Here is a 103,134-nt window from a genome sequence, read left to right on the forward strand (position 1 = left end):
ATGTAGAAGGAAATTTTTTACTGAACATTTAATCAATTCAAAGACACAATCCTTAAGGTTTGGATCAGTTGATATTCTTGGTGGGGATACACACATTAACATTCCAATGATAAACTAAAAATTGGATGGGAAATCAAGCTACTCGTTACGATACAATAATGGGTTCTTGGCTAACTTGATAAACTTCAACTCAAAAGTCCGTTTCACCGTACCCACTCTTACTTTGGACTGAAAACATTGACAGAGCACAATCACCTTTGTCCAGATCGGCCTCAGTTTCAGATAGAAGTTCTTAAACATTTGGCATCGAAGTCGCGTCGGATTGACGATACCACACGTTCGCGCCGTGTTCTTGCTGCGGTCCTAGATGAGTGGGCACAATTTGGTATAACCCAAGCTCAAGTGTCGAGAATTGCCAAGCGGGCAGGTGTTTCAACAGCAACCCTTTATCGCTTATTCCCAGACCGATGCGCACTTTTTCGACAAGCAATTCAATTCGGGCATGATATTCTCTTTGAAGTCCTCACCGATTGTCCAGCACACCCCAATCCTATCCGCCAATTGGTGGAAATGGTGACCCGCCACGGCGAAATCATGAATGAACATTACGTCCAGCAATTGTTCATTAGCCAAATTCTGTTGCTTCTCAATACCGAAATGTTGGAGGTGACGCGTGATTTGCTGGTTACATCTCAACAAAGGGTCAAGAATTATTGGTATGACGTCTTAAGTGATTTGATTAAAAGGGATTTGATTCAAGGTACTAGCCTTGAAGACCTGCGCTTGCGCTTGATTGGAACGATTCAAGCCAAAACCTTGGGCTGGTTCCTTCAAGGGCATACTCGCAACGCCCCTAATCAAGGATGGCGGCGTGAGGCAAAGTTCATGGTCCAGAACTTCTTCAAGCTTTATGCCACCAAAAAATTTGTGGTCAGTGCAGCACGCTTTAACTGGGAATGGGAGCTTAAAGAGTGTGGCCACAGTGATGATTATTTTAAGACCCTTCCTGGACAAGCGATTAAGGGTACCGACGCGTTGGAGGTCAATTACTCTTTAATGGGCATGATGGACCCCCACCTAATGGACACCCAATGTGTTGACGATTTTTTTCACCGCGAAATCACAAATTTGTTGGTTAAAAAGGGCAATCGCTTAGATGTCACCCACCGCAAAGTCCGCATCATCGCTGCTTGCTTAGATGAATCTTTGACCCATGGTCACCATGCACTCTCGATTCCAGCCGTGGCCCGACGGGCCGGGGTTTCAACGGCGACTTTGTATAAATTATTTCCTGACGACAAAACCTTATACGATGAAAGCTATGCTTTGGGACAGAGATTATATCTCTGTTGGCTCTCTGAGGATATTGCCCATCCAAACCCGATGTATCGACTTTCCGCACTCTTGGCACGTCGCATCGAAACTTTTACCAGACCCAGCGCCTTGAGGGGGGTATCTGCGCTCATGTGCGCAAATGCTTCGCGAAGCGATCGGTTGGCAGCCCATGTTGCACGTTCTGATGGGCAATGCGAAAAGCAATGGCGTCAGCATTTTGAGAGGTTAAAGAGTGAAGGTTATATCACAGGTGAAGTCGGATGGCCAATGTTCCAAGCTTGGTGGGGACCAGTCGAATGCAAATCCTATTATAAGCTTTTCACCACAGGCGAACTCCCAACGCCGCGTAACTCATGGTTTGAAGAATGTTGGCGATGTTTGGATGACTTTATGGCGATTTACGCCACCCCCCATTTCCATGCCACGCGCAAGAAGCTGAATTGGGACGCCGATTTGATCGCTTATCACACAGATGAAAGTGCTGACATAGCTGCTTGTGGATAGTTCTTGATGCCCTATCAGGGAATAGACTTAACCAATCTGGCCAGCCAAACGTTTGGCCGCCCGATCATGTCCAATCAAAACAAATAGATTATTCATCTCTGGCCCGTGGTCTAGGCCGGTTAGGGCCTTACGCAAGGGCATGAATAGGGATTTACCCTTTGCCCCAGTTTTCAGTTTAACAGCTTCGATAAAGCTTGACCATGAGGTTTCATCAAAGGGGCCTGACGGCAATAAGCGCAACGCCGTTTCGGCAAACGCCAAATCCTCAATATGAGGCTCAATCGGACCTTCGACCACTTTAGCCCAAGTTAAAACATCGTCAAATCGGGTCAGATTACCCCGAACTGCCAGCCAGAAAGCTTCCCCAAGATCACAACCAAGCGCAGCTAGACGATGCTTTATGCTGGTGTAGCTCGACATCTGTAAGAGTTGCGCATCTATACGCTTCACATCTTGGGGATCAAACCGTGCAGGTGCACGGCCAATCTTTGAACAATCAAACCCTGCCACCAACGCATCTAAGCTTTCAACCGCTTCCACCGGGTCTGAAGTGCCAATACGCGCCATCAGAGATAAAACCGCTAAGGGTGCCACCCCTTGATCTCGCAAACTTTCCACCGAAAGTGAACCAATACGCTTGGAAAGCGTTTCCCCATCCGCACCTACTAATAATGGGAAATGCCCAAACTCTGGCCGTAATCCCCCAGTTAAAGCCTCAAAAATTTCCGCTTGTGCCCCTGTATTGGTTACATGATCTTCCCCACGGATGACATGGGTAACCCCAAGATCCACATCATCGACTACTGAGGGAAGTGTATAGAGATAAGCCCCATCCTCGCGGATCAGAATTGGATCTGACATTGAGCTAGTATCCACGGTTTGGGAACCGCGGATCAAATCCTGCCAAGCGACGCGCTTACCTGAGAGCTTAAACCGCCAATGGGGCTTTCGGCCTTGTTTTTCAAACTCAGCGCGCTCGGCTTGGCTCTGAGATAAGGCCGCCCGGTCATAAATGGGTGGGAATTTGCGCGATAGCGCGATCTTGCGTTTACGGTCGAGTTCCTCCTCAGTTTCATAACAAGGATATAATAATCCAGCTGCGATCAGTTTGTCGCGGGCTTGATCATAAATCCCATAACGCTCTGACTGGCGTGCCAGCTCATCCCAGTTCAAGCCAAGCCAAGTCAGATCGGTGAAAATCCCGTTTTCATAAGCCTTTGTGGAGCGCGCAGTATCGGTGTCATCGATGCGCAGCAAAAAAGACCCGCCCTTTTGGCGCGCAAATAACCAATTGCGCAGTGCGGTAATCACATTACCAACATGAAGTTTACCGGTTGGAGACGGCGCAAATCTAACTTTCATTCTGTTATCCTGTTCACTTCGACTTAGCAGCCAAGCACCCAAGACGCGAGGGGTAAATGTGTACCCAGTTACACTTTCAGCCCGCGATAAAAATTTCAGTTTCCTATAGACGCCATGGCAGAACAGAGTTAGAACATTTTAACTTTGTTCGTGTAGCGTTCACGTGCCATCACAGAAATTCTGACGTTTGACGTCCAGTGACTGGAAAGTGAAAGGGGAAATGAACGGGGCTGATGAAAAGGGAAATTGAATGAGGAAATTGATATGCTAACCTCTAAACAGCGCGAACTGTTATTATATATTCATGAAAGACTGAAGGAAACGGGAGTTTCTCCTTCCTTTGATGAAATGAAAGATGCACTCGATTTGGCGTCCAAGTCTGGCATTCATCGCCTGATCACTGCCTTGGAGGAACGCGGGTTTTTGCGCCGTCTTGCCCATCGCGCCCGCGCACTTGAAGTGCTCAAATTACCAGACAGTGCCACCACCGCTGCCCCACCTAAAGGCAGGCAGCCGTTTTTACCCCAAGTGGTAGGTACACCATCTCCTCGGTCCGAAGCGAAAGAGCCGACGCGCGCGGCCAATGATATCCCAGTGTTAGGCCGGATCGCAGCTGGGGTTCCTATTGCCGCGATTCAATATGAAATTGATCGGATTGCAGCCCCTGATCGTCTCGATCCTACCTTGCATTTTGCCCTCGAAGTGAAGGGCGACTCGATGATAGATGCTGGCATTTTAGAAGGCGATTTTGTAATCATTCGCCGCAGCCCAGATGCCCAATCGGGTGAAATTGTTGTGGCTTTGGTCGATGAAGAAGAAGCAACCCTCAAACGCTTGCGGCGCAGGGGTCAATCTATCGCGCTTGAAGCGGCCAATCCGCGCTATGAAACCCGCATTTTCGGGCCCGACCGCATCAAGGTCCAAGGTGTGCTTGCGGGTCTCTATCGGCGTTATTGAGTTTATTGTCTCATTGATTCACGCACAAGTTTAGGGCCTGGGATCATGTCTTTATCTTGTTGGGATGATAAGATTTAAGCATGGCATTAAGTCCCGCGTGCAGGGATTTACAAGCTAAGGGACATGCTCCCCGTTCACGGGGGGCTAACGCGATAGGCAACTGAGGGAGAATAGGGGTGCAAAGCTCAGCACGAAACCTCTAGGCTCCTTATTCATCGCTTTGCAGCAAAAAGTGGCCGTGCAATGCAGCGATTGGGTCTGCTCGGTCAAACTGCCAGGCTTCGACACGCACATTGGCGATCCTGCGGCCTAATTTGGTTACATGGGCGCGGGCATAAGTAGGGTTGGGCTTGCCAGAGCGCAAATAATCAATCGATATATCAATAATTTTGGGTACCTTTTTAGCATTGTGCACTAAAAAAATCTGCGCCACGGCGGTGAGTTCCATTAAGGCACCAACAACGCCCCCATGAAGTGCTGGCAGTAAAGGGTTACCAATTAGACTGTCCTTGAAAGGCAGAATAACTGTGAGTTCATCCCCTTTGAGTTCAACTTCCACACCAAGGAATTTGGCATAGGGTACAGCTTCAAAGAGAGCGCGTAGGGCTGTTTGATCACTATGTGTAGGGGCTGATGATGGATTGCTCATGATGCAGGCTTCTGATTATGTCCCTTATGGCCAGAAGTCCCCATGATAAAGGTGGCCTGGGCTGCGGCCACGGGGTCCTTCTCTTCTGGACTATCAAAGGCAAAGGCGCGGACAAATGCGATGGTTTTGCTCATGTGGTAACAATGCGCATGTGCTCGCAGGGTTGCCCCCTTTTTGGCTGGACGCATATAATCTATGCGCAAATCCAAGGTTGCAGCAGCCGTTGGCTCGCTTAGGGCTGCAAATGCTGCTACCCCGCAGGTGTTATCCAACAAAGTTGTGACCACTCCCGATGCAATTACCCCAGTTTCAAGATCGCCTACAAGCTCTTCGCGCCAATCAACTTCTACCACAGCGCGGGCCTCTTCAATCGAGACCACAACCAACCCCAAAGCCTGTGCTTGAGGGGTGCCCGCCATCAACATCGCGCCATTAGAAGCCAGTTGTTTCCATAAAGGGGTTTTATCGTCCATGGTTTCTTCATAGGCAGATGTACAGGATTTGAAAACGTGGCATTACAGGGCAATGCCCCGCCTCTTGGAGTAATTGAAATGATTCCAGTAAGCCACCCACTATCTGAACGTGCAGCTTTGTTTGTGAGGCTTTGGGTTGGTCTCATCATCGGTCTGATAGTTGCTTTTTTGGTGGATGACAAAGGCTTGAAGATTTCAGAGTCTGTATTGTCGGCAGACTGGCAGGATGTCTTGGCACAGTGTTTAGTGCTGGTTGCCTTTATAATCTGTGCGGGCGCAAGCGTGATGCGTCGGGTAAGTCTTGCTATCTGGACAGCCTTGTCTGCAGCTTTGCTGCTCCTCATACTCTGGCATATACGGATTTATTCGGGTGATCGTAATTCCAGCGAATTGCAATTCATCCTGATTGTGCTGGCCCTTGTCTTCATTGCCAATGAATTGGTGTCCAGTGCCGATCAGGCCCGCAAGCCCTTTGCGCCTTATGAGCTTTATTTCGATGAGGCTTGGAAGCGTGGCGCGCAATTGATTTTGGCCATTGGATTTACCCTCTTATTCTGGGGCATTTTGTGGATGGGTGCCGCCCTCTTGGGCTTTATCGGCTTCAATTGGCTCGAAGAATTATTGAAGAATGTGTTTTTCGCCTTCCCGGTCACAGGGCTCGCCTTTGCCAGCGCGGTACATTTGGGTGATATCCAACCCAAGCTTTTAGTCAATGTTCGTGGTCTCGCTTTGGGCGTTTTGGCTTGGTTATTACCGGTCATTACATTGATCGGGACGATCTTTGGCATCAGTCTGGCGTTTAGTGGCTTGCAGCCCTTGTGGGATACCAAGGCGGCAACGGTCACGCTTTTGGGGGCGTGCATCGGCTTTGTTCTCTTGATCAATGCGGCTTTTCAACAAGACGAAACGGACCACAAGGTGCACGTGGTCTTAAAGTGGAGCGTGAAGCTCGCCGCCCTCCTGCTCTTAGTATTCGCCATGTTGGCCGCTTGGAGCCTTGGGCTACGGATCAACCAATATGGCCTCACGATTGATCGCACCTTTGCTGGTATGGTCGTGGTCATCGCTCTGGCGTATGGCATTGGCTATAGCACCGCGGTCTTTTGGCGCGGGCCATGGATGGAGCTTCTAAAGCCGCTCAATATCGGCTTGGCGGTGTTCAAATGCATCGTCTTCATCGCCATACTAACCCCACTTGCCGCGCCAGCCCGCTTGAGTGTGGACAATCAAGTTAAGCGATTGACGTCAGGCGTCACTAAACCTGATACGTTTGATTGGGGGTTCTTGCGTTATGACACCGGCACGTATGGCACAAAGGCAATCGACCAGCTGATCCAATCGCCTAATGCAACCATTGCCAAAATGGCAGCTCATGCAAAAGCAGAGAAAATGGATGTCCGGCACGCCCTTTTTGGCGACAATGACTTATCGCAGGCACAGCGCCCTGATTTGTCCAAGCTGGAGGTTGTATTACCTAAGGGTGCGGCTTTGCCAGCCAGTTTTGTGGCGGAGAATTTCAACAAAGAGGTGGAGGACTTCGTACCGGATTGCCTTGTCAGGAAACCAAAGGATGATCCATGGACCTGCAAGGCCGCGATGCTCGACTTGGATGGCGATGCCCAACCAGAAGTCCTGATCATGACACCTTCTGGAGACGTTACCGCCTTCAAGCAATGGAGGAACAAATGGGTTCTTATTCGCGGCAATGTCGACCCAAGCCAAAAACTTGCGACCGAAAGTTTCAAGAAAGCTGACATACGTGTCGTCAACCCACTTTTCAAGGATGTGATGATTGGCGAAACACGGGTTCAATTTTTGGCAAAACATCGTTCGCCAGATATCATCTTAGATGCGAATCCTCCCCCGCCAACCGCACCCAAGGCCCAATCTAAAAAACCTGCAGCACAAGCCCCTTCAAAGCCATAGCTAACAGCTTTATGCACGGGCTAAAGCAGTAAGGAGAGGTACAAGATGAGCACGCGCACCGAAACCGATACTTTTGGACCCATTAAGGTGGCTTCTGACCGCTATTGGGGTGCGCAAGCGCAGCGCTCATTGGACAATTTCAAGATTGGCTGGGAAAAGCAGCCTTTATCGATCGTCAAAGCGCTTGGCATCGTCAAGCGCGCGTCGGCGCAAGCCAATATGAAGCTGGGCAAGCTGGATCAAAGTCTGGGCGGCGTCATCGTTCAAGCGGCTCAAGAGGTGATTGACGGCAAGCTGAATGAGCATTTTCCCTTGGTGGTTTGGCAAACGGGCTCTGGCACTCAGTCCAATATGAATGCCAATGAAGTCATCTCCAACCGCGCTATTGAAATGATGGGTGGCGAGATGGGCACAAAAAAGCCCGTTCACCCCAATGACCATGTCAATATGAGCCAAAGCTCCAACGACACGTTCCCGACCGCGATGCATATTGCTTGCGCAGTTGAGGTCACCCACCACCTTCTGCCTGCCCTCACCCATTTGCACACCGCCTTGGATGCCAAAGCCAAGAACTGGGCGCATATCATCAAGATCGGCCGCACCCACACCCAAGATGCAACCCCGGTCACGCTTGGCCAGGAGTTTTCAGGCTATGCCAAGCAGATTGAAAATGGCATTGCGCGCATCAAGCTGACACTGCCAGCTTTGATGGAATTGGCCCAAGGCGGTACTGCCGTCGGCACGGGTCTTGCCTCCCCCATCGGCTTTGCAGAGGCGGTGGCGCAAGAGATTGCGGACCTAACAGGCCTGCCCTTTACCAGCGCGCCTAATAAGTTTGAAGCGCTCGCTGCCCATGACGCCATGGTCTTTACCCATGGCGCGATCACCACCGTGGCGATGAGCTGTTTTAAGATCGCCAATGATATTCGCTTCTTAGGCTCTGGCCCGCGCGCGGGCTTGGGAGAGCTCGCTTTGCCCGAAAATGAACCCGGAAGCTCCATCATGCCCGGCAAGGTCAACCCGACCCAGTGCGAAGCCTTAACCCAAGTGTGCGCGCATATTCTGGGCAATAATGCCGCCATCGCTTTTGCAGGCAGCCAAGGCCATTTTGAACTCAATGTGTTCAACCCGATGATGGCCTATAATTTTCTCCAATCGGTCCAACTTTTGGGCGACGCGGCGGTCAGCTTTACGGATAATTGCGTGGTGGGGATTGAGCCACGCCTCGATAATATCGCGATGGGCCTCGCCAATTCCTTGATGCTGGTCACCCCGCTCAAAGAAAAATACGGCTATGACCTCGCCGCCAAAGTCGCCAAGACCGCGCATAAGAACGGCACCACCCTGCGCGAAGAAGCTATCGCTTTGGGCATCAGTGGCGAAGACTTTGACGCCATCGTGCGGCCTGAATTAATGATTGGGCCGGGTTGAGGAGATTTTGATGGACAAATTGTACATCGCATGAGAGTTTATGCGCATGACACATGCGCATAAAAATCTCAAACGCCAAGCCGTCAATGTAAGCCTTCCTGCCGAATTAGTTCACAATGCGCGGCGCTTAAGTGTGAACATTTCAGCGGTGGCGGAAGCAGCTTTAGCCAAAACGGTGCAAGATGTTGAGTTTCAAGCGTGGAGTTCGGCCAATAAAGGCGGCTTTGAAGCGCTCAATGAGCTAATTGAGCACGAGGGCCTTCCGCTCAAACGGCTACGTCTTTTCTAATCATGAAGAGATTTGAGATTTGGAAACTTGCTGCGGTCGATCAAATAGAGCAGCTCGTCGTCGTTCTTCAATCAGAGCGGGTTGATCAAATTAGAAGTATCATTGTCGCACCGCTTCGGCCCGCCCAGGCTAATCTCGAGATCGAAAAACTTATGCCGCAGATCGCCGTCTTGGGAAAACCTTATGTCGTCTTAACGCCCTTGCTAAGTGCGGTTGACCGCCGGGAACTTGTTGAAAAAATCGACCATGCGGGCGCGTTTGACTATGAAATTATGGCCGCACTGGATCGCTTGTTCACCGGCCTCTAACCCTAAACCCACGCCTCCACCAATTCCTTCAAGATATCCAAGGGCACAAAGCCGCTACCCAGCACGATGACGTGGAATGTCTTGATGTCACAGCGGTTACCCAGACGGCGCTGGGCTTCGGCGCGCAGGCGTAAAATCTCCATCTGGCCAATCATATAGGCTGTGGCTTGGCCAGGCATAACACTATAGCGGTTGATGTCGCCGGTGGCACTTTCAAGATCGCCTGGCTGATTGGCCAAGATGTAATTGATCGCCTGCTCCTTCGGCCAGCGCTTGGCATGTAGGCCCGTATCGACCACCACACGAATGTCGCGGCGCAGCTTTAGGACTTGTCGGCCATATTCTAGTCAAAATAGCTTTCAAACAAAGCGTTGAGTGGCGCAGAAGCCTCTTGCGCCGATGCTGGTAAAGCAATGCCGCCATGACCAAGGGTGGCAGATCCAGTGGCTAAACGCGTACGGCGAGAAATCATGATGGAAGCCTTTCTTTGGGTCGAAGCTATAAGTCTGACAGGGCAGCGCGCAGGGCCATTAAATCCAATGGTAATTCGCTTTGAAAGCTCATCCGCTCACTGGTGGCTGGGTGGGTAAAGGCCAGCATTTCGGCGTGGAGCGCTTGGCGCTTCAACTGCGCCGTCTCTGGCAAAGCCGATTGGAGCGCGCGGGCGGCTTTGGTATCGCCATAGACCTGATCGCCAATCAAGGGCACACCAAGATGGGCCATGTGGACGCGGATTTGATGGGTGCGTCCGCTTTCTAGGACGCAGATCATTTCCGTAGCTGCGGCTCCTGCGTTTCCCTGCAAGCCAATACCAAATCGGGTTACGATTTCATAATTGGTCGCGGCGGTCTTTCCGGCCTTGGCTGTTTCAGGCACCACCGCCATGCGCTTGCGGTCGCGTGGGTCACGCGCTAGCCGCGCGTCAATGCGGCCTGTTTTGCCCCAAGGGGATTTGGGCTGGCCAACGCCAAAGGCCCTGTAACGCCGTGCAATCGTACGATCTTGAAACTGGCGTCCCAAGGAAGACAGCGCAAACTCGCTTTTGCAGACGACCATAACCCCGGACGTATCCATATCCAAGCGGTGCACAATGCCAGGCCGCCCCGTCGCACCTACATGTTTTAGGCTTTCCCCCGCATGCCAAAGCACCGCATTGACCAAGGTTCCCGTCCAATTCCCCGGTGCGGGATGCACCGACAGGCCCGCTGGCTTATCGACCACTAGAACGTGAGCATCTTCATAGAGGATCGACAGGGGGATGTTTTCGGGCTGGGGTTCTGCGGGTTCTGGCGGAGGAACCAATAGACGATAATGCGCCCCTGCCTTCACTTTCGCAGAAACGTTTAATTCCTTGACCCCATCGCGGTAGACGCGCGCCGCCTCAATCAGATGCTTCAAACGCGAGCGGGACAAGGCTGGAAATTGCTCGGACAGGAATTTGTCCAACCGCTCCCCGGCGGCCTCTTGGGGAACCACTACATCGTGGTGATGTGCACCAAGGGTTAAGGCCTCGCCGTCATCTAATTCGCCTAAGTCTTCCTCATCCATGGCCGGGAAAGCTATGGCGCACGAAAATCAAGCGTCGTCCAACCAGCAAACCAGATTGTCACGGAATAGGCCGCAACGTTCTGGCGCACACTGGCTTTATCGACATTGGCCATAATATCATCCGGTGTGTGATGGATCTGGAAATAGCGGCTCGCATCTTGGTTGAGGTCCATGACCGGTACACCCAGAGGCGCTAAAGGGCCAATGTCTGAGTGGCCTGTTGCTCTGCCCGCGCCGCGCTCGATGCCTAAGGGTGCGAGGGTTGTCGCAATCGCGTCTTGGATCGGTGCAGCCGCCGGACCAAAGCCAAACTCGGCTTGATAGATTTTACCATCCCCTGAATCGGATTCCGCCGCAAACACATAGCTTGCGGCTTTTTCTTTCAGGTTTTGGGCGTGATAATTGCCACCCAAAAGACCCACTTCTTCGGCGCCATACCAGATCACGCGAATCGAGCGCTTAGGCGGGCCAGCAACGTCAATCGCGGTCAAAACCGCGGCAGTCACAATGCCACAACCAATACCATCATCAAGTGCCCCCGTACCCAAATCCCAGGAATCCAAATGGCAGCCCAAAACCACATATTCATCTGGGCGCTCGGTTCCGCGAATATCTGCGATCACATTGCCGGACAGGGCTTCGGGAACTTGGGCCGTCTCAATGTTCATGTGCACGCGCGTTGGGCCTTTGGCAAGGATGGCAGCTAATTGGGTGGCATCCGCATTGGCAAGGATCAGAACCGGCAGATTGCCTTGTTCCCCGCGCCGCCCCTGCCCGACATGAACTTCGCGCTGAGATGTGCCAGCCGAGCGTACAAGACAGCCAATGGCACCTTTTTCAGAAGCCACCAGCGCACAATTGCGCCGCTTTTCAACCGCCACACCATAGCCGCTACCATCCTTGGTCACGGGCATGATATCATCAACAAAGGCGATTTTCCCAGCCAACATATGTGGGCTGGCGGCGCGTAGTGCGGCCATATTGTCAAAGCGTATGACTTCGCCTTCTATGCCGCCAACTGGGGTAGACGGGCTGCCACCTGGGGCATGAACTTCCAACCTTTGTGCGTGTGGTCCTAAAATTTGCGCCGATTCAGACACCCTCGACCAAGCGGTCATTGTAAAGGGCTCAACGCGAACGTTCTTAAAGCCCTCTTTGGTAAGCCGCTCCACCGCCCAAGCCCGCGCGCGCGCTTCTGCCTCTGTCCCAGCTAAACGAGGCCCAATGTCGGTTGTAAGATCGGCGGTGATGGTCATAGCGCGCTCATCCTTCATCGCGGCGGCGATTAAGGCTTTAGCGGGCGGAACGGGAATTACAGGCTTGGCTAAAGCGAGCGCGGGGAGCGCAAGACTTAAAGAGATCAAGGCAATCATTTTATCGGTGCGCATCACTACCCCATATCGCGATCATTAGGCCACTTAGGCCTGACCCCAACATGGATGCAAGATTTTTTCCAGCGAGCAGTTCACTGCGCTTGAAAAGCTAGTTCAAAGCGATTGCCTGACGGTTCAGGCCGGGCTTGAGGATGAAGCGCGTTGATTCTGGCTTAGGCGGTCCAAGATTGGCTTTGGCATTATTAGAAAAGGCATAAGGCTCACTTGGGATCCCGATCAGATTGGTGTCAAGCTTTTGATTGCCATTGGTATCGCGAAACGCCCGCACGTAGCACACCTCCCCCGCCAGACGATCTGGGAATTTCAGCGTGACTTGCGGCCCCAATACGGGTTCAACTAGCCCAATGGGCGCGCTTTTGTTGCCCCTATCTTCACAAACCAATTGCGCAAAAACGCGCCCTTTTTGTTGGGAAAAGCCGCTAAAAATAAATTCAACACGTGCAGGTTCAGGGGCTGGGTTGGCCCATACTACAGGCACAAATACCAAAGAGGCTAGAAGGGAAATCCTAGAGAGAGGTACGAAAAAAGAACGCATGACCATATCCTTGAACAATCATTGGACGACAAAGGGTTTCCGGCCAATCCATTAGCCAAACAAAAATGCATACATGGTCCGTCCGGGAATAAATGTAAAAGCGCCTGCGATACAAAGTCCCCAATAAAGCCCGCGCATGGTCTTAAGATGGTTCTCGATATTGCCTTGGCGCGCATACCAAATGGCGCGTGGCAGGCTGATCATCGTCCAGATCGACAAAATATGGATCAAACCGAACTGGCCCAGCATGGGGGCAAAGCTCTTGATAAAAAAGCTCGACAATGCGGTGGTCACCATAGCGACGGCCCAAACCCGCCCCATCGCCTTATGGCCCGGCGTGCCCTTTGGCCCATAAAGAACGATACCGCCTAGAAGAAGCGCACTGGTCGCGCCGGTTATATGGACCATAGTGACCCAAGGCAGGCGGGCAAACACGCTAAAATCGGGCGCTTTGATCGCATAGCTTTGGCTGAAAATCCAAGCCCAGACACCGGGGCCAAAAAAAGAAAGCGCGACGATGACGACCCCGATACCAAAGGCTGGACCGACAAATGGGTGGATGAGCTGAATGAGCCGTGCCCAAGGCGCTGGCGAAGAACCTGCGGATGGGGTGGTTTGGGTGTCAGAAAATTGGGTCACGTATTGGGTCTCCAAGGCTTGTTTTGCCTGATGTAGTCAGGGCTTGGCGGTTGGCGTAGGATGTCGTTAGAACCATCATTCCTTGGACGCACGCCTCATTACGTGGAGAAACTGGCTTTATGCGCGAACCACCAAGCCGCGCCATTGACGACGCGCCAATCACCAGCGGATCGCCGTTTTCACTCAGTTTTGAGACTGTGCGCGGCTATGGAATTGCCGGTGCCTTAGCCTGTGTACTGGCAGTTTCAGGTGCGTTTGAGACAAGCGAGTTGCCGCTTTGGATGCGCTTTGCCTATTGGGTGCCGGTGATGATGGCCGGGGCAGTGATTGGCGGTTTGATCAGCTGGAAACTGATCGCCATTGAGCGGTGGGCGCGCTCCCCATTTTTAACGTGGGCAGTTTTGAGTGTTTTAGTGGCCATCCCCATGACCCTAGTGGTGTGGGCCATTACGGGCATGGCATTTCAAGGCTCCTTAAAGCTGCAACGCCTGCCTAATTTCATTGTGCCCGTAACCCTGATTTCAGCCTTTATGGCCGGCGTTATCAGCTTCACCCATCAAGCCCCGCGGGAAACCCATGCAAGATCTGACCACGCCGATGGCCCTATTAACACCAATTCCGTCCGCTTTTTGGAGCGCCTACCCATGGCGCTGCGCGGTGCCACACTTTATGCGGTGTCGAGTGAAGATCATTATCTGCGCATCCATAGCTCACGCGGGAGTGATTTGATCTTGATGCGCCTCAGCGATGCGATTTTAGAGCTTGAAGGAATTGAAGGCGCGCAAGTGCATCGCTCTTGGTGGGTTGCGCGAAATGCCATCACCAGCGTTGAGCGCAGCGACGGTAGAGCCACCTTCACCCTACCCAACGGCATCCAAGCCCCCGTCAGCCGCACCTATGCAAAGGCCCTGCGCGAGATGGGTTGGTATTAGGGGTGGCGCTTATGCCGCTAAAGGATAGGCCTTGACCAAGAAGGATACCGGGATGCCCCATTTGGCGGAAATCGTGCGGATCATCGACAGGCTAAGGGCGCGCTTGCGGTTGAGTGTTTCACTTGCGCGGCTGGGTGAGCCCAAAATCGCTGCTAAATCAGACTGCTGATAGCCGTTCAAATCCATGTGTGCGATCAAAGCTTCAATCGGATCAAGGGGTAAAGTCGGCCAAACTTGAGCTTCATAGGCTTGCACAAGGATCGCCAAAGCTTCCAATTCATCGCCCTCTGGCGTGCCATAGCTCGCCGCCCACAACGCGTCAATGCGCGCCAAGGCTTGCTCATAATCGGCTTTGGTTCGTACAGGCCTTAACACAGCACCCTGGGTCATCATTTCAACCTCAAAACTGCGACACCGTCGCCGCATCAATCTTATCATAAGCGGCGTGGGTGCCGACGAAATTCACAAACGCGATCCCACAGGACCAATTAAACGCCATAATCACCAAAAACTGGCCACCTGCCACTTCAAACCGAAACCGATCCCCCGTGACTTGCTTGGCTTTGGACACTTGGGCCACCACATCCGCAAGGCTTTGCCAATGCGCGGCCTCCACCAAACCGATTAAATAGTGCAAACTGGAACGCGCATTTGGATGCGCCATCCCAATTTCCAACAATGACTTTCGTGCGATCAATCGCATGGATACCCACTATTCCCAAATTGGGAAATTTGTCAAGCCGGATGCGGAGATTTGTAGGACCTGCATATCTTAGTTACACAACAGTGAGCTGGACCAAGGGTGCATACATGGCCCTGCCCGACTTCCTTATGACATAGATCAAAGTAACAAGGTTGCATTCCAGCCATGGAATGCACCACGTTGCGACCACACGCCTAAGCTTGGTAGACAAGCCCATAGTCGTTGCATTCTCAACCGAAACGCGTTGTACCGATAGGAGTAGGCTTCGACTAAAAATTGTTTCCGATGAGCAGTTCAAGTGGAATGAAGGCGCACTTTAACCGGCGATCAAAGACGGATAAATAAAAGCAAGCGTGAATCGGCCGATAAAAATAAGTGTAAGCAAAGGGAACATCCATTTAACAAAGATTTTTTCTGGGGTTAAAATATTGTGTTCTCGGTCTTCACCGTTTTGTTCTGCTGCGATAATATACTTAAGTGCTCTGGGACGGTGAATAAACAACACATAGAGATATATAAGCACCATAGGAGGTAAATGGCTTAGAGTGGCTGGTTCTGGTTCCCCTACCGATATGCTAAGAAGTAAGAAAAAAGGACTTAGGAGAGAAATAATTATGTAAATTACAGGTACTGTAATAAACATGAAGGTCTTTTGCTCAAACATCTTCATAAAAGTCCCCCTCCATTCCTTAAGAACTTTTTAAATCTATTGAACGAAACAACGAAGGTTTTATACTAGCGTAAAGATCCTAAGGATAAGAATCTCATCCGTCAATCCGGGTTCACCAATAATAACCACGGGAAGCGCCCACGCCAATAAGACCAACCACTCCGATCGTCGACATACGCGCGGCCTCTGTCGCAACAAACAATCGGGCAAACTGCGCGACTGTCATGCCTGCTTTGATTTGTGGAATTATAATCGAGACATTGTAACCTACGGCTGCTGTAAGGGCACAAGCCCACTCGAATTCTTCTCGACTGGACCCATCGCCATCCAAATCTCGACCTTGCATGGCTTCCCAAACTGCAATGGCAGCCTTTTGGAAATCAATTCTTTCTATTCGTTGACCGTTTTGGTTTAATGGAACCCACGTTTCTGTGAGGGCTGGTTCTTGATAATCATTGAAGGGTAGGTTCCTCCACATGTTGCCCCCACCGTTTAACGTCCGTCTGGCAGTCACTGTGATACGGTCCACGTCCATACCCCCACTCACAAACTCCAACTCCTCCATCGTCAATGCACGCATAATCCAATCTCCCTGTCCGGTTTTACCTGCCAGACCGCCTCAGTGCGACTGACTTCCCCATAGCACATATACGAAGTTGACAGAGCCGGGGGGGGGGGATGTCAAGTAGGAAAAGAACGTCTGTGTGATTTTTCTGTGAAGGCGTATCGCGGTTAGATTTGCAGGGCATCGGCCTATGCGCTAGCGGGAAATTTGAACCCACCCCCTAATACCCCAACCGCCCACTCAGCGTCCCAATCAAGTCCACCACCGCTTCACCAATCACCGTGCCGGGCAAATAGACGGCACTCGCCCCCATTTGTTTGAGGATGGGGACATCATCAGGAGGGATGACGCCGCCGATGACGATCATGATGTCGCTGCGACCTTGCGCTGAGAGAGCTTGGCGCAAGGCGGGCAATAAGGTGAGGTGCCCTGCGGCGAGTGACGAGAAGCCGATGACATGGACGTTGTTTTCCACTGCTTGGCGTGCTGCTTCTTCTGGCGTGGCAAATAGAGGGCCGATATCGACGTCAAAGCCCAGATCTTTAAAGGCCGCCGCAATCACTTTTTGCCCACGGTCATGGCCATCTTGACCCAATTTAGCGACCAGAATTTTAGGCGGCCGCCCGTCGGCTTGTTTAAAGGCTTCAACCACTTTACGGGCCTCAATTATGGTGGCATCTTTGGGATCGGCTTCGCGCAAATAAACCCCCGAATTGACGCGGATTTCGGCCTGATGGCGGCCAAACACATCTTCCAAAGCCAAACTTATTTCCCCCACCGTGGCCTTCACCCGGGCCGCTTTGATCGCTAGGTCCAAAAGGTTACCCGATCCATCACGCGCGGCGGCCGTTAAAGCTGCGCAAGCCGCATCGACTTCGGCTTGGTTACGTTCGGCTTTGAGGCGTTTGAGCTTTGCCAGTTGCTTCATCCGCACAGCCGTATTATCAACTTTAAGGACGGGCACGTCTTCGGCCTCATCGAGAGGGAATTTATTGACCCCGACCACGGTTTGCATGCCGGTATCGATGCGGGCTTGCGTTTTGGCGGCGGCTTCTTCAATGCGAAGTTTCGGAACGCCTTGCTCAATGGCTTTGGCCATGCCCCCCAAGGCTTCAATCTCTTCAATATGGGCCCAAGCGCGCTCCGCCAAATCAGCAGTCAAACGCTCCACATAATAGCTGCCGCCCCACGGGTCGATTGGGCGGCAAAAGCCCGCTTCTTCTTGCAGCACAAGTTGGGTATTGCGCGCGATGCGGGCTGAATAATCAGTCGGCAAAGCCAAGGCTTCGTCCAAGCTATTGGTATGCAGGCTTTGGGTGTGGCCATGGGTGGCGGCCATCGCCTCGACACAGGTGCGCACCGCATTATTAAACACGTCTTGCGCGGTGAGGCTCCAGCCCGACGTCTGACTATGGGCGCGCAACACCAGTGATTTCTCGCTTTTAGGTTTAAACTGGTTGACCAATCGCGCCCATAAGGCACGTGCAGCGCGCAACTTCGCCACTTCCATAAAGAAGTTCATGCCAATGGCCCAAAAAAACGATAGACGGGGTGCAAAGGCATCGATATCAAGCCCGGCTTTTAAGCCTGCGCGGATATAATCAAGCCCATCTGCCAAAGTATAAGCCAGCTCTAAATCCGCACTCGCCCCAGCTTCTTGCATATGATAGCCCGATATCGAGATCGAATTGAATTTAGGCAAATGCTGGCTGGTATAAGCAAAAATATCTGAAATGATCTTCATGCTGGGGCCAGGTGGATAGATATAAGTGTTGCGCACCATAAATTCTTTGAGAATGTCATTTTGAATGGTGCCAGAAAGCTGATGGGGAGCCACACCCTGCTCTTCTGCTGCCACCACATAAAGCGCCAAGATCGGCAAAACTGCGCCATTCATCGTCATCGACACGCTGATTTGATCAAGCGGGATTGCATCAAATAAGGTGCGCATATCCAAAATAGAATCAATAGCGACACCCGCCATCCCAACATCGCCAGCTACACGCGGATGATCGCTGTCATAGCCGCGGTGGGTCGCTAAATCGAAGGCAATGGAGAGGCCCCTTTGCCCTGACGCAAGGTTACGCCGATAAAAAGAATTGGATTCCTCGGCGGTCGAGAAACCCGCATATTGGCGAATGGTCCAAGGCTGTTGCACATACATGGTGGGATAGGGTCCACGTATCGTCGGCGCGATCCCGGGAAGCCCGCCCAAATGGTCCAGCCCCGCCAAATCCTGTGGGTTATAAACAGGCTTGACCAGAACATCCTCTGGCGTGCGCCACGGCGGTTTTGCTTTCATGTCTTGAGCCTTGGTACCCAAGTTAGGCAGGCCCAAATCAAGCTGGGTGAAATCGGGAAGTTTGCTCATGGCCCTGCTTCCCCTTCCAACATTTTGATCGCATGGGTCAGTTCGGCAATAAGATCTGTGCCGACAAAGATGTTCCGATCAATGCCCGGCCCCGCAAACTTCCCTGCCAGCCAAACCTGCTTGGCACCGGCCGCTTTAAGGGCTGCTGCGACCATGCTTGCTTGGCTCTCATAGCTTTCATCGGTTCCACATAGGCATACAAATGAAGCACCACTGGCCTTAAAGGCGTCTACAAGGGCTGTGTGGTCCTGATAGGCGCTCTCCACCCCCAAGGCTTTAATGCCGCCTGCTTCAAATACACCACGCGCGAACCCGGCCCGAGCAGCGAAGCTTGCAAGCTTGCCCAAAGTGGCCAGAAAAATGGTGGGGGAAAGTTGGTCTGCGCGGTCACGCAACGCTTCAAAATCAGCGGCCAAGCGCATCGGCTCGATTGCCCCTTTTAGGGGTGTTGCCGGGGCTGGTAAGTCAGTTTGGACAGGGAGCTGGGGTAAGGTTTCTTCCAAATTGGCAAAGACGCTGATGCCAATCAGCGCCGTTTTGCGTTTAGCTATGGCCTGCAGGCGGGCGGCTCTGGCCTTCTCAACCCAGCCTTGCACCAAGCCATGATCGAGCGCTTTTTCAAGGCCGCCTGCCCGCTCAATCTCTTGGAAAAGTGGCCATGCCGCATTCGCCAGATCATCGGCCAAAGCTTCAATCGCCCATGCCCCGCCAGCAGGATCGGTTACCCGGCCGACATGGGCCTCTTCTTGTAACAGCACTTGTGTATTGCGCGCGATACGTCGGGCGGTTTCATCGGCTAACCCCAGTGCGCTGGTATAAGGCAACACGGTAATGATGTCCGCGCCGCCGACTGCACCCGCAAAGCAGGCGCATGTGGCGCGCATTATATTAGTCCATGGGTCGCGCTTGGTTTGCATCCGGGCCGAAGTTACAGCCTGCAAACGCATAGCGCCTTTGGTACCGCAAGCATCAAGCACCCGCCCCCACAGGCGCCGCGCCGCGCGCAGCTTAGCCATTTCGAGCACGACGTCTGGCCCGATTGAAAGCGTGAACAATAAAGTCTGGTTGATAACCGACGGACCTAAACCCATCGCCTCGCCAGCGCGGACATGCTCTAGGCCAGAGGCGATCAGCACGGCCAATTCCTGCGCCATCGTACCACCACCTTCGTGGATAGGGCGGGCATCAGCGCGTAGACAACTTGCTAATGGAAACACGCCTTGAACTTCGGCTACAAAGCCAGCACAAGAGGCTAAACTACAACCAACTTGCCCAGTCATGCGGGCCGCTAAGGGATCGAGATTAAAAGCCAATTTGGCCGTAGCACGCCTATCTTCTGATACAACTTCCGCTAGCGCCCAAGCCACGCCCAAGGGGTCATCCGGCGCATCCACAGCGACGCTCGCCACATCCGTCAAAATGCCTTGTATCAATCGCTGACAATCGACGACCGACCGCGCAACTACCCCACATTGACCACGTGGGTCAATCTTGAACTCAATGGAAGAAACACCACGATCTAGATCTCGTAAGGCCACTTGATTAGCCGCCGCAGGTTCGGGATCGGTCACGACTTGTCGAATGTCCCAAGGCAAGTAAGGGTCACGTGATAGCTCAGGTCCGCGGATAAAGGGCGCAACACCCGCCTGTCCGCTCAACAAACTTGGGTCAGGACAATCTTTGGACGTATAAAGAGGGCGAAGATCCAAGCCTTCGTCTGTTTTTCTGATCAGACGGTCCAGAGAACCACCTTTGAGGGCTTTTTCGGCGAGCACAAGCCATTGTTCAAAGTCAGGTTCGTCAAACCCAGTAGCGAGGTGGAAAGGGCTGGTCATGAAAAGCAAGTGCAGGCATGCGCCCACTCAGTCAAGCCCTGACAGATAAGTTCTCTTGGACAAGTACTTCTTGACAAGCTCTTCTTGGCAAGACACACGAGGTAAAGCTCTATCGTGCGGTGGATATCAGTCGCACTAAATCAGCTTGGCGGCGCAGGCCCAATTTTGCCAATAACCCCTTTATCTGGCTCTTAACAGTCGCAACAGAGGTTTTGCGGATGGCCGCAATTTCATCAATCATGCGGGCTTGCGCCAATAGGGTGGCAATATTGGCTTCAGACTTGGTGAGGCCCGCGAAAACCTGCAAACCCGTCACAGTCGACATTTCGTCTTGCGCTGTCTTGGGTAATAAAATGGTGACATAATTACCCAGCTCTAGATCACATTTGACCATGCGCACAATATCAATCACCCAACCATCCAAAGTGCGCAACGGGACTGATACGTGCCTGCCTTGATAGCCCGCGTAAAGTACCCCCAAACCAGCATGCAGATCGATGAGGCTGCGAGCTGTAAAAGCACTTAGCTTACCCTCTGTTACCCGCAAGGTCGTTGAAGCTTCAACACGGCGTGCCCATTTTGACGTACCAGTGATGATCAAACCAGTTTGGTCCACGATGACAGCATGTACACCCGCTAGCTCCAAACTAGCCAAGAACGCCTTTTGCCGAGCTTTTCGTATCTTTTCTGCCTTAGCATCGAGCGGGTCATTCTTATGACAAGGTTGCGCCACCAATGGCGGCGGGTTGTCAATCGCCTCAATCGCCCAACCTAAGCCTATGGGCTGATCGCTCTGATCCGTCATGTGTACATCCAAGAAAGAACCATGCTCATGGGCATAGTTGTATTTGGCAAACAACTCCACAGGTTCAAACTGTATGTATTCAAACGGCTCCTCACCTTTAAAGTCTTTGGCGCTCATGTTTATCCCCAAAAGTCCTTGAGTTAATGTGCTGGGGCTTCACACTAAAGTCCAATAAAAATAGCAATTAACATGAGATAAGATGCTGACTAACTTCATTGTCATGGCCAAAACTGCACCAATAGGTTGTAATCTAACTTTAGTGTCTTTTTCGGTAGAGTTAGATTGAAGCCAATTGGCGATCTGTAAACTTCGAACCTGCTCTCGTGCTTGCATCCAGTCGCCAGAACCGCCAATGAAGAATCAAATCACTCGCTAAGGCGATAACCTCCATGCTCAAGGAGATCCTATGTCCATACCTCAGATCCTATCGCGCTTGCGTATACCGGTCATTGGTGCGCCACTTTTCATTATTTCCAATCCAGATTTGGTCATTGCCCAATGCAAAGCTGGGGTTGTTGGATCGTTTCCAGCCCTCAACGCACGCCCTGCACCTGTATTGGATGAGTGGCTGGATAAAATCACCACTGAATTGGCTGAATGGGACGCTAAAAACCCCGACCGTCCAGCCGCCCCTTTTGCGGTCAATCAAATTGTGCATAAAACCAATGACCGCTTGATGCATGACGTTGAGGCATGTGTGAAATTCAAGGTGCCTGTTGTCATTACCTCTTTGGGCGCGCGTGAGGACGTCAACCAAGCCATTCAATCCTATGGCGGTATTACCCTCCACGATATTATCAACAATCGGTTTGCAAAAAAAGCGGTTGAAAAAGGTGCAACCGGTTTGATCGCTGTATCCGCTGGGGCAGGCGGTCACGCTGGCACTTTATCGCCTTTTGCCCTTGTTCAAGAAATCCGCGAATGGTTTGATGGTCCCTTGTGCATTTCAGGCTCCATTGCGAATGGTGGCGCGGTCTTAGCTGCGCAAGCTATGGGAGCGGATTTTGCTTACATTGGTTCTGCATTCATTGCGACGTTGGAGGCCAATGCCGATCAAGCTTATAAGCAAATGATCGTGGATAGCAGTGCAGAGGACATTATCTATTCTAACCTCTTTACTGGCGTGCATGGGAATTATCTGGTTCCCTCAGTTGTGGCTGCTGGCCTTGACCCGTCAAATCTGCCTGAAAGCGACCCATCTGTCATGAATTTTGGATCAGGTGGCACCCAAGCGAAAAAAGCCTGGCGCGACATCTGGGGCTGCGGACAAGGCATTGGCGTAATCAAGGAAATCTCTACGGCAGGTCAATTAGTCGAGCGTTTAGCGCAAGAGTATGAAGCCGCACACCAGCGTATCCAAGCTAATTGGGTTCACGCAGCATGGTAGAATTGAAGCAGGCCACTTGTGATCCGGCTTGACAATATTTAGCTAGATCTTGGATGATATTCTAAGGCGTGCATGCTTTGGTCCTGATGAATTATGCTGTGGTACAACAGGGTAAGCGCTGCAATTAGCCACCCTTCCCCTTTTTCTTAGCTTCCTTGGCTTCGCGTTCTTCCTTGGTTAGAGGGGGAGGTGCGCTAGCCTTGATTTGACGGGCTTGGAGTGCCAAGGCCTCACTGCGTGCACCTGCTTCATCTTCGCATGAAAGACGATCCTTCAAAATCTTGTCACGTCCGACCACACACAACCCACTCGCGGCTACTCGGACATTCCCAACTGCATCGGCGGGGTCGTTGGTGTCGCGATTGAGCACTTGGGATGAGGCTTCGGCTTGAGCGCGCGATTTTATTTCTTGGGCATAAAAGGATAAAGCCGCACTTTCACCAGATCGCCCCATAGAGCCTGTCACACTCGCAAAACGTTGCACAGAATCTGCAAACGCACGCGGAGTAATCTTACCTGAAAAATACAAACGCCGCGCCAAAATGGCTTCTGCGCCAAAAAAAGTTTCAGCGGCACGCAAATCGCGGCGATCTAGGGCTAAAAATCCAAGACGCTTTGAAGCGTCCAGCGCGACACGATCCCCAGCCTCTCCTGCTGGGGCCAATGTCATGGCCGAACGAAAGGATTGTTCTGCCTTTGTTAAATCCCCGGCAGCATTGGCTTCAACACCTTGCTTTAAAGCTGCGCGCGCAGCTTCATCACTGCCAGAGGAACTTGGATCGGTGAAATGGGTCTGAGTGCTAAGGGGTAGAAGTGAGGCAGGCGATTGCGCCACAATCGTGGTAGATTGCGGTTTGACTGCGGTGAAAGCTTGGGGCGTTGTTTGAGCTAAGCCATAGCTTCCCAAGGACGCACATGCGCCCGCAAAAAGGAATAAGGTTGCGTTACGCTGTTTCAATGGTTCCTCGGTTCTTTGACAAAAGGGGCTCAGCCGTACCACCCAAGCTGTGACATACATCAATGCACGCATTATGCACATAGGCCTTAAGTCTTGTACATCCCTTTTCCAAGTATCGCTTGGACGTGTCGCTCAAAAGCGGACCATTGTTTGTAAGCGCGCACATTTTGGTCTGCTTCCTGCCAAGCTAGGGCAAACCAATGACCATGGGTTGGATTTTCAACGAGCTCAGCAAGATTGGTCAATTTGATACGGATGGTAAATAAGATACCCCCAGTTTGCGGCAAACGACGAATGGTTTGTCGCTCAAACCGCACATAGACCATGGCTTGTGCTTGGCTGATGTCGGCCTGGCAGGCGGCTTGCCGAATCGGCGTACCATCGGGAGTGAAACGCGCATCCCCCCATTGTACAGTCCAATTATGCCGCTCAAGCACTACATGGTCTGCCATCTGGGAAAACACCCGCGAAATACGTCCGCCAAGGATTGGATCTCCCCCTGGCACTGGGCGATGTAGGCCAAACAGCGATTGCCCAAGAGCGTGTTGTGGAGAAAAAAAGGTTGGGCTACACAGGCAAAGAGCTGTTGCGGTCCACTGCCCTTCACGCAGTTCCATCACCACCAAATCATCCGATACAAGGCGACTTGCCGCAAACAAAGGTGGTTCTGCGCTGTCCAAATCTTGCTCAACTGCACGGGCAACCAAAGAGCTTGCTTCCATTTGTGCGGGCAAAGACCCGCCCATGCTGGCGTAAACAGCCTCCGGATCGATATTCATCAAAGCATTTTTGGGGCCAAGCCAAGCTGCCTGGTCATCAGGTAAGAGCCAGTTGCGCCCATCAATAGGGGCAAGGCCTACGTTAAAACGCGGCGGACCATGCTCAAAGGGCAGGAATGATCGTTGATCTGATTGTGATCGCATGACCCACTTCAAGCATTCAAACCAGCATTGCAAGCTCATCCCATCTTGAACCTGATGTGCGATCCAATTTGGTCCTATCGGGGAATGTCACCACCCAAGTTTACCCATACTTATAGAATCTTGAACTCTGATAAACCACCATTAATCATGAACCTTAGCCCAAACATCGGATGCACATCAAGCTGGGCCTGCTAAGCCCTTGAGGACATCATCGATTGACCACCCCTTTTTTGCGGGGTTGGTTTAGAACAGGGCCTGAACGTTAAGTGATTAAGCGGGGGATAAGTATGCCCCGTCACGTTTGGCTCATCAACAGCAAGGCTTAAGTGATCTACCGACAAGTCACCGCGCAAGAGTGCCCGCACCGCCGCTTGCACCCGGTTGAAGACCCCCAATTTGCGCGAGGCATTGCCAAGGTGAAACTGCACCGTTCGCGCCGTAACCCCAGTTAAAACGCCAATTTCCCAATTGGTTTTGCCTTCTAATACCCAACGCAAACATTCAAGCTCACGCCCTGTTAAACGTACCATTGGTGCGCGATCAACCACCGTAGCGGCGGTCAAACGGCGAACGCGCTGATAAAGCGCCATCGCGAGATGACTTAAAGCTTCTTCATCATCATAGTCCAATCCAAGCGTCTGTGATGCAGCAAACATCATAAGCGCCACACAGCCTTGGGGACCATGAACCGGAGTGGTGACGCCATCGCGAAACCCATGGCTCCTAGCGGCTTGCACAAAAGCACGTTGTTCTGGATCCCTCGCCGTTGCAAAAGCGCGTTGCCATTTAACAGATCCAGCACGCAAGATGGCTTGTCTACGCGCAGGGTCGCTTTGGCAGGTGGCTTCACTGGCATAATGTTGCCGCCACGCTGGGTCAAAATTGCCCAAATTCAACAAACTTGAAGGGTTCACCATGGGGTTATGTGGACCAGGCACCAATTGAAACCAACCAAACCCACACTCTTTTGCATATTTGGTGAGAATTTGCAGGAGCTCGCCTTCACGCCGTGCGGTACGCAACTGAGATAAAACCGTGGCAGTTAGGCTTTGAATCTGTGTCATAGCCATCTCCATTTTGTGCACTCTTTTGGTACATATCAAGTGATTATCTATTTTAGACTGAATTACAAGACCTCACTAGACACATACTCATTTGATCAGATGGCTATGTTTGCTCTGAGGTAACTGATTTCCCTCCGTTTTGCAGTGCATGGATCAAAGGGTGCCCCAAGCATTTTCAAGCCATATCTTTGATTACTATGGTGTTAATAGCTACATGCTAAGCTCAATCACAGGTTAGGGCGATGCTTGACAGCATTGACAGATTTGGGTTCAATTTTAGTGTCTCTCACAATAAAATGATTGGATAGTGGTTATTCAAATGAATTCAGACCGGGCTGTTTTTTTAGTTAATGAAATGCTTGGCGTAAGTATTCTGGTTTCAGCGCCTTTGCTGATCGGAACTCTTATCGTTGGCCTGTTGATCAGTGTGTTTCAGGTGGCCACGCAAATTCAAGAAATAACATTGACTTATGTCCCAAAACTTGCAGTTTCAGCATTGATTTTATTGGTTTTGGGTAGCTGGATGCTTGGACTAATCACTCAGTTCGCTCGTTCGGCTTATTCTACGATACCTACTTTAGGTCAATAAAGGGTGATTTTGCAAGCTTCTGGTGATTTTACCCATTTCCTATCGGCCACCTTGCTGATTAGTTTTAGAATAGTGCCAACCCTTGCATTCGCACCTCCATTTACTTTGTTTAAAATTCCAATCATTGTCAGATTGGCTTTATCTCTTGGTTTGTCCGCTTTTATGGTCAGCGCTAATCCTGACAGCACAACAATCAAGCTAGATTCAGAATTCGGCCTTATTGAAATTGCCATCTCTGAGCTATTTCTTGGAATCATTATGTCCTTGGCCTTGCACGTTTTGTTCGGAGCCATTGCTACCGCAGGTAGGGTTGGCGATATCCAGGCTGGATTTGGACTGGCGCTGATATCTGATCCAAGTTTAAGAAACCGATTGCCGCTTATAGGTACAGTTCTGAGCTATTTGGCAGCGGTGATTTTCTTTTCAACCGAAGGACCAAACGACTTAATCGGTTTATGGGACGCATCTTTACAGGCAATTCCACTAGGTTCAACCGCATTTGAATTCAACATATCAGGGTTTTTATATTATATGTCGGCCATTTCCATCTTGGCACTTGGACTGGCTGGTCTATTATTATTTGCCTTATTTTTGGTCGATATTTCAATTGCAATCATGTCCAAAACTCTACCCCAAATGAATGTTTTAGTACTTGGTTTCCAAGTCAAAACATTGGTCGTTCTCACTGTACTTCCAATCGCGATTTCAACCAGTTTAGCTCTTTATCTGCGATTGATACGCCTTGCTCTTGATGCAACTCCAGCATGGCTTTGACGCACCAACCAAAAGATTAAGGAAAACATGAAGCACCCTCTAAGATGCTAGACGACAACCAGCCGTAGGTTGGTCGCTCGGATCGTATGGGCCAGGGCTGAAAAGCATTCAAATCCATGCATGTTCGTAAAAGACCAAGCGATTGGCTAAATGCCCCCATTTCAAATGAGCAAAGACTTAGAACGCATTTCTAGCGCACCAGGTGAATTATTGTTGCTTCGGACAACAAAGATAGCTTCAGGTCGCGGGACATTCATTGCAACCCAGATTGGCGGCGCGCTGAAATTGCCATGATTTTCGGTACACCCAATAGAGTTGTATTGATGCAGGCTATGTGCCTTCCAGCATAGAGCGCCACGTACGACCCTAATAACAATGGGGTCCCTCAAACGGCATCATCCTGCATTTGATGTCTTTTGCGTCACAACACTATCACACCACCATCGAAGCCGTTTTGAATCCAAATGGTGCCGATACCAACATTTATGGGTCCATCCACCCCCCCCAAGGGGCCTTATTTGCACGCATCTAGTGGATACGAGCTTGAACACCTCACCAATCTCAACGTCTGATACACGAACACCTCAAGCGCTGATTCTGATCAAGAGCTTCAGCGTATCTCAAAACGGGATATCATCTTCCAGGTCGGCAGCAAAGGAGCGCTTTTCGCCTTGACTGACGCGTGGGGCGGACGAGCCGCCGCCAAACCCGCCCGAACTAAACCCGCCTTCAGAGCGGTCTTCAATCATATCACCCCCGCCAGAGCGGCTATCAAGAATGGTAATCTCACCCTTGAACCGGCCGATGACGACTTCGGTGGAATAGCGCTTTTGGCCAGCTTGATCGGTCCATTCACGTGTTTGTAATTGGCCCTCTACATAGACTTTGCTGCCTTTTTTGACATAATTTTCAACGACTTTGATTAAATTATCGTTGCGAACGACCACCCGGTGCCATTCGGTTTTTTCCTTCTTTTCCCCGGTGGCTTTATCATTCCAGCGTTCACTGGTCGCGACCGAAAATTCAGCGATCCGATCGCCTGATGGGAAAGATTTGATTTCAGGGTCGCGCCCGAGATTGCCGACCAAAATCACCTTATTGACGCTGCCCGCCATACGATTAACTCCATGTAATTGGCCGATTGCGACCATAATCGCCGTCCTTTGGCATCTGAACCATTCAAAGGACGCTACAGGTCCCATATCCCCTAATGAAGAGTGGGGAAGCGTTCCAAACCGCTACCCCTTGTGGATAAAAGTGTAAAACTGTGTATGCCCTAGACATGCAGATGATGTTCACATAATGTTCTATTCGTCAAGTGGCGCGGCACACGCTAGATAAATACATAGATAGATTCTTCAGCGCTGCGCTGAAAGATTGGCGTTATCAAGGTCTTGCATGTCTGAATTGTCCGTTATTCGCGTCCGCGGTGCGCGTGAGCACAATTTGAAAAATATATCTGTGGAGATTCCTCGTGGCGAATTGGTCGTTATCACCGGCCTGTCGGGATCGGGGAAAAGCTCGCTGGCGTTTGACACGATCTATGCGGAGGGGCAGCGCCGCTATGTCGAAAGCTTGTCCGCCTATGCACGCCAATTTTTAGAATTGATGCAAAAGCCCGATATGGATTCCATTGAAGGCCTTTCTCCCGCAATCTCGATTGAACAAAAAACCACGTCGAAAAACCCCCGCTCAACCGTGGGCACAGTCACTGAAATCTATGACTATATGCGCCTGTTGTGGGCGCGCATAGGCGTACCTTATTCGCCAGCCACGGGCTTGCCGATTGAAAGCCAAACGGTAAGTCAGATGGTGGATAAGATTATGGCCCTTAAAGAGGGTACGCGACTTTTCTTGTTGGCCCCTGTCGTGCGTGGCCGCAAAGGTGAGTTTAAGACAGAGTTTAAAAGCTGGATCAAACAAGGCTTTGTGCGCGCCAAAATCAATGGTGAGTATTATGAGCTGGAAAACGCGCCAGAGCTCGACAAAAAACTCAAGCATGACATTGATGTGGTGGTGGATCGCATTGGGGTTCGCGCTGGCATTGAACAACGTTTGGCCGAAGGATTTGAGACCTGTCTGCGCTTAGCTGATGGTATCGTTTTAGCCGAATTTGCCGATGAAAAAGACGCCAAAGGCATGGCCAAGCGGATATTATTTTCAGCTAAATTTGCCTGCCCGGTATCTGGCTTTACCATTTCAGAGATTGAGCCACGGCTATTTTCCTTCAACAATCCATTTGGGGCCTGCCCAACCTGCGATGGCCTTGGCGTTCAGCTCAAATTTGACCCAGATCTTGTTGTACCTGATGCTGGAAAGAGCCTGAATGACGGCGTGATTGCGCCTTGGGCAAAGGGCGCTTCCCCGCTTTATACCCAGACTTTGCAAGCTTTGGCGCGCCATGCCAGCGCCCCTTTAACTACCCCTTGGAACAAATTACCCGAAGCCTTTCAGAAACTTGTGCTTTATGGTTCTGGCAGCGATAAAATCAAATTTGTTTATGATGATGGCGCGCGCCGCTATGAAACCACCAAGACGTTTGAAGGCGTAATCCCCAATTTAGAGCGGCGCTGGCGCGAAACAGATTCGGCGTGGTCACGCGAGGAATTGGGTCGCTATCAATCGGCACAAAAATGCCCGACATGTGACGGTAAGCGCTTAAAGCCGGAAGCCTTGGCCGTGCGCGTCGGCGGAGAGGATATTTCCCTTGTGTCGACCCGCTCGATCCGGGGTGCGCGCGATTGGTTCGTGGACCTTGAAAACCGCCTCACCCCGAAAGAACTAGAAATCGGCACGCGCGTGCTCAAAGAGATCAAAGAGCGTTTGCGGTTCTTGGTCGATGTCGGTTTGGATTATCTGACCCTACACCGGGGTTCAGCCACCCTATCTGGCGGGGAAAGCCAGCGCATTCGATTGGCCAGTCAGATCGGCTCTGGCTTAACGGGCGTGCTCTATGTCTTGGATGAGCCCAGCATCGGCCTGCACCAGCGCGACAATACCCGCCTCCTTACTTCACTCAAGGGTCTGCGGGATCTGGGCAATAGTGTGATTGTGGTGGAGCATGATGAAGAGGCGATCCTGACCGCTGATCACGTGTTGGACATGGGGCCACTTGCGGGTATTCACGGCGGCCAAGTGGTGGCTCAAGGCCTGCCATCGGACATTGAAGCCGCCCCTGAGAGCTTAACGGGTGCTTATCTAAGGGGCGAAAAATCGATTCCGATCCCGGCCAAAAGGCGACGGCGTAATCCCAAAAAGTTCCTGAGCATCCAAGGTGCGACTGGCAATAATCTTAAAGATATCTCGGTCGATATTCCTTTGGGCATTTTCACCTGTGTGACCGGGGTATCGGGCGGGGGTAAATCCACGCTCATTTTGGAAACACTGTATAAGGCGCTCGCTAGACGCCTTAATGGCGCCAATGAAGTGCCTGCCCCACATAAGGCGCTAGAAGGCTTACATCATCTGGACAAAGTGATTGATATTGATCAAAGCCCTATAGGCCGCACACCACGCTCTAACCCCGCCACTTATACCGGGGCATTCGGGCCGATCCGGGATTGGTTTGCGGGCCTGCCAGAATCCAAAGCGCGTGGCTATGGCCCAGGGCGCTTCAGCTTCAATGTCAAAGGTGGGCGGTGTGAAGCCTGCCAGGGCGACGGCGTGCAAAAGATCGAAATGCACTTTTTGCCCGATGTCTATGTGACCTGCGATGTATGCCACGGCAAACGCTATAATCGCGAAACACTCGAAGTGACCTACCGGAATAAATCAATCACCCAGGTCTTGGATATGACGGTTGATGAAGCCGCTAACTTCTTCCAAGCCGTGCCATCGATCCGCGATAAAATGGAGACTTTGGTGCGCGTTGGCTTGGGCTATGTCAAAGTCGGCCAACAGGCCACCACTTTGTCTGGCGGGGAAGCCCAAAGGGTCAAATTGTCCAAGGAATTGTCGCGCCGCTCAACCGGGCGCACGCTTTATATCTTGGATGAACCCACAACTGGCCTGCATTTTGATGACACTCGTAAACTACTCGAAGTGCTCCAAGAATTGGTGGAACAGGGCAATAGCGTACTGGTGATTGAACATAATCTCGATGTCATCAAAACTGCCGACTGGCTGATTGATTTGGGCCCCGAAGGCGGCGATGGCGGTGGACTGGTGGTTGGTGAAGGCACGCCTGAAGAGGTTGCTCTCATCGAAGGCTCTTGGACGGGTCGATATCTGAAAGAAACCTTGCTTAAACATGAGGAGCGTCGGATCGCACAAATGAAGCGCATGGCGATAGAAGCTACAAATACCAAAAATGAAAGACTCATAAAATCAAATATATAATAATGATTTGCGAAACCCCTTCCAAGCAAGGGCCAAGATGTCGCGCTGTTGGCAGCTTAACATGAGCACCCATCGCCCCTATTGGTCTTAGGTGGGTCTTGAGGGGTCTTGGGATGGCCTTGGCTCTCAAGGAACTCTGATTGGCAATTGGTTCCAATGCTGGTTGGGTTTTGCTGGTTTGGTTTGAATTGAAAACCTGCTATCTGCGCCCATATAAAAACTTAAGCACAATAGGCGTCAAACCGATACAATATCAATCCATTATACGCTAATCGTCGCGGTGGATGCGCTCAGCACGTTCATGACGCTCTTGTGCTTCCAAGCTCAAAGTCGCAACTGGGCGAGCCATCAGACGTCCTAATGAAATGGGTTCACCGGTTTCATCGCAATAGCCATAGGTGCCATCTTCGATTCTCCGTAGGGCTGCTTCAATTTTTCCGATCAGCTTGCGCTGGCGGTCGCGGGCCCTCAGTTCAATATTTTTGTCGGTTTCTGCTGAAGCCCGGTCTGCCACATCGGGCAATGAGGCTGTATCGGTTTGTAGGTGCGATAGTGTATCTTTTGAATCGCTGAGTAGTGCATTCTTCCAATCCAAAAGCATGCGCCGAAAAAATTCGCGCTGCCGCTCATTCATGAACTCTTCGTCATTGGTTGGAATATAGCCAGCCCCAACATCGTCACTGGAAACATCGGTATTTTGCATAACATTTGCCGTCATGACGTACCCCTGATTGCGCATGTGAGCGATGAATGAATCGCGTCTTTCCTTGGCGCTATAGTGAAGCGCATGCTAGCCCGCAAGGCGCTTCTATCATGTGACAGTCACCTTGAACTGCAAAAAGTGTCTTAGTACCCAACAAACCAAGTAAATCCAAGCGGGGTTAAAGCGCGCGCTCCAGCTTTGCCAACTCAACTTCAGCACGCAATTCTACATCCGCCAAGATCGCCTCCAGCGCCGGATCATCGATTGTCTCGCGCTGTTCACGCAAGGTCGCAGCCAACAGGGTGACTTGGGCACGTTTAACCCCATCGCCCAAGATGGCGACCCGCAAGGCTTCCAATTGATCCAAAAGCGAATAAGTTCTTTTAGTTGCCCGCCGACGTCGTTCACTAACCTCATCTTGCTCCTGAAGGGCCAATAAAGAGCCAACATTGGCCAAGGACGCACTGGCTTGAGTCCCGCCAACTTGGGCGGGACTAGGACCAGATTGACTAGGTAGAGCAAATCCAGGAGCTGCGCTGCTGCTGGCCCGCCTCCCCCCCACACTACCTATCGTAGCCCCTGTGCCTTGAACCTTCATCAACCAACCTTTGCACCGCGTCTGTTAAGAGCTGATTAATCTATTCGCAGCGTAAAAGAAAGACGGCAATTTTCGCTGGCTATAGGCAATCCTTGCCGACACCACAACGCGCCTTCGAGCCTGTAAAAAAATAACAAACTGTTTTATAATCAAAAAATCTTATCTTGAGCACGAAATGGGCTGGCATGAAATTCGCATAGAAAGTGTGGATGACTTATACACCTTCACCTTTTTTCAAACGTCCGGCCCTGTTGTTGATGCTTGTAGGCAGTATGTTTGCATTTGCATTGCCCCAATGTGCATTTGCACAATCGCGAATTAAGGATCTGGTACAGATCGAAGGTGTACGAGACAATCAATTGATTGGTTATGGTCTGGTCGTCGGTTTGCCTGGTACCGGTGACGGACTGCGCAATTCCCCCTTCACCCGTCAAAGCATTGAAGCGATGTTGGAGCGTATGGGCATCAACACGCGAGAACAAAATCTGCAAACCAAAAACGTTGCTGCAGTGATGGTAACTGCCAGCTTGCCTGCTTTTTCAACGCAAGGGTCACGCGTAGACATCTCTGTCTCGGCTTTTGGTGACGCAAAAAGCTTGGAGGGTGGGACTTTGCTGGTTACGCCCTTGATGGGGGCGGATGGACAAGTCTATGCAGTCGCCCAGGGGCAAGTCACAGTAGGCGGGTTTACCGCCAGTGGAGGGTCAGGAAGTAGCGTTAGTCGTGGGGTCAGTACCAATGGCCGGATCGCCAACGGCGCTCTGATTGAGCGCGAAATACGCTTTGATCTTGCAGGTCAGACCGAACTGCGAATGGCATTGCGCAATCCTGATTTCACCACGGCGCGACGCATCGCCTCAGCCATCAATAGCAATTTAGGCCTCGTAGCTGCTTCGGTCGATAATCCCTCCACGGTCGTCTTGTCAAAACCCATAGGCTACCCTGGTGATATGGTCAGCTTAATTGGCCGTATTGAGCGATTGAATGTTACCCCGGATCTTGGTGCCAAAATTGTCGTCGACGAGGCCTCAGGTATCGTGGTGATGGGTGACAATGTTAGGGTTTCTACCGTAGCGATTGCCCAAGGCAATCTCACAGTATCGGTTCAAGAAAATCCGGTCGTCAGTCAGCCTGGCCCTCTGAGCAGTGGTCAAACCACGGTAGCACCCCAATCAAACGTCAAAGTTGATGAAGATAAGGGTGATTTAGCTATCGTTCGAGGCGGCGTACCTTTGCGAAACTTGGTTGAAGGTCTTAACTCGCTGGGCGTCAATCCCCGTGACCTCATTCAAATTCTTCAAGCCCTTAAAGCGTCTGGTGCCCTGCAAGCAGACATCGAAGTGATGTAAAGGAGCCATACAAGATGGATCAAATCACCCCCACTCTCGCAAACAGCCAAATCTCAACTGCTTCTTTAGAGATTTTAGGTGCACGCGTCAAAAGCACCAAAGACCATGCAGAGGTTGAGAAAATTGCCAAAGAATTTGAGCGTATGGCACTCGCGCAAATGCTCACACTGATGGAGACAGATACCGATATATCCGACACCATATTCGGCGGTGGAGCTGGTGAACGCGCCTTCAAACCCTTTCTGACCGAGGAATATGCTAAAGGTTTTAGTGAACGCGGTGGAATTGGGATTGCTAACGCTGTGAAGCGCGAAATTCTAAAAATCCAAGAATCAACCCAAACAGAAAGGTAACCCAATGTCCCTCATGGCCAATGATCCAACCGATCTGATGGATCAACTTATTTTGTTGACGCGCCGCTTGGCCGATTTAGCTGAGCGTCAAGCTGCCTTGTTTGAAGCCAGTCGCTTTCTTGAAGCCCAAAACTTAACAGAAGAATCGGCTCGCCTCGCGAATGTTTACGCCAGCGAAAGCCGCCGCATCGCCGAAGACCCAAGCCTATTAAGCGGTGTTCCATCCGACATGCGGGCGACTTTAACGTTTGAAACAGAGCGGTTTAAATCTGCCATGGATGCCCATGAGCGCGCCCTTAATCGTCAACGCGTCTTGGCCGAAGGGCTGGTGCGGGCAATCGCTGAAGAAGCGATTGCTGCAAGACCAACACCTGTTGCCTATGGCCCAGGTGCGCATGCCTTTCGTGATACGAGTGCAGTTGCGCTTGATAAGCGCGCATAAGCCTTTTGGCGTAATGAAACGCCTGCTATCCGCAGCAAACCTTGGTGCGCATAGAACATAGGGTGCATCATTTAACCGAAAACCTTTGGCACATTCAAATGCTAACAAACCCCGTTATTGAGGCGGGGTTTGTTGTTTTCTGACGGTCTTTCGTGGCCGGCATTTTTGGTTGAGGTGCATCAGAATTATTTAGTGCTCAACATTACGCCATACTTGGCGATAGGACAGATAGAGAAGCCCTGTTAGCACCAGTAAGAAGGCCATAACGCCAAGGCCTGTGATCTTGCGTTCGGTTTGATGGGGCTCAGATGCCCAGGACAAAAATGCCACCACATCATGCGCCATCTGATCCACCGTTGGCTTTACACCCTTGTTTGCTGGCGTATCGGCATAGGTGATTTGATCATCCATCAGAGGCGGCCCCATCGCAATCACGCCACCAGGCATATAGGGATTGTAGTACTTGCCCTCTGGAACGCTGACACCCTTGGGCACTTCTTGATTGTAACCAGTCAGAAGCGAATAGATATAATCGCCTCCATTATGGCGCGCCTTGACCAAGACGGACATGTCCGGAGGAACAGCGCCACCATTGGCCGCTGCAGCTTGAGCCCGATTTTCAAAGGGCGATACAAACTTGTCCGCTGGTAAGCCAGGACGCTCTTCTTCATTGCCATCAGGATCTACAGCCTTAACCGTATAATTGGCGGCAATAGCTTTGATGACTGGGTTCTCATTCGGGTTTGGGTATTTTGGATCATAGAATGGGGCATGCTCATCACCGAGGTTACGATAATGCACCAAATTCAGCGAGTGACAGGCCGAGCAGACTTCCTTGTAGACTTGGAAGCCACGTTGCAGCTGGGCTTTATCAAAGCGACCAAAAGGGCCTTCCCATGAACCATTAACTGGCCGTGGGTGCTTTACTTCACCGGCGGCTTGAACGCCGCTGGTCAATGCAACAGCTGAAACGAGAGCCGCAATACCGACGATCCATTGACGCGCGAAAGTTGGTTTCATCACAGTATTCCTCATTCCGCAGGCACAGCTGCTGACGATAAGCCAGCCGAACCATGCTTGGATGCCAAGATTGAGTCAGCAATCGAAGCAGGTGGTGTTTGGGGTTTCTCGATCACGCCCAAGACAGGCAGAACAACCAAGAAGTAAGCGAAGTAGAAGATCGTGCACAATAGCGAGATCAAGGTCCATGGTGGCTCAGCCGGCATAGCGCCACATATCCCCAGCATTAAGAAGTTTAGCACAAAGGCAAACCACCACATGCGAGCAACTGGACGATAGCGCATGGACTTGATCTTAGAAGAGTCGAGCCAAGGCAAAGCAAACAAGATCAAAATAGCCCCACCCATGGCGAGCACGCCGCCGAACTTGGCATCAATAATCAAGATATCAAAGGTGATCGCCCGTAGGATCGCATAGAAGGGCAATAGATACCATTCTGGCACGATATGGGATGGCGTCACTTGATTATTGGCGGGAATATAATTGTCTGGATGGCCCAAAGTATTAGGGCCAAAGAAGACGAAGCCTGCGAAAATCAGCAAGAAGACGCAGATCGCAAACCCATCTTTCACCGTGTAATAGGGATGAAATGGTAATGTCTCTTTCTTTACGTCTTGAACTTCAACACCTGTTGGATTGTTGTTGCCAGGAACATGAAGTGCCCAAATATGGAGTACCACAACCCCTGCAATCACAAAGGGTAAAAGATAATGGAGAGAGAAGAAGCGGTTAAGCGTGGTATTATCAACCGCAAACCCACCGAGCAACCAAGTCTTTATAGGATCACCAATGAAAGGTACTGCGCCAACAATATTGGTGATCACAGTAGCGCCCCATAAAGACATTTGGCCCCAAGGCAAGACATATCCCATAAAGGCAGTGATGATCATCAGAAGGAAAATAATAACCCCTAAGCCCCATAAAACTTCGCGTGGTGCTTTATAGGAACCATAATAGAGGCCACGGAAAATATGGATATAAACAGCCAAAAAAAACATACTTGCCCCATTGGAGTGCAAATATCGGATCAGCCACCCATAATTGACGTCGCGCATGATGCGTTCCACCGAATCAAAGGCAAAGGCTACATTTGGGACATAATGCATGGCCAAGATAATGCCTGTAATGATTTGACTGGCTAAACAGACCGCCAATATCCCACCAAAGGTGTACCAATAATTCAGGTTCTTAGGGGTTGGAAAGTCAACAAGCGTATCGTTCATAAACCGAACGATCGGCAAGCGGGTGTCAAGCCATTTTTCAAGGCCGGACTTCGGAACGTAGGTTGATGGTCCACTCATGGTCGTACTATCCAATCTTTACCACGGTTTCACCTGTGTAGATATAAGGTGGTATATGGAGGTTCTTAGGTGCGGGACCCTTACGGATCCGCCCGGCGGTATCATAATGCGAACCATGGCATGGACAAAACCAGCCACCATATTCACCAAGATATCCAGGTTCAGATATGCCAACAGGAATACAACCCAAATGCGTGCAATTGGCTTCCATGATCAAATATTCAGGCTTACCAGGCTGCGCATTGGATTGCTGGGTGCGCTGAAAATTGGTTTGAGGGTCTTTTAGATCGGCAGTGTCATCCTTGGTACCTTGCGCGATTTCAGCTGGCGTCCGGTGACGCACAAACACAGGCTTACCGCGCCACATGATCTTGGTTTGAGAACCTTCTGGCACTTTAGAGACATCAAATTCAGTGGATGCCAATGCCCGTGTATCGGCAGATGGGTTCATCTGATCAATCAGCGGCCACGCCAACATGGCAACACCACCCGCGACTACTGCCCCTGTAGCAACATAAATCATGTCTCGCCTTGTTGGCTCTCCGGCTAAGCCGGTTTCTTCTTGATTGGTGACTGCCACCTGATTACTCCCGCATTCACACACGTTTAAAACTCAGCTAGCATACACATAGCGCACTAACGTTTCATGAACGTGCGACGGAACGCCGCATTTCGCGGATCCCCATTAAAGATGAGAATCCATAACGTGCGCCTAGCTTTGTTTCAACCTGATATCGCGCCCAATCTGGGTGCGGCAATTCGACTTACCGCCTGCCTAGGCATTGGCCTTGATGTGATTGAGCCCTGTGGTTTTCCTATTTCCGACAAGACGTTAAAGCGTGCTGCGCTTGATTATGGTGCCCAGTGTGACCTTGTGCGCCATGATAGCTTTGCTGCATTTGCAGGGCTGACGCGCGCTACAAAAAGCAGGATCATCGTGATTGAGACGCAAGGGGCGCAGCGCTTAATGGATTTTGCCTTTAAACGAACAGATGTGCTGATGTTGGGGCGGGAAACAGAAGGGACGCCACGAGAAGTGATTGAAGTGTGCCAAGCCTGCGTGCGCATTCCGATGCAAGTGGGTCTTAGCTCCCTCAATGTTGTCACAGCGGGTACCATCGCTTTAACCGAAGCCATGCGCCAAATAGGGGGCTGGAACTCGCTTGTTTAAGTCAAACAATTCAAGATACAGGATAGGCAAATGACGCAGCTACATGCCCAAAAAACAATGGCCAAGGCTTGGTTTGAAGCTCTTCGCGATCAGATCATGCAGGCGTTTGAAGCGTTGGAGGACCAAGCCGATCCAGCTTTGTATCCAGGTACACCAGGCCGATTTGTCCGCACCCCTTGGAGCCGTAACGAAGCGGGGGGTGGCGGCGGGGTAATGGGCATGATGAAAGGGCGTTTGTTTGAGAAAGTCGGCGTGCACGTTTCCACCGTTATGGGTCGTTTCCCGGCTGATTATGCCCAGACCATTCCCGGCGCTCAAGATGACCCAAGCTTTTGGGCTTCTGGGATCAGTCTCATCGCGCATATGACCAACCCTCATGTGCCCGCTGTGCACATGAACACCCGAATGCTTGCAACAACCCAAACTTGGTTTGGCGGTGGTGCCGATTTAACACCTTTGATGGCCTATCAGCGTACTGACACGTTCCCAGACACCCTCACCTTCCATACTGCAATGAAGCAAGCCTGCGATGCGCATGATCCTGGTTATTATCCCAAGTTCAAAGACTGGTGCGACACTTATTTTTACCTCCCCCATCGCGAAGAGCCCCGTGGTATTGGCGGCATTTTTTATGATCATCACAATTCTGGGTCATGGGAGAAGGATTTCGCCTTCACCCAAGATGTCGGGCGCGCGTTTTTGCAAGTCTACCCCCAGATCGTACGGTGCCGTATGAATCAGACTTGGAGCGAGGATGAGCGCGAAGCGCAATTGATCCAGCGTGGGCGATATGTCGAGTATAATCTGCTCTATGATCGGGGCACGACCTTTGGTTTAAAAACCGGCGGCAATGTTGAAAGCATTCTCTCGTCCATGCCCCCGATCGTTAAATGGCCTTAGCGGCCACCTTTTAATAAGCACACTGTTTATAGACTTCACTTATATCACCTGCCCACTCACCATGATAAAGTGCCAGTAAACGTTCGGCTGGGGTTTGACCTGAAGCTGCGATTTCATCAAGTTCACTTAAATAGCCTGTTTCATCATCACCCGACGCATTGAACTGTTGACGGGCGCGCAACCCTTGGCGGGCGATATCTAGTACATCCTTGGCAACATCTTGTGCGCTGCGCCCCTTGATCGGCGCACGCAGTCCCAAAAAGGGTACGCTGCGACGCAGGCTTTCGCGGTCTTCTGCGCTCCATTCCCGGATCAATTCTAATGCCGCTTCTGTGGCTGCATCATCGTAAAGAAGGCCAACAAACAAGGCCGGTAAAGCACAAAGCCTAGACCAAGGCCCCGCGTCCGCGCCGCGCATCTCTAAAAAAGTTTTTAGGCGTACTTCAGGAAAGCAGGTGGTTAAATGATCTTCCCAATCTTTCATAGTCGGCTTTTGGCCGGGCAATTCTGGTAACCTACCCGCCATAAAATCGCGGAAGGAGCGTCCGGCGAGGTCGAGATAGATCCCATTTCGCTTGGCAAAATACATTGGAACATCCAAGGCCCATTGCGCATATCGGGCAAAGCCCATGCCAGGCTCAAACACGAAAGGTAGCATGCCGGTGCGGTCAGGATCGGTATCGCTCCAAACATGGGCGCGGTAACTCAAAAACCCGTTGGGGCGGCCTTCGCCAAAAGGTGAGTTCGCAAATAAAGCGGTAGCGATAGGCTGCAACGCTAAAGCAACTTGGAATTTCTTAACCATATCGGCTTCTGAACCAAAATCGAGATTGGTTTGCACCGTACAGGAGCGAAACATCATCTGACGGCCCAAGCGTCCCACTTTGGGCATATAGTCGCGCATGATTATATAGCGCCCTTTGGGCATCAAAGGGATTTCTTCGATGCTGTGCTTGGGATTGAAGCCCAAACCCAAAAAACCGATCCCTAGACGGTCTGCAATGGTACGTACATCGGCCAAATGCGCGCCAACTTCTGTGCAAGTTTGGTGCAAATGTTCCAGAGGTGCGCCAGACAATTCAAATTGGCCACCGGGCTCTAAAGTGATCGAGGCTAAGCCTTGCTTAAGTCCGATTATGTTACCACCTTCATAGATGCCGTCCCAACCAGACAAGTTTTTCATGCCATCAAGAAGCGCACCTACACCCTGCTCACCACCATAAGGTACCGGTGCGTTAGACCCTTTATAGAAGCCGAATTTCTCATGCTCGGTCCCGATTTTCCAGTGCGATTTGGGCTTGGGGCCCGCATCAAAATAAGGCAATAAATCCTCAAATGTCTCCAGAGGTCTGGAAGGGTCGTGTAGATCGGCCATTTAAGTTATCTCAAACTGCGCGTGATTCACGCAATTGTGAGTTAGGGCGCGTTTATGACCGGCGCAAGACGGCATCTAAATTTTTCAAGGGATTACGCTGACAAGGCCTGTGCGAAAGCATGGTTCACGTCTCGGTGGTGCGCTTCATCGGCACGTACCGCGATCACCACATCGCGCAGACACGCATCGGAATTAAGCTTCCAATACTCGATTGCAATGGCCGGTGCGGGCACATTCTCTATTCTGCCTGCGTCAATTTCAGCCAGATAAGCTGTGTAACTGATCACAGCTTCCTCCTCAAAATAGCCGACCATCCGATGGGCCGTGCGTGGGAAAAACAAATAAAGAACGAAGAAAGCATTGAAAAAAACTCCTTGCGCCAACAGGATCAACATCCGCTCTAACCAGCCGGGCTTGGCCATGGCGACAAAAGTCATCAGATGCATACGCTCATTCTGGCTTTCATCCAGCAAAGTTTGGATCCAACCCCGATCATCTTCCATCCGGCGTAAGCTGCGCATATGCACCAACATGCCGGCGACCATGCCGGGTACCGCTGCCACCGTCTCCAAAACGACCGCACGATGGCCATAGCGCTTGGCAAAAAAGACATCTGCAAACCAGCGCAGCATTCGTGTCATGCCCAAAGCCACACGGTCGGAGAGCGTAATAGGGGTTTGATGGGACATGATTGGGGTAGTATCTGCTTCAGTGGTTGGGGAAAAATCACACATATGGCCCTCCTTGTGGTCAAAACCGACTGTCTGAACCCATCTATTATTGCTCATCCCTAAGATTATATGGCCATACACCAACAGATGCGTTATGCGACCCAATGACGCGCTAGGTGACATGTTCAGGCCTTGTTGCATGAGAGCGAGTAAGCCCAATCACCCCAACAGTTTTGGATCAAAACCAGACCAGCGTAACAGGCGGTATCTGCCCGCAAAATACGTGGTCCCAAAGACACGGGTCGTATATGGCTGCAAGCGCGCAATGCTCTTCGCTCTGTAGGTGTAAACCCGCCCTCTGGTCCAATGAGAAGCCCGACTTTAAGGGGTCTATCCGCTAGAGCCACCTGTATCGAAGGACACCCTCCAGCTTCATCGGCAAACAAGACTACACACTCTGTCATTTTTGCGCATAACAGGGCCGATAAGGGTACTGGCGGGGCAACCTCTGGCACACTAAGCCTGCCACATTGCTCTGCAGCTTCAACGGCGCGCGCGCTAAGTCGGTCCTGATTGAGTTTTCGGACAATGGTGCGATCGGTCAGGACGGGGCGAATATGGGCAACCCCCAATTCGGTTGCTTTTTCGACGATAAAATCGGTCCGATCACCTTTAACGGGGGCTAAATAAAGCGTTAGATCGGCTGGGTAATCCTGTGGGCGGGTTTGTTGGGAAACCTGCATCGTGGCGCTTTTCTTAGATATGCTCTTCAGCTCCGCCAGCCACTCGCCGTCTCGCCCATTAAACACCAAGACTTGCACGCCAAGGCTAAGCCTTAAAACATGAACGAGATAATGGGCTTGGCCTTCCTCCAAAGTTACTAAGACATCACTTGAAAGGTCGCTAGAAACAAAAAGACGCTGGTTTGGTCTTTGGTCTTTGGTAATGGGCTTTGTGGACTTCATGGGGCAGTTATCACGTCACGGGCCTTGCCTGGCAAGGGCAAGCATGCGACCAGCTTTAAACGGTCAACTGAACATAAGAAGGGGACAACATGACGCGTGGCAAAAGTCACATAGATAAATCGGACCATTCAGTACGATCTAAACTGAGTGATACTGAATTTAGTGAACAATTAATCCAGCTACAAGTTGCCCTAGTCACTACCCAGCAATGGCTGATGGAAACAGGTGCTAAGGTCCTCATCATTCTGGAGGGTCGCGATGCAGCTGGTAAGGATGGTACAATCAAACGCCTCACTGAACATATGAGCACGCGTAGCACGCGCGTAGTTGCTCTACCCAAACCCTCTGACCGCGAGAAATCCCAGTGGTATTTTCAACGCTATACTGCCTATCTCCCAGCTGCAGGCGAAGTCGTGATCTTCAACCGCTCTTGGTACAATCGCGGCGGGGTAGAGCCAGTTATGGGCTTTTGTCAGGCGCAAGAGCACGCAGATTTTTTACGCGACGTCATTCCCTTTGAGCTCTTATTGAGCGCATCTGGGATCCACATCATTAAAATTTGGCTCGATATTACTCGTGAAGAACAAGCAAGACGGCTTGAAGCGCGGCGAACTGATCCTTTAGCACGGCTCAAAATTAGCCCTCTTGACGGGCTGGCTCAGGAAAAGTGGGATGACTATACCGAAGCTCGGAACCAAATGCTGATCGCCACTCATACGCACTTGATGCCTTGGTATTGTGTACGTGCGGATTCTAAAAAACAGGCAAGACTGGCGATCATACGCCATATTCTGCATCAATTGGCTTGCCCGGCTTTGGTAGGCCAAGTTGATGCCCCTGCCCCAAATCTCATGTTCAAATTTCACGAGAAGGCGATCAAGGATGGTCGGCTGGCGGATTAGCGCGCTTGAGAGGACTTGGTGCCAACTCATTGAGAAGATCTGGTAAATGCGCGATCAAATCGCTGGCGATCAACCCAGGCCCCGCGCGATTGGCGGCTTGGCTATGCAGCCACACCCCGCCACATGCCGCATCAAACGGCTCTAAGCCTTGGGCCAAAAGCCCCCCTATCATCCCCGCTAAAACATCTCCTGTCCCGGCACTGGCACAAAATGGGGTGGTGGACTGGGATAGACCGATGCGACCTTGCGGGGTCGCGACTATGGTTTGATGGCCTTTATTGACTAAAAGAGTACGATAAAGTTTGGCACATTCTAGCGTCGCGGCCAACTTTACCGAAGGGTTAGCTTGTGGGAACAAACGCTCAAACTCACCTTGATGTGGGGTTAAAATCACAGGAGCTTGCCGCGCGCACAAAGCCTGACCTAATTCGCCTGACACCCCATCTTGAGCCACAAGGGCCAAAGCATCGCCATCGAGCACGATCGGTCGATCAAACCCGGTCAGGACACTGACTACATCCTTATGACACTGAGGACTTAAACCTAATCCAGGGCCAATCACCAAAGCGTCAAAGCCATACAACAAGTCCAGCAAAGTGTGATCTGGCATGCGTGCAAGGATCAGTCGCTCGGTCTCATGATGGGCCATCATCAAAGCTGCAGCCGGTTCGCCAATCAAGCTGACCCAGCCAGCACCAATACGCTGACCTGCAGCGGCACACAGCCTTGCAGCCCCGGTCTGTAAGGGTCCACCGCTGACGACAGCCAGCCTACCGCGATTATGTTTGTGTGAGGCATCATCTGGCCACACCATGTGCGTTGCCCACTCAATCCCAATATGTTGACTGGTCTTGGGGGCTTGTTTGGGTGGGCGCATGAAATCAACGGCTCCGTTCCAGTTCAACCCCAGAGCAAACAGCACCGGGAATGGCCCCAGGTTTTTCTACCCTCACCTTGGTGCTCAAGATGCGAGGGTCTGCTAACAGAGCTTCGCATATTTTTTCCGCAAATGTTTCAATCAAATGCAGATGTACATCTGAGGCTATGGTGCGGACATGATTGACCAAGGCATCATAATCCACGGTTTCTGCCAAGTGATCGGTGCCAGAGCGAACCGCGGTATCAAGGTGAACTTCCAAATCGATTACCAGAGGCCGACGATGGCCCTTTTCGTGCGCATAGACACCACATTCGGCTTCCACCATCAGGCCTTTGACAAAAATTTTCGTACTCAAAGCACGTGTTTGTCTAAGGTTTGAAGCTTTAGTCTTGTAAGTTTCATCGGGCGCAGATTGGGAGGCAGGCCGCTCGGAACGCCGGATCATCTGACCTGGACGCATGACGATACCCAATTGGGTTGGCCCTGAAGATTTCATTCGGTAACACCATCTACATCTGGGGTACGCCAAATCAAGCTTTGTCCGCCATCCACCGCTAAGACTTGCCCCGTGACTGCTTGGGCGTCCAACATCCAACATATGGCTTCAACAACGGCAGATACAGGGCTACCACTGCCCAGAAGGGTCGCTTTGATTTGTTTGTGAAAATCGACTTCCGTTTGACGTATATTGCGCGCGGTTGGTCCCGGTGCAACGCCATTAACCCGCACGTGCGGCGCAAGCGCTTGGGCCAAGGTATGGGTTGCGATCGCAAGGGCCGCTTTGGACAAAGTATAGCTAAAAAATTGCGGCGTCAGCTTGAAGACGCGCTGGTCTATCACATTGACAATGGATCCAGTCAGCCCCACGGGTAAAGCCAAAGCTAGGTTGCGCGCCAATTCACACGGGACCCGGACATGAATGTCAAAATGGCGATCCCAGCGCGTGCGCGTAAAATCTGTAGCCGCATCATGTTCAAAGATCGAGGCATTATTGACGAGGCCGGTGACGGGTTGGCCTACCAAATCCTGTGCACGAGCGATGAGTTCAGCAACCTCGACTGCCACCAAAAGATCGGCCTGAATGAAGCTGGCGCTCAAGCCTTCTGCCCGTAGCTGCGCGGCGGCGTCCTTAGCGTGCGCAATAGAGCCACTGGCATGGAGGATGACATGATGACCCATTTTGCTGATTTGGGTTGCAATTGCCAAGCCAAGGCGTTGTGCTGCACCCGTAACAAGCACTATTTTAGGATTGTTGGAAGCAATCATAGGCGGCTTAAGCCAGCTAAACCGACATAGACAGTCAATTTAATCGAGGCGTTTAAATTCGATCAAGTTTAATAGTCCCATCCCACCAACAGCCAAAGCCAAAGCTAAAATCGCATACATAACTTATCCCTTTCCATTTGCATGACCAACTAGCCCCATTGGCATGCATCGCCAAGTTAGCCTATACCAACCCCATGCTAAAATCCTTAACAACAACTGCATTTCAAACATGGTTCAGATTAGTACGGGGTACAACATTAGGCGTTCGTATTTTGGCTTTGGATGGCGACAATCGGGTTTGTTTGGTGCGCCATACCTATATTCCAGGCTGGCATTTACCCGGTGGTGGGGTAGAACGCGGGGAAAGTGGACTTGACGCCGCCATCAAAGAAGCGCGCGAAGAGGCAGGCCTGATTGTAGAGCCGGTTCAGTTTGAATTGCGTTCCATCCACACCAATTTCGCCCATTTTAAAGGCGACCACATCCTGCTTTACCGCGCCCATAGCTGGACAAATATGCCGACAAACCGTGCGCATGAAATCGCAGAATATGGGTTCTTTGCCTTAAGCGACTTGCCCTTAGGCACCACACAAGGCACCAAAAACCGTTTGGCAGAGGCTGCGGGAGCCCCTATTTCGCCAATTTGGTAGTGGCCTGTGTTACTTCGCCATCCAAAGCGGCTTGAACTTGACGATAAAAGTCTTCACGGGCTTGCGCTTGCGGCCTTTGATTAGCGCGGGTCCAATTGGCGTTAGACGCGATCACTAAGCGACGTTTGGGGTCGATGAAAATGCCTTGACCAAAGATGCCTTGTGCGGACACAGCTCCTGAATCGTAGGTCCACCATTGATAGCCATATCCACGATCGGGTTCGCCATAGTCCTTTTGCTTGGTGGTAGCTTTCGCGAACCAACCTTCTGGTACTACAGATTTATCGCCAATTTTTCCTTGAGCGAGTACAAACAATCCCATGCGCGCATAATCGCGGGTGGCAATTTGCAAACAGCAGCCAGCAATCTCCTGACCAGTAGCATTTAGAAGCCAAGTGGCTTTTTGTTCCATCCCAAAAGGTTTCCAGATTTTTTCTGATAAATAGGTAGCCAGTGGTTGTTTGGTCGCTGAACTGACTAGAGCTCCGATCAAATTGGTCTCACCGGTATTATAGTGCCAAACTTGGCCTGGCGGATGGGCACGGGGCAATTTGCGCATATAGCTGACTGTGGCGTCCACACCTGGATCGGGCTTAGCTTCATTAAATTTTGCTACATCGGCATTGGGGTCTTCGTAATCCTCGTTCCAAGCAACACCTGACGACATGGTCAATAGTTGCTCAATCGAGACATCATCATAGGCCGAGCCTTTGAGGTCTGGGATATAAGTTGAAACCTTATCCTCCAAGCTTTTAATATAGCCATCTTGAATGGCTGCCCCAACGAGGCTGGATGTAAAGGATTTTGCCACCGAAAAACTGGTCCAACGACCTTTGGCATCAAAGCCCAAACCATAGCGTTCTAAACGAATCTTCCCGTCTTGAAGGATCACAAGCCCAGCGATGCGCTGGCTGGCCATATAGGCGTCCAGATTGTCAAGCTTCAGGGGTGGTCCGAGTGGCAGCGCCAAGGGATTGGGTCCGACCGCAACTGCGCGGCTTTGTGCCAAAAAGGGCAATCTGTCCATGGCGCGAAAGGCCGCATCACGCTGCGGGATTGACCAGAATAATACGTCCCGATTGGTTGGCACATGCACCAATATGCCTCTGGTCTCTTTATCTAAACTGACAAGGGCTAATGCTGCCGAACCAACAGCCAGCACCAAAACAGAACCGAGAATTTTGACGATCAAACCCTTGTTCACTTTATATCCCAATCCAAATCCCTAACTGACATGTGAGTTCACAAGCCTATCATAGGCCGTGACAAACTCCTCACAGACCCGGCCAGGTTGGTAATGAATGCCTGCAATCTCCTTAACCGGAGTGACCTCTGCCGCAGTACCCGTGATGAAGCATTCGCTAAATTGGCCTAATTCCTCAGGCAGAATGGTACGCTCGACAACCTCATAGTTTTTAGCGCGTGCCAGGCCGATCACCGTTTGGCGGGTAATACCATTGAGGAAGCAATCTGGCGTTGGGGTATGTATCGCGCCATCTTGCACAAAGAAAATATTAGCCCCAGTGGCTTCTGCGACATGGCCGCGCCAATCGAGCATCAAGGCATCCGCATAGCCCTCTGCCTCCGCGACATGTTTGGAATCAGTGCATATCATGTAAAGACCTGCTGCTTTGGCCTCACATGGGGCCGTTTTAGGGTCAGGACGCCGCCATTTAGCGTGGGTCATCCGAATACCACTCATTTTATCAGCAAAATAATTGCCCCATTCCCAAACCGCCACGGCAGCGCGAATGGTGTTTTGCTGCGCCGATACCCCCATCATCTCACTGCCGCGCCACATTAAAGGGCGGACATAGCAATTTTCAAATCCATTGCGTGCCATTGCTTCGGCTTTGGCCGTTTCAATGTCCTCCATGGTAAAGCTAGGCTTCATACCCATGATGGAAGCCGAGTTAAACAAGCGCCTTGTATGGCGTTTGCTTTCAAAAATGTGTCCCTGATAGGCCCGCTCACCTTCAAACACCGATGAGCCATAATGGAGGCCATGGGTCAGCACATGCACTTTGGCCTCGCGCCATGGCAAAAAAGTGCCGTCCATCCAAATCCAGCCATCTCGGTCGTCAAAGGGTATAAAAGTCATTGTCGTTTGCCCACTTAGATTTATCCAAACTTGCGTGTATGGAGAATAATATGCTTCGCAGTTTTTGGGCTTGAACCCAAATGCGAGGAGACGCAATCTCTCGGACCAGCCATGACTGTCAACTCTTCGCTCGGCACTTTTACCAGATCAAGCAACGCAGCGGCGGGCACCCCAAGGCTTTACCTACGCGAAGACGAACTCGATAATGGTGTATCCATGATTTTGGGTGCAGCCCAAAAGCTTAAATCAGCGACCTCAGCCCAGCGTAAAGCATTTGGGCTAACCTGGTCAGAAACTCGTTGTCTATTGCAAGCGATGGGACAATCAATCCCGGTTTTGGTCATGGCAACGGCTTTAGATTTAACCAAGCAAACCATACTGAAGACGCTGGAGGCTTTAGAAGGCCGAGGTCTGATTTTACGCACCAATGATACCCAAGATGGGCGGCGTAAACTCGTCACTTTAACGCAAGAAGGGTTGGTTTTGGCTCAAGATCTTGCCCTTGCTCTGCGGGTTTGCCTCGCAGGTGCCTATAAAGGCGCCGGTAGTGAAGCAGTTGCTGGCTGCGACAAAGTGCTTACAATTCTGACCCAAACCCAAAATCCACCCAGCCGATCGGGACCCACAAGCTGATGGCGCTTTCCCCCCATGCCGACACACCCGCCCATTTATTGGTGGTAGACGATGATGATCGCATTCGTACCCTACTCCAGCGCTATTTAACCGGACTTGGCTATAGTGTCACGACCGCCAATGACGCCAAGCATGCACGCAAATTGATGGATGCTTTGAGTTTTGACTTGATCATTTTAGATGTGATGATGCCTGGAGAAAATGGTGTTTCTCTGACACGGGCGGTGCGCTGGCAAGGCGATACACCCATTATCTTACTCACCGCGCGCGGCGATACCCCACAGCGCATTGAAGGGCTCTCCGCTGGGGCGGATGATTATCTGGCTAAACCCTTTGAACCTGAAGAATTAGCTTTACGCGTGGGTGCCATTTTAAAGCGGGCGCGCCCAGCCCCTGCAGCATACGTTTTAAACTTTGGTTCCGCTTCATGGCATCATAACCGCGATGAACTACGCCGCGATGGTGTCTTGGTGCGGCTAACCGATACTGAGAAAGATTTATTGCGTGTCTTTGCTGCAAGACCCGGTGCTACCATCACACGGGAAGAATTGGCGCGCAAAGCAGGCGTAGCTATTGAACGTTCTATCGATGTCCAAGTCACGCGCCTGCGGCGTAAACTCGAAGACGACCCGGCAGAGCCTGTCTATCTGCAAACGGTGCGCGGGCTTGGCTATCGATTGATCCATGATGCATAGATACTGGAGCCACTTAGCATGGATTTAAAATCCTTGGTTCCCCGCGGCCTTTTTGCCCGCTCACTGCTCATCATTGTTTTACCAGTTGCCATCATGCAAATGGTTGTAACTTACTTGTTTTTTGATCTCCATTGGGAACAAGTCAGCCGCCGCTTAAGTGAAGGAGCCGCAGGAGATGTGGCCCTGATCACCCACCTTTACAACCAAAACCCTTCCCCTGAAAACCTCACCCGTGTGACCGAATTTGCCCGCGCGGACCTAAGGCTTTCCGTCGCTCTCCAAAGCAAAGCCAATCTGCCTGAGAGTGAGCGATTAGCCGTTATCCCCGCCTTTGATAGAACCTTGCGGCGTGCTTTATCAGGCTCGTTACGGCAAAGATTTTGGTTTGATACCACACGCTACCCCGATTATGTTGACATCCGGGTAGAAGTAAATGGCGGGGTATTAAGGTTTTTAGCATATCGGGACCGCGTATTTGCCTCCACCGGGGGTATATTCATCGTTTGGCTCGCTGGAGCGACGATCCTGCTGGCGACAGTTTCAGTTTTATTCATCCGCAATCAAGTGCGCCCAATGGAACGTTTGGCCGATGCTGCTGATCGATTTGGCAGGGGTGAGCATGTTGAATTGAGGCCAGCAGGCTCTGCAGAAGTACGCCGCGCCACTTTAGCCTTTTTGCAAATGCGCGGACGCATTCAGCGCCATATCGAGCAGCGCACCAATTTACTCGCCGGCGTCAGCCATGATTTACGTACCCCCCTTACCCGCCTCAAACTCCAACTCGCCATGATGCCTAAGACAAAAGATATTGAGGAGGCCCGAAGAGACGTTGTGGAAATGGAAGCAATGCTGGGTGAATATCTGGCTTTCGCCGAAGGCCAATGGGCTGAAGAGCCTGAACCCTTGGATTTGGCAGAAATCGCGCGCGACATCATTCAAGACGCCGCGCGCATTGGCCGTTTGGTTGACGGTTCAAGACTTGCAGCTAGTTTGCCAACAACGGGTCGTCCAATCGCACTCAAGCGCTGTCTGTCCAATCTGGTTGAGAACGCGCTGTCATTTGGCAATGAAGTTACACTGGCGTCCAGCCAAAGCGAGGATGCAATCTATCTTCATGTTGATGATAATGGACCTGGCATCGCATCTGAAGATTATGATGAAGCCTTGAAGCCATTTTCACGCCTTGACCCTGCCCGCAATCAAAACCGCAAAGGCGTGGGGCTGGGCTTGGCTTTGGCACGGGACGCCGCGAGGTCCCATGGCGGTCACCTCACTTTGGGTCGCTCAGAACTTGGTGGTCTACGGGCATCAGTAAGACTACCGATTTAGGTGTTGACGCTTAAAATAAGCACCTAGCCCAGCAACATGGCTTGCCCAACGCTCGCTCTCTTTGAGGGATTGATCCAAACCCGCCATGGTTTTGGAGAGATCAGGTCCATCGTCGAGCCAAAGCGTCTCCATCTTTTTCAACCTTCGCGCCAGATCAAGGACGCCAAACCATGCCCACATCATGGTCGTGTCAACGCCCAAAGCCTCTAAAGCCCAAGCAGATGTTCTGGCTCGCCTGGTGGCCCTTGCGAAGCTGGCAGCGGGGTCCAAAGCATCAGCCTTTAAGATTGAAACCCAAGCCGAACGCTGGATCTCCATGCCATCAAACCGGGCCATAAAACAATCAAATAAGCCATCTGCCACCTTGTGATCCAGCATCAATTCTGAGGCATTCTTCAACATATGTCTGTCTAAGCCTTGGTCTAGATAGGCTGCAATCGTGGCTTTTTGAACGGCTGCATCGGCACAATCTGCCAAGTTAATCTTGGCCTCCTTGCATAGGGCAATGAGCGATACCTCTGACCATGGGGTCGTGGCACATACCGCCAATGCCGCGTCACTTAGAGCTTCTAAGATAGGCGAAGTTTTGGGCTGAAACTGGCTCATGCAACCCATATAAGGCGATTATGTTACAGTGGCTACTTCCCTATTTGGCGAGAGCGGAGCACGGCTGCTTCTATGGCACGACGAACCAAGGTAAAGATACCACCACCCTCTGTTAAGACCTCAGTCGCGGCCGCTGTGGTCCCTTCAGGACTTGTGACCGCGCGGCGCAATGCTTGTGGGCTTTGGCCGGATTGAGCCAGTAAAGCGCCTGCACCAATCACGGTTTGCCAAGCCAAGCGCTCCGCCAAGCCGCGCTCAAGTCCTTCAGCTTCCCCGGCCGCCGCCATGGCTTCGGCCAACAAGAAAACGTATGCGGGACCAGAGCCCGAAACAGCGGTAACCGCATCCAATTGCTCCTCATGTTGCAGTTTTTCGACACGACCCAATGGCGACAACAGCTTGATTGCAAGGGCTTGCCCTCGAAATGGAACATTTGGGACGCACCAATAGGCCGTAATGCCCTTCCCAATTTGGCCCGGCGTGTTAGGCATGGCGCGGATTACATGCTGGACATGGGTCATTTCTGCAATCTTGCTGGTGCCAATTCCTGCCATGATCGATACCATAATGGTCTGCTCATCTACCAAATCATGGACGATTTGATCGCACACAATGGTGAAATGTTGTGGCTTGATCCCCAAAACCACACAGTCAAATGGTGCAAGCCCTTTGGGATCGGGATTTAGCGTCCATGCATGCTGCTCGATCAGTTTTGCAATCTCTGCTGATGGCGTAGGCTCGAATACAACAAAATCCATCGTATCGGCAAGATCCGCCCAGCCGCGCAGCATAGCACCACCCATGCGGCCGCCCCCGACCAGGGCTATACGATTTTTCATGGAATTCAGGCCTCTCCGGCAGTCTCAAACAACACGGCTTGAGCGGCTTCTTCGGGTGATTTGCCGGCCCACAACAAAAAGTTGAACGCTGGGTAGTAACGTTCACAAGCCTCAATCCCGGCAGCCAGAATGGCCGCCACTTCGGATGGCTCTGGCGTAACACGCCCAATCAAGGGTAGAACAGCCCGCCAAGATAAGGCATTTTCCTCTGAAGATAATTCAAAATGACCTAGCCATAAGGCCTCATTGAGTAAAACCAACAAATTAGCCATATCCCCGCGTCGCATTCGAGGGGTCTTTAAGTCGAACATCAGACTTAATGCCAAAGAAGGTACATCCTCTCTTGCAAGAAACAAGCCATGCAAGTCACAATAAGTCATAGACGCTGCAAAGTGGATTTCCTCATCGAGACGTTCATAGGCCTTGGAGTCTGATGTTAGGACTGCTTCAACAGTGTCGAGCGTATCTGCGTCATCGAAAATGTCTTCTTCATGAAGCCTAAACTGGCGATCCATGGTAACCTCCACGGTGGTTCGCTGACGGATAAGGGGCGAATCGCACCTCATTGTGTGCATGGTTGAGCGGAATCGCGATGCGCTGCAAGCGCTATCTGCTTGCTTGAGCTGTTTGTGCCCTTTTTTTGGGGGTACGCTTTTTCGCTGCGGGTTTGCCCGATTGATCGGTTTGGGATTCCAACACCAGCAATCGGCTTTTGAGAATTTCGGTTTCAGCACGCGCTGCTGCGGCAAGGTCTTTCACGGCATCAAACTCATCACGGCGGACCAAATCCATATCCGCGAGGACACGTTCCATCTGAGAGCGCCAGAATGCACGAGCTTCCTCACCTAAACCTTGTGCAACCCCAGCAGCACTGGTGGCCAATTTTGAAAATTCGTCAAAGAATGGGTTTTTTGTTTGCATGGATACCTTATATCGGCTGAAACTCAACAACGCTATCCGTTTATTTATAGCACAGATTTTATGATGTCGATAGCACTCAGGACTTAAAATGGCCTCGTTGAGAAAGTTAAAGATGACAAGGCAATGCCAACCATCGCATCATAGCCCAGACTTGGAGCAATTCATCTGTTGCATGGGCTTTGCATCAGCCCCTATTTGTTTCTAAAGTAGAGCCATGCTCGATCTTGCCATTCCATTCCCTGACATTTCGCCCTTTGTGTTTCAACTGCCACAATTGGATTTAGGGGGCTTTACTTTAGGCCCATTTGGCCTGCGTTGGTATGCTTTAGCCTATATTGCGGGCCTGGTCCTTGGCTGGCGGATGATTGTAGGCTTGGTCAATAAGCCCGGCCTTTGGGGTGGGGTATCGCCGCTGAATGAAGAAGATATCGATGATTTTCTTTTCTATGCGACCTTAGGCGTCCTGCTTGGTGGGCGCATTGGCTACGTGATGCTTTACCGACCTGAGATGTTGAGTGACCCGCTCTCGGTCCTGCGTGTTTGGGAAGGGGGCATGAGTTTCCACGGTGGCTTCCTGGGCGTGTGTTTGGCGGTCATTGGCGTAGCTCTAGCGCGTCGGAAATCTATTCTGGCTTTGGGCGACGCTGTCGCTGTCGGAGCACCCATTGGGCAATTTTTCGGCCGCATCGCGAATTTCATCAATCAGGAATTATGGGGTCGGCCAACGGACGTTTCTTGGGCTTTCATCTTCAAAAGTGACCCCGATGCCTTGGCCCGCCACCCAAGCCAATTGTATCAAGCAGGTCTTGAAGGTATCGTGTTATTTTTAATCCTCCAGATCGGCGTGGCGCGGTTTAAGATGCTGCATAGACCGGGCCTTGCGACGGGTGTGTTCATAACCGGCTATGGCGTAATGCGGTGGATTGGAGAACAGTTTCGCGAGCCCGATGCAAGCTTGATTTTGAACTTAACCCGGGGTGAGTTCTATTCCCTGCCCATGATCATCATCGGAATTGGCATATTGATTGTGGTCAGCCTTCGAAAGCCAAATTCCCAATCTAACCCCAGCGCGTAAACCCATGACGGAGCCCGCGCGCGCGCCAGCCACCGAGCTTGAGGTGCGTATCGCGCGGATGATCGCCCACACCGGCCCTATTGGGGTTGATGTCTTTATGGCGCAAGCCTTGTATAACCAAGAAGCAGGCTATTATCGTACGCAAAAACCCTTGGGTAGTACTGGAGATTTCACCACAGCCCCTGAAATCAGTCAGATTTTTGGCGAGTTAATTGGCCTTTGGTTGGCACAAAGCTGGCTTGATCTTGCCTGTCCCACGCCGTTTAACTTGATCGAATTAGGGCCAGGCCGGGGCAGCTTGATCGCTGACGTCGTGCGTGTGTGCACCAAAGTGCCGGGGTTTTTGGAGGCGGCGGATGTGCAACTGGTTGAGACCAACCCGTATTTACGCGCCAGTCAACGCCGCGCGCTGGGATCCATCACCGCGCACTGGCATGAGACGTTAGAAGAAGTCCCATCTGGCCCCAGTTTAATCCTGGCCAATGAGTTCTTCGACTGTCTGCCGATACGCCAATTCATCTTGGGCGAAACGGGTTGGCATGAAAAATTAGTGGGGCTTGATGGCGCAGGTCGTTTGACCTTTGGCCTTGGGCCCGCTTTGGTGCACCCGCCCACTTGCGCACACCCCGACGATACGATTGGTGTTGTCCGCGAGATGGCACCAGGCCTAGAAGGCATGATGGATAGCATCGCCCGCCGACTATTGATCCATAGTGGGCGCGCACTGATCATGGATTATGGAGATCCAAACACTGCTTCGGGCGACACTTTGCAGGCGCTTTATCGACATCACAACATAAACCCACTCGACCATGTTGGCGAAGCCGACATCACAGCCCATGTGGACTTTGCAGCACTGTTAAACCTTGCCCAAAAGTTCGGCCTAACAACATCAGGACCAACCAGCCAACGCGAATTCCTATGCAGCCTTGGCATAGAAGCCCGTCGTGACGCCCTCATTCGTGCAAACCCTCACTGCGAATCTGAGCTGAGTCTCAGTGTAGAAAGATTGATCGGGGAAGCGCATATGGGCCAATTATTTCAAGTCGTGAGTTTAGATTCCCCTTTAAACCCTTGTCCTGGGCCCCCATTAGGATCGTAAATACCTATGCCTAACCTCGCCATACCTTTTCGGTCAGATGGATTGCACTATGACGTGCCTCAAGCATTGGAACCTGTGCGATCGTCGATGTTGTCGCAATTGGCGGGTTTTGAGCATGGGTTTTATGGACGTAGAGGCGGGGTCTCTTCAGGCCTATATGAAAGCCTCAATTGCGGACCAGGATCCAAGGACGACGCCGCAGCGGTGCTGGAAAATCGTCGCCGGGTGGCGGGCCATATCGGCGTATCACCAGAGCGATTATTGTCGGCTTATCAGGTTCATGGCGCGGAAGCCTTGATGGTTGATGGCCCATTTCCTGGTGATCGCCCCCAGGTTGACGCTCTCGTTACACGTTGCCCGTCGATTGCGCCCGCTGTTCTCACAGCCGATTGCGCACCTGTTTTATTTGCCGACCCCTCTGCTAGGATTGTTGCCGCAGCCCACGCTGGCTGGAAAGGCGCTTTGGGGGGCGTATTAGAAGCCACAATGGCGAAAATGATTAAATTAGGTGGCTCGCCTTCGCGCATTGTTGCGGCCATTGGCCCATGCATCGGGCAAGCCAGCTATGAAGTTGGCCCCGAGTTTGTTGCACGTTTCATGGATGCTGACTCCGGCAATGCAAGATTCTTTATTCCAGGATCCGATGACCGCTCCCACTTTGACCTTAAGCGCTATTGCGCTGCACGACTTCGCGGCCTTGGAATTGGTGCTGTCGATATCATGGCGCAAGATACCTACAAAGAAGAAGCGCTTTTTTTCTCCAATCGCCGTCGCATTTTGGCAGGTGAAGTCGATTATGGGCGAAACATTTCTGCCATTCGCATCCTCCGATAACAGGCTCCAGACTTGCATCTGGGCATGTCACTGATTAATCGAACCCCAATGGCAAATGCGTTAAAGTATAGCGCGCTACATAAAAACGGGGTCTAGCTTCATGAAATTGCTCGCTGGCAACGCCAATCAACATCTGGCCACGGCGATTGCTGATTATCTTGACGTACCCTTGACGCGCGCGCAGGTACGCCGCTTTGCCGACAATGAAATCTTCGCCACCATCGACGAGAATGTACGTGGAGAAGATGTCTTCATCATCCAATCCACCAGCGCCCCGGCCAATGACCATTTGATGGAATTATTGATCTGTATGGATGCGCTTCGCCGTGCCTCTGCCCGCCGTATTACTGCGGTTTTGCCTTATTTCGGCTATGCCCGCCAGGACCGCAAAACCGGTGGTCGCACCCCCATTTCAGCCAAGCTTGTCGCAAACCTCGTAACCACCGCTGGGGCCAACCGCGTGTTAACTATGGAATTGCACGCAGGCCAAATCCAGGGCTTTTTTGACATTCCAACCGACAATTTGTTCATCACCAATACGATGGAGCTTGACATACGCGCCAATTACAAGACTGATGATCTCATGATCGTTTCTCCTGACGTCGGCGGTGTAGTTCGTGCGCGGGCTTTGGCCAATCGGCTGGGAGCTGACCTTGCCATCGTGGATAAGCGCCGCGAACGTGCTGGCGAAAGTGAAGTCATGAACATCATTGGCGATGTATCTGGGCGGGCTTGTATTTTGTTTGATGACATTGTTGATACAGCTGGAACCCTATGTAATGCAGCAGCTGCAATGATGAATCAAGGAGCCGCTTCTGTATCTGCTTATGTCGCCCACGGTGTTTTATCGAACGGCGCGTTTGACCGGGTCGATGCGTCGGCTTTGAAAGAATTGGTTGTGTCAAATTCCATCGAGCATGGCGACAGGTTTGCTAAATCCAGCAAAGTGCGCAGTGTTTCGGTCGCACCCCTAATTGGCGAAGCGATTCGCCGCATCGCCAATGAAGAAAGCGTCTCGAAGCTTTTTGATTAGGGCACCACGCTTCCAGCTTGCTTAGCTGAAAGCGTGATCATAACCCCATCGAGTATTAAGCAGCCATCGCCACTTCAAAGTTGTTTGCAACCTTTTTTAAGAAGCCCTCAGTTGAGAGCCACGATTGCTCATCGCCTACTAACAGCGCCAAATCCTTGGTCATAAATCCAGCTTCCACAGTTGCGACCACGACTTCTTCCATTTTGAGGGCGAACTTCATCAAGTCCCCATTGTCATCTAATTTTGCACGATGGGCGAGACCACGGGTCCATGCAAAGATCGAGGCGATGGAATTGGTAGAGGTTTGCTCGCCACGTTGATGCTGGCGGTAGTGGCGGGTGACGGTGCCATGGGCGGCTTCAGACTCCAGCACTTTGCCATCTGGGGTCATCAGAACCGAGGTCATCAAGCCCAAAGAGCCAAAGCCTTGTGCCACCGTATCCGACTGGACATCGCCGTCATAATTTTTGCATGCCCAAACAAATCCGCCCGACCATTTCATTGCTGAAGCCACCATGTCGTCGATCAAGCGGTGCTCATACACCAGACCCAATTGCTTGAATTGAGCTGCATAGTCGGCATCAAATACCTCTTGGAAAATATCCTTAAAGCGGCCGTCATAGGCCTTCAAAATCGTATTCTTGGTTGACAGATAGACGGGATATTTGCGCGAAAGACCAAAGGCAAAGCTGGCGTGGGCGAAGTCGCGGATCGAATCGTCCAAATTATACATCGCCATAGCAACACCAGAGCTTGGGTAATCAAACACTTCATGCTCAATCACTTGACCATCGTCGCCCACAAATCTAATCGATAGCTTGCCAGGGCCCGGCACTTTAAAATCTGTTGCTTTATATTGATCTCCAAACGCATGACGGCCAATGATGATGGGCTTGGTCCAGCCCGGTACCAAGCGGGGAACGTTGGAACAAATAATCGGCTCGCGGAAAACAACCCCGCCCAGAATGTTGCGGATCGTGCCGTTTGGCGACTTCCACATTTTCTTAAGTTTAAATTCTTCAACGCGCGCTTCATCGGGGGTGATGGTGGCGCATTTGATCCCGACCCCATGTTTTTGGATTGCTTTTGCAGCATCAATGGTCACTTGATCATTGGTCGCATCGCGGTTTTCGATCGAGAGGTCGTAATATTCAATCTCAAGGTCCAGATAAGGGGTGATCAGATAATCCTTGATCATTTGCCAGATGATGCGGGTCATCTCGTCGCCATCAAGATCAACCACTGGATTAGCAACTTTTATCTTCGCCATTTTTTTCCCCTACTGGCCCACCAAGACGTGGGCTGCAACTCTTATGTCCGCAAATCGGTTGGGTGGGCTATAGCACCTCCAGCGTTATGGAAAAGACGTTTTGAACAAGAGTGACAGCGACAAGATGCGTAAAGATACTCAAATCACGCCCCCACCGCGACCATGGGAGCCGCCAAAGCCAAAGTTGGATGGCACAAGGCCTGTAGGGATCGGGCCCAATGGCCCTTTGTCCAAAGCCGATCAAGCTGCCCTTCCTGGTTGGGGTACTGCACCTGCCATTTGCTTGGTCGCGCCGCAGATGGGGGAGAATATAGGTGCTGCAGCGCGCGCGATGGCAAACTTTGGGTTTTCAGAGCTCATTCTGGTTAAGCCGCGCGATGTGTGGCCCAATCCAAAAGCGTGGGTAATGGCCAGTGGGGCCGAATGGCCACTTGAAAGCGCACAAGTGGTTGAAACAGCTAGTGAAGCCATTGCCGAAAAGACCTTTGTCATCGCCACCACCGGCACACCGCGACAAGTGGATAAGCCCTTGATTGGCCCACGCCAAGCTGTCGCGCGCATCCGTGAGGCCATGCAGAGCGGGGAAAAGCCTGTGATCTTGTTTGGTTCCGAGCGTTCTGGCCTTGATAATGATCTCATCATTGGGGCAGATATTTTGGTGACTTTTCCAGTCGATGGGCGCTTCCCCAGCTTGAACCTAGCCCAATCGGTTGCCTGCTTGTGCTATGAGTGGGCCAGTCTTTCAGAAGCAGATGGCCCACCACCGGGGTGGAGCATCGAACAAAAACCCACCGCACCGCGCGCCGCCTTTGAAAGCTTCTTTGAGCACTGGGTTGAAGAATTAGACACCACGCGCTTTTTCTGGCCCAATGACCGTAAAGGCACGATGATTGAAACCATGCGCAATGCCTTTGTGCGCGCGCGCCTAACCATGGGCGAAGTCAGCCTTATGCGTGGCGCGTTGCGATCCTTGGCTGGGGGTGCGCGCCGCCGTGCGTTAGAAACCGATGCTGAAACCCATCGTGCGACTATGACGGCTTGGCTGAACGCGCGCTCTAGCGGCGATACTGCTACTTTGGCCAGCTTACAAATCCCCAACGCCAGTATCAGCGAAGGGCCGCGCAACGTGATTCTCATAGAATGTGTTTTTGATTTCAGGCAAGGCATTGTCTTGACCCAAAATGCCGAAGGTAAAATGGGCGCTTGGATCATTCAATTACAAAATGGCTTGATCGAAGATGCGCGTTATTTCGGAACTTGAAAAGATCCCATTGCCACCCGCACTCGACTTTCCAGTCATTTCCTGCAATCAGGGGCACTAGATCAAGCGCGCAAGCTGATCGTAGCTTTGTCGCGCGAAAGCCGCCCGTGAGGGCTGCGAGGCGAAGAAACGATGACACATGATCCCTTTCGTGCTTCCAAGCATCCCAAAAGCACGGATGATGCAAAGCCCTGGCAGCGCAAAGCGGCACAAAATGAGCCAGACATTGCGGGTTCTTCCACTGTTGTAGAGCACCCTAAGGAGCAACCAGGTGAGCGCATCGCCAAGGCCTTGGCTCGCGCTGGCCTCTGTTCACGCCGTGAAGCCGAACGCTGGATTGAAGACGGACGCATTAAGGTGAATGGGGTTGTACTCGAAAGCCCAGCCTTTAATGTTACCGGCCAAGACCACATCGTTGTCGATGGCCGCCAGATTGATAGCCCAGAGGCCACACGTGTGTGGCGCTATCATAAGCCCGATGGATTGGTGACGACCCATAAGGATCCCCAAGGGCGCGAAACCGTATTTAACCAACTGCCCAAAGATCTACCGCGTGTGATTTCGGTTGGGAGATTGGATTTAAGCTCAGAAGGCTTATTGCTCTTGACCAATGATGGTGAGTTGGCGCGCGCGCTCGAATTGCCATCGACGGGTTGGTTACGCCGCTACCGGGTGCGCGCTTATGGCCGTGTCAATCAAGAAGAGCTCGTTAAACTTGCCCATGGCATAAAGGTTGATGGTATCACCTATGGCCCCATAGAGGCAATCCTTGACCGTGCCGAGACCGCCAATGCTTGGATCACGGTTTCGATCCGGGAAGGCAAAAACCGAGAGATTCGTCGCGTCCTTGAAGCCATTGGCCTTAAGGTCAATCGCTTGATCCGAGTGTCCTATGGTCCCTTTCAATTAGGCAAAATGCCCCCGGGTAGTGTAGAAGAAGTGGCCCCAGCGGCGCTAAAGGAAATGCTGGGCCCCTTGATGCCAGAGCCGCCTGCGCGCTACACCAACCGCCCCAAACGCCCAGAGCGGCCCGCTTTAGCAGTAGCCCCACCTGTCAAGATCGGGCGTCGTGGACCCAAGCCACAACCAAAGTCTGCCAAAACTAGGGTTAGCTTGTTGGACGAAGAAGCGCCGCGACGCGAAGCCAGTAAAGCCAAAAGTCGGTCTGGTCGTCCAACAAAGCCTAGTGAGAAGCCTATACCGCCTCATGGGTTGCGTCCAGATGGCAACAAACGCGCCCAGATTTCAACCAAACCGAGAAAGCCCACGAGATATAGGCCATAGGCCAATCCCTCTTGCACGCTAATGGTCTCAGGATTGCCGCTTACCATCGCTCCACCAAATAAGGCGCTGACAAAATTATTGCCAACATGGGCGCCTATAGCGGCCTCTAATCCGTTGAGACGTACCACCGAATAGCCAAACGCGAGGCCCATCGCGAAGGTCAGCGCATAGGTGAACCATCCTGGCGCGCCAAAATGCAAAGCGCAAAACACCAAGGACGTGATCAAAACCGCCCAAAACGCGTGGCCAAATATCGGGGCGACATGTTGCAGCAACCAACCCCGCACAAAGACCTCTTCAAAGCTGGCTTGAACTACCGTACCAACGCCATAAGCCAAGGCTAGCATCATCCAATCAAGAATGGAAAATGCCACAAGCCTTTCAGAAAACGGGTCTAAACTGTCTGAGTTCACCAAGGCTGAACTGACAAATGACAGCGCAACCATTGCGCTACCAGCGGCTAAAGTAAGCCCCCAGCGAAATTGCCGCTGCCCGGTAAAAAGGCTCAAGACCTGACGCTTCTCACCCCAAAAGCGCCAAGCGATCAAGGCCAAATAGGCTGGCGCGAAGCCGCCCACCATCACCAAAAGTGCTAAAGCAGCTTCACGCGGCGCACCTTGGGCTAGGTTCTGCAACTGAAGAAAATTTGCCACAGATTGAAGTTGGAGCAGGCTTAATTGCCACACCACAAAAACGCTGATGCCTGCCAAGATTGTGATACCCATAGATCGGCGCGCGACTTTGGTAGGATTTTTAGTCATCAACCACCCCGGCCCCGATGCTCAACTGCCTACTTAACCTAGGTGTTGGCACTTCAATAGCGGTGGGGCGCACCACCCTCGCTAGAGCCACGCAATCGACCAACGCAGCGCCAGCTTTGCGCAAGGCCGCGGCACAAGCATTAAAAGTCGCGCCCGTGGTCATCACATCATCAACTAACAAAATGGCCTGACCATCCAAGCGCTCTGTCACTTTAAAGGCGCCGGCTACATTGCGCTTGCGCCCACCGGCGGAGAGGCCATTCTGGCTGGGCGTTCGTCGATGACGGTGTAAGAGCATCGGCTGATAGCGGCCCCCGCTGCGCGCGGCTAAAGAGCTCGCCAACCAAGCGGCTTGGTTATATCCCCGCTGCCAAAGCCTGGTCCAATGCAGCGGGATCGGGACGATTTGATCAGCCTCCAAAACAAATGGTGCGGCTTCGAGCATCCAAGAAGCATAAGCGCGCAAACCGTCTTTACGCGCACCATGCTTTAAGTTCAAAACTAAAGGCTTAGACAGATCATCATAGGCCAAGGCCGCACGTGCCCGGTTGTAAACCGGTGGATCAGCGATACAGGCGGGACATTGGATATCGGGGCTTGTGGCCTCTACAATTGGCATGCCACAGCGGTTGCATCCGGGGGCATATAAAAAGTCTAATGCCCGCCACAAATCATATTCCATGGTGCCAGCACAGCTTACGCGATTTTGCGATAATAAGGAACGAGGCGGCCAAATGAGATCAGCACAGGTGCGACCCAAGCCCATTCCTAGCAACCTTAGTGCGCGCATGAAGTGTGACCCTCTAGTCCCTACACTCATTTTAGCTCATGATGCGCCTTGATGAAAACCATGATTCCCACCCCCCTCTTTGACCGGAAGCGCCTGCAAAGGCAGCGTGATCGGGCGGCAAAGACATTTGCATCGGTTTCGTTCCTCAAAGAGCGCGCCGTCTATGATGTGTGCGAGCGCTTAGATTTAATCAATCGCCGTTTTGAGGCAGCATTGGATATAGGCAGCCACGGCGGCTATTTTGGGCGCGCCTTAAAGGCGTTACCGGACATTAAAGACAAGGTGGGATTTTTGGCTGAATGTGATTTGAACCACGCCTTTTTAAGTACACGTACTGCGCCTGCCTTCGTCGCCGATGAAGATCATATGCCCCTTGCACCCTTAAGCCTTGATCTGGTTATTTCCACACTCGTTTTGCATTGGGTGAATGATGTGCCGGGCTTTTTGGCGCAGGTGCGACATGCGCTACGCCCAGACGGCCTTTTTTTAGCGTCATTTCTAGGTGGACGAACCTTGCAGGAATTGCGCCTGTGTTTGGCCCAAGCCGAAGAAGAAGTTTTGGGCACGGCTTCCCCCCGTGTCTCCCCTTTTGCCGATGCACAAGATGGTGCCCGTTTGCTGCAGCGCGCTGGCTTTGCCTTACCCGTAGCCGATAGCGATCTGGTGCGTGTGCGCTACAAAAATCTGTTCAGCATTTTTCGCGACCTCAAAGCTATGGGGGAAACCGCAGCCTTTACAAAGCACGAGTCGCGACCCTTAACCCGAACATTGATCGCTCGCGCCGCAGACATCTACCAAGCCGATTATGGCGATAGCGATGGTCGGGTTGGTGTGACCTTTGAAATCATTACCTTAACAGGATGGGCACCCCACGAAAGCCAACAAAAGCCGCTGGCACCGGGCAGTGCTAAAATGCGCTTGGCCGATGCTTTAGGGACGCGGGAAGTCTCTGCTGGGGAAAAACCGCTTTAGTTTGCTTTGACATATTGGGGATTAAGCGATCGACCTTGGAGTGCCGAACATTGGCTCCAAATCTTACTTAGTTTCAAACAAGCGCAGCATTTACAGCGCGCTTCATTGTCTCCCACTGTGTACGGGTGAGGTGGCAGCGAAGCTGGCGGAGGGGGATCACGCCCGCAAATGAGCCTGCAAGACCCCAATTAATGGAACATCTGCTTCTGGCATTGGATAAGTCGAGAGTAAATCCGGCATAACCCATGCCAAGGTTTGCCCCTCACGCGCCGTGGCAACCCCTGACCATGTGTGAATGATCCAAAGCGGCATTAAGAGATGGAAATCATCATAGGTGTGGGATGCAAAGCTTAAGGGCACTATATCCTGTGGACGAACCTTGATCCCTAATTCTTCGGCCAATTCACGGCATAAGGCTGCTTCTGGTGCCTCGCCAACCTCGATTTTGCCACCAGGAAATTCCCAAAGCCCAGCTAAGGTTTTGCCCGCTGGGCGTTGCGCCAACAACACCGCGCCCTTTTCAGAGATGAGGGCACCAGCGGCTACCAATAAAAATCGCATGCGCCCTCACGTAAACTTAGGTGCTCTTACATGATCAAGAGCGATAATCGCCATTAATTGCAATATAGCCATGGGTGAGATCACATGTCCAAACAGTCGAGGTGCCGTCGCCCACGCCGACATCGACCAGAATATCAATCAGGTGCCCCTTCATATGGGCGTCGACGCGGGCACTGTCATAGTCAACCGCGCCGCCATCGCGGGCTGTCCATTCGCCACCAAAGCGGACGCAGAGTTGGTCAAGATTGATCGGTTCGCCCGATTTGCCCACGGCCATAACCACGCGTCCCCAATTGGCATCTTCCCCCGCAATCGCAGTTTTGACCAAGGGAGAGTTGGCAATCGCCATACCAATGATGCGCGCGGACTGATTTGATTGCGCGCCTTGGACTGTGATCTCAATCAACTTTTGCGCCCCTTCCCCGTCGCGTACCACTTGAAGTGCTAAATCGTGGAAAATCCCATGAAGGGCCGTTGAGAATACTTCGGCGCGCGGATCTTCAAGGGTAGTGATAGGCGAACTGCCGCTTGCTCCGGTCGCAAACACCAACAATGTGTCCGAGGTGGAGGTATCACTATCCACCGTAATGGCGTTAAACGTTGTCTCAACATGGCGTGAAATCATTGCTTGAAGCACAGGGGAGCTTATCGCCGCATCGGTAAACACAAATACCAGCATGGTGGCCATGTTAGGCGCAATCATACCAGACCCCTTAGCAAGGCCAACTAAACCTATCGGGACGCCATCTAGATCAAGGCGCGCGCCTGCAGCTTTGGGAAACGTATCGGTTGTCGAAAAAGCACGCGCCAAAGCTTCCCAATTTGGTGCGCCATGGTCTTTGAAAGCCGCTTCCAGATGATCGGCCACAAGATTGGGCGCAATGGGCACACCAATGACACCGGTTGCAGCGATAAACACCTCTTGTGGCGCGCACCCAGTCAGACGCTGCACTTCTTTTACCGTAGCCGCATTTTTAGCCAAGCCCGCAGGCCCAGTAAATGCGTTGGAATTACCAGCATTGACCACCAAAGCCCGTGCATGACCCGCCTTAAGGTGCTCAACGCATAAGTTCACATCAGCTGAGCGGGTAGCACTTTTGGTGAACACGCCCGCAACACTGGCACCTTCTGGAAAAGAGACGGTCATTAAATCCATGCGCGACCCGGCGTAAAGCCCAATGCGGCTGGCTGAAGCCACCATTCCACCAATCATCGGCAGATTTGGGAAATGTTCGGGTGCTAATGGGGAGACCGGCAAATCTTTCATGCCAGTGGCCATAGCCAGACCAAAGCAGCAAGTCGACCCTTTTTCGCCCAAACCGCGCAATCGATTTGACCTAGCATGAGAGTTTGAGTGAAAATGAGCTGTGCGACACGAAAAATCTGCCCGACTTATCGAATTAGCGCGCCTTCTGGCGGCCACCAGCTATGGTCTCACACTCGATGAAATGGGCGAAAAGCTCGACGTTAAACGCCGCACAATTGAGCGGATGCGCGATCAATTGATGATCATGTATCCTGACTTGGAAGAGATTTCAGACCCGCCGACCAAGCGCTGGCGCCTGCCCAAAGGGCTTGATATCTTTACACTAGCCCCCACCACCGAAGAAATGGCTGCTTTGACGATTGGGCAAAAGCAACTTGAACGCACCAATCCCCAAGCCAGCGCAGCGCTCGCGAGTCTCGAAACCAAAATGCTTTCAGCTCTGAAATCAAACGTGAAGCGGCGTCTCGCCACCGATCTTGAAGCCTTGATGCAAGCTGAAGCCATCGCCGTACAGCCGGGCCCGCGCGCCAGCGTAGATAAGGAAGTGCTAAAGGTGTTGCGCGACGCACTATTGGCGCTCAAGCAAGTTGTATTGCATTATAGCGGTGGAACCGGTGCCCCACGGCAACGTATATTGATCCCCTACGGCATTTTGTTTGGCGGGGAAGCCTATTTGATAGCGCGCGAGGCTGACTGCGAGGACTCGATTGCACCGCGCATGTGGCGCCTTGACCGGATCGCTCAGCCCAAAATGCTTGACCTGCCAGGGGGTCCACCCGATGGCTTTGACTTACAAGCCTATTCGCAGCGCTCGTTTGGTATCTATCAGGAAGACACCGTCGATGTTGTCTTGCGCGTCCTACCTGATTTTGTCGAAGAGGCCAGCCGATGGATGTTTCATGCGGGCCAAATTTTGGAGGCCCAAAGTGACGGTAGTCTTTTGGTTCGTCTGCATGGTGGCGGGCTGAATGAACTGGCATGGAGCTTATTTCGGTGGGGCGGTAAGATTGAGATATTGGAGCCCCCTGCCCTCAAGCGCGCGATGGCCAATGCACTCGATCTTGCCCAAACCATGTTGGCACCTAAGCCCTGAAAGTCACACATTCTGCGGCTTTGCTGCATTGCTTTGCGACGACAAATTGCGTTAAACGACGCCCATGAAAAGCCCCAACGCCTCCCCACCCACGCCTAAAATGTCACCCTTTGTAACGATAGGTATCATTGGCGTCATCATTTTGCTTGATCAGGTGAGCAAATATTGGGTCCTCAATCATTTGGACCTATTAAGGCTTGGGAAGATTGAGTTATCTTCGATTTTCGATCTTACCATGGTTTGGAATTATGGGGTCAGCTTTGGCGCGCTCAAAGCCCATGCCGATTGGCAGCGTTGGGGCTTGGTTGGACTTTCTGCGATCATCGCCTGTGTTTTTGCCGCTTGGTTATTCAAAGCAGAACGGCGTCAGACCGCCCTTGCCCTAGCTCTAGTCATTGGTGGCGCGATCGGAAACATGGTGGATCGCATCCGATTTGGCGCAGTGGCGGACTTTTTAGATTTCTCGGGTTTCTTTTTCCCTTGGGTGTTTAATGTGGCCGACGCGGCCATCACCATTGGCGCGATCCTTTTGGCGATTGATATGCTGATGAATCCAGATAATCCGCCACAATCGAAACAAAATCTTCCGCCAAAAGATGAAACCTCGCCCCCCACGGCGTGAACAGCTGGACCCCATGCGGGCTTATCGCTAAGGCAGAGCCCGATTACAACACCGCGTCAGCCAGAGATGGCGGAGATTGCGGCCAATTGAAAGACGGAGCGAAGTGGTGAAAACAAGCTTTTATGGCCTTTTAGCGATCACAAGTTTGGCTGCACTCTCCTTGGGTGGCTGCACCAGTGTGCGTCAAGCCCTTGGTAGCGAGAAGACGGCACCCGATGAATTTCGCGTTGTCTCCAAGGCGCCCTTGGTTGTACCCCCTGAGTTTAACCTGCGTCCACCACGTCCCGGCGAAGCCCGCCCGATGGAGCTGCGTGCTGATTTGCAAGCCCGTAGCGCTGTTTTTGGGGTACAATTGGGTACCAGTGCTAGTGAGGGCGAGCGTTTGTTGATTGAAAAAGCTGGCGGTACCAATGCCGATCCTAGGATTCGCGCCGTGATAGATGAGGAAACAGGTGGTGTCTCGCGCAAGCCGACCAAGTTTGCCGATCAAGTTCTGGGTCTGGTACGACAACCCGCGGCCCCAAATAGCGATCCATTATTGGCTGAAACCGAAGCTGAACGTCAACGCTTAGAGCAAAAAGCAATCCGCAACGCCACAGGCGGCCAACCAGTAAGCATTCAGCAAAATAAGCCGCGCGGGTTCAAACTGCCTGGAATGTAAATGTGTGCAAGGCTGGTCGTCTCGCCCAGTAAAGCGCATAGGTACGCTATGATCATTGCCCGCCTTCCCCCCGAAGCCATCAACCAAATTGCTGCGGGTGAAGTCATTGAACGCCCAGCAGCGGCCGTCAAGGAATTGGTTGAGAATGCACTTGACGCAGGTGCCTCTTTAATCCGTGTCTTGGCACAAGAGGGTGGCATCCATCGGCTGCTGGTTGAAGACGATGGGCATGGCATGGTGCCCGATCAATTGCTTTTGGCTGTAGAGCGTCATGCCACCTCCAAACTCATACCCAATAGCAATGGCACCTTAGACCTTCTCTCTATCACAACCATGGGCTTTCGCGGCGAAGCTTTGCCCTCTATCGGTGCGATTGCCCGCATGAGCATCACCTCCAAAGTGACTGGTAGCGACCAGGCTTGGGTGTTGCATGTTGAGGGTGGGCAGGTGACAGGGCCAGATCCAGCTCCTTGGCCCAATAAGTACTCAGGAACGCGGGTTGAAGTCCATGATCTCTTTTATGCCACTCCCGCTCGTCTTAGTTTTCTAAAATCGCCCCGTGCTGAAACACTTGCGATTTCTGATATGGTTCGCAGATTAGCTTTAGCGCGCCCAGATGTGGCCTTTAGCTTGGATTTAGACGGGCGTTCGAGCCTGCGCGTAGTGCCTGAAGGGTCGGACAAAGCGAGCCAGCGCGCGGCGCGGGTCGCAGCCATTTTGGGTCAAAATGCCGCCGCGGATGCTTTGATGATTGATAGCGAGCGCGCAGAGATCCGTTTGACGGGTTTGGCAGGCTTGCCAACAGCCGCACGTAGTGATGCCCGCCATCAGCATTTATTCGTCAATGGCCGCCCAGTAAAAGACCCACTTCTAAAAGGTGCTGCGCGTGCGGCCTATCAAGATGTGTTAGCGCGCGACCGTCATCCGGTTTTGGCCTTATTTTTGGATATGGACCCAAAGCTCGTTGATGTGAATGTGCATCCTGCTAAGACCGAAGTGAGGTTTCGAGATGCCGCTTTGGTTCGCGGCCTTGTCATTGGCGCACTGCGCCATGCACTGGGGTCAGCGGGTGTTCGTAGTTCTGAGAGTTTGGGGCAAGCAACTTTGGGGGCACTTGGTGTGGCGGCATCTAATTCTTCGCCTTGGCCCATGCCCGCACGCATGTATGGTGGCTATCAGTCCGGTATGATTGAGGCTGGAAGCGAAACGGCTTCCCTATGGCGTGGCCTTGCTGAGCCTATGGCGAAATCCACTTACGGCATGGGTGACCAAACAGAAGTAGGCCACCACCTAGAACATAATGAAGACATTACACACTATCCCTTAGGGGCCGCCAAGGCACAGCTTCATGCAACCTATATTATTGCGGAAACGAAAGATGGCTTGGTGATCATTGACCAACACGCCGCCCATGAGCGCTTAACTTTGGAGCGCATGAAAGCTGCCCTAGCTGGCCAAGGCATCACCCGCCAACCCAATCTAATCCCAGACATTGTTGAGATGGAAGAAGGCGATTGTGAGCGCTTGTTAAGCCGGGCTGAAGAGCTCGTTGGCTTTGGCTTGGTGTTAGAGGGCTTTGGGCGCGGTGCCATTGCCGTCTCTGAAACCCCGGCTATCTTGGGCAAGATCAATACCCAGAAGCTCTTAAAAGACCTCGCCGATGATTTGGCCGCCTTTGATGAGGCTTTAACCTTAAAGGAGCGCATCGATGAAGTGCTCGCTACCATGGCCTGTCATGGCTCGGTCCGCGCTGGGCGGCAGTTAAGTGGCGAGGAGATGAATTTCTTGTTGCGTGAAATGGAGCGCACGCCGCGTTCTGGCCAATGCAATCATGGCCGGCCCACCTTTGTGAAGCTAGCATTGACCGATATTGAGCGCCTATTTGGTCGCAAATGAGGTGTGACAATTCGCTGCGATGCCAGAAGCGCTTCCCGCTGGCGCAATCCTAGCTTATGAAGCCCATCATGGCGCATTTTTCGATGCAGTTCGGGCGAACTGAACACGGCAAAACCTATCTAGAACGACCCAGTGTGTATGGTCTTTGTACGCGAAATGATGAAAAGATTGCGCTGGTTAGGATTGGCACAATTGATCGTCATGTTTATGATCTCCCAGGTGGCGGTGTTGAAAGTGGAGAAAGCGATGCAGAAGCCGTAGTGCGCGAATTTGACGAAGAAACTGGCTTAACGGTTTGGCCGACGCGCCAATTATGCCGTGCCGGTCAATTCTGGATCAACCAAGGCACGCCCACGAATTCGCTGTGTTCTTTCTTTGAAGTGGAACTCACCGCCACCGATGGCAGGCCCAGTGAGCCCGATCATCAATTGGTTTGGACCAGCATGGATGAGGCGATGCGCAAAGTGCGACATGATGCCCATAGTTGGGCAATCCTGTTGTGGCTACGTGAACGGCGTAATGGTGAACGGGGACGCGACTGATCATGGGTTCAAAGTGGAGCAAAAGCCAATGAACCCGCAAGGTCCTTCACCCCGCGCGCCCTTTCCAAAGCGGCATTTACTTCAAATTAGCGATCTCAATCGTCTTGAAGCGCTTGAACTGATCGCCCGCGCAGAAACCTTCTTGCCCTTTACCCAAGCGCGTGAGAAAAAGCTTTCGACCCTTAAAGGACGCACCTTAGTCAATCTATTCTTTGAAAACTCCACCCGCACCCAAGCCTCTTTTGAGCTGGCGGGGAAGCGCATGAGTGCAGACACCGTCAATATGTCGGTTAAAACATCTTCTGTCGCTAAAGGGGAAACGCTGCTTGATACAGCTGCGTCCCTCAATGCGATGGGCCCAGATCTTTTGGTGGTGCGCCATGGCGCTTCCGGGGCTGCGCAATTATTGGCCCGTAAAGTCGGCTGTAGCGTGATCAATGCCGGGGATGGGACCCACGAGCACCCAACCCAAGCTTTGCTGGATGCTTTGACCCTCAAACGCTCTTTCGGCCAGGTTGAGGGTTTAATCATTGCGATATGTGGCGACATTTTGCATTCTCGTGTCGCGCGCTCGAATGTAATCCTGTTATCGATGTTGGGTGCGCGGGTGCGCTTAATCGCGCCACCGACTTTGATGCCAGCGCAGGTTGAGCGCTGGGGCTGTGAGATTTATCACTCTATGAGGCAAGGCTTAGAGGGCGTTGATGTGGTGATGATGCTGCGCCTACAGCTGGAACGGATGGATGGCGTATTTGTGCCCTCAGCGCGCGAATATTTTCGCTTTTATGGGCTGGACGCACGCAAGCTGGCGTTTGCTTCGAAACACGTCAAAGTTATGCATCCAGGCCCGATGAACCGGGGTGTGGAGATTGATTCTGATATTGCCGATGATCCCCGGGTATCGCTAATTGTGGATCAGGTTGAATCAGGAGTAGCGGTGCGCATGGCCGTGCTGGAAGCCTTAGCCAGCCATGGTGCCAATGGGGTGCAAGGCGATGACTGAACCCCGGATCCATTTTTTCAACGCCCGCTTGGTTGATCCAGCCAGCCAATTTGATGGCTCAGGCGAAGTGATGGTCGCGGGCGATAAAATTGTTGCGGTCGGGCCGCATGTAAGGCCTGAGCCCGGCGCGACCCGTGTCGATTGCGGCGGCCATGCCTTAATGCCAGGCTTAATTGACTTGCACGTCTCAACCGGGGAGCCAGGCGAAGAACATCGCGAGACCTTAAAGACGGCTGGAAAAGCTGCCGTCGCAGGTGGGGTTACCACCATGGTACTGCAACCTGACACCCAAACTGTGATTGATGATGCAGCTTTGGTTGACTTTATCGTCCGTCGTGGCCGCGACCATTCGTTAGCGCGGGTTTTGGCGGCCGGTGCTTTGACCCTTGGCCTCAAGGGTGAGCGGATCGCCGAATTTGGCCTGATGGCTGAAGCTGGTGCTGTCATGTTCACCAATAGCGATCATCCAGTTGTCAGCAGCCGCACGATGCAGCGCTGCATGGCTTATGCGACCGCTTTTGATGTGCTGATTACCTCGCGGCCAGAAGATGCCTTTCTGGCCGATGGCGGCATGATGAACCAAGGTGAATTTGCCTCCAGACTGGGCTTAGCGGGTATTGCCGATGTTGCTGAAACCATAGCAGCCGACCGCGATATCCAATTGGCGCAACTCACTGGATCACGATTGTTATTGGATATGATCTCATGCGAGGCGACCTTAGGACGCATAGCAATGGCTAGGGATCAGGGCGTAAAGATAAAAGCATCGGTTAGTGTGCATCATTTGACTTTGAACGAAAGCGATGTGGGGGATTATAGAACCTTCGCCAAGCTCGCCCCACCCTTGCGTAGCGAACAGGACCGTTTAGCCCTGGTTGAAGGCGTCAAGTCAGGTTTGATCGATGCGATTGTATCTGGCCATGACCCCCGCCCCGCCGAGCAAAAACGCCTCCCCTTTGATGAGGCCGCCTTTGGAGCCAGCGCACTTGAAACCCTCCTTCCAGCAGCGTTGATCCTTTATCATGAAGGCCTGATCGAACTGGTTGAGTTAATAGGGGCTTTGACTTTTGGCCCGGCGCAGATTTTAGGCCTGCCTCAGGGGCGCATTGCCGCTGGTACGCCTGCCGATTTAATCTTGGTTGATTTAGGCTTCCCGATCCGTTTTGATGCCAGCGCCATGCTTTCAAAGTCCAAAAACTCCCCCTATGATGGCCGAACCATGCAAGGTAAAGTCAAAGCAACCTGGGTCGGGGGCAAAAAAGTATACAGTGCTGCCGATTAAGTCTTGAACCTATACATCATTGGAAGCTTCATGGATTATTTGATTGCAATTTTGGGTGGCTATCTCTTGGGCTCCATCCCGTTTGGTATCCTTTTGACGCGGCTGGCGGGATTGGGCGATTTGCGCCAAGTGGGTTCAGGCAATATTGGTGCCACCAATGTATTACGAACCGGGCGCAAAGATGTTGCGCTGGCTACGCTCATTTTAGATGCGGCCAAGGCCGCTACCGCTCTAACTTTAGCTGGCCATTATCTAGGCAGTCCGAGTAATCCCAATCTAGACGTGGGCTTTTGCGCGGGAGCAAGCGCCCTACTTGGCCATTGCTTTCCAATCTGGCTGAAGTTTTGCGGTGGCAAAGGGGTGGCGACCTTTTTTGGTACATTGCTGATCGGCATGTGGCCGGTTGGGGTTTTGGTTGGTGGCCTTTGGCTCGCCACTGCTTATACATTTCGGTATTCGTCCTTGAGTGCGTTGGTGTCGTCTGCCGCCGCGCCACTGATCGCAGTGGTTTTTCATATCAGCCCTATCGGGGTTGGGGCAACGCTTTTCATGTCGCTTATAGTATGGATCAGGCATCGCGAGAACATCGCCCGCCTGATCAAGGGTGAAGAGCCACACATTGGCAAACATTGAGCATGCAAGCACGTCAGTCTTTAAGCGCTAAGGAAAAGCGGGATTGGGTTCGCTTGGCCCGTGGCGACGGCATTGGTCCTGTCACCTTCTTTGGACTTGTCTCCCGATTTGGAACCCCAAGCGCTGCACTATCGGCCCTGCCCGATCTCCTTAAACACGGTCGCGGTAAAGCAATTGCTTTGGTTTCCAATGACCAGATAGAAGATGAAATCGCAGCCACCCATGCCCGCGGTGGAACAATTATTGCAGCTTGTGAACCCCTTTTTCCTAAGGGTCTGGCCGCTTTGACACCACCCCCACCCATCATCAGCGCGTGCGGGCAGCTTGACCTCTTACAAAAAAATATGGTCGCCATTGTGGGCGCGCGCAATGCCTCTGCCGCCGGTTTACGTTTAGCGCGCGAGTTTGCCGGCGGATTAGGCCAAGCAGGTTATATCATCGTTTCAGGTATGGCGCGTGGCATTGACGGTGCCGCCCATCATGCAAGCCTTTCCACAGGTACCATCGGTGTGCTTGCGGGTGGTCTTGACCATATCTATCCTCCCGAACATGAAACTCTTTATCATCAGATCCGCGAAGACGGGGTCTTGGTCTCAGAAAGCCCTTTATTTGCCAAAGTGCATGCCCGCGATTTTCCACGACGCAATCGCATCATCTCCGGGTTAAGTCTTGCCACCTTGATCGTGGAGGCTGAAGCCCGCTCTGGTTCTTTGATCACCGCACGTTTTGCTGCCGAACAAGGACGCGAAGTCATGGCGGTACCCGGTTCACCACTTGATCCCCGAGCCGCAGGCCCCAACAGCCTGATTAAGGATGGGGCACATTTGGTTAGCAGTGTAGAGGACATTCTTGAATGTCTTGGCAGCGCAATGGGCTTTCAAGAGGAAAAAATAGTGCCCTATCTGCATGCCACAACCGGTATCGCCATCGACCCTGAAGCATTAGACCGCGTAGAAGCCTTATTATCTCCTGTTCCCATAAGTCTAGCCGATCTTGCTACCGATACTGGCCTGCCTTGGCGTACCATCGCTGCCATTGTAGTTGAGTTGGAATTAAGTGGTCGTGCAGTTACGCAAGCTGGGGGTCTGGTTTCAAGCCCAGTTTAACCAAGCGATCATGATGCTTTGCACGACGCGCTTCTGATGCGGCAGCGCGCAAACATGCCGCCACAGCCTCCATTCCAGCTGACTCGCTTAATTGCTCGAGTTCCAAAGCAAGGTTACGGACAAAATCAGCAACCTCTTGGAGGTCTTTTTCACTGGCGCGGTCAAGTGTCTTTGGTGCATTTGGCATGGAACAGGGTCCACCTTAGAGTTATCAGTTGTCTTATCCTGTAATTTATAGTTGTACCATCGTATCCAAGAGCGTCAAGGTCCATTACACTTGGTTTTGTGCAAAGCCATTGACATAAGTCTCAAGCAACGACACCTGCGCTCTTTAAGCCCTGTATCTCCATGGGCTGTATTCAAGTTTGATAAGTGAACCATGCATCTCGTCGTTGTTGAATCACCTGCTAAAGCCCGGACCATTAACAAGTATCTAGGGAGCCATTATGATGTGGTTGCCAGTTTTGGCCATGTCCGCGATTTGCCATCCAAGGATGGGTCAGTACGGCCCGACGATGATTTTGCGATGGTTTGGGAGGCAGACACCAAAGGGGCAGCACGTATTCGCGATATCGCAGAACGGATGAAAAAGGCTGATAGTTTGATACTTGCCACCGACCCTGATCGGGAAGGCGAAGCCATATCCTGGCACTTACTTGAAGCGCTGCGCACCAAAAAGGTTTTGAAAGATAAAGCCATCTCGCGGGTTACCTTCAATGCCATTACTAAGGATGCTGTACTCCATGCCATGGCAAACCCGCGCCAGATCAATCAAGAATTGGTGGATGCCTATCTTGCACGACGCGCCTTAGATTATCTGGTTGGTTTTAATTTATCGCCCGTCTTGTGGCGCAAGCTACCTGGATCACGTTCTGCGGGTCGCGTGCAATCTGTTGCGCTGCGCTTGGTTGTTGAACGTGAGATGGAGATTGAGCGCTTCAAAGCACGCGAGTATTGGACTGTGGCAGCGCAAGCCAAGGCCGATATCGGCAACGCATTTGAAGCTCGATTATTCAGTTTAGACGGTAAGAAACTTGATAAATTTGATTTAGGTGATGAGGCCACAGCCCTTGCAGCCAAAGCCGCTGTGATTGCGGGCGAGTTTAAAGTCGCAAGCCTTGAAGCTAAACCCCTCAAACGCTCTCCCGCGCCCCCTTTTACCACCTCAACCTTGCAGCAAGAAGCCAGTCGCAAGTTGGGTTTTAATGCCCAACGTACCATGCAGGTTGCCCAAAAACTCTATGAAGGGGTTGATATTGGCGGAGAGGCGGTTGGCCTGATCACCTATATGCGGACCGATGGGGTGGCAATGGACCAAGCGGCGCTGATGGCGTGTCGCGCTGTGATCGGGGATCGGTTTGGTAGTGAATATGTCCCCGAAAAGCCACGTTTCTACAGCTCGAAAGCCAAGAATGCCCAAGAAGCCCACGAAGCCATCCGCCCAACCGATCCCCAGCGTCATCCATCCAAATTAAAGCTCGAAGGCGATATGGCGCGGCTCTATGACCTCATTTGGAAGCGCGCCATTGCAAGCCAGATGGAACAAGCCATTGTCGAGCGTACAACCATTGATCTGGTGGATGCCAAAGGGCGCGCGGGCCTGCGCGCAACAGGTCAAGTCATTCTGTTTGATGGGTTTTTAGCACTCTATCAAGAAGGGCGTGATGATGAAGAAGACGAAGATAACCGCAGACTTCCAACTTTAAAAGCAGGCGATCGCGTCAAGGTGACCGATACCGCCGCAACCCAACATTTCACTGAGCCGCCACCGCGATATTCAGAAGCCACTTTGGTCAAAAAATTAGAGGAGCTGGGTATTGGCCGCCCATCCACCTATGCGTCTGTTCTGACGGTCTTGCGTGACCGCGACTATGTCCACATGGATAAAAACCGTTTCATTCCAGACGATAAAGGTCGCTTGGTTACCGCGTTCTTGGAAAATTTCTTTGCTAAATATGTTGAGTATGATTTTACTGCCGCTTTGGAACAGCGCTTAGACTTAGTCTCGTCCGGCGATTTGGGTTGGCGGATTTTATTGCAGGAATTCTGGGAGGATTTCTCCAAAGCGATCGCTGACATGGGCGAATTGCGCACAACCCAGGTATTAGACGCGATCAACGAATCGCTTGGGCCTCACATCTTTCCTGATAAAGGCGATGGCAGTGACCCGCGCGCCTGCCCTTCTTGTGCGGATGGCCGGATATCACTCAAAACCAGTAAGTTTGGGGCCTTTATCGGTTGCTCAAACTATCCCAATTGCCGCTATACCCGCCAATTGAGCACGCAGGCCATTGAGGGCGACACCGCGAGCGGCGACAAGTTGCTGGGCAGCGATCCAGAGACAGGGTTAGATATATTTTTGCGGGCTGGCCGCTTTGGGCCCTATGTCCAATTAGGTGATGGCGACAAGCCTAAGCGCTCATCGGTGCCCAAAGGCTGGGCGGTGTCTGATATTGATTTTGAAAAAGCGCTTCAATTATTGTCCTTGCCGCGCACAGTTGGGGTTCACCCCGAAGATAATGAGCCGATTTACGCCAATTTAGGCCGGTTTGGGCCCTATGTGCAGCATGGGAAGACCTATGCTAATATCGGCACGGTTGAGGATGTGTTTGAGATTGGGCTAAATCGCGCTGTCAGTGTCCTCGCCGAAAAGCGTGCCGGTGGCGGGCGGACACAACGCGCGGCAGCAACGGCTTTACAGGAATTTGCGCCTACCACCCCAGATGGTCCTAGGATTAAAGTCATGGCAGGGCGTTATGGGCCCTACGTCACCGACGGGACAACCAATGCGACCTTGCCCAAGGGGGCTGATCCAGCGACCATCACGCTAGAAGCCGCCACCACCCTAATTGAGGCGCGCATCGCCGTCGTTGGCGTTGGCAAAAAGAAGCCCGCGACCAAAAAAGCAGGTGCCAAGGCTACAGCGACTAAAAAAGCCCCTGCTAAAAAGGCAGCAGCAAAAAAGCCAGCGGCAAAAAAGCCTGCAGCTAAGAAGGCTGCCAAAGCATGAAAATGAAGGGCCGAGGTAACGGCCAAAAGAATAAGGCACAAAAAAAACATGTCGCGCACCTTGGCCTTGGCGTGCCAGATAAAGCAACTTTGCTGGCCTTTCTCAATCAGTCCAAAACCAGCCTTGCCCCGCGCGACATTGCCAAGGCATTTGGCATCAAGGGGGAAGATAAGCGGGCTTTAAAAGCCTTGTTGCGCGAGTTGGCCGATAGCGGTGAGATTGCTAAAACCGGACGAAAAGCGGTGGCCAGCCAAGCCGTCCCCCCAAGTGGCGGTCTGTTTCAAGTGATTGAGATCAATACAGATGGTGAGCCTCTAGCACGCGCACTGGGCCGTGATGATTACGCCTTTGGCCCTATGGTCCGTTTAGCCCACTCCAAACCCAAGATGCACCATGATGGCCCGCCACCGGGTGTGGGTGACCGCTTTATCGGCAAGACCCGTCAAACCCATGATGGCGAGTATGAAGTCAACGTCATCAAGCGGCTGGGCCGGGTTATTGAAAAGACTTTTGGTGTATTTCTGGCAAGCGATCATCGGCTTGGCCAAGCAGGCTCTGGTGGCGGGCGCATTCAGCCTGCCGATAAGAAATTGCGCCATGAACTCCAGGTCGCACCTGAACATGCAAAGGGGGCAAAAAACGGAGATCTTGTCGCCGCGCGCCTGTTGCCCCATCGTGGCTTTGGCCCCAAAAAGGCCGAGATTATTGAGATTTTCGGGTATAGCGAAGACCCAAAGGCCGCTTCCATCCTGGCCATTGCCGCCCATTCCATCCCGATGGGCTTCAACGTGGAAGAGGAAGAAGAAGCGCAGCGCGCTGGCCCTGCTTCCTTAAATGCGCGCGAGGATTTACGCCATATTCCTTTGGTCACCATCGACCCTGAAGACGCACGCGATCATGATGATGCTGTCTATGCAGAAGCTTTGCCCGACGGCGGGCATAAGATTTTGGTCGCGATTGCCGATGTGGCTTTTTATGTGACCCCTGGCTCTGCCTTGGATGAAGGGGCGTTGCTGCGCGGCAATTCGGTCTATTTTCCTGACCGCGTGGTACCGATGCTGCCCGAACGTCTTTCCGCCGATTTATGCTCTTTAAAGCAGGGCGAAGTGCGACCCTGTTTGGCGCTAGAAATCCTGATTGATGCGCAAGGTATCAAGCAAAGCCATCGATTTTTTCGTGGCCTAATGAAAAGTGCGGCAAGCCTCACCTATCGGCAAGCCCAATCGGCCATTGATGGCTTGCCCGATGACATTACGGGGCCTTTGCTTGAGCCCGTTTTAAACCCACTTTGGGCCGCCTATCGCGCGTTGGAAAAAGCCCGCACCTTGCGCGAGCCGTTAGAAATAAATAGCCCAGAGCGCAAAATCGTGCTATCATCGGAAGGCAAGGTCATTTCGATTGCTTTGGCAGACCGCTTTGATGCGCATCGCCTGATCGAAGAAATGATGATCTTATCCAATGTATGTGCGGCCGAAACGCTGGAAGACAAGCGCTCCCCCTTGATTTACCGCGTCCATGACCAGCCCAGCGCCGCAAAACTCGCAGCCTTGGGGGATTTTTTAGCCAGCGTGGGTTTTAAATGGGCAAAAGGGCAGCCGCCAACGCCTGTACGGTTTAACAAGATTTTGACGCTTGCGGCACCGACTGAAAACGCCGAAATGATCAATGAGATCGTGCTGCGAACTCAAGCCCAGGCGATTTATGATACTAATAATATTGGTCATTTCGGACTAAACTTGCGTAAATATGCCCATTTTACTTCACCTATTCGCCGATATGGCGATTTGATTGTCCATCGCGCTTTGATCAGCGCACTCAACTTGGGACTTGATGGCCTGAAGTCTCAAAGTCTTGATGAGCTTAAACGCATCGCCCAAATGATCACAACAACCGAGCGCCGCGCCATGGCCGCTGAACGCGATGCTACCGACCGCTATGTTGCAGCCTTTTTGTCTGAGCGTGTGGGCGCTATCTTTGATGGACGTATCACCAGCGTCAATCGATTTGGCTTGTTTGTGCGCCTTGTCGAAACAGGCGGCGATGGGTTGATTCCTGTGATGCGCTTGGGGTCTGAATATTTTCATCATGATGAGGCGGGCCATGCCTTGATTGGCTCTGAAACCGGGGACCGCTGGGAATTGGGGGCCAAGGTTCAAGTGCGCTTGATGGAAGCGGTTCCTGTCTCTGGCGGGCTTTTGTTTGACATGGTAAGCGCAGCCAAGATTGGCCCGGTACCCAGCCGTCGTGCCCTTCGTGGGCCACAACGCGCGACTACCCCGCGAAAAGTCGGCGGCCCACCACGCGGCGTAGCGCGGCGGCGCTGAAATCTTAGTTGTCAGTCTCTGCGGGTTTTGGATCGCCCATCTTCACCAACAAAGCGCCAACATAATAGAGTATAATCAAAGGGATGGCCAAAGAAATTTGACTGATCACATCAGGGGGGGTCACAATCGCTGCCACGACAAAAATGCCAAAGATCGCATAACGGCCGTTATCGAGCCAAGTTTGCCCGTCCACAATCCCAGCTCGGCCCAAAAGTAATTGTACGATGGGAAGCTGGAAACAAGCCCCAAAGCCCAAAATCAAAGTGGTGATGGTACCAACATATTCAGATATTTTACCTTGATAGACAACACTGACCGCCCCAATTCCGGGGGTAAGCTCTTGACGCAATGAAAACTCCATAACAAACGGCATCACCACAAAATAAGCCATGGCACCACCCATGCAGAACAGAACCGGAGCCATCAGTAAAAAGGGTGTGAAGGCACGTTTCTCATGACTATAAAGGCCAGGGGCGACAAAGCGGTAGAGCTGAAAAGAAATCATCGGGAATGCAATGCACAACCCGCCAAACATGGCGACTTTTATCTGGGTCAAAAAGGTTTCCAATGGTGCCGTAAAAATCAAGCCCATACCAGATTTGAGGGCTTGGGCCCCTTTCACCTTCATCACCGCCGTCTCATAGGGGATCAACAAGCCTTGCAGGATTAAGTGCCACACTGAGAAACAGATCATAAATCCGATCGCAATCGCGCCAACACACCAAATCAATCGATCCCGTAGCTCGATCAAATGCTCCAACAATGGGGCGCGCGTCGCTTCAATGGCCGCTTCATCGGGTGTTAATGGGGCGTCGGCTTGGGTATGGGGAACCAGATCATTCACGACGCTTTTGCCTCAGGATTGTTGGTTAAGCGCGGCGTGCGTCCCTTTTTAAGGGTGGGCGCTGGTTCCAACACAGGCTCATGGGCAAGCATGGGTTCGACTTCAGCATGTCTGGCTTTGCGCACTCGCTTTGGTTGGGGCGCATCAGGCTTAGCTGTGGTATTAATAGCCTCCTTAGACGGGCTATGTTCAGCTATCTTCGGTGGTTCGCTCGAACCATAAGGCATGATAGGCGCATAGGGATCAATGCCAGTTTCAAACGGCTTGGTCAGTTCGTCCTTAATCTCCTGCAACGGATTTTGGTTGCGCAGCGCTTCAACTTCTTTGCGCAATTCATCCAATTCCGATTGGCGCGCCATTTCATCAAAATTGGCACGAAAATCAGCAGCCATTCCGCGTAAGCGCGCGGTCCATTGGCCCGCTTTACGCATCAGCCCAGGCAATTGCTTTGGCCCGACGACAATTAAAGCAATAGTGCCAATGACGGCCAGCTCCGGTAAGCCGATTGAATCAAACATGGATGAGGACTCCTGACCCCAAACTTAGAGGTCAAAAACAGAATTAAGCTTCGGTCTTGGACTTAGTCTTTGCCTTCACATCAATGGTGTTGGTGTCATTGACTTTGGCGGCTTCACTTGCCGCTGCCGTTGGCTCTTCAGATAGACCTTTGCGAAAGCCTTTAATGCCTTCAGCTGCATCTTTCATAATTGAAGACAGTTTCCCACGCCCGCCGAAAACCAGCAAAGCCACACCCGCAACAATCAGCCAATGCATTAGACTCATACTGCCCATCCTATTCTCCGTTCAGCTGATCCGCCCAAAACAGGGCCCATTAGAAGCTCTTAAGCTAGCATGAAACAGCTTGCCAGCCACTAAATGCAAACTATGCGGCGTTGATGCAAGCTTTTATCCCCTACACTGAAATTACGGCTCAAAAAAGTCTTGTGTGAAATCGACATCTGCCCCGTCATTAAGCTCATAGTCGGTTTCATCATCGCCACCAGGTGCTGAAATTGGGCGTGGAATTTCAAAATCGGGCGGCAAACGTGCATCTAATATGCCTTGGGCTTGCAGATCGGCTTTTCCTGGTAAATCCTCCAAACTCGCTAAATTAAACTGCGCCAAAAAATCCCTTGTAGTGCGGTAGGTTAAAGGCTTGCCTGGTGCTTGGCGGCGCGCACCGGCCCGCACCCACCCTATTTCCATTAAAAGATCCAAGGTTCCCCGCCCCACACCAACGCCGCGTATATCCTCAATATCAGAGCGCGTACAAGGCTGATGATAGGCAATGATGGCTAAGGTTTCGAGCGCTGCTTTGGATAGTTTTTTAGGCTCTTCACGGCGTTCTTCCATCAAAAACGCAAGGTCTGGTGCGGTTTGGAACCGCCACCCGCCCGCCACTTCAACCAATACGACCCCACGACCGACATAACGCCGCTTCAACCGCGCCAAGGCCCCGCCTACATCAGCCCCTTCTGGTAAGCGCGCAGCAATCGCAGAAGCGCGCACAGGTTGCGCACTCGCAAACAACAAAGCTTCAACCATGCGGTCAACATCAGGTGCTGGGTCGGCAGATAAATCGGCACGCGCCACCAAATCCAACTCAGGTTTTGCTCGCGCAAGACTGCGCACTGCCGCAGCAATGGCTTCAGGGGAAGTATCAATGTGGTTATCGTTTGGATCGCTTGCCATTAGAGCCCGACCTCCGCGCCTGCTTTAACATAAAGGGGCGCATCATGATCCAATTGGCGCACCGATAAGCGACCTTGCTTGGTTAATTCTAAGCTCGCTGCCAATAGGCTGGCATAGCGCGATGCAGCCGTAGGTGGGTTTTTGGCAAAGGCCGTAGCGGACGGGGCAAAGGTGCCTAAAGCTTGCCAATCCTTGGCGCGAGGTATCAGTTCCTCCAACCTTTTGCGCGCCTCATCAATCGAATAAACCGGCCAAGCTTTAACTTCATGCTTGGTTTCGAAACCGCGTACGCGCTGCATAGCATAGGCATGCAACAAGTCCAAGATGGTTGCTTCCCATAAAGGGATTTCGGTGACAGCGGTTTCTTCTGGTGCTCCACGGGTAAAAAAATCAAGCCCTTGTTGTGGGCGCTGATAAAGCGCATCAGCACTGGCACGCATCGCATCCAAGCGCGCTAAGCGCCAAGCCAAGTGTGCAGCGATATCTTCCACCGGCTCTTCGCCTTGTGGCCGCTCTTTTTTGGGCAATAACAAACGTGATTTAAGATACGCCAACCAAGCGGCCATCACCAAATAGTCAGCGGCCAAATCGATCCGCGACGAGCGCGCTGTCGCCACAAACTCCAAATATTGTTCCGCGAGCTTCAAAATCGACAGGCGACGCAAATCCACCTTCTGATCGCGGGCCAACCGCAATAGCACATGCAAGGGGCCTTCATAGCCGTCTAAATCCACACTGAAGGCCAAACTGGCTTCATGGACCTGCGCTAAAGCCGCTTCGAGGACATCAACACCGGCCATTACGCCCAAGCCTTCGTCGTAGGATCTGCACAGCCCATCTTGGATCGCGGCGGCCATAGGTAGCCTGTCAAAGCCGCATGGCGGGCAAGAACCTGCGTACAGTCAAACGCTATGCTAGGTTCGGTTGCATGGGATTGGGCACGTAATGCCCGCTTGAGAGCCTCGCCTTCAAGCGCCTTGGCCTCTTTCAAAATTGCCTCACGCGCAGCTAACGGCCGATGACATAGCATGGTAACATCACATCCTGCATCAAAGGCCCTACGAATCCTACTATCATCCGGCCCATCCAAAGCGCCCATGGATAAATCGTCGGTGATGAGAAGGCCAGAAAATCCAATCTCGCCCCGGATCCAATGCTTAATCACTGCTGCCGATAGGCTGGCAGGTTGGTCAGGGTCCAAAGCTTTAAACGCCATATGCCCCACCATGCCAATGGGGGCTTCTTTCAAGGCCATGAACGGGGCGATATCGGCTCTAAGCGCCTTTTTTGAAGCGGTGATTTTCGGCAAAGCCTCATGGCTATCGAGGTGCGCTCTGCCTTGTCCAGGTAGATGCTTGATCACACCAACAACGCCAGCGCATTGAAGTCCATCCAAAGCGGCTTGCCCTAAGCTTGCAACACAAGCTGGTTCGCTGGAAAAGGCCCGATCCCCAATGGCGTGGTGCGCGCCCGCAACCCGCAAATCTAAGCATGGCACGCAATTGGCACTCAGCCCAACCGCGCGCAACATATATCCCGCGAGTTGGTGGTGCAGCTGGCACGCTTCGATAGCCTGCTCGTGACTGTCAGACCATAATGCACCATAAAGCGCTAATGGCGGTAGGTGCGGCCAGATTGGTGGGCCAAGGCGCTGCACCCGCCCACCTTCTTGATCGATGAAGATCAGACAATTTCGGCCCACGGCCGCACGCAAATCCTTACAAAGCGCTGAAATTTGCTCTGGAGTCTCACAATTGCGACCAAACAGGATAAAGGCCCAAGGGTCGGTTTGTGCGAACAGATGCTTCTCACCAAGTGTGAGTTTCAGACCATCCACATCTGCAATAAAGGCGACAGTCATGGTGGTGCCGCCCGAGCCCTAAATTAGCGTGAAGCAGGAATACATTGCGCGCCAGCACTTTTGGCCTTTTCACAAAATGCGGTGACTTCACCCCGGTTTTCAAACCCGGTGGCGCGGATGCGATACCATGTACCTTTAGCGCCTAAATCTGCCGTTACAATTGTCACAGGACCTGACAAGCCAGAGGCACGAAAGCGTGCAAGTGCTGTATCTGCAGAGGCTTTGTCTTTAAAAGACCCCAATTGCGCGGCAAATCCAGAGCCAGCTGCGCCAGTCGCTTCGGCCTTTGGTACAGGGACGGGTTTAACTGGTGGAGCAGGTTTTGGAGCAGGCTCGGCTTTTGGTTGAGAAGGTCTTGGCTTTTCCTTAGCAATGCTGGCGACTTGTTTGGGAGCAGGCTTTGTCGACGCTACTTTAGGCGCGGGCATTGGTTCGCTTTTAGTTGCAGGCTTATCGACTGGCGGGCTGGCTGCCACCCCTTGCTTGGCTGGTGGCGTTGCTGGAACAGGTACGACGACTGGCGCAGGAGCGACAGCCACAGGGGCCGCACTACCATCGGTCAAGATCGGCGCTTCTGCAGAGGTTTGGGGTTTGACATCTAGCCCAGGTGCATTAGCGCCACTGGCTGCATCAAACACTCCCTTATCTAAATCACTGTCAGCAATCGTGTTGGCCGGCACAGCCTCTGTTTTGACGGGATTAGCATCGGCGGTTACTTGCGGCGGCTGGCCGACATCGCGGCTATTGGCATAGACTTGCCAAGCAATCACACCAAATAGCGCCAAAACAGCCAGAAAACCAACAATGATTAAGGGACCCCGGCTGCGATCCTCTTCTTCTTCACGTGCGTCAAACGTCAAAAACCCATCATCTTGGTCATCGGGATTATAGTCCTCGAAGGAATCACGATTTCGGTTCGTCATCACTAAAAGCTCCCACCAAATTCAAATAGTCTTGTAGCCATCAATTCATGCGGCGCCAGCCCTTTGTTACAAAGTACGGTCAATATTAAAGAGGCGTCGATGCTCATCAATCGCAAAATCATCAGTCATTCCAGCAATATAGTCGCAAACTAGGCGTGCTGCCTTCGCCGGATTGTCGCTGTGTCGATCGTGCCAAACCGGTGGCAAAGTATCGGGTTCATTCAAAAAAGCTTCAAAAAGTTCCCGAATGATTCGCCGGGCCTTACTGCGAGCACGATTCATTTTCCAATGGCGATACATTTTCGTATACAGAAATTGACGCAGTAAAGAGGCCTCAGCAGTCATTTCCTCAGAAAAACCAACCAAAGCTTGAGGGAGAGCACGGACATGTTCAACCGAGTGCGGATTAAATCGGGCAATACGCCGTCTGGTTTCATCCAGTAAATCGCGCACCCAGATACCAATCAATCGGCGAATGACTTCACCTTGAACACGGCTGCGCTCTAAATCGGGGTAATCAACTTGGACCGAAGCAAAAACATTGGCTACCAAAGGAACAGCTTCGCATAGCTCTGATAATGTGAAGATCCCACCCGTGAGGGCGTCGTCAATATCGTGATTATTATAGGCAATATCGTCGGCAACGGATGCGACTTGTGCCTCACTCGAAGCAAAGGTTGTTAGGTCCAGATCAAATTCAGCGTTCAAATGAGTCCAAACAGGTGCCAACGTGTCCAATGCAACCCCAGGCTGCAACATTGGGCCATTGTGTTTACAGGTACCTTCCAAGGTTTCCCAAGTGAGGTTTAAACCATCGAAACTAGGATATTTCCGCTCAAGACGGGTCAGTAGGCGCAAGGTCTGGGCATTATGATCAAAGCCACCCCAAGGCTTCATACATTCTGCCAAAACATGTTCGCCCGTATGCCCAAATGGGGGATGCCCTAAATCATGAGCGAGGGCACAAGCTTCAGCTAAATCTTCGTTTAAGCCAAGACGGCGGGAAACCGATCGGGCAATTTGGGCAACTTCTAAGGAATGGGTAAGCCTCGTGCGAAAATGATCACCTTCATGGGCGATAAATACTTGGGTCTTCCCCTTTAGGCGACGAAACCCCGTGGAATGAATAATGCGATCACGATCACGTTCAAACGGGGACCTTGTTTGGCTTTCAGGCTCGCGCCAACATCTGCCACGACTAAGCTGCGGATTTGCTGCAAAGGGGGCAGTAACATATTGGCTCGCCATAGGGTCTTCCTCAAAGCAACTTTCTAGCCCATATAGGGATACACCAATGACTTAAAACCACCGATTTCAACTCAGGTCTCTTGCCAGATTTCTTGTCAGTTATCTTGGGGCTATTGGGGCCATAAGTCGTTTTGATGATTTGCGCAAAAGGATAAAGTGATGAGCCCTGGTTTTTTGGTTTCTGACGCGGCGGCGGCTAAAATTGAGCAGCTAATCGCAACAGAACCTGGTGCGGCTTTGTTTCGCGTTGCTGTCAATGGGGGCGGCTGTTCTGGCTTTCAATATGAATTCGGTTTTGCTGCCGAAGCTAGAGGAGACGACATTATTATCGAGAAAAACGGTGCCCGGGTCGCTGTGGATGAGGTATCAATGCCTTTTTTGGAGGGTGCCGAAATTGACTGGGTTGAAGATCTTATGGGTTCAGCTTTCAAAATCCGCAATCCCAATGCCATATCTTCCTGCGGGTGCGGTGTCAGTTTTTCGGTATAATAGATTCCCATTTACCCCATAGGAGGTGGTAATGCAGGTTGAAGAGGCGGTTAAGCAACGCAAATCCGTGCGCGCCTTTAAGCCCGATCTTGTCCCATTGTCAGAGATTCGCGCCATTTTAGAGATCGCGCGCGCAGCCCCTTCAGGAGGCAATCTACAGCCTTGGCGAATGATTGTCATAACAGGGCATGAAATAGAAGCGGTGCGTTCTATTGCCATGCATAGTCTGCAAGAAAATCCACTCGGGCAAGCGGGCGATTATCCCATTTATCCACCAAAGCTGAATGAACCTTATCGGACGCGTCGCTATCTGGTCGGGGAGGCATTATACGCGATTTTAGGTATAGCGCGCGAAGATAGTGTGGGTCGTCTTGCACAAATGTCAAAAAATTATGAGTTTTTTGGCGCACCACTAGCCATCTTCTTTGTCATAGACCGCGCCATGGGGCATGGCCAATGGGCGCATATGGGAATGTTGATGCAAACAATTTGCTTGGTGGCCCAAGAACGCGGCCTTGCTACCTGTATGCAGGAGGCTTGGGCCATGGTGCGTGACAGCGTCGGGCAGCATTTTGGCTTGGCACCCCATGAAATGATTTATTGTGCGATGGCCATGGGCTATGAAGATACAAAAGCCCCAATCAACCAGCTACGCACAGGGCGCGCGCATCTTGATGAGATTGCGACTTTTTTAGGCTTCGCGTCCCAAGAAGAACAAGCAATTAGTCTAAGCTAGACGCTTGTAAATGATTTCCCATAGGACCTTTCGATGCGCATCGCCACTTTCAACGTTAATTCAGTCAATGCCCGCTTACAAAATCTGCTTGCATGGCTGAAAGAAGCCGCACCTGATCTGGTATGTCTCCAAGAGCTCAAATGTGAGGAATCGAAATTTCCCCGCGATGCTCTCGAAGAAGCAGGCTATATGTGTTTTGTTAACGGGCAAAAAAGCTATAATGGTGTGGCGATCTTATCCAAATTGCCCTTTGAACTCGCGCGATCTCGGCTGCCGGGCGAGGATGATGATCACCAAGCGCGCTATCTTGAAGTCGAAGTGGCAATCCCAAGCGGGGCAGTTCGCTTGGCTTGCCTTTATTGCCCCAATGGTAATCCGATTGGCACTGATAAATTTGACTATAAATTACGTTGGATGGCGCGCCTGCATGCCCATGTCCAATCCCTCTTGACCTTGGAAGAGCCCCTTGTACTGGCTGGGGACTGGAACATCATTCCCCGCCCACAAGACTGTTATGATGCAAACGCTTGGATTGGCGACGCTTTGTTTCAACCAAGCAGCCGCGCGGCGTGGCAGCGATTGATCAATCTGGGCCTAACCGATGCCTTCATGGCCGCAGTTGGCGAGGACCATGCATATACATTCTGGGACTATCAAGCTGGGGCATGGCCTAAAGACCATGGCATCCGGATTGATCATTTTGTTCTAAGCCCTCAAGCCGCTGATCAACTTGTAGGCGTAAAAATTTGGCGCTCAGCGCGTGGCCGAGAAAAAGCTTCAGATCATGTGCCAGTTACGGCTGATTTTGGTCTATAAGCTGGTCGGCCTGCGGCGGGGATAAATCGCCTCTGCTTTGGTGCCATGCATAGGCCCCGATACAATAATAGCCCAAATTAAAAAAACCCGTAGCCATGCCATAAACCAAAATATAAAATAGCCAACCCGCCGAAGCCATATCATTCAAGGATTGGGGTATACCTGTTCCAATTTTGGTGCCCATGGCCAAGGCACCCAAACTTGCAACCGCTTGCACAATGGTTGATGCGAACACGACAATCACGGTCCATAAGACATAAGCCCCCATATAATGCCAAAATCGCCTGTCGGTTTGCTGAAACGATGCACGTAAACCAAGCCCCACCTCACCCCTGTGTGCGATGCTCAACACACCAAACTGTCCCATGCGAAGCGAGACCGTGATCACACCCGCAACCAAACCCAATAAGGCCAAGCCACCTAATGCAGAATGACGGCCAGATACTAAGCCTGCGACGATAGAAAAGCCTAGTGCGACAAGAAAAATCGTCGCCAAATAAACCACGCCCCCAGCAAACAAATTGATTTCATCCCGGCCAAACTGCAACCCAAACTGGCCATGCTCTTGATCAAGCACGGTTTTTCGGAGCGCCAATCCACCAACCAGTGCGTTGACGATCAGATTAACCACCACAAGCAACCCAAGCCATGGCAAGATAGGACCTAAAAGCTCTCTCACCGCTTCAGGAGATGGCACTCGTCCAGTTGCGGTTAAACCAACATAGCGGGATAGAGCTTCATTAACCCCAGTGACCGTCATCAAAGCCAAAGAAATCAGCATGGTGGTGGAAAAAATCAAGCAAAATCGCATCACAAATTGCGCTTGCCGCCTCGCAAGACTTATGACCGAGAGGGCGGCTTCTGATGGGGAAAAATTCTGGACCATGATCATCCTTTAATTCTGTACCTTGTGATCTTGCCTCAGTGCGCCTCTAAGAGCGCCATCAAGACCAGCCAACCTTGGATACTATAAGTCATGATACGCAAGTTTGGTATATTAAACACATGCGAAATTGTTATCTATATGAAAAGGGGGAAGGGGAGCTGACTGCAGCCGGCCCGCTTACCCCCCCTCCCCTCTTGGTCCTTCGTGCGCTAGGTCTTGGACAATGACCAACGACGATCCTATTCATATCATCGGCGGCGGCTTAGCAGGTAGCGAGGCGGCTTGGCAGATTAGCCGGGCCGGTTTGCCTGTGATCTTGCATGAAATGCGCCCAGTTCGCATGACACAGGCCCACCAAGGTGACGCCTTGGCAGAGCTTGTGTGTTCTAACTCATTTCGCTCTGATGATTGGGAGTTCAATGCAGTTGGCCTTATTCATGCAGAAATGCGTCGGGCGAACTCCCTGATCATGGCCTGTGCAGATGCCCATAAGGTTCCTGCAGGCTCTGCTTTAGCGGTCGACCGTGACAGCTTTTCAGCCGCGGTAACCACAGCGATTGAGGCTGAACCTTTAATCACCCTTGTTCGCGAAGAAATAACGAGCCTGCCTCCGCCGAACTGGGGCAGCACCATCATCGCGACAGGCCCCCTAACTTCAGACCCTTTGGCCCAAGCGGTTCAAAGCATCACTGGGGAAGAAGAATTGTCGTTTTTTGACGCCATCGCCCCAATAGTTCATCGCGACAGCATCGATTTTGACATCGCCTGGTTACAAAGCCGATGGGACAAGGTTGGCCCAGAGGGCGATGGCGCGGATTATATCAATTGCCCAATGGATAAGGACCAATATGAGGCCTTGGTCGATGCCTTGTTGGCAGGAGAAAAAACCAGCTTCAAGGATTGGGAAAAAACGCCTTATTTTGAAGGCTGTTTGCCAATTGAAGTGATGGCAGAACGTGGGCGCGAAACCCTTCGCTTTGGGCCATTAAAACCAGTTGGCCTAACCGACCCCCGCACCGGAAAACGGCCTTGGGCGGTCGTGCAATTGCGTCAAGACAATGCGCTGGGAACTTTATTCAACATGGTCGGTTTTCAAACAAAGCTCAAGCACGGGGTCCAAAGCGACGTGATCCGCTTGATCCCGGGTTTACAAAATGCCCAATTTGCCCGCCTTGGGGGCATTCATCGCAACACTTTTTTAAACGCCCCAAAGCTTCTTGATGCAAGCCTTAGGCTTAAAGCCCGCAGCGATATTCGATTTGCCGGTCAAATCACTGGTTGTGAGGGCTATGTTGAAAGTGCCGCCATTGGTCTCTTGGCTGGGCGCTTCGCGCGGGACGAACGTTTGGGGCAAGCGCCCAGTCTGCCTCCCGTTACCACAGCTTTGGGTGCCCTTCTCAACCACGTCACCGCCGGGCATGTCGGGGGCGGTAAAGGCAGTTTCCAGCCGATGAACATCAATTTTGGCCTCTTTCCAGATCTCGCGGGGGATGTTGGCGGTAAGGGCAAGCAACGGGGTCGATTACGCAAAAAGGCTTTAGCCGATCGCGCTCTTCTCGATGTATCAAACTGGCTGGGTGCCAATCCCGATCGCCAAGATCAAGCCGCCAGACACGCACGATAAACCGATTTCATTGAACCCTATTAATGGAATCTATGTTTTGAAACTTTGCCAAGGACCAGTGATTGCCAAGGTGAAGCCCGGCCATTGCACGTTCACAAACAAAGTCGTGCCATCTGGAGAGAAGGTTGCACCCGCCCATTCGGCATTATCCTTAAAGACATTGCGGGCAAAGGTCGCCACTTTACCTTGAGGTGTCACAATGCGCAGATGATTGCGCAAGGTGTCGGAGTAGCGGTCTTCGCACACAAACAAATGCCCCCATGGCGCCACTGTTATGTTGTCACCATAATCGAATACTTTATCGTTGATTGATTCCAAAAAGAGCTGCAAACGCCCAGGCTGGTCGGTTTCGCCTACCTGACCTTCATGTGCACTAGGGACATAGCGCAAAATCTGACCGCAACCGATTGGACCGCCAGAAGTTGCGCACAAATAAAGTTCGCCAACGCCAAAATGAATGCCCTCCCCTCGCGAAACCGAAGCAGCGCCACGCTTAAAACCGCGAAACCGCAGATCATCATCGGGACTATCTATGCCGTCAAGGTCGATCCAAACCGTTTCTAGCATCTGCCCACGCTGCCAGATCATCTCCGACTTATTGCCGGTATCAGCCCCCTTTGGAAAAGCTTTAAGCCCCATGGCTTGAAGCCGCCCACCCTTGAGCAGATTGCGATGATCATTGGGTAAAAAACGGTAAAAGAGGCCATTTTCAACATCTTCTGTCAAATAGACAATGCCAGTTCGCGGATCGATGCAAGCAGCTTCATGTTTGAAGCGGCCCATACCAGCGATGGGCACAGGATCAACCAAGCCCTTATGGCTTGCAGGCACCTCAAAAACATAGCCATGGTCCTTGCCGACACCTTGACCTTTTTTAAGCACCGATTCTTCACAGCTCAACCAAGATCCCCAAGGGGTTTGACCGCCTGCGCAATTGGTCGTGGTGCCAATCAAAGACAAAAACTGCGCTTCGGTCTTTCGAGACTTGAGATTATAGACCACATGGGTAGTGCCACCAAGGATTGGCAAGCCAGAATCCTCGAAATCAAAGACTTTCGTGCGGTCCAAACGATCGATTAAGCGCCCGTTTAACCCTAGGGCACCAAAATGACGTTGATCCGGCGCAATCTCGTGGTTGCGGACCAAAATAACGCGCTCATCGTCCTTGGCAAAACAGCCCATTCCGTCATGAATATGGGGGACAACCAGACCGTCATCCATGGTCTGGCCGGCTTCTGAGATCACCTGATAGCTAAAGCCTTGTGGTAAATCCACGATTTTGGCTTTGTCTGCAACCAAGGGGCCATAGCCTTGGACTTCGTTAACATAACTCCCCCTTTGGATTTCTTCCGCACGGGCATAACCAGCAAAGGCAAGGCTACCTGCGAGGGTCAAACTATGGGCTAACATACCGCGGCGCGAGAGGCTCATATGGGCAATTCCTTGATAATTGGTTGAAGTATATACATTATGAGGGTGCTCAGTTATTAAGCAAATTTGATTACGCTATGATGACACAAGTCATGGTGCACAAGGCCTGTTTTTACTCAGGAGCGTGCTGCTTGTAGCCAAAAGCTATAGACCTTAAGGAAGTCATCCGAGATTTGCTGTCCCATACTCAATACAAGGACTTCTCATGCCTAGGCTCACTCACTTCATCGCTGGAAAACCTACCTCTTCAGATACCAACCGGTTGAGTGATATTTATAACCCCAATACGGGTAAAATTCAGGCCCAAGTTGGCTTGGGTACGGTAGAAGACCTAAACCTTGCGGTCGCAATTGCGAAGGCTGCGCAAGGAGAATGGGCCGCGATGAACCCACAGCGTCGCGCCCGTGTGCTGTTTGAATTTAAGCGCCTTCTAGAGCGCGATATGGATACTCTCGCCCATCTTTTATCCAGTGAGCATGGCAAAGTCATTTCCGACGCCAAGGGCGATATTCAGCGCGGCTTAGAAGTGGTTGAGTTTGCTTGTGGCATCCCGCACTTGCTCAAGGGTGAGTTTACCCAAGGCGCAGGACCGGGCATTGACGTTTTTTCGATGCGCCAGCCGTTAGGTGTGGTTGCAGGCATTACCCCGTTTAACTTCCCAGCCATGATTCCAATGTGGATGTTTGCACCGGCTTTGGCTTGTGGGAATGCCTTTATCCTAAAACCTTCTGAGCGCGACCCGTCCGTGCCACTGGCTTTGGCGCAATTACTATTGGAAGCAGGACTTCCAGCGGGCGTTCTCAACGTTGTGCAGGGCGATAAAGTGGTGGTGGATGCCATTCTCGACCATCCCGATATCAAAGCGGTTTCCTTTGTGGGGTCCAGCGATATCGCCCAATATGTCTATGGTCGCGGGGCTTCGATGGGTAAGCGCATGCAATGCATGGGCGGCGCCAAAAACCACGGCATCATCTTGCCCGATGCCGATCTCGATCAGACCGTCGCTGACATTATGGGCGCGGCTTATGGCTCTGCTGGTGAGCGCTGCATGGCCCTGCCTGTGGTGGTTGCAGTCGGGGATAAAACTGCAGAGGCGCTGCGACCCAGACTGGTAGCTGCTGCCCAAGGCTTGCGCGTGGGCATATCCACCGATGCAGATGCCCATTACGGCCCGGTTGTGACAGCCACCCATAAAGCCCGTATTGAATCCTACATCCAAATGGGCATAGATGAAGGGGCAGAATTGGTGCTCGATGGGCGGGGCTTTAAGCTGCAAGGCTATGAAGACGGTTTCTTCCTTGGCCCCAGCCTGTTTGACCATGTCAACCCAGAGATGAAATCCTATCAGGAAGAGATTTTTGGGCCTGTACTTCAAATGATCCGCTCTCAGACCTTTGAAGAAGCCATCGGGCTTGCCTCCAAACACCCCTATGGCAATGGGGTGGCGATCTTTACCCGTAACGGCGATGCCGCGCGCGAATTTGCCGATCAAGTTGAAGTCGGCATGGTCGGGATCAATGTACCGATCCCGGTTCCAGTCGCCTATCACAGCTTTGGTGGCTGGAAACGGTCAGGGTTTGGAGACCTCAACCAATATGGCATGGACGGGGTCCGCTTTTACACCCGCACAAAAACCGTCACCCAACGCTGGCCCAAGGGTGGGCCGATTGTCGATCAAAGCTTCATCATCCCTACATTGTCATAGGACTGCCATCACGAACATGTGCCTATCTCGTGAAGGCGGGTGTGGGTAGAAGTTCGCCATGAAACAAAGATTGTTCAAGACACCCGCGCGCATAACGACCGCCTTTTTGATCCTGGCAAGCACGGATAGCTGGATGCGGGCAAGGTGAAGCCCCGTCCCAATTCAATGCCAAGCCGCTGGCGCACAATGGCTTGCAAGCGGTAAGCCCAATCATGAAGGATGCAGCCGCGGTAGCGGGCGTAGTCATGGACACCAGGATTATGTGTCAATTGGCTGGCCAATCTGCAGCGTTTTGTGACTGCCTGCAAAGCGAGCTTGGTCCAAAGCTTACATCTGAAAAAATGGCCACGCTCACCTCTATCTTGAAAGAATTACTCGATGGCTCCACACAAACTGTGCTGAAGACTAAGGGATCGCATGAGGCTTGGCTCCTGGATCGCGTGACCCAAAAGGGTTTACTCATCTGTGCTGCGCGTGGTGCCGCCGTTGAAGCCTTAGGGGTTGAATAAAGCTAAACGAGTTTCTGCACGCACTTGATTTGTTGTCATAAAAAAAACTTGCCAACAAAAAGTTTTTCTGTTCATAGTTTGTTCTGAACTGCCAGAGGGTATGAACGAAGAGATATAATGAATACGCAAGAAGTGGCCCAAGCTTTCACCGATATGTGCAAAGCCGGACAATCAGATGAAGCTGGCCTTAAATTTTGGGCAGAAAATGTTCGCAGTATAGAAAATATGGATGGGCCGATGCGTGTCGCTGAAGGCATTCCGGCTCTGATCGCTAAGGGTGAATGGTGGTACAATGCCCATGAAGTCCATAGCGTCGAAGCCCATGGCCCCTATGTGAACGGCGATCAGTTTGCCGTGCGCTTTTCCATGGATGTGACCAATAAGGAATCTGGTGAGCGTATAGCCATGGATGAGATCGCGCTTTACACTGTTGCTGGTGGTAAAATCAGCGAAGAGCGGTTTTATTATTAAACCAAGATGTTAGACGCGCCATTGCTTCTTCGATCAGTGGCGTTGAAACCGCAAAGCTAAAGCGCACATGGGTGTGGCCGCTATAGGGATCAAAGTCGACCCCTGGTGCAATGGCCACACCCGTATCGGCTAAAATCTGATGCGCAAAACCCAAGCTGTCTTGGGTCAAATGGGCGATGTCGGCATAGATATAAAAAGCGCCATCAGGTGGAGCTATCTTGGTAATCCCCATCGCAGGCAAGGCCGCCAGAATGATGTCACGATTGGTCCGGTAAGTCGCGACATGGGCATCAAGTTCGCCGTTACAATCCATCGCAGCCAAGCCCGCATGTTGCGCCAAGGATGGTGCCGTCAAAAACATATTGCCTGCGCGCGCCCGTGCTGCATCGACAAGATCAGAAGGTGCCACGAGCCACCCCAATCGCCAGCCGGCCATTGAAAAATACTTGGAAAACGAATTGATGATAAGGGCTTCTGGTGCAAATTCCAGCAACGAATGGGTGGGACCGGCATAGCTTAGCCCGTGATAGATTTCATCGGACACAATGCGAATATTCTTTCTGGCACAGACTTCGGCTATGGCTTTTAACTCCGCTGCCGCGATGATGGTGCCGGTTGGATTGGCGGGGCTTGCGAGGATCACGCCCGCAGGTTTGGGGTCCAACGCTTCAACATGGGCGGCGCTGAGTTGAAAGTGGCTCTCGGCCCCACAGCGTATCTCCATGGGTGACAGATGCAGCGCTTTGACTGTGTTGCGATATGCGACATAGCCCGGGCAAGCAAAAGCGATAGTGTCACCAGGATTAAAGGCGGAACTGAGCGCCAAAACCAGTGCAGGCGAGGCCCCGCACGTCACTATAATGCGTTCAGGGTCAAGGTTCACCTGATGGCGATCAAGATAGCGTGCCGCCAAAGCCTGTTTGAGCGGCGTGCTTTCCCAATAGCCCATCGCCTCACTGTCCAAAACGCGATGCGCGACTGCAAGGGCTTTAGACGGCGCGCCGGTGGAGGGTTGCCCAAACTCCATATGGATAACGCTTCGACCTTCCGCTTGCATGGCATGGGCTTGGCGGCTGATCGCGATGGCGCGAAAGGGTTCGATGGAGACGGACATAGCCCGTGTTTAAGGCCGACTGGCCAGCGATGTCGAGGAGGGGGCTACACCTGCCGCACTACACCCCATGCTCTTGAGCTTGGCGCGCAATTTAGGCTAAGCACTGCCCATGACGGAACCATCACAAACCACCGCCCTACCTGACCGCATGAGCGTCAATCCCCGCAGCCCCTTCTATAATGAAGAGATATTGGCAAAAGGGGTTGGCATTCGCTTCAAGGGTGAAGAAAAAACCAATGTCGAAGAATATTGCATCTCCGAGGGCTGGGTGCGTTTAGCTTTAGGCAATAAGGTTGACCGCAAGGGCAATCCTTTGACCATCCTGCAAAAAGGGCCGGTTGAAGCGTGGATTAAAGGCGCTGAAACAGACTGATCGGGTCTTGCCCGGTGGTGATTTCGGTGAAGCGCTCATAGCCTAATTTGGAGGCGACTTTGATCGAGGCGCTATGGCTCTTTTCAATCATGCACACGGTGCGTTGTGGGCCATGGCTTTTCTCAAACCAAGCCAAAATCGCACCAGTCGCTTCGGTGGCATAGCCTTTCCCTGCCACTTCCGGCCGGATCACCCATCCTGCTTCAGGTGCGCCGTCAAAATCAGGGTGCAGGCCGCGCTTATGATCGGCCAAACCAACATCGCCAATATAAAGCCCGCTTTCCCGCTCACACACCGCCCAATAACCATAGCCCATCACCTGCCAATGGCCCATGTAGCGCAATAAGCGGAACCACGCGTCTTGGGCGGTCGAGGCACGCCCACCAATATGTTTGAACACCAAAGGTTCAGCCCACATGGCGGCTAAGCGGTCGTAATCCTGGCGGTTGTGAGCGCGCAAAAGCAGGTTTGGCGTTGTTAGAGTCGGCGCGCTGGTGAGCATCCCTGCACCCTATTCAAAAAAAGCTTAGCCTGCAATGGGTTGGTGCCTTAAGCACGCGACACTTAAGGACTATTGCGTATTTTGAGTGCAGCTTTTACCGCATCTTGAGATGGGGTAGGCGCACAGGCATCAATCCCTTTGGCTTCACAAATCTCTTTGGGCGAACGCACCCGCGATGGCGGCGTGCCGATACGAAAACATGTCACGCCACCTTTGTTGGAATAACTCTCACCATCTTCAAGGCACGGTGGGGGCACATCGCGCCAGCGCATTTCATTGCTGGTGAAAGCGGTGACGTTTTTTGGGCGATAATGGGGGCCACGAGCGCGCTCCAGCAATTGTTTGAGCACGTCATTGGGCGGGCAATCGGGTGGGCGGTCTTTGGGATCCAATTGAACGCATTGTTGCGCTTGGATAATGGCGCGATTGCTTGCAGCCAAGCCTTGTGGCGCAGACGCTCCAATTTGTGCATTCGGGGGTGCCTCAGACGATGCAGCTTGTTCTTGTATCGGTGCCTGCGTGTTGGTCAAGGAATTAACAATTGGGCTTCTCAAGTTTGCGACCCGATCCGAAACGGCAGGCAGGGACTGTTTGCGCACAATCGGCTTTGGCATTGGCGGCAAGGGCAATAAGGGATCAACAGCAACCGAGATAGGCTGAAGCTCAGGTAAGTCCTCCGGAGTCTGTGGCGAAGAGAGCATCAGCGCAAAACCCAGCCCAAGCCATACCAGAAGCGCACCCAGGCGCGTCGCGACGCGCACCGGTACCGACAGGCCGCGTGAACTCATTTGTGGGTAGGTTTGCCAATCTAGCGCCGTGACCATTGCGCCATCATGAATGAACTGGCCCCGTTTGGCACATTAAAGCGCGGTAAGAAAAAGGCGGGCCTTAGCCAATCAAGGCAGCCCATTCGGCTTCACTTATGACCCGCACACCCAGTTCACTGGCTTTAGCGAGTTTAGAGCCCGCCCCCGGCCCCGCCACAACCAGATCGGTTTTGGCCGACACCGAGCCCGCAACCTTGGCGCCCAAACGCGTTGCTTGGGCTTTCGCTTCATCCCGGGTCATGGTTTCCAAGCTGCCGGTAAACACAATCGTCAGCCCAGCGACGGCACTGTCAGACACGGGTGGCGGTGCATCGCGCGGGACGACCTCGAGCAATAAGCGCTCTACCGCTTCTTGATTATGGGGCTCGTCAAAGAAATCGAGCAAGGCATCACACGCAACCGGGCCAAGCCCACCAATCGTGGCAATCTGCTGATAGGCCTCACCGGATCGATCAGCCAACGCCCGCTTTACTGTATCAAAGAACGTCCGCCACGAACCAAAAGTGCGCGCCAAAATCCCACTTGTCGTTTCCCCAATGTGACGCACACCAAGGCCAAAGATGAAGCGCGACAGCTCAATATCGCGTCGTCGATCAATGGCAGCAAAAAGATTGTTGAGCGAAGTTTCGCCATACCCCTCCTGGCCCGCCAAAATGTCGCGATGCCCAGCCAATTTGAAGATATCGGCGGGCTCTTTCACTAGGCCTTGGTCGAAAAAGTCTTGGAGCTGGCGCGGACCCAAGCCGTCGATGTCAAAGGCTTTGCGGCTGACAAATAATTCTAAATGCCGCAAGCGCTGAAATGGGCAGGCAAACTCCCCCGTACAGCGGCGCACAATCTCTTCTTCACCACCTACATCGCTACCGCCACGCAAAGCAGGCGTCGCAAGTGGACAAGGGCAGATTTGGGGAAACGCAAAAGGCGCGCTTTGGCTATCGCGCTTATCCAATAAGATATCGACAATCTGTGGGATCACATCGCCCGCCCGTTGGATCACAACATGATCGCCGATGCGCAAATCCTTACCGCCGCGCACAGGTAAGCCGCTGACACGATCAAGCGCTTTGCCGGCAATAAAATCCTCATTGTGCAAAGTGGCATTGGATACGACGACCCCGCCGACCGTAACAGGACGCAGCCGCGCAACCGGGGTTAGAGCCCCGGTTCGCCCCACTTGGATATCAATCGCATCTAAAACGGTTACCGCTTGTTCGGGGGGAAACTTGTGGGCAATCGCCCAACGCGGGAAGCGCGTGACAATGCCCAAGCGGGCCTGAAGCGCTAAATCATTGATCTTATAGACCACCCCATCGATGTCATAGCCAAGCTCTCCTCGGCGCTGGCCGAGGTCTTCATAATGGGCGATCAATTCGTCCGCGCTTGCGCACAACTTCATATCCTGGTTGGTCAGGAAGCCCCATTTGGCGAGGTTCGCCACCGCTTGGACCTGTGTATCGCCAATGGGGGCACTGATCTCCCCCCACGTATAAGCAAAAAAACTCAAAGGACGCTGGGCAGTGATGGCGGGATCAATTTGGCGCAAGCTACCTGCTGCTGCATTGCGTGGATTGGCATAAATTGGCAGGCCAGCGGCGATTTGGGCTTGGTTGAGCGCGCCAAAAGCCTGGTGACTCAAATAGACTTCGCCGCGCACCTCTAAAATCTCTGGCCAATCGCTGTTGGCAAGTCTTTTTGGAATATCCGCCATGGTCAAGACATTGGCGGTGACGTCCTCGCCTTCTTTGCCGTCGCCACGTGTGACGGCATAGGCAAGCTGGCCCTTTTCATAACGCACACTAAGAGACAGCCCGTCAATCTTCGGCTCCGCCGTGCAGGATAGGAGCGCGGTGTCAGGCAGCCCTAAAAACCGCTGCGCCCGCCCTAAAAAATCGTTCACATCCTCGCGGGTAAAGGCATTATCGAGCGATAACATCGCCATACGATGGGGTATCTTCGCAAATTTGGTGGAGGCGGCACTACCTACGCTTGCCGATGGACTATCGGGGCGAACCAAAGCTGGAAAGCGCTCTTCAATCAGGCGATTACGCCGCTCTAGGGCGTCATAATCGGCATCGCTTAAAGTGGGTGCATCATCTTGATAATAGGCGCGACGATTTTCCCCGATCACTTGCGCCAACCGGGCCAGCTCACTGGCGGCTTGTTCCTTGGTGAGGGAATCAACAGGGTGATGCGCTAAGTTCATGTCTCTGAAATAACCTGTGCGCTGGGTGCGTCAATCGGCAGGTGTGGCAACCAAAGCCCGCGCGGCGGCGCGCGCTTGTTCGGTGATCAGAGCACCCGACAGCATGCGCGCTAATTCTTCCTCACGCGCACCATCCGATAAGGGGGTTACATGGGTGCGGGTGATCCCATCCACCACGCGCTTTTCGATGCGCCAATGACTTTTGGCCCGCGCAGCGACTTGCGGGCTATGGGTAACGCAAAGGATTTGAGCTGTTTGCGCCAAGCGCGCCAAGCGACGTCCAACAGCGTCAGCGGTTGCACCACCTATGCCATGATCGACTTCATCAAACACCATAGCCAAGGTCCCGCCCTCACTCGATAGCACGAGTTTCAACGCAAGTGACAGACGGGACAATTCACCCCCAGAAGCAATTTCCGACAATTCGCCAAAGCCCGCGCCGGGGTTAGCCGCGATTTCAAACGTCACCTTGTCGATACCATCCTTGGTCGAGCGGGTTAAGTCAGTATCCACTTTGGTGCGAAAGCGCGCTTTTTCAAGTTTAAGGGGCGGTAGCTCAACCGCGATTGCACCTTCCAGCGCCAAACCAGCTTGGTGGCGGATCTGCGACAAAGAAAGGGCAGCCTTGTCATAGGCGCTTTGGGCTTCACTTAGAGCAGCTTTGGCAATTTGAATGGCTTCATCGGCGTGATCGATGGCGGCCATATTGGCTTCGGCCCTTTGAAGGGTTTCGGGTAATTGATCGACTGTGACACCATGTTTGCGAGCCGCGGAGCGTAGCGAAAACAGCCGCTCTTCAATACGATCCAGCCGACCCGGATCGCCATCTAACGCATCACCCGCGCGCGCCATCCACCCTTGCGCTTCAGACAACTCATTCAACGCGCGCTCCAACGCGCCAGCAGCTTGGTCAACCGCTTGGGATAATGTATTAGCTCCTTCGCCATCAGGCTTACCAACCCGCGATAAAGCCCGCGAGGCTGTCGCCATACGCTGTTCGGCCTTGCCATCCGATAGTGCGTCCGCCGCATCTTTTAGAGCGCTGGCGGCCTTTTCAGATCCCATTAAGGCTCGTCGCTCCACATCCAAAGCCGCTTCCTCACCTGCTTGAGGCGCAAGCTTTTGTAACTCATCAAGAACGTGGGCGAGATAATCGCGATCTGTGGAGGCGCGTCGCGCGCGCGATAGCGCATCCTCCAATTGGGCCTTAGCATCTTCAAGTGTGCGCCACGCTTGCCCAACCGTAGCTTTAAGAACACTGGCTTTTGCAAACACATCAAGAAGATCGCGATGCGTAGTCGGGTCCATCAGGCCGATGGAGGCATGCTGTCCATGGATTTCAAGCAAACAAGCGCCCAATTTCCGCAAGGCGTTGACCGAGGCAGGTGCATCGTTGACAAAGGCACGGCTCTTGCCATCCAAGCCGATGGAACGGCGCAACACGATCCGCCCCTCTTCGGCAGGAGGCAGATCACATTCTTGTAGCACAACATGCGCCCGATGGGCGGGCTCAATCTCAAACACAGCGGTGGCTTGTGCACGCTGCGCCCCGTTTCGTACCAAACTGCGATCCGCGCGCTCCCCTAAAGCTAGACCAAGCGCATCCAACAAAATGGATTTTCCTGCCCCGGTCTCCCCAGTCAGCGCAGTAAAACCTGGCTCAATCTCTAAATCGAGTGCCTCAATGAGTACAACGTCGCGGATCGAAAGCAAACTCAACATGCTGAGGCAAGCCCGCCAATAGATCGTAGAAAAATGTAATGCAAACAGCTCATTTTCTGGATTTACTTTTGCTTGGGGCTGGTGGTTCTTTCAGCTTCTTAACCTCACTTTTGGGGTGCTTGGCCTTTTGAAACATGCTGCGGCGTTGTGGTTTTATCTTCGGAGAGATGCCACGCGCCGTCAATAACTTGTAGCTGGCTTCATACCATTCAGAGCCAGGATAATTATAGCCCAATACAGCGCCGACTTTGGTGGCCTCATCCCATAAGCCTAGGGAAAGATTGGTCTCAACCAACCGATGCAGTGCTTCGGGTACGTGGGTTGTGGTCTGATATAAATCCACCACGCGCCGAAACCGGCCAAGTGCCGCCAAATGCTGGCCTTCGCGCAAATAATAACGGCCTATTTCCATTTCCTTGCCTGCCAACTGATCTTGCGTCATATCAATCTTTAGGCGTGCATCGCGGGCATATTCACTTTGTGGATAGCGCTGCACCACATCATTGAGGGCGGCCAAAGCCAATTCCGTCATCCTCTGATCGCGACCCACGTCAACAATCTGCTCAAAATAACAAATGGCTATCAGATAATAAGCGTACACTGCGCTGTCATTGCCTGGGTAAAGTGCAGCAAAGCGCTGTGCCCCGGCTATGGCTTCTTCATACTTGTTTTGTTGATAATTTGCGTAGGCTGTCATGAGTAATGCGCGCCGTGCCCATTCCGAATAAGGGTGTTGACGATCCACTTCCTCAAAACCTGTTACAGCCTCGCTATAATTGCGCTTACTCAATTGATCGCGTGCGTTGTTATATAGCAAGTCCACCGGCCGTTCCACATAGGCTGGAGCCTTGTTCGATTTAGATCCACTTGGTCCTGATTGGCAGGCAGCCAAAAGACAAAGAAAAAGAGGCACTACGCATAGATTTCGATATTTTGCTTGCTTCACAATAAAACTCCGGGCCATTTGCCCTTCCCCAGATCATCTTTACCTAGCTTCTGCGCCGACGGGAAGCTGTAAAAGGCGGTTGATCTCCCCACCGCGAACTTATCTTGCTTGGATGACATGCTCATGTGGTTTGCTTGGAACTTGGTTGCCAGTGGATGAGGGGATTTTGACCTTTTATTCGTTCAATCATCCAAACAGACCGTCGTCGCAAGATTCAACAATTCACGGCTTAACGACTTAAAACAATTCTTAGTCAAATATTGTTCAAGCTAGAGCGGAAATGTCTGCAAATTTATAAGATCCTACTCTTGCATTCATATTAATGTAGATTAGCTAGCCGCTTGCAAATAAAAAATGATGGTTTTTTGAAGGCTTATACCTGAGGGAGATAAAATGCCAACCGCCCCAGCAAACATTAGAGGCCGCATCAAAAAAAATCGCAAAGCAGCTCGTGCCAATGAAGCCGCTTTCATCGATAAACAAGTAGGTGAAGCCATTCGGCGGCGGCGTACAGCGCTTGGTCTGAAACAGGACCAAATCGCACTTGCTCTAGAAATATCCTATCAACAAATACAAAAGTACGAGGCAGGTACAAACCGTGTCAGCGCTGGTCGTTTAGCACAAATTGCCCACGAGCTTAGCGTACCAGTTGGCTACTTCTTCGATGGTTTAGCTTTGAGAGAACACCAATCCATTACGCTGGAGCAAACAGGGGGTCCAAACCATTTGCATCCCTCATCACCTCCGTTAGAGCAATGGTTAGACGTGATTGGTAAACTAAAGAACCCAGAGATCGCCTTTGCTCTCTTTACCTTAGCTAAAGTTCTTAGCCAATGACACACGATCCCCATCAGTGAACCATGATAGACCCATGGCGCATTGAACAATGCTAGATT

The 103,134-nt window shown here is 52.1% G+C and carries 106 protein-coding genes and 1 pseudogene; 48 read left to right on the top strand and 59 right to left on the bottom strand.

Annotated features, from left to right (window positions below):
- Positions 1-237 precede the first annotated feature (237 nt).
- On the top strand, positions 238-1,839 hold the full coding sequence (locus PsB1_RS08160; protein WP_284360366.1) for a TetR/AcrR family transcriptional regulator: 1,602 nt from the start codon (positions 238-240) through the stop codon (positions 1,837-1,839).
- 27 nt (positions 1,840-1,866) lie between these two features.
- On the opposite strand, the gene gltX is transcribed toward PsB1_RS08160, so the two are convergent.
- Positions 1,867-3,201, bottom strand: coding sequence for a glutamate--tRNA ligase (gltX, locus tag PsB1_RS08165; RefSeq protein WP_284360367.1), 1,335 nt, complete (start codon positions 3,199-3,201; stop codon positions 1,867-1,869).
- A 264-nt stretch (positions 3,202-3,465) separates the two neighbouring features.
- On the opposite strand from gltX, the gene lexA reads away from it, so the two are divergent.
- On the top strand, positions 3,466-4,158 hold the full coding sequence (gene lexA, locus PsB1_RS08170) for a transcriptional repressor LexA (protein WP_284360368.1): 693 nt from the start codon (positions 3,466-3,468) through the stop codon (positions 4,156-4,158).
- Positions 4,159-4,366: 208 nt separating this feature from the next.
- Here the strand turns inward: lexA and PsB1_RS08175 are convergent, their stop codons facing one another.
- Both PsB1_RS08175 and PsB1_RS08180 read right to left on the bottom strand, forming a co-directional pair.
- On the bottom strand, positions 4,367-4,807 hold the full coding sequence (locus PsB1_RS08175) for a PaaI family thioesterase (RefSeq protein WP_284360369.1): 441 nt from the start codon (positions 4,805-4,807) through the stop codon (positions 4,367-4,369).
- Positions 4,804-5,280, bottom strand: coding sequence for a PaaI family thioesterase (locus PsB1_RS08180; RefSeq protein ID WP_284360370.1), 477 nt, complete (start codon positions 5,278-5,280; stop codon positions 4,804-4,806). Before PsB1_RS08180 ends, PsB1_RS08175 begins: the two co-directional genes overlap by 4 nt.
- Before the next feature lie 78 nt (positions 5,281-5,358).
- On the opposite strand from PsB1_RS08180, the gene PsB1_RS08185 reads away from it, so the two are divergent.
- Genes PsB1_RS08185 through PsB1_RS08200 form a run of 4 tightly spaced genes read left to right on the top strand, consistent with a single transcriptional unit; the run spans position 5,359 to position 9,234 of the window.
- Entirely contained in the window at positions 5,359-7,206 is a 1,848-nt protein-coding gene (locus PsB1_RS08185; RefSeq protein WP_284360371.1) for a DUF4153 domain-containing protein, read from the top strand.
- Positions 7,207-7,251: 45 nt separating this feature from the next.
- Positions 7,252-8,637 carry a class II fumarate hydratase gene (fumC, locus tag PsB1_RS08190; RefSeq protein WP_284360372.1) on the top strand — a complete coding sequence of 462 codons (1,386 nt, stop codon included), beginning with the start codon at positions 7,252-7,254 and terminating at the stop codon, positions 8,635-8,637.
- Between the two features lie 46 nt (positions 8,638-8,683).
- Positions 8,684-8,926: a type II toxin-antitoxin system CcdA family antitoxin gene (locus PsB1_RS08195; protein ID WP_284360374.1), complete on the top strand. Its 243-nt coding sequence runs from the start codon at positions 8,684-8,686 to the stop codon at positions 8,924-8,926.
- 2 nt (positions 8,927-8,928) lie between these two features.
- The gene (locus PsB1_RS08200) at positions 8,929-9,234 is read left to right on the top strand and encodes a CcdB family protein (protein ID WP_284360375.1); all 306 of its coding nucleotides are present in this window, start codon (positions 8,929-8,931) and stop codon (positions 9,232-9,234) included.
- Positions 9,235-9,236: 2 nt separating this feature from the next.
- On the opposite strand, the pseudogene PsB1_RS08205 reads toward PsB1_RS08200, so the two are convergent.
- The 6 genes and pseudogenes from PsB1_RS08205 to PsB1_RS08230 form a co-directional block, all read right to left on the bottom strand.
- A pseudogene (locus tag PsB1_RS08205) lies at positions 9,237-9,563 on the bottom strand (DUF885 family protein); the annotation flags it as partial.
- A gap of 14 nt (positions 9,564-9,577) precedes the next feature.
- A complete protein-coding gene (locus PsB1_RS08210) occupies positions 9,578-9,706 on the bottom strand; it encodes a hypothetical protein (protein WP_284360377.1) in 129 nt (42 codons plus the stop codon).
- 26 nt (positions 9,707-9,732) lie between these two features.
- Positions 9,733-10,782: an RluA family pseudouridine synthase gene (locus tag PsB1_RS08215; RefSeq protein ID WP_284360378.1), complete on the bottom strand. Its 1,050-nt coding sequence runs from the start codon at positions 10,780-10,782 to the stop codon at positions 9,733-9,735.
- Positions 10,783-10,793: 11 nt separating this feature from the next.
- Positions 10,794-12,170 carry a M28 family peptidase gene (locus PsB1_RS08220; protein WP_284360379.1) on the bottom strand — a complete coding sequence of 459 codons (1,377 nt, stop codon included), beginning with the start codon at positions 12,168-12,170 and terminating at the stop codon, positions 10,794-10,796.
- 94 nt (positions 12,171-12,264) lie between these two features.
- Positions 12,265-12,711 (bottom strand): DUF2141 domain-containing protein, encoded by a 447-nt coding sequence (locus PsB1_RS08225; RefSeq protein ID WP_284360381.1) that lies wholly within the window; start codon positions 12,709-12,711, stop codon positions 12,265-12,267.
- 51 nt (positions 12,712-12,762) lie between these two features.
- Positions 12,763-13,350: a DUF2306 domain-containing protein gene (locus tag PsB1_RS08230; protein WP_284360382.1), complete on the bottom strand. Its 588-nt coding sequence runs from the start codon at positions 13,348-13,350 to the stop codon at positions 12,763-12,765.
- A 119-nt stretch (positions 13,351-13,469) separates the two neighbouring features.
- Between PsB1_RS08230 and PsB1_RS08235 the strand changes: the two genes are divergently transcribed.
- A complete protein-coding gene (locus PsB1_RS08235; protein ID WP_284360383.1) occupies positions 13,470-14,282 on the top strand; it encodes a LytTR family DNA-binding domain-containing protein in 813 nt (270 codons plus the stop codon).
- Between the two features lie 9 nt (positions 14,283-14,291).
- Here the strand turns inward: PsB1_RS08235 and PsB1_RS08240 are convergent, their stop codons facing one another.
- The 7 genes from PsB1_RS08240 to PsB1_RS08270 form a co-directional block, all read right to left on the bottom strand.
- Positions 14,292-14,708: a helix-turn-helix domain-containing protein gene (locus PsB1_RS08240; RefSeq protein WP_284360384.1), complete on the bottom strand. Its 417-nt coding sequence runs from the start codon at positions 14,706-14,708 to the stop codon at positions 14,292-14,294.
- Positions 14,683-14,946 (bottom strand): type II toxin-antitoxin system HigB family toxin, encoded by a 264-nt coding sequence (locus PsB1_RS08245; protein WP_284360386.1) that lies wholly within the window; start codon positions 14,944-14,946, stop codon positions 14,683-14,685. The genes PsB1_RS08240 and PsB1_RS08245 overlap by 26 nt, the downstream gene beginning before the upstream one ends.
- A 355-nt stretch (positions 14,947-15,301) precedes the next feature.
- Complete coding sequence (locus tag PsB1_RS08250; protein WP_284360387.1) at positions 15,302-15,655, bottom strand: hypothetical protein; 354 nt, start codon at positions 15,653-15,655, stop codon at positions 15,302-15,304.
- Between the two features lie 112 nt (positions 15,656-15,767).
- The gene (locus tag PsB1_RS08255) at positions 15,768-16,235 is read right to left on the bottom strand and encodes an EF-hand domain-containing protein (RefSeq protein ID WP_284360389.1); all 468 of its coding nucleotides are present in this window, start codon (positions 16,233-16,235) and stop codon (positions 15,768-15,770) included.
- 205 nt (positions 16,236-16,440) lie between these two features.
- The gene (gene scpA / locus PsB1_RS08260; RefSeq protein WP_284360391.1) at positions 16,441-18,591 is read right to left on the bottom strand and encodes a methylmalonyl-CoA mutase; all 2,151 of its coding nucleotides are present in this window, start codon (positions 18,589-18,591) and stop codon (positions 16,441-16,443) included.
- A complete protein-coding gene (locus PsB1_RS08265; protein WP_284360392.1) occupies positions 18,588-20,426 on the bottom strand; it encodes a methylmalonyl-CoA mutase subunit beta in 1,839 nt (612 codons plus the stop codon). The genes scpA and PsB1_RS08265 overlap by 4 nt, the downstream gene beginning before the upstream one ends.
- 109 nt (positions 20,427-20,535) lie before the next feature.
- On the bottom strand, positions 20,536-21,348 hold the full coding sequence (locus PsB1_RS08270) for a helix-turn-helix transcriptional regulator (protein ID WP_284360394.1): 813 nt from the start codon (positions 21,346-21,348) through the stop codon (positions 20,536-20,538).
- Positions 21,349-21,637: 289 nt separating this feature from the next.
- On the opposite strand from PsB1_RS08270, the gene PsB1_RS08275 reads away from it, so the two are divergent.
- Positions 21,638-22,618, top strand: coding sequence for an NAD(P)H-dependent flavin oxidoreductase (locus tag PsB1_RS08275; RefSeq protein ID WP_284360396.1), 981 nt, complete (start codon positions 21,638-21,640; stop codon positions 22,616-22,618).
- Positions 22,619-22,742: 124 nt separating this feature from the next.
- Here the strand turns inward: PsB1_RS08275 and PsB1_RS08280 are convergent, their stop codons facing one another.
- The 3 genes from PsB1_RS08280 to PsB1_RS08290 all read right to left on the bottom strand — a co-directional run bounded on the left by PsB1_RS08280 (position 22,743) and on the right by PsB1_RS08290 (position 25,563).
- Positions 22,743-23,648 carry a hypothetical protein gene (locus PsB1_RS08280; protein WP_284360397.1) on the bottom strand — a complete coding sequence of 302 codons (906 nt, stop codon included), beginning with the start codon at positions 23,646-23,648 and terminating at the stop codon, positions 22,743-22,745.
- Between the two features lie 14 nt (positions 23,649-23,662).
- Entirely contained in the window at positions 23,663-24,499 is an 837-nt protein-coding gene (locus PsB1_RS08285; RefSeq protein WP_284360398.1) for a heme-dependent oxidative N-demethylase subunit alpha family protein, read from the bottom strand.
- Positions 24,500-24,690: 191 nt separating this feature from the next.
- Complete coding sequence (locus PsB1_RS08290) at positions 24,691-25,563, bottom strand: LuxR family transcriptional regulator (protein ID WP_284360399.1); 873 nt, start codon at positions 25,561-25,563, stop codon at positions 24,691-24,693.
- Positions 25,564-25,882: 319 nt separating this feature from the next.
- On the opposite strand from PsB1_RS08290, the gene PsB1_RS08295 reads away from it, so the two are divergent.
- Entirely contained in the window at positions 25,883-26,152 is a 270-nt protein-coding gene (locus PsB1_RS08295; protein WP_284360400.1) for a flagellar biosynthetic protein FliQ, read from the top strand.
- A 72-nt stretch (positions 26,153-26,224) separates the two neighbouring features.
- Positions 26,225-26,926, top strand: a complete 702-nt coding sequence (locus PsB1_RS08300; protein ID WP_284360489.1) for a flagellar biosynthetic protein FliR — start codon at positions 26,225-26,227, stop codon at positions 26,924-26,926.
- Between the two features lie 620 nt (positions 26,927-27,546).
- On the opposite strand, the gene PsB1_RS08305 is transcribed toward PsB1_RS08300, so the two are convergent.
- The gene (locus PsB1_RS08305) at positions 27,547-28,041 is read right to left on the bottom strand and encodes a single-stranded DNA-binding protein (protein ID WP_284360490.1); all 495 of its coding nucleotides are present in this window, start codon (positions 28,039-28,041) and stop codon (positions 27,547-27,549) included.
- Positions 28,042-28,324: 283 nt separating this feature from the next.
- Here PsB1_RS08305 and uvrA point away from each other — a divergent pair, with 283 nt between their 5' ends.
- Positions 28,325-31,264, top strand: coding sequence for an excinuclease ABC subunit UvrA (gene uvrA, locus PsB1_RS08310; protein WP_284360402.1), 2,940 nt, complete (start codon positions 28,325-28,327; stop codon positions 31,262-31,264).
- Positions 31,265-31,532: 268 nt separating this feature from the next.
- Here the strand turns inward: uvrA and dksA are convergent, their stop codons facing one another.
- Both dksA and PsB1_RS08320 read right to left on the bottom strand, forming a co-directional pair.
- Entirely contained in the window at positions 31,533-31,967 is a 435-nt protein-coding gene (gene dksA / locus PsB1_RS08315) for an RNA polymerase-binding protein DksA (RefSeq protein ID WP_284360491.1), read from the bottom strand.
- A gap of 178 nt (positions 31,968-32,145) precedes the next feature.
- A complete protein-coding gene (locus PsB1_RS08320; protein WP_284360403.1) occupies positions 32,146-32,565 on the bottom strand; it encodes a flagellar assembly protein FliX in 420 nt (139 codons plus the stop codon).
- 209 nt (positions 32,566-32,774) lie between these two features.
- On the opposite strand from PsB1_RS08320, the gene PsB1_RS08325 reads away from it, so the two are divergent.
- Genes PsB1_RS08325 through PsB1_RS08335 form a run of 3 tightly spaced genes read left to right on the top strand, consistent with a single transcriptional unit; the run spans position 32,775 to position 34,709 of the window.
- The gene (locus tag PsB1_RS08325) at positions 32,775-33,914 is read left to right on the top strand and encodes a flagellar basal body P-ring protein FlgI (protein ID WP_420887898.1); all 1,140 of its coding nucleotides are present in this window, start codon (positions 32,775-32,777) and stop codon (positions 33,912-33,914) included.
- 14 nt (positions 33,915-33,928) lie between these two features.
- The gene (locus PsB1_RS08330) at positions 33,929-34,267 is read left to right on the top strand and encodes a rod-binding protein (RefSeq protein ID WP_284360405.1); all 339 of its coding nucleotides are present in this window, start codon (positions 33,929-33,931) and stop codon (positions 34,265-34,267) included.
- Positions 34,268-34,271: 4 nt separating this feature from the next.
- Positions 34,272-34,709 carry a flagellar basal body protein gene (locus PsB1_RS08335; RefSeq protein ID WP_284360407.1) on the top strand — a complete coding sequence of 146 codons (438 nt, stop codon included), beginning with the start codon at positions 34,272-34,274 and terminating at the stop codon, positions 34,707-34,709.
- A gap of 189 nt (positions 34,710-34,898) precedes the next feature.
- Here PsB1_RS08335 and PsB1_RS08340 read toward each other — a convergent pair whose 3' ends face one another.
- The 3 genes from PsB1_RS08340 to petA are packed head-to-tail and all read right to left on the bottom strand — an operon-like array spanning position 34,899 to position 37,610.
- Complete coding sequence (locus PsB1_RS08340; protein ID WP_284360408.1) at positions 34,899-35,729, bottom strand: cytochrome c1; 831 nt, start codon at positions 35,727-35,729, stop codon at positions 34,899-34,901.
- A gap of 11 nt (positions 35,730-35,740) precedes the next feature.
- Positions 35,741-37,030 (bottom strand): cytochrome b, encoded by a 1,290-nt coding sequence (locus PsB1_RS08345; protein ID WP_284360409.1) that lies wholly within the window; start codon positions 37,028-37,030, stop codon positions 35,741-35,743.
- Positions 37,031-37,037: 7 nt separating this feature from the next.
- Entirely contained in the window at positions 37,038-37,610 is a 573-nt protein-coding gene (petA, locus tag PsB1_RS08350) for a ubiquinol-cytochrome c reductase iron-sulfur subunit (protein ID WP_284360411.1), read from the bottom strand.
- 111 nt (positions 37,611-37,721) lie between these two features.
- Here petA and PsB1_RS08355 point away from each other — a divergent pair, with 111 nt between their 5' ends.
- On the top strand, positions 37,722-38,201 hold the full coding sequence (locus tag PsB1_RS08355; protein WP_284360412.1) for a tRNA (cytidine(34)-2'-O)-methyltransferase: 480 nt from the start codon (positions 37,722-37,724) through the stop codon (positions 38,199-38,201).
- A 30-nt stretch (positions 38,202-38,231) separates the two neighbouring features.
- Positions 38,232-39,101: an oxygen-dependent coproporphyrinogen oxidase gene (gene hemF / locus PsB1_RS08360; protein WP_284360413.1), complete on the top strand. Its 870-nt coding sequence runs from the start codon at positions 38,232-38,234 to the stop codon at positions 39,099-39,101.
- A 10-nt stretch (positions 39,102-39,111) separates the two neighbouring features.
- Here the strand turns inward: hemF and PsB1_RS08365 are convergent, their stop codons facing one another.
- The 3 genes from PsB1_RS08365 to PsB1_RS08375 form a co-directional block, all read right to left on the bottom strand.
- Positions 39,112-40,476, bottom strand: coding sequence for a glutamate--cysteine ligase (locus PsB1_RS08365; protein ID WP_284360414.1), 1,365 nt, complete (start codon positions 40,474-40,476; stop codon positions 39,112-39,114).
- 92 nt (positions 40,477-40,568) lie between these two features.
- Positions 40,569-41,210 carry an alternative oxidase gene (locus tag PsB1_RS08370; protein WP_284360415.1) on the bottom strand — a complete coding sequence of 214 codons (642 nt, stop codon included), beginning with the start codon at positions 41,208-41,210 and terminating at the stop codon, positions 40,569-40,571.
- Positions 41,211-41,332: 122 nt separating this feature from the next.
- Positions 41,333-42,112: a 16S rRNA (uracil(1498)-N(3))-methyltransferase gene (locus PsB1_RS08375; RefSeq protein WP_284360416.1), complete on the bottom strand. Its 780-nt coding sequence runs from the start codon at positions 42,110-42,112 to the stop codon at positions 41,333-41,335.
- An 89-nt stretch (positions 42,113-42,201) separates the two neighbouring features.
- Between PsB1_RS08375 and ppk2 the strand changes: the two genes are divergently transcribed.
- Positions 42,202-43,014, top strand: a complete 813-nt coding sequence (gene ppk2 / locus PsB1_RS08380; RefSeq protein ID WP_284360417.1) for a polyphosphate kinase 2 — start codon at positions 42,202-42,204, stop codon at positions 43,012-43,014.
- On the opposite strand, the gene PsB1_RS08385 is transcribed toward ppk2, so the two are convergent.
- Genes PsB1_RS08385 through PsB1_RS08395 form a run of 3 tightly spaced genes read right to left on the bottom strand, consistent with a single transcriptional unit; the run spans position 42,989 to position 45,160 of the window.
- A complete protein-coding gene (locus PsB1_RS08385; RefSeq protein ID WP_284360418.1) occupies positions 42,989-43,891 on the bottom strand; it encodes an NAD(P)H-hydrate dehydratase in 903 nt (300 codons plus the stop codon). The genes ppk2 and PsB1_RS08385 overlap by 26 nt on opposite strands.
- Positions 43,892-43,895: 4 nt before the next feature.
- Positions 43,896-44,390 (bottom strand): dihydroneopterin aldolase, encoded by a 495-nt coding sequence (gene folB / locus PsB1_RS08390; RefSeq protein ID WP_284360419.1) that lies wholly within the window; start codon positions 44,388-44,390, stop codon positions 43,896-43,898.
- Positions 44,387-45,160, bottom strand: a complete 774-nt coding sequence (locus PsB1_RS08395) for an SDR family oxidoreductase (protein ID WP_284360420.1) — start codon at positions 45,158-45,160, stop codon at positions 44,387-44,389. Before PsB1_RS08395 ends, folB begins: the two co-directional genes overlap by 4 nt.
- A 194-nt stretch (positions 45,161-45,354) precedes the next feature.
- Here PsB1_RS08395 and PsB1_RS08400 point away from each other — a divergent pair, with 194 nt between their 5' ends.
- Positions 45,355-45,810: an NUDIX domain-containing protein gene (locus PsB1_RS08400; RefSeq protein WP_284360422.1), complete on the top strand. Its 456-nt coding sequence runs from the start codon at positions 45,355-45,357 to the stop codon at positions 45,808-45,810.
- Here the strand turns inward: PsB1_RS08400 and PsB1_RS08405 are convergent.
- The gene (locus tag PsB1_RS08405) at positions 45,791-47,014 is read right to left on the bottom strand and encodes a serine hydrolase domain-containing protein (protein WP_284360423.1); all 1,224 of its coding nucleotides are present in this window, start codon (positions 47,012-47,014) and stop codon (positions 45,791-45,793) included. The genes PsB1_RS08400 and PsB1_RS08405 overlap by 20 nt on opposite strands.
- A gap of 21 nt (positions 47,015-47,035) precedes the next feature.
- Positions 47,036-47,911, bottom strand: coding sequence for a branched-chain amino acid aminotransferase (locus tag PsB1_RS08410; protein WP_284360424.1), 876 nt, complete (start codon positions 47,909-47,911; stop codon positions 47,036-47,038).
- A 111-nt stretch (positions 47,912-48,022) separates the two neighbouring features.
- On the opposite strand from PsB1_RS08410, the gene PsB1_RS08415 reads away from it, so the two are divergent.
- The 3 genes from PsB1_RS08415 to PsB1_RS08425 are packed head-to-tail and all read left to right on the top strand — an operon-like array spanning position 48,023 to position 50,568.
- Positions 48,023-48,544, top strand: a complete 522-nt coding sequence (locus tag PsB1_RS08415) for a helix-turn-helix domain-containing protein (RefSeq protein WP_284360425.1) — start codon at positions 48,023-48,025, stop codon at positions 48,542-48,544.
- Positions 48,544-49,239 (top strand): response regulator, encoded by a 696-nt coding sequence (locus PsB1_RS08420; RefSeq protein ID WP_284360426.1) that lies wholly within the window; start codon positions 48,544-48,546, stop codon positions 49,237-49,239. Before PsB1_RS08415 ends, PsB1_RS08420 begins: the two co-directional genes overlap by 1 nt.
- A gap of 18 nt (positions 49,240-49,257) precedes the next feature.
- Positions 49,258-50,568, top strand: a complete 1,311-nt coding sequence (locus tag PsB1_RS08425; RefSeq protein WP_284360427.1) for an ATP-binding protein — start codon at positions 49,258-49,260, stop codon at positions 50,566-50,568.
- On the opposite strand, the gene PsB1_RS08430 is transcribed toward PsB1_RS08425, so the two are convergent.
- The 4 genes from PsB1_RS08430 to PsB1_RS08445 form a co-directional block, all read right to left on the bottom strand.
- Positions 50,557-51,174 carry a hypothetical protein gene (locus PsB1_RS08430; RefSeq protein WP_284360428.1) on the bottom strand — a complete coding sequence of 206 codons (618 nt, stop codon included), beginning with the start codon at positions 51,172-51,174 and terminating at the stop codon, positions 50,557-50,559. The two genes, PsB1_RS08425 and PsB1_RS08430, sit on opposite strands and share 12 nt — an antisense overlap.
- A 32-nt stretch (positions 51,175-51,206) precedes the next feature.
- Positions 51,207-52,013, bottom strand: a complete 807-nt coding sequence (gene proC / locus PsB1_RS08435; RefSeq protein ID WP_284360429.1) for a pyrroline-5-carboxylate reductase — start codon at positions 52,011-52,013, stop codon at positions 51,207-51,209.
- A 5-nt stretch (positions 52,014-52,018) separates the two neighbouring features.
- Complete coding sequence (locus PsB1_RS08440) at positions 52,019-52,528, bottom strand: type III secretion system chaperone family protein (protein ID WP_284360431.1); 510 nt, start codon at positions 52,526-52,528, stop codon at positions 52,019-52,021.
- A gap of 91 nt (positions 52,529-52,619) precedes the next feature.
- A complete protein-coding gene (locus PsB1_RS08445; RefSeq protein WP_284360432.1) occupies positions 52,620-52,934 on the bottom strand; it encodes an accessory factor UbiK family protein in 315 nt (104 codons plus the stop codon).
- A 214-nt stretch (positions 52,935-53,148) separates the two neighbouring features.
- Here PsB1_RS08445 and lgt point away from each other — a divergent pair, with 214 nt between their 5' ends.
- The 4 genes from lgt (at position 53,149) to PsB1_RS08465 (ending at position 56,978) form a co-directional block, all read left to right on the top strand.
- Complete coding sequence (gene lgt, locus PsB1_RS08450) at positions 53,149-54,009, top strand: prolipoprotein diacylglyceryl transferase (RefSeq protein ID WP_284360433.1); 861 nt, start codon at positions 53,149-53,151, stop codon at positions 54,007-54,009.
- A gap of 4 nt (positions 54,010-54,013) precedes the next feature.
- A complete protein-coding gene (locus PsB1_RS08455) occupies positions 54,014-55,111 on the top strand; it encodes a class I SAM-dependent methyltransferase (RefSeq protein WP_284360435.1) in 1,098 nt (365 codons plus the stop codon).
- 6 nt (positions 55,112-55,117) lie between these two features.
- Entirely contained in the window at positions 55,118-55,945 is an 828-nt protein-coding gene (pgeF, locus tag PsB1_RS08460) for a peptidoglycan editing factor PgeF (protein WP_284360436.1), read from the top strand.
- Between the two features lie 100 nt (positions 55,946-56,045).
- Positions 56,046-56,978: a ribose-phosphate pyrophosphokinase gene (locus tag PsB1_RS08465; RefSeq protein WP_284360437.1), complete on the top strand. Its 933-nt coding sequence runs from the start codon at positions 56,046-56,048 to the stop codon at positions 56,976-56,978.
- 55 nt (positions 56,979-57,033) lie between these two features.
- Here the strand turns inward: PsB1_RS08465 and PsB1_RS08470 are convergent, their stop codons facing one another.
- Positions 57,034-58,248 carry an NADP-dependent isocitrate dehydrogenase gene (locus PsB1_RS08470; protein WP_284360438.1) on the bottom strand — a complete coding sequence of 405 codons (1,215 nt, stop codon included), beginning with the start codon at positions 58,246-58,248 and terminating at the stop codon, positions 57,034-57,036.
- A 124-nt stretch (positions 58,249-58,372) separates the two neighbouring features.
- Here PsB1_RS08470 and PsB1_RS08475 point away from each other — a divergent pair, with 124 nt between their 5' ends.
- A complete protein-coding gene (locus tag PsB1_RS08475; RefSeq protein WP_284360439.1) occupies positions 58,373-59,509 on the top strand; it encodes an RNA methyltransferase in 1,137 nt (378 codons plus the stop codon).
- Between the two features lie 132 nt (positions 59,510-59,641).
- Positions 59,642-60,793, top strand: coding sequence for a pseudouridine synthase (locus PsB1_RS08480; protein ID WP_284360441.1), 1,152 nt, complete (start codon positions 59,642-59,644; stop codon positions 60,791-60,793).
- On the opposite strand, the gene PsB1_RS08485 is transcribed toward PsB1_RS08480, so the two are convergent.
- Both PsB1_RS08485 and PsB1_RS08490 read right to left on the bottom strand, forming a co-directional pair.
- Positions 60,715-61,554 carry a CPBP family intramembrane glutamic endopeptidase gene (locus PsB1_RS08485; protein ID WP_284360443.1) on the bottom strand — a complete coding sequence of 280 codons (840 nt, stop codon included), beginning with the start codon at positions 61,552-61,554 and terminating at the stop codon, positions 60,715-60,717. The two genes, PsB1_RS08480 and PsB1_RS08485, sit on opposite strands and share 79 nt — an antisense overlap.
- Positions 61,547-62,344, bottom strand: a complete 798-nt coding sequence (locus PsB1_RS08490; protein ID WP_284360445.1) for a ComF family protein — start codon at positions 62,342-62,344, stop codon at positions 61,547-61,549. The genes PsB1_RS08485 and PsB1_RS08490 overlap by 8 nt, the downstream gene beginning before the upstream one ends.
- A 51-nt stretch (positions 62,345-62,395) precedes the next feature.
- Here PsB1_RS08490 and PsB1_RS08495 point away from each other — a divergent pair, with 51 nt between their 5' ends.
- On the top strand, positions 62,396-63,316 hold the full coding sequence (locus tag PsB1_RS08495; RefSeq protein WP_320412726.1) for a methyltransferase domain-containing protein: 921 nt from the start codon (positions 62,396-62,398) through the stop codon (positions 63,314-63,316).
- Positions 63,317-63,472: 156 nt separating this feature from the next.
- On the opposite strand, the gene PsB1_RS08500 is transcribed toward PsB1_RS08495, so the two are convergent.
- Together PsB1_RS08500 and argJ are read right to left on the bottom strand one after the other, a co-directional pair.
- Positions 63,473-63,877, bottom strand: a complete 405-nt coding sequence (locus tag PsB1_RS08500) for a (deoxy)nucleoside triphosphate pyrophosphohydrolase (protein ID WP_284360446.1) — start codon at positions 63,875-63,877, stop codon at positions 63,473-63,475.
- 34 nt (positions 63,878-63,911) lie between these two features.
- A complete protein-coding gene (argJ, locus tag PsB1_RS08505) occupies positions 63,912-65,144 on the bottom strand; it encodes a bifunctional glutamate N-acetyltransferase/amino-acid acetyltransferase ArgJ (RefSeq protein WP_284360447.1) in 1,233 nt (410 codons plus the stop codon).
- 100 nt (positions 65,145-65,244) lie between these two features.
- Between argJ and PsB1_RS08510 the strand changes: the two genes are divergently transcribed.
- The 9 genes from PsB1_RS08510 (at position 65,245) to dprA (ending at position 73,982) form a co-directional block, all read left to right on the top strand.
- Positions 65,245-66,237: a helix-turn-helix transcriptional regulator gene (locus tag PsB1_RS08510; RefSeq protein ID WP_284360448.1), complete on the top strand. Its 993-nt coding sequence runs from the start codon at positions 65,245-65,247 to the stop codon at positions 66,235-66,237.
- A 64-nt stretch (positions 66,238-66,301) separates the two neighbouring features.
- On the top strand, positions 66,302-66,859 hold the full coding sequence (lspA, locus tag PsB1_RS08515) for a signal peptidase II (protein ID WP_284360449.1): 558 nt from the start codon (positions 66,302-66,304) through the stop codon (positions 66,857-66,859).
- A 106-nt stretch (positions 66,860-66,965) separates the two neighbouring features.
- Entirely contained in the window at positions 66,966-67,520 is a 555-nt protein-coding gene (locus tag PsB1_RS08520) for a DUF3035 domain-containing protein (protein WP_284360450.1), read from the top strand.
- Between the two features lie 48 nt (positions 67,521-67,568).
- Positions 67,569-69,416 carry a DNA mismatch repair endonuclease MutL gene (mutL, locus tag PsB1_RS08525; protein WP_284360495.1) on the top strand — a complete coding sequence of 616 codons (1,848 nt, stop codon included), beginning with the start codon at positions 67,569-67,571 and terminating at the stop codon, positions 69,414-69,416.
- A gap of 68 nt (positions 69,417-69,484) precedes the next feature.
- Positions 69,485-69,958, top strand: a complete 474-nt coding sequence (locus tag PsB1_RS08530) for an NUDIX domain-containing protein (protein WP_284360451.1) — start codon at positions 69,485-69,487, stop codon at positions 69,956-69,958.
- Between the two features lie 28 nt (positions 69,959-69,986).
- Positions 69,987-70,961 carry an aspartate carbamoyltransferase catalytic subunit gene (locus PsB1_RS08535; RefSeq protein WP_284360452.1) on the top strand — a complete coding sequence of 325 codons (975 nt, stop codon included), beginning with the start codon at positions 69,987-69,989 and terminating at the stop codon, positions 70,959-70,961.
- Entirely contained in the window at positions 70,954-72,243 is a 1,290-nt protein-coding gene (locus PsB1_RS08540; RefSeq protein ID WP_284360453.1) for a dihydroorotase, read from the top strand. Before PsB1_RS08535 ends, PsB1_RS08540 begins: the two co-directional genes overlap by 8 nt.
- Before the next feature lie 30 nt (positions 72,244-72,273).
- Complete coding sequence (gene plsY / locus PsB1_RS08545; protein ID WP_284360455.1) at positions 72,274-72,876, top strand: glycerol-3-phosphate 1-O-acyltransferase PlsY; 603 nt, start codon at positions 72,274-72,276, stop codon at positions 72,874-72,876.
- A gap of 2 nt (positions 72,877-72,878) precedes the next feature.
- Entirely contained in the window at positions 72,879-73,982 is a 1,104-nt protein-coding gene (dprA, locus tag PsB1_RS08550) for a DNA-processing protein DprA (RefSeq protein WP_284360456.1), read from the top strand.
- Here the strand turns inward: dprA and PsB1_RS08555 are convergent.
- Entirely contained in the window at positions 73,945-74,169 is a 225-nt protein-coding gene (locus tag PsB1_RS08555) for a hypothetical protein (RefSeq protein WP_284360458.1), read from the bottom strand. The genes dprA and PsB1_RS08555 overlap by 38 nt on opposite strands.
- Before the next feature lie 192 nt (positions 74,170-74,361).
- On the opposite strand from PsB1_RS08555, the gene topA reads away from it, so the two are divergent.
- Both topA and rnr read left to right on the top strand, forming a co-directional pair.
- A complete protein-coding gene (topA, locus tag PsB1_RS08560; protein WP_284360459.1) occupies positions 74,362-76,992 on the top strand; it encodes a type I DNA topoisomerase in 2,631 nt (876 codons plus the stop codon).
- Entirely contained in the window at positions 76,989-79,316 is a 2,328-nt protein-coding gene (rnr, locus tag PsB1_RS08565) for a ribonuclease R (protein ID WP_284360460.1), read from the top strand. The genes topA and rnr overlap by 4 nt, the downstream gene beginning before the upstream one ends.
- A gap of 4 nt (positions 79,317-79,320) precedes the next feature.
- Here rnr and tatC read toward each other — a convergent pair whose 3' ends face one another.
- The 8 genes from tatC to PsB1_RS08605 form a co-directional block, all read right to left on the bottom strand.
- Complete coding sequence (gene tatC, locus PsB1_RS08570) at positions 79,321-80,160, bottom strand: twin-arginine translocase subunit TatC (RefSeq protein WP_284360461.1); 840 nt, start codon at positions 80,158-80,160, stop codon at positions 79,321-79,323.
- Entirely contained in the window at positions 80,157-80,678 is a 522-nt protein-coding gene (gene tatB / locus PsB1_RS11845) for a Sec-independent protein translocase protein TatB (protein WP_320412727.1), read from the bottom strand. Before tatB ends, tatC begins: the two co-directional genes overlap by 4 nt.
- 43 nt (positions 80,679-80,721) lie before the next feature.
- On the bottom strand, positions 80,722-80,952 hold the full coding sequence (locus PsB1_RS08580) for a twin-arginine translocase TatA/TatE family subunit (RefSeq protein ID WP_284360463.1): 231 nt from the start codon (positions 80,950-80,952) through the stop codon (positions 80,722-80,724).
- A 132-nt stretch (positions 80,953-81,084) separates the two neighbouring features.
- The gene (gene scpB, locus PsB1_RS08585) at positions 81,085-81,852 is read right to left on the bottom strand and encodes an SMC-Scp complex subunit ScpB (RefSeq protein WP_320412728.1); all 768 of its coding nucleotides are present in this window, start codon (positions 81,850-81,852) and stop codon (positions 81,085-81,087) included.
- On the bottom strand, positions 81,852-82,652 hold the full coding sequence (locus tag PsB1_RS08590) for a segregation and condensation protein A (protein WP_284360464.1): 801 nt from the start codon (positions 82,650-82,652) through the stop codon (positions 81,852-81,854). Before PsB1_RS08590 ends, scpB begins: the two co-directional genes overlap by 1 nt.
- On the bottom strand, positions 82,652-83,713 hold the full coding sequence (gene nagZ, locus PsB1_RS08595) for a beta-N-acetylhexosaminidase (RefSeq protein ID WP_284360465.1): 1,062 nt from the start codon (positions 83,711-83,713) through the stop codon (positions 82,652-82,654). Before nagZ ends, PsB1_RS08590 begins: the two co-directional genes overlap by 1 nt.
- Before the next feature lie 23 nt (positions 83,714-83,736).
- Positions 83,737-84,636, bottom strand: coding sequence for an SPOR domain-containing protein (locus PsB1_RS08600; protein ID WP_284360466.1), 900 nt, complete (start codon positions 84,634-84,636; stop codon positions 83,737-83,739).
- Between the two features lie 66 nt (positions 84,637-84,702).
- Positions 84,703-85,884: a deoxyguanosinetriphosphate triphosphohydrolase gene (locus PsB1_RS08605; RefSeq protein ID WP_284360468.1), complete on the bottom strand. Its 1,182-nt coding sequence runs from the start codon at positions 85,882-85,884 to the stop codon at positions 84,703-84,705.
- Positions 85,885-86,043: 159 nt separating this feature from the next.
- Here PsB1_RS08605 and erpA point away from each other — a divergent pair, with 159 nt between their 5' ends.
- The 3 genes from erpA to xth are packed head-to-tail and all read left to right on the top strand — an operon-like array spanning position 86,044 to position 87,925.
- On the top strand, positions 86,044-86,373 hold the full coding sequence (gene erpA / locus PsB1_RS08610; protein WP_284360469.1) for an iron-sulfur cluster insertion protein ErpA: 330 nt from the start codon (positions 86,044-86,046) through the stop codon (positions 86,371-86,373).
- Between the two features lie 31 nt (positions 86,374-86,404).
- Entirely contained in the window at positions 86,405-87,109 is a 705-nt protein-coding gene (locus PsB1_RS08615; RefSeq protein WP_284360470.1) for a nitroreductase, read from the top strand.
- A gap of 33 nt (positions 87,110-87,142) precedes the next feature.
- Entirely contained in the window at positions 87,143-87,925 is a 783-nt protein-coding gene (gene xth, locus PsB1_RS08620) for an exodeoxyribonuclease III (protein WP_284360471.1), read from the top strand.
- On the opposite strand, the gene PsB1_RS08625 is transcribed toward xth, so the two are convergent.
- Complete coding sequence (locus PsB1_RS08625) at positions 87,903-88,811, bottom strand: hypothetical protein (protein ID WP_284360473.1); 909 nt, start codon at positions 88,809-88,811, stop codon at positions 87,903-87,905. The genes xth and PsB1_RS08625 overlap by 23 nt on opposite strands.
- Positions 88,812-89,034: 223 nt before the next feature.
- On the opposite strand from PsB1_RS08625, the gene trmFO reads away from it, so the two are divergent.
- The gene (gene trmFO, locus PsB1_RS08630; RefSeq protein WP_284360474.1) at positions 89,035-90,435 is read left to right on the top strand and encodes a methylenetetrahydrofolate--tRNA-(uracil(54)-C(5))-methyltransferase (FADH(2)-oxidizing) TrmFO; all 1,401 of its coding nucleotides are present in this window, start codon (positions 89,035-89,037) and stop codon (positions 90,433-90,435) included.
- A gap of 30 nt (positions 90,436-90,465) precedes the next feature.
- Here the strand turns inward: trmFO and PsB1_RS08635 are convergent, their stop codons facing one another.
- Positions 90,466-91,866, bottom strand: a complete 1,401-nt coding sequence (locus PsB1_RS08635) for an alkaline phosphatase PhoX (protein WP_284360477.1) — start codon at positions 91,864-91,866, stop codon at positions 90,466-90,468.
- A gap of 205 nt (positions 91,867-92,071) precedes the next feature.
- Here PsB1_RS08635 and PsB1_RS08640 point away from each other — a divergent pair, with 205 nt between their 5' ends.
- The 3 genes from PsB1_RS08640 to PsB1_RS08650 all read left to right on the top strand — a co-directional run bounded on the left by PsB1_RS08640 (position 92,072) and on the right by PsB1_RS08650 (position 94,551).
- Positions 92,072-93,571, top strand: coding sequence for a CoA-acylating methylmalonate-semialdehyde dehydrogenase (locus tag PsB1_RS08640; protein ID WP_284360478.1), 1,500 nt, complete (start codon positions 92,072-92,074; stop codon positions 93,569-93,571).
- Positions 93,572-93,783: 212 nt separating this feature from the next.
- A complete protein-coding gene (locus PsB1_RS08645) occupies positions 93,784-94,080 on the top strand; it encodes a hypothetical protein (RefSeq protein WP_284360479.1) in 297 nt (98 codons plus the stop codon).
- Positions 94,081-94,197: 117 nt separating this feature from the next.
- Entirely contained in the window at positions 94,198-94,551 is a 354-nt protein-coding gene (locus tag PsB1_RS08650) for a nuclear transport factor 2 family protein (RefSeq protein ID WP_284360480.1), read from the top strand.
- On the opposite strand, the gene PsB1_RS08655 is transcribed toward PsB1_RS08650, so the two are convergent.
- A complete protein-coding gene (locus PsB1_RS08655; protein ID WP_284360481.1) occupies positions 94,526-95,665 on the bottom strand; it encodes an aminotransferase class I/II-fold pyridoxal phosphate-dependent enzyme in 1,140 nt (379 codons plus the stop codon). The genes PsB1_RS08650 and PsB1_RS08655 overlap by 26 nt on opposite strands.
- Positions 95,666-95,774: 109 nt before the next feature.
- Here PsB1_RS08655 and PsB1_RS08660 point away from each other — a divergent pair, with 109 nt between their 5' ends.
- Complete coding sequence (locus PsB1_RS08660; RefSeq protein WP_284360482.1) at positions 95,775-96,038, top strand: DUF3297 family protein; 264 nt, start codon at positions 95,775-95,777, stop codon at positions 96,036-96,038.
- Here the strand turns inward: PsB1_RS08660 and PsB1_RS08665 are convergent.
- The 5 genes from PsB1_RS08665 to bamD all read right to left on the bottom strand — a co-directional run bounded on the left by PsB1_RS08665 (position 96,016) and on the right by bamD (position 102,256).
- Positions 96,016-96,540, bottom strand: coding sequence for a GNAT family N-acetyltransferase (locus tag PsB1_RS08665; RefSeq protein WP_284360483.1), 525 nt, complete (start codon positions 96,538-96,540; stop codon positions 96,016-96,018). The genes PsB1_RS08660 and PsB1_RS08665 overlap by 23 nt on opposite strands.
- Positions 96,541-96,602: 62 nt before the next feature.
- Complete coding sequence (locus PsB1_RS08670) at positions 96,603-97,364, bottom strand: hypothetical protein (protein ID WP_284360484.1); 762 nt, start codon at positions 97,362-97,364, stop codon at positions 96,603-96,605.
- Between the two features lie 64 nt (positions 97,365-97,428).
- Positions 97,429-99,570: an NAD-dependent DNA ligase LigA gene (gene ligA / locus PsB1_RS08675; RefSeq protein WP_284360485.1), complete on the bottom strand. Its 2,142-nt coding sequence runs from the start codon at positions 99,568-99,570 to the stop codon at positions 97,429-97,431.
- A 30-nt stretch (positions 99,571-99,600) separates the two neighbouring features.
- Positions 99,601-101,292 carry a DNA repair protein RecN gene (gene recN / locus PsB1_RS08680; RefSeq protein WP_284360487.1) on the bottom strand — a complete coding sequence of 564 codons (1,692 nt, stop codon included), beginning with the start codon at positions 101,290-101,292 and terminating at the stop codon, positions 99,601-99,603.
- A gap of 49 nt (positions 101,293-101,341) precedes the next feature.
- Entirely contained in the window at positions 101,342-102,256 is a 915-nt protein-coding gene (gene bamD / locus PsB1_RS08685) for an outer membrane protein assembly factor BamD (protein ID WP_320412729.1), read from the bottom strand.
- A gap of 375 nt (positions 102,257-102,631) precedes the next feature.
- Here bamD and PsB1_RS08690 point away from each other — a divergent pair, with 375 nt between their 5' ends.
- Positions 102,632-103,075, top strand: a complete 444-nt coding sequence (locus tag PsB1_RS08690) for a helix-turn-helix domain-containing protein (RefSeq protein ID WP_284360488.1) — start codon at positions 102,632-102,634, stop codon at positions 103,073-103,075.
- Positions 103,076-103,134 lie beyond the last annotated feature (59 nt).

The sequence above is a fragment of the Candidatus Phycosocius spiralis genome, from assembly GCF_030158815.1.
Lineage (GTDB): Bacteria > Pseudomonadota > Alphaproteobacteria > Caulobacterales > Aquidulcibacteraceae > Aquidulcibacter > Aquidulcibacter spiralis.

What these genes read in the sequence shown, in the direction of transcription:
- PsB1_RS08410 (WP_284360424.1), bottom strand. Translation starts at nt 47,911, where the DNA reads ATGACTTTTATACCCTTTGACGACCGAGATGGCTGGATTTGGATGGAC.
- PsB1_RS08325 (WP_420887898.1), top strand. Translation starts at nt 32,775, where the DNA reads ATGACTTATACACCTTCACCTTTTTTCAAACGTCCGGCCCTGTTGTTG.
- PsB1_RS08320 (WP_284360403.1), bottom strand. Translation starts at nt 32,565, where the DNA reads ATGAAGGTTCAAGGCACAGGGGCTACGATAGGTAGTGTGGGGGGGAGG.
- PsB1_RS08210 (WP_284360377.1), bottom strand. Translation starts at nt 9,706, where the DNA reads ATGATTTCTCGCCGTACGCGTTTAGCCACTGGATCTGCCACCCTTGGT.
- PsB1_RS08180 (WP_284360370.1), bottom strand. Translation starts at nt 5,280, where the DNA reads ATGGACGATAAAACCCCTTTATGGAAACAACTGGCTTCTAATGGCGCG.
- plsY (WP_284360455.1), top strand. Translation starts at nt 72,274, where the DNA reads ATGGATTATTTGATTGCAATTTTGGGTGGCTATCTCTTGGGCTCCATC.
- PsB1_RS08425 (WP_284360427.1), top strand. Translation starts at nt 49,258, where the DNA reads ATGGATTTAAAATCCTTGGTTCCCCGCGGCCTTTTTGCCCGCTCACTG.
- PsB1_RS08365 (WP_284360414.1), bottom strand. Translation starts at nt 40,476, where the DNA reads ATGGCCGATCTACACGACCCTTCCAGACCTCTGGAGACATTTGAGGAT.
- PsB1_RS08375 (WP_284360416.1), bottom strand. Translation starts at nt 42,112, where the DNA reads ATGAAGTCCACAAAGCCCATTACCAAAGACCAAAGACCAAACCAGCGT.
- PsB1_RS08200 (WP_284360375.1), top strand. Translation starts at nt 8,929, where the DNA reads ATGAAGAGATTTGAGATTTGGAAACTTGCTGCGGTCGATCAAATAGAG.
- dprA (WP_284360456.1), top strand. Translation starts at nt 72,879, where the DNA reads ATGCAAGCACGTCAGTCTTTAAGCGCTAAGGAAAAGCGGGATTGGGTT.
- PsB1_RS08245 (WP_284360386.1), bottom strand. Translation starts at nt 14,946, where the DNA reads ATGGCGCATCCAAATGCGCGTTCCAGTTTGCACTATTTAATCGGTTTG.
- topA (WP_284360459.1), top strand. Translation starts at nt 74,362, where the DNA reads ATGCATCTCGTCGTTGTTGAATCACCTGCTAAAGCCCGGACCATTAAC.
- PsB1_RS08265 (WP_284360392.1), bottom strand. Translation starts at nt 20,426, where the DNA reads ATGACCAGCCCTTTCCACCTCGCTACTGGGTTTGACGAACCTGACTTT.
- PsB1_RS08385 (WP_284360418.1), bottom strand. Translation starts at nt 43,891, where the DNA reads ATGCGCCCACCCAAACAAGCCCCCAAGACCAGTCAACATATTGGGATT.
- fumC (WP_284360372.1), top strand. Translation starts at nt 7,252, where the DNA reads ATGAGCACGCGCACCGAAACCGATACTTTTGGACCCATTAAGGTGGCT.
- PsB1_RS08335 (WP_284360407.1), top strand. Translation starts at nt 34,272, where the DNA reads ATGTCCCTCATGGCCAATGATCCAACCGATCTGATGGATCAACTTATT.
- tatB (WP_320412727.1), bottom strand. Translation starts at nt 80,678, where the DNA reads ATGTTTGATTCAATCGGCTTACCGGAGCTGGCCGTCATTGGCACTATT.
- PsB1_RS08280 (WP_284360397.1), bottom strand. Translation starts at nt 23,648, where the DNA reads ATGCGTGCATTGATGTATGTCACAGCTTGGGTGGTACGGCTGAGCCCC.
- PsB1_RS08175 (WP_284360369.1), bottom strand. Translation starts at nt 4,807, where the DNA reads ATGAGCAATCCATCATCAGCCCCTACACATAGTGATCAAACAGCCCTA.
- PsB1_RS08255 (WP_284360389.1), bottom strand. Translation starts at nt 16,235, where the DNA reads ATGCGTGCATTGACGATGGAGGAGTTGGAGTTTGTGAGTGGGGGTATG.
- PsB1_RS08490 (WP_284360445.1), bottom strand. Translation starts at nt 62,344, where the DNA reads ATGCGCGCACTAAGGTTGCTAGGAATGGGCTTGGGTCGCACCTGTGCT.
- PsB1_RS08470 (WP_284360438.1), bottom strand. Translation starts at nt 58,248, where the DNA reads ATGGCGAAGATAAAAGTTGCTAATCCAGTGGTTGATCTTGATGGCGAC.
- PsB1_RS08475 (WP_284360439.1), top strand. Translation starts at nt 58,373, where the DNA reads ATGCGTAAAGATACTCAAATCACGCCCCCACCGCGACCATGGGAGCCG.
- ligA (WP_284360485.1), bottom strand. Translation starts at nt 99,570, where the DNA reads ATGAACTTAGCGCATCACCCTGTTGATTCCCTCACCAAGGAACAAGCC.
- PsB1_RS08220 (WP_284360379.1), bottom strand. Translation starts at nt 12,170, where the DNA reads ATGCGCACCGATAAAATGATTGCCTTGATCTCTTTAAGTCTTGCGCTC.
- PsB1_RS08555 (WP_284360458.1), bottom strand. Translation starts at nt 74,169, where the DNA reads ATGCCAAATGCACCAAAGACACTTGACCGCGCCAGTGAAAAAGACCTC.
- PsB1_RS08530 (WP_284360451.1), top strand. Translation starts at nt 69,485, where the DNA reads ATGGCGCATTTTTCGATGCAGTTCGGGCGAACTGAACACGGCAAAACC.
- PsB1_RS08480 (WP_284360441.1), top strand. Translation starts at nt 59,642, where the DNA reads ATGACACATGATCCCTTTCGTGCTTCCAAGCATCCCAAAAGCACGGAT.
- PsB1_RS08290 (WP_284360399.1), bottom strand. Translation starts at nt 25,563, where the DNA reads ATGACACAGATTCAAAGCCTAACTGCCACGGTTTTATCTCAGTTGCGT.
- PsB1_RS08430 (WP_284360428.1), bottom strand. Translation starts at nt 51,174, where the DNA reads ATGAGCCAGTTTCAGCCCAAAACTTCGCCTATCTTAGAAGCTCTAAGT.
- scpA (WP_284360391.1), bottom strand. Translation starts at nt 18,591, where the DNA reads ATGAGCAAACTTCCCGATTTCACCCAGCTTGATTTGGGCCTGCCTAAC.
- PsB1_RS08440 (WP_284360431.1), bottom strand. Translation starts at nt 52,528, where the DNA reads ATGGATCGCCAGTTTAGGCTTCATGAAGAAGACATTTTCGATGACGCA.
- lexA (WP_284360368.1), top strand. Translation starts at nt 3,466, where the DNA reads ATGCTAACCTCTAAACAGCGCGAACTGTTATTATATATTCATGAAAGA.
- PsB1_RS08330 (WP_284360405.1), top strand. Translation starts at nt 33,929, where the DNA reads ATGGATCAAATCACCCCCACTCTCGCAAACAGCCAAATCTCAACTGCT.
- PsB1_RS08650 (WP_284360480.1), top strand. Translation starts at nt 94,198, where the DNA reads ATGAATACGCAAGAAGTGGCCCAAGCTTTCACCGATATGTGCAAAGCC.
- PsB1_RS08600 (WP_284360466.1), bottom strand. Translation starts at nt 84,636, where the DNA reads ATGACGAACCGAAATCGTGATTCCTTCGAGGACTATAATCCCGATGAC.
- PsB1_RS08215 (WP_284360378.1), bottom strand. Translation starts at nt 10,782, where the DNA reads ATGGATGAGGAAGACTTAGGCGAATTAGATGACGGCGAGGCCTTAACC.
- xth (WP_284360471.1), top strand. Translation starts at nt 87,143, where the DNA reads ATGCGCATCGCCACTTTCAACGTTAATTCAGTCAATGCCCGCTTACAA.
- dksA (WP_284360491.1), bottom strand. Translation starts at nt 31,967, where the DNA reads ATGCAAAATACCGATGTTTCCAGTGACGATGTTGGGGCTGGCTATATT.
- rnr (WP_284360460.1), top strand. Translation starts at nt 76,989, where the DNA reads ATGAAAATGAAGGGCCGAGGTAACGGCCAAAAGAATAAGGCACAAAAA.
- PsB1_RS08420 (WP_284360426.1), top strand. Translation starts at nt 48,544, where the DNA reads ATGGCGCTTTCCCCCCATGCCGACACACCCGCCCATTTATTGGTGGTA.
- PsB1_RS08465 (WP_284360437.1), top strand. Translation starts at nt 56,046, where the DNA reads ATGAAATTGCTCGCTGGCAACGCCAATCAACATCTGGCCACGGCGATT.
- PsB1_RS08305 (WP_284360490.1), bottom strand. Translation starts at nt 28,041, where the DNA reads ATGGCGGGCAGCGTCAATAAGGTGATTTTGGTCGGCAATCTCGGGCGC.
- PsB1_RS08285 (WP_284360398.1), bottom strand. Translation starts at nt 24,499, where the DNA reads ATGCGATCACAATCAGATCAACGATCATTCCTGCCCTTTGAGCATGGT.
- PsB1_RS08345 (WP_284360409.1), bottom strand. Translation starts at nt 37,030, where the DNA reads ATGAGTGGACCATCAACCTACGTTCCGAAGTCCGGCCTTGAAAAATGG.
- PsB1_RS08370 (WP_284360415.1), bottom strand. Translation starts at nt 41,210, where the DNA reads ATGTGTGATTTTTCCCCAACCACTGAAGCAGATACTACCCCAATCATG.
- PsB1_RS08690 (WP_284360488.1), top strand. Translation starts at nt 102,632, where the DNA reads ATGCCAACCGCCCCAGCAAACATTAGAGGCCGCATCAAAAAAAATCGC.
- PsB1_RS08605 (WP_284360468.1), bottom strand. Translation starts at nt 85,884, where the DNA reads ATGGCGAGCCAATATGTTACTGCCCCCTTTGCAGCAAATCCGCAGCTT.
- erpA (WP_284360469.1), top strand. Translation starts at nt 86,044, where the DNA reads ATGAGCCCTGGTTTTTTGGTTTCTGACGCGGCGGCGGCTAAAATTGAG.
- PsB1_RS08580 (WP_284360463.1), bottom strand. Translation starts at nt 80,952, where the DNA reads ATGGGCAGTATGAGTCTAATGCATTGGCTGATTGTTGCGGGTGTGGCT.
- proC (WP_284360429.1), bottom strand. Translation starts at nt 52,013, where the DNA reads ATGAAAAATCGTATAGCCCTGGTCGGGGGCGGCCGCATGGGTGGTGCT.
- hemF (WP_284360413.1), top strand. Translation starts at nt 38,232, where the DNA reads ATGACGCAGCTACATGCCCAAAAAACAATGGCCAAGGCTTGGTTTGAA.
- folB (WP_284360419.1), bottom strand. Translation starts at nt 44,390, where the DNA reads ATGAAATCTTCAGGGCCAACCCAATTGGGTATCGTCATGCGTCCAGGT.
- PsB1_RS08535 (WP_284360452.1), top strand. Translation starts at nt 69,987, where the DNA reads ATGAACCCGCAAGGTCCTTCACCCCGCGCGCCCTTTCCAAAGCGGCAT.
- PsB1_RS08445 (WP_284360432.1), bottom strand. Translation starts at nt 52,934, where the DNA reads ATGCAAACAAAAAACCCATTCTTTGACGAATTTTCAAAATTGGCCACC.
- gltX (WP_284360367.1), bottom strand. Translation starts at nt 3,201, where the DNA reads ATGAAAGTTAGATTTGCGCCGTCTCCAACCGGTAAACTTCATGTTGGT.
- uvrA (WP_284360402.1), top strand. Translation starts at nt 28,325, where the DNA reads ATGTCTGAATTGTCCGTTATTCGCGTCCGCGGTGCGCGTGAGCACAAT.
- recN (WP_284360487.1), bottom strand. Translation starts at nt 101,292, where the DNA reads ATGTTGAGTTTGCTTTCGATCCGCGACGTTGTACTCATTGAGGCACTC.
- trmFO (WP_284360474.1), top strand. Translation starts at nt 89,035, where the DNA reads ATGACCAACGACGATCCTATTCATATCATCGGCGGCGGCTTAGCAGGT.
- PsB1_RS08665 (WP_284360483.1), bottom strand. Translation starts at nt 96,540, where the DNA reads ATGCTCACCAGCGCGCCGACTCTAACAACGCCAAACCTGCTTTTGCGC.
- PsB1_RS08625 (WP_284360473.1), bottom strand. Translation starts at nt 88,811, where the DNA reads ATGGTCCAGAATTTTTCCCCATCAGAAGCCGCCCTCTCGGTCATAAGT.
- PsB1_RS08670 (WP_284360484.1), bottom strand. Translation starts at nt 97,364, where the DNA reads ATGGTCACGGCGCTAGATTGGCAAACCTACCCACAAATGAGTTCACGC.
- PsB1_RS08655 (WP_284360481.1), bottom strand. Translation starts at nt 95,665, where the DNA reads ATGTCCGTCTCCATCGAACCCTTTCGCGCCATCGCGATCAGCCGCCAA.
- PsB1_RS08485 (WP_284360443.1), bottom strand. Translation starts at nt 61,554, where the DNA reads ATGACTAAAAATCCTACCAAAGTCGCGCGCCGATCTATGGGTATCACA.
- PsB1_RS08340 (WP_284360408.1), bottom strand. Translation starts at nt 35,729, where the DNA reads ATGAAACCAACTTTCGCGCGTCAATGGATCGTCGGTATTGCGGCTCTC.
- argJ (WP_284360447.1), bottom strand. Translation starts at nt 65,144, where the DNA reads ATGAAAGATTTGCCGGTCTCCCCATTAGCACCCGAACATTTCCCAAAT.
- PsB1_RS08195 (WP_284360374.1), top strand. Translation starts at nt 8,684, where the DNA reads ATGACACATGCGCATAAAAATCTCAAACGCCAAGCCGTCAATGTAAGC.
- PsB1_RS08415 (WP_284360425.1), top strand. Translation starts at nt 48,023, where the DNA reads ATGACTGTCAACTCTTCGCTCGGCACTTTTACCAGATCAAGCAACGCA.
- PsB1_RS08540 (WP_284360453.1), top strand. Translation starts at nt 70,954, where the DNA reads ATGACTGAACCCCGGATCCATTTTTTCAACGCCCGCTTGGTTGATCCA.
- PsB1_RS08500 (WP_284360446.1), bottom strand. Translation starts at nt 63,877, where the DNA reads ATGCGATTTTTATTGGTAGCCGCTGGTGCCCTCATCTCTGAAAAGGGC.
- PsB1_RS08295 (WP_284360400.1), top strand. Translation starts at nt 25,883, where the DNA reads ATGAATTCAGACCGGGCTGTTTTTTTAGTTAATGAAATGCTTGGCGTA.
- PsB1_RS08495 (WP_320412726.1), top strand. Translation starts at nt 62,396, where the DNA reads ATGAAAACCATGATTCCCACCCCCCTCTTTGACCGGAAGCGCCTGCAA.
- PsB1_RS08660 (WP_284360482.1), top strand. Translation starts at nt 95,775, where the DNA reads ATGACGGAACCATCACAAACCACCGCCCTACCTGACCGCATGAGCGTC.
- PsB1_RS08250 (WP_284360387.1), bottom strand. Translation starts at nt 15,655, where the DNA reads ATGAAGATGTTTGAGCAAAAGACCTTCATGTTTATTACAGTACCTGTA.
- PsB1_RS08270 (WP_284360394.1), bottom strand. Translation starts at nt 21,348, where the DNA reads ATGAGCGCCAAAGACTTTAAAGGTGAGGAGCCGTTTGAATACATACAG.
- PsB1_RS08640 (WP_284360478.1), top strand. Translation starts at nt 92,072, where the DNA reads ATGCCTAGGCTCACTCACTTCATCGCTGGAAAACCTACCTCTTCAGAT.
- lspA (WP_284360449.1), top strand. Translation starts at nt 66,302, where the DNA reads ATGAAAAGCCCCAACGCCTCCCCACCCACGCCTAAAATGTCACCCTTT.
- PsB1_RS08275 (WP_284360396.1), top strand. Translation starts at nt 21,638, where the DNA reads ATGTCCATACCTCAGATCCTATCGCGCTTGCGTATACCGGTCATTGGT.
- pgeF (WP_284360436.1), top strand. Translation starts at nt 55,118, where the DNA reads ATGCCTAACCTCGCCATACCTTTTCGGTCAGATGGATTGCACTATGAC.
- PsB1_RS08645 (WP_284360479.1), top strand. Translation starts at nt 93,784, where the DNA reads ATGAAGGATGCAGCCGCGGTAGCGGGCGTAGTCATGGACACCAGGATT.
- PsB1_RS08185 (WP_284360371.1), top strand. Translation starts at nt 5,359, where the DNA reads ATGATTCCAGTAAGCCACCCACTATCTGAACGTGCAGCTTTGTTTGTG.
- nagZ (WP_284360465.1), bottom strand. Translation starts at nt 83,713, where the DNA reads ATGACTGTCGCCTTTATTGCAGATGTGGATGGTCTGAAACTCACACTT.
- lgt (WP_284360433.1), top strand. Translation starts at nt 53,149, where the DNA reads ATGCTCGATCTTGCCATTCCATTCCCTGACATTTCGCCCTTTGTGTTT.
- PsB1_RS08590 (WP_284360464.1), bottom strand. Translation starts at nt 82,652, where the DNA reads ATGGCCGGTGTTGATGTCCTCGAAGCGGCTTTAGCGCAGGTCCATGAA.
- mutL (WP_284360495.1), top strand. Translation starts at nt 67,569, where the DNA reads ATGATCATTGCCCGCCTTCCCCCCGAAGCCATCAACCAAATTGCTGCG.
- PsB1_RS08225 (WP_284360381.1), bottom strand. Translation starts at nt 12,711, where the DNA reads ATGCGTTCTTTTTTCGTACCTCTCTCTAGGATTTCCCTTCTAGCCTCT.
- PsB1_RS08615 (WP_284360470.1), top strand. Translation starts at nt 86,405, where the DNA reads ATGCAGGTTGAAGAGGCGGTTAAGCAACGCAAATCCGTGCGCGCCTTT.
- scpB (WP_320412728.1), bottom strand. Translation starts at nt 81,852, where the DNA reads ATGGCAAGCGATCCAAACGATAACCACATTGATACTTCCCCTGAAGCC.
- ppk2 (WP_284360417.1), top strand. Translation starts at nt 42,202, where the DNA reads ATGACGCGTGGCAAAAGTCACATAGATAAATCGGACCATTCAGTACGA.
- PsB1_RS08455 (WP_284360435.1), top strand. Translation starts at nt 54,014, where the DNA reads ATGACGGAGCCCGCGCGCGCGCCAGCCACCGAGCTTGAGGTGCGTATC.
- PsB1_RS08240 (WP_284360384.1), bottom strand. Translation starts at nt 14,708, where the DNA reads ATGCGGCGACGGTGTCGCAGTTTTGAGGTTGAAATGATGACCCAGGGT.
- PsB1_RS08355 (WP_284360412.1), top strand. Translation starts at nt 37,722, where the DNA reads ATGAGAATCCATAACGTGCGCCTAGCTTTGTTTCAACCTGATATCGCG.
- PsB1_RS08395 (WP_284360420.1), bottom strand. Translation starts at nt 45,160, where the DNA reads ATGATTGCTTCCAACAATCCTAAAATAGTGCTTGTTACGGGTGCAGCA.
- PsB1_RS08235 (WP_284360383.1), top strand. Translation starts at nt 13,470, where the DNA reads ATGCGCGAACCACCAAGCCGCGCCATTGACGACGCGCCAATCACCAGC.
- PsB1_RS08635 (WP_284360477.1), bottom strand. Translation starts at nt 91,866, where the DNA reads ATGAGCCTCTCGCGCCGCGGTATGTTAGCCCATAGTTTGACCCTCGCA.
- PsB1_RS08400 (WP_284360422.1), top strand. Translation starts at nt 45,355, where the DNA reads ATGCTAAAATCCTTAACAACAACTGCATTTCAAACATGGTTCAGATTA.
- bamD (WP_320412729.1), bottom strand. Translation starts at nt 102,256, where the DNA reads ATGGCCCGGAGTTTTATTGTGAAGCAAGCAAAATATCGAAATCTATGC.